At 63.0% G+C, this 112,286-nt stretch carries 116 protein-coding genes and 1 tRNA gene (2 of these 117 cut by a window edge); 72 read left to right on the forward strand and 45 right to left on the reverse strand.

What is annotated here, in order from left to right:
- From V3587_RS05880 to V3587_RS05890, 3 genes are all read right to left on the reverse strand, one after another.
- On the reverse strand, nt 1-583 hold the start of the coding sequence (locus V3587_RS05880) for a serine hydrolase (protein WP_283376202.1). 1,031 nt of this gene lie to the left of the window's left edge; the window shows 583 of its 1,614 coding nt (coding positions 1-583); it begins with the start codon at nt 581-583; its stop codon lies off the left edge, out of view.
- A 97-nt stretch (nt 584-680) separates the two neighbouring features.
- Entirely contained in the window at nt 681-2,252 is a 1,572-nt protein-coding gene (locus V3587_RS05885) for an MFS transporter (RefSeq protein WP_003945261.1), read from the reverse strand.
- Nucleotides 2,253-2,349: 97 nt separating this feature from the next.
- Nucleotides 2,350-2,916: a TetR/AcrR family transcriptional regulator gene (locus V3587_RS05890; protein WP_259121094.1), complete on the reverse strand. Its 567-nt coding sequence runs from the start codon at nt 2,914-2,916 to the stop codon at nt 2,350-2,352.
- Between the two features lie 340 nt (nt 2,917-3,256).
- Between V3587_RS05890 and V3587_RS05895 the strand changes: the two genes are divergently transcribed.
- Both V3587_RS05895 and V3587_RS05900 read left to right on the forward strand, forming a co-directional pair.
- On the forward strand, nt 3,257-3,712 hold the full coding sequence (locus V3587_RS05895; RefSeq protein ID WP_042920867.1) for a nitroreductase family deazaflavin-dependent oxidoreductase: 456 nt from the start codon (nt 3,257-3,259) through the stop codon (nt 3,710-3,712).
- Nucleotides 3,713-3,771: 59 nt separating this feature from the next.
- Nucleotides 3,772-4,491, forward strand: coding sequence for an NADPH-dependent F420 reductase (locus V3587_RS05900; RefSeq protein WP_283376203.1), 720 nt, complete (start codon nt 3,772-3,774; stop codon nt 4,489-4,491).
- A gap of 49 nt (nt 4,492-4,540) precedes the next feature.
- Here V3587_RS05900 and V3587_RS05905 read toward each other — a convergent pair whose 3' ends face one another.
- Complete coding sequence (locus tag V3587_RS05905) at nt 4,541-5,944, reverse strand: class II fumarate hydratase (RefSeq protein ID WP_003945220.1); 1,404 nt, start codon at nt 5,942-5,944, stop codon at nt 4,541-4,543.
- 102 nt (nt 5,945-6,046) lie between these two features.
- Nucleotides 6,047-7,081 (reverse strand): class II fructose-bisphosphatase, encoded by a 1,035-nt coding sequence (gene glpX / locus V3587_RS05910; protein ID WP_003945202.1) that lies wholly within the window; start codon nt 7,079-7,081, stop codon nt 6,047-6,049.
- Between the two features lie 180 nt (nt 7,082-7,261).
- Between glpX and V3587_RS05915 the strand changes: the two genes are divergently transcribed.
- A complete protein-coding gene (locus V3587_RS05915) occupies nt 7,262-7,831 on the forward strand; it encodes a DUF4245 domain-containing protein (protein WP_283376204.1) in 570 nt (189 codons plus the stop codon).
- A gap of 21 nt (nt 7,832-7,852) precedes the next feature.
- Here the strand turns inward: V3587_RS05915 and V3587_RS05920 are convergent, their stop codons facing one another.
- Genes V3587_RS05920 through V3587_RS05930 form a run of 3 tightly spaced genes read right to left on the reverse strand, consistent with a single transcriptional unit; the run spans nt 7,853 to nt 9,929 of the window.
- Complete coding sequence (locus tag V3587_RS05920; protein ID WP_003945276.1) at nt 7,853-8,071, reverse strand: exodeoxyribonuclease VII small subunit; 219 nt, start codon at nt 8,069-8,071, stop codon at nt 7,853-7,855.
- Nucleotides 8,068-9,333, reverse strand: a complete 1,266-nt coding sequence (gene xseA / locus V3587_RS05925) for an exodeoxyribonuclease VII large subunit (protein WP_283376205.1) — start codon at nt 9,331-9,333, stop codon at nt 8,068-8,070. The genes V3587_RS05920 and xseA overlap by 4 nt, the downstream gene beginning before the upstream one ends.
- The gene (locus tag V3587_RS05930; RefSeq protein ID WP_030244398.1) at nt 9,330-9,929 is read right to left on the reverse strand and encodes a lipid droplet-associated protein; all 600 of its coding nucleotides are present in this window, start codon (nt 9,927-9,929) and stop codon (nt 9,330-9,332) included. Before V3587_RS05930 ends, xseA begins: the two co-directional genes overlap by 4 nt.
- A gap of 153 nt (nt 9,930-10,082) precedes the next feature.
- Between V3587_RS05930 and V3587_RS05935 the strand changes: the two genes are divergently transcribed.
- Nucleotides 10,083-11,096 (forward strand): 4-hydroxy-3-methylbut-2-enyl diphosphate reductase, encoded by a 1,014-nt coding sequence (locus V3587_RS05935; RefSeq protein WP_003945273.1) that lies wholly within the window; start codon nt 10,083-10,085, stop codon nt 11,094-11,096.
- A gap of 70 nt (nt 11,097-11,166) precedes the next feature.
- On the opposite strand, the gene V3587_RS05940 is transcribed toward V3587_RS05935, so the two are convergent.
- Nucleotides 11,167-12,123 carry a DUF6542 domain-containing protein gene (locus V3587_RS05940; protein ID WP_042448843.1) on the reverse strand — a complete coding sequence of 319 codons (957 nt, stop codon included), beginning with the start codon at nt 12,121-12,123 and terminating at the stop codon, nt 11,167-11,169.
- Between the two features lie 217 nt (nt 12,124-12,340).
- On the opposite strand from V3587_RS05940, the gene V3587_RS05945 reads away from it, so the two are divergent.
- Together V3587_RS05945 and V3587_RS05950 are read left to right on the forward strand one after the other, a co-directional pair.
- Complete coding sequence (locus tag V3587_RS05945; protein WP_283376206.1) at nt 12,341-13,516, forward strand: exonuclease SbcCD subunit D; 1,176 nt, start codon at nt 12,341-12,343, stop codon at nt 13,514-13,516.
- Nucleotides 13,513-16,491 carry an AAA family ATPase gene (locus V3587_RS05950; protein ID WP_283376207.1) on the forward strand — a complete coding sequence of 993 codons (2,979 nt, stop codon included), beginning with the start codon at nt 13,513-13,515 and terminating at the stop codon, nt 16,489-16,491. The genes V3587_RS05945 and V3587_RS05950 overlap by 4 nt, the downstream gene beginning before the upstream one ends.
- Here the strand turns inward: V3587_RS05950 and V3587_RS05955 are convergent, their stop codons facing one another.
- Complete coding sequence (locus V3587_RS05955) at nt 16,492-17,685, reverse strand: AI-2E family transporter (RefSeq protein WP_065455435.1); 1,194 nt, start codon at nt 17,683-17,685, stop codon at nt 16,492-16,494. It abuts the gene before it with no gap.
- Nucleotides 17,686-17,837: 152 nt separating this feature from the next.
- On the opposite strand from V3587_RS05955, the gene V3587_RS05960 reads away from it, so the two are divergent.
- Complete coding sequence (locus tag V3587_RS05960) at nt 17,838-18,242, forward strand: hypothetical protein (RefSeq protein WP_003945253.1); 405 nt, start codon at nt 17,838-17,840, stop codon at nt 18,240-18,242.
- 6 nt (nt 18,243-18,248) lie between these two features.
- On the opposite strand, the gene V3587_RS05965 is transcribed toward V3587_RS05960, so the two are convergent.
- From V3587_RS05965 to V3587_RS05975, 3 genes are all read right to left on the reverse strand, one after another.
- On the reverse strand, nt 18,249-18,458 hold the full coding sequence (locus tag V3587_RS05965) for a YbdD/YjiX family protein (protein WP_003945213.1): 210 nt from the start codon (nt 18,456-18,458) through the stop codon (nt 18,249-18,251).
- Between the two features lie 2 nt (nt 18,459-18,460).
- Nucleotides 18,461-20,743 carry a carbon starvation CstA family protein gene (locus tag V3587_RS05970; protein WP_283376208.1) on the reverse strand — a complete coding sequence of 761 codons (2,283 nt, stop codon included), beginning with the start codon at nt 20,741-20,743 and terminating at the stop codon, nt 18,461-18,463.
- A gap of 112 nt (nt 20,744-20,855) precedes the next feature.
- Nucleotides 20,856-22,433 carry an FMN-binding glutamate synthase family protein gene (locus V3587_RS05975; protein WP_042449196.1) on the reverse strand — a complete coding sequence of 526 codons (1,578 nt, stop codon included), beginning with the start codon at nt 22,431-22,433 and terminating at the stop codon, nt 20,856-20,858.
- A gap of 89 nt (nt 22,434-22,522) precedes the next feature.
- Between V3587_RS05975 and V3587_RS05980 the strand changes: the two genes are divergently transcribed.
- Nucleotides 22,523-23,026, forward strand: coding sequence for a CD225/dispanin family protein (locus tag V3587_RS05980; protein WP_030536246.1), 504 nt, complete (start codon nt 22,523-22,525; stop codon nt 23,024-23,026).
- A gap of 70 nt (nt 23,027-23,096) precedes the next feature.
- Nucleotides 23,097-24,176, forward strand: coding sequence for a redox-regulated ATPase YchF (ychF, locus tag V3587_RS05985; protein WP_054188760.1), 1,080 nt, complete (start codon nt 23,097-23,099; stop codon nt 24,174-24,176).
- A gap of 18 nt (nt 24,177-24,194) precedes the next feature.
- On the opposite strand, the gene V3587_RS05990 is transcribed toward ychF, so the two are convergent.
- Nucleotides 24,195-25,157 (reverse strand): pseudouridine synthase, encoded by a 963-nt coding sequence (locus tag V3587_RS05990; protein ID WP_065455445.1) that lies wholly within the window; start codon nt 25,155-25,157, stop codon nt 24,195-24,197.
- A 188-nt stretch (nt 25,158-25,345) separates the two neighbouring features.
- Between V3587_RS05990 and V3587_RS05995 the strand changes: the two genes are divergently transcribed.
- Nucleotides 25,346-25,421, forward strand: a tRNA-His gene (locus V3587_RS05995).
- A 293-nt stretch (nt 25,422-25,714) separates the two neighbouring features.
- Here the strand turns inward: V3587_RS05995 and V3587_RS06000 are convergent.
- Both V3587_RS06000 and V3587_RS06005 read right to left on the reverse strand, forming a co-directional pair.
- The gene (locus V3587_RS06000) at nt 25,715-26,812 is read right to left on the reverse strand and encodes a glycerophosphodiester phosphodiesterase family protein (RefSeq protein ID WP_175280099.1); all 1,098 of its coding nucleotides are present in this window, start codon (nt 26,810-26,812) and stop codon (nt 25,715-25,717) included.
- Nucleotides 26,813-26,874: 62 nt separating this feature from the next.
- Nucleotides 26,875-27,717: a PE-PPE domain-containing protein gene (locus V3587_RS06005; protein ID WP_047270355.1), complete on the reverse strand. Its 843-nt coding sequence runs from the start codon at nt 27,715-27,717 to the stop codon at nt 26,875-26,877.
- 107 nt (nt 27,718-27,824) lie between these two features.
- Between V3587_RS06005 and V3587_RS06010 the strand changes: the two genes are divergently transcribed.
- The 7 genes from V3587_RS06010 to V3587_RS06040 all read left to right on the forward strand — a co-directional run bounded on the left by V3587_RS06010 (nt 27,825) and on the right by V3587_RS06040 (nt 32,479).
- Nucleotides 27,825-28,790: an L-lactate dehydrogenase gene (locus V3587_RS06010; protein WP_039972672.1), complete on the forward strand. Its 966-nt coding sequence runs from the start codon at nt 27,825-27,827 to the stop codon at nt 28,788-28,790.
- A gap of 40 nt (nt 28,791-28,830) precedes the next feature.
- Complete coding sequence (locus V3587_RS06015; RefSeq protein WP_003945275.1) at nt 28,831-29,217, forward strand: phage holin family protein; 387 nt, start codon at nt 28,831-28,833, stop codon at nt 29,215-29,217.
- Nucleotides 29,214-29,579 (forward strand): VOC family protein, encoded by a 366-nt coding sequence (locus tag V3587_RS06020; RefSeq protein ID WP_269612920.1) that lies wholly within the window; start codon nt 29,214-29,216, stop codon nt 29,577-29,579. The genes V3587_RS06015 and V3587_RS06020 overlap by 4 nt, the downstream gene beginning before the upstream one ends.
- A gap of 75 nt (nt 29,580-29,654) precedes the next feature.
- On the forward strand, nt 29,655-30,131 hold the full coding sequence (locus tag V3587_RS06025; protein ID WP_007726321.1) for an SRPBCC family protein: 477 nt from the start codon (nt 29,655-29,657) through the stop codon (nt 30,129-30,131).
- Nucleotides 30,132-30,163: 32 nt separating this feature from the next.
- Nucleotides 30,164-31,492 (forward strand): WS/DGAT domain-containing protein, encoded by a 1,329-nt coding sequence (locus V3587_RS06030; protein ID WP_269612923.1) that lies wholly within the window; start codon nt 30,164-30,166, stop codon nt 31,490-31,492.
- Nucleotides 31,493-31,512: 20 nt separating this feature from the next.
- Complete coding sequence (locus V3587_RS06035) at nt 31,513-32,076, forward strand: mismatch-specific DNA-glycosylase (RefSeq protein WP_283376209.1); 564 nt, start codon at nt 31,513-31,515, stop codon at nt 32,074-32,076.
- A 52-nt stretch (nt 32,077-32,128) separates the two neighbouring features.
- A complete protein-coding gene (locus V3587_RS06040; protein ID WP_283376210.1) occupies nt 32,129-32,479 on the forward strand; it encodes a hypothetical protein in 351 nt (116 codons plus the stop codon).
- Nucleotides 32,480-32,538: 59 nt separating this feature from the next.
- Here the strand turns inward: V3587_RS06040 and V3587_RS06045 are convergent, their stop codons facing one another.
- On the reverse strand, nt 32,539-34,236 hold the full coding sequence (locus V3587_RS06045; protein ID WP_007726313.1) for a fumarate hydratase: 1,698 nt from the start codon (nt 34,234-34,236) through the stop codon (nt 32,539-32,541).
- Between the two features lie 114 nt (nt 34,237-34,350).
- On the reverse strand, nt 34,351-35,472 hold the full coding sequence (locus V3587_RS06050) for a winged helix DNA-binding domain-containing protein (protein ID WP_219466174.1): 1,122 nt from the start codon (nt 35,470-35,472) through the stop codon (nt 34,351-34,353).
- A 271-nt stretch (nt 35,473-35,743) separates the two neighbouring features.
- Here V3587_RS06050 and V3587_RS06055 point away from each other — a divergent pair, with 271 nt between their 5' ends.
- From V3587_RS06055 to V3587_RS06090, 8 genes are all read left to right on the forward strand, one after another.
- On the forward strand, nt 35,744-35,869 hold the full coding sequence (locus tag V3587_RS06055) for a hypothetical protein (protein ID WP_257898927.1): 126 nt from the start codon (nt 35,744-35,746) through the stop codon (nt 35,867-35,869).
- 331 nt (nt 35,870-36,200) lie between these two features.
- On the forward strand, nt 36,201-37,205 hold the full coding sequence (locus V3587_RS06060) for an alpha/beta hydrolase (protein ID WP_042448805.1): 1,005 nt from the start codon (nt 36,201-36,203) through the stop codon (nt 37,203-37,205).
- A 50-nt stretch (nt 37,206-37,255) separates the two neighbouring features.
- Nucleotides 37,256-38,188 carry an alpha/beta hydrolase gene (locus V3587_RS06065; RefSeq protein ID WP_283376211.1) on the forward strand — a complete coding sequence of 311 codons (933 nt, stop codon included), beginning with the start codon at nt 37,256-37,258 and terminating at the stop codon, nt 38,186-38,188.
- Nucleotides 38,189-38,273: 85 nt separating this feature from the next.
- The gene (locus V3587_RS06070; protein WP_003945229.1) at nt 38,274-38,753 is read left to right on the forward strand and encodes a VOC family protein; all 480 of its coding nucleotides are present in this window, start codon (nt 38,274-38,276) and stop codon (nt 38,751-38,753) included.
- 110 nt (nt 38,754-38,863) lie between these two features.
- Nucleotides 38,864-39,826 (forward strand): iron-siderophore ABC transporter substrate-binding protein, encoded by a 963-nt coding sequence (locus tag V3587_RS06075; RefSeq protein WP_225320101.1) that lies wholly within the window; start codon nt 38,864-38,866, stop codon nt 39,824-39,826.
- A 153-nt stretch (nt 39,827-39,979) separates the two neighbouring features.
- Entirely contained in the window at nt 39,980-40,678 is a 699-nt protein-coding gene (locus V3587_RS06080) for a CPBP family intramembrane glutamic endopeptidase (RefSeq protein WP_020908494.1), read from the forward strand.
- A gap of 69 nt (nt 40,679-40,747) precedes the next feature.
- Nucleotides 40,748-42,148: an amidohydrolase family protein gene (locus tag V3587_RS06085; RefSeq protein WP_166502500.1), complete on the forward strand. Its 1,401-nt coding sequence runs from the start codon at nt 40,748-40,750 to the stop codon at nt 42,146-42,148.
- Between the two features lies 1 nt (nt 42,149).
- A complete protein-coding gene (locus V3587_RS06090; protein ID WP_050656023.1) occupies nt 42,150-43,091 on the forward strand; it encodes an antibiotic biosynthesis monooxygenase in 942 nt (313 codons plus the stop codon).
- Here the strand turns inward: V3587_RS06090 and V3587_RS06095 are convergent.
- Entirely contained in the window at nt 43,079-43,309 is a 231-nt protein-coding gene (locus V3587_RS06095) for a PLD nuclease N-terminal domain-containing protein (protein WP_031331074.1), read from the reverse strand. The genes V3587_RS06090 and V3587_RS06095 overlap by 13 nt on opposite strands.
- A gap of 876 nt (nt 43,310-44,185) precedes the next feature.
- Here V3587_RS06095 and V3587_RS06100 point away from each other — a divergent pair.
- On the forward strand, nt 44,186-44,968 hold the full coding sequence (locus V3587_RS06100; protein ID WP_283376212.1) for a DUF1906 domain-containing protein: 783 nt from the start codon (nt 44,186-44,188) through the stop codon (nt 44,966-44,968).
- On the opposite strand, the gene V3587_RS06105 is transcribed toward V3587_RS06100, so the two are convergent.
- Both V3587_RS06105 and V3587_RS06110 read right to left on the reverse strand, forming a co-directional pair.
- Entirely contained in the window at nt 44,955-45,455 is a 501-nt protein-coding gene (locus tag V3587_RS06105) for a nuclear transport factor 2 family protein (protein ID WP_042920826.1), read from the reverse strand. The two genes, V3587_RS06100 and V3587_RS06105, sit on opposite strands and share 14 nt — an antisense overlap.
- Nucleotides 45,456-45,690: 235 nt before the next feature.
- Nucleotides 45,691-47,121: an MFS transporter gene (locus tag V3587_RS06110; RefSeq protein WP_283376213.1), complete on the reverse strand. Its 1,431-nt coding sequence runs from the start codon at nt 47,119-47,121 to the stop codon at nt 45,691-45,693.
- 85 nt (nt 47,122-47,206) lie between these two features.
- Here V3587_RS06110 and V3587_RS06115 point away from each other — a divergent pair, with 85 nt between their 5' ends.
- On the forward strand, nt 47,207-47,665 hold the full coding sequence (locus tag V3587_RS06115) for a MarR family winged helix-turn-helix transcriptional regulator (RefSeq protein WP_003945257.1): 459 nt from the start codon (nt 47,207-47,209) through the stop codon (nt 47,663-47,665).
- On the opposite strand, the gene V3587_RS06120 is transcribed toward V3587_RS06115, so the two are convergent.
- The 3 genes from V3587_RS06120 to V3587_RS06130 all read right to left on the reverse strand — a co-directional run bounded on the left by V3587_RS06120 (nt 47,656) and on the right by V3587_RS06130 (nt 49,450).
- A complete protein-coding gene (locus V3587_RS06120) occupies nt 47,656-48,054 on the reverse strand; it encodes a hypothetical protein (RefSeq protein WP_042448789.1) in 399 nt (132 codons plus the stop codon). The two genes, V3587_RS06115 and V3587_RS06120, sit on opposite strands and share 10 nt — an antisense overlap.
- Before the next feature lie 78 nt (nt 48,055-48,132).
- The gene (locus V3587_RS06125; protein WP_003945233.1) at nt 48,133-48,876 is read right to left on the reverse strand and encodes an Rv1157c family protein; all 744 of its coding nucleotides are present in this window, start codon (nt 48,874-48,876) and stop codon (nt 48,133-48,135) included.
- Between the two features lie 271 nt (nt 48,877-49,147).
- Complete coding sequence (locus V3587_RS06130; RefSeq protein WP_003945236.1) at nt 49,148-49,450, reverse strand: 4a-hydroxytetrahydrobiopterin dehydratase; 303 nt, start codon at nt 49,448-49,450, stop codon at nt 49,148-49,150.
- Between the two features lie 16 nt (nt 49,451-49,466).
- On the opposite strand from V3587_RS06130, the gene V3587_RS06135 reads away from it, so the two are divergent.
- Nucleotides 49,467-49,892, forward strand: a complete 426-nt coding sequence (locus tag V3587_RS06135) for a (deoxy)nucleoside triphosphate pyrophosphohydrolase (RefSeq protein WP_007726279.1) — start codon at nt 49,467-49,469, stop codon at nt 49,890-49,892.
- Here the strand turns inward: V3587_RS06135 and V3587_RS06140 are convergent.
- Nucleotides 49,870-50,046 carry a hypothetical protein gene (locus V3587_RS06140; RefSeq protein WP_003945207.1) on the reverse strand — a complete coding sequence of 59 codons (177 nt, stop codon included), beginning with the start codon at nt 50,044-50,046 and terminating at the stop codon, nt 49,870-49,872. The genes V3587_RS06135 and V3587_RS06140 overlap by 23 nt on opposite strands.
- Before the next feature lie 324 nt (nt 50,047-50,370).
- Between V3587_RS06140 and typA the strand changes: the two genes are divergently transcribed.
- From typA to V3587_RS06170, 6 genes are all read left to right on the forward strand, one after another.
- Nucleotides 50,371-52,278, forward strand: coding sequence for a translational GTPase TypA (gene typA / locus V3587_RS06145; protein WP_007726276.1), 1,908 nt, complete (start codon nt 50,371-50,373; stop codon nt 52,276-52,278).
- Between the two features lie 152 nt (nt 52,279-52,430).
- The gene (locus V3587_RS06150; protein WP_030536226.1) at nt 52,431-54,215 is read left to right on the forward strand and encodes an ABC transporter family substrate-binding protein; all 1,785 of its coding nucleotides are present in this window, start codon (nt 52,431-52,433) and stop codon (nt 54,213-54,215) included.
- On the forward strand, nt 54,212-55,096 hold the full coding sequence (gene mshB, locus V3587_RS06155) for an N-acetyl-1-D-myo-inositol-2-amino-2-deoxy-alpha-D-glucopyranoside deacetylase (RefSeq protein WP_283376214.1): 885 nt from the start codon (nt 54,212-54,214) through the stop codon (nt 55,094-55,096). The genes V3587_RS06150 and mshB overlap by 4 nt, the downstream gene beginning before the upstream one ends.
- Nucleotides 55,097-55,203: 107 nt before the next feature.
- Nucleotides 55,204-55,362, forward strand: a complete 159-nt coding sequence (locus V3587_RS06160; RefSeq protein WP_003945210.1) for a hypothetical protein — start codon at nt 55,204-55,206, stop codon at nt 55,360-55,362.
- Between the two features lie 92 nt (nt 55,363-55,454).
- A complete protein-coding gene (locus V3587_RS06165) occupies nt 55,455-55,871 on the forward strand; it encodes a hypothetical protein (protein WP_030536224.1) in 417 nt (138 codons plus the stop codon).
- Between the two features lie 51 nt (nt 55,872-55,922).
- Nucleotides 55,923-56,768: a uroporphyrinogen-III synthase gene (locus V3587_RS06170; RefSeq protein WP_003945251.1), complete on the forward strand. Its 846-nt coding sequence runs from the start codon at nt 55,923-55,925 to the stop codon at nt 56,766-56,768.
- Here the strand turns inward: V3587_RS06170 and V3587_RS06175 are convergent.
- Nucleotides 56,728-58,299, reverse strand: a complete 1,572-nt coding sequence (locus V3587_RS06175; RefSeq protein WP_283376215.1) for a PH domain-containing protein — start codon at nt 58,297-58,299, stop codon at nt 56,728-56,730. The two genes, V3587_RS06170 and V3587_RS06175, sit on opposite strands and share 41 nt — an antisense overlap.
- Nucleotides 58,296-58,799 (reverse strand): PH domain-containing protein, encoded by a 504-nt coding sequence (locus tag V3587_RS06180; RefSeq protein ID WP_228401187.1) that lies wholly within the window; start codon nt 58,797-58,799, stop codon nt 58,296-58,298. Before V3587_RS06180 ends, V3587_RS06175 begins: the two co-directional genes overlap by 4 nt.
- Nucleotides 58,800-58,881: 82 nt before the next feature.
- Here V3587_RS06180 and V3587_RS06185 point away from each other — a divergent pair, with 82 nt between their 5' ends.
- From V3587_RS06185 to V3587_RS06220, 8 genes are all read left to right on the forward strand, one after another.
- Nucleotides 58,882-59,070, forward strand: a complete 189-nt coding sequence (locus V3587_RS06185; protein WP_003945217.1) for a hypothetical protein — start codon at nt 58,882-58,884, stop codon at nt 59,068-59,070.
- 118 nt (nt 59,071-59,188) lie between these two features.
- The gene (locus V3587_RS06190; RefSeq protein WP_003945208.1) at nt 59,189-61,747 is read left to right on the forward strand and encodes a bifunctional FO biosynthesis protein CofGH; all 2,559 of its coding nucleotides are present in this window, start codon (nt 59,189-59,191) and stop codon (nt 61,745-61,747) included.
- On the forward strand, nt 61,747-62,505 hold the full coding sequence (locus V3587_RS06195; RefSeq protein WP_283376216.1) for a hypothetical protein: 759 nt from the start codon (nt 61,747-61,749) through the stop codon (nt 62,503-62,505). Before V3587_RS06190 ends, V3587_RS06195 begins: the two co-directional genes overlap by 1 nt.
- A gap of 146 nt (nt 62,506-62,651) precedes the next feature.
- The gene (gene fdxA / locus V3587_RS06200; RefSeq protein WP_003945248.1) at nt 62,652-62,975 is read left to right on the forward strand and encodes a ferredoxin; all 324 of its coding nucleotides are present in this window, start codon (nt 62,652-62,654) and stop codon (nt 62,973-62,975) included.
- A 5-nt stretch (nt 62,976-62,980) separates the two neighbouring features.
- Entirely contained in the window at nt 62,981-64,084 is a 1,104-nt protein-coding gene (gene dapC, locus V3587_RS06205) for a succinyldiaminopimelate transaminase (protein ID WP_003945226.1), read from the forward strand.
- 63 nt (nt 64,085-64,147) lie between these two features.
- Nucleotides 64,148-64,828, forward strand: coding sequence for a rhomboid family intramembrane serine protease (locus V3587_RS06210; RefSeq protein ID WP_218747578.1), 681 nt, complete (start codon nt 64,148-64,150; stop codon nt 64,826-64,828).
- Nucleotides 64,829-64,840: 12 nt separating this feature from the next.
- Nucleotides 64,841-66,253 carry an acyl-CoA synthetase gene (locus V3587_RS06215; protein ID WP_269612954.1) on the forward strand — a complete coding sequence of 471 codons (1,413 nt, stop codon included), beginning with the start codon at nt 64,841-64,843 and terminating at the stop codon, nt 66,251-66,253.
- A gap of 213 nt (nt 66,254-66,466) precedes the next feature.
- Nucleotides 66,467-68,068, forward strand: a complete 1,602-nt coding sequence (locus V3587_RS06220; RefSeq protein WP_269612956.1) for a substrate-binding and VWA domain-containing protein — start codon at nt 66,467-66,469, stop codon at nt 68,066-68,068.
- On the opposite strand, the gene V3587_RS06225 is transcribed toward V3587_RS06220, so the two are convergent.
- Nucleotides 68,065-69,285, reverse strand: coding sequence for an HNH endonuclease (locus V3587_RS06225; protein ID WP_230691683.1), 1,221 nt, complete (start codon nt 69,283-69,285; stop codon nt 68,065-68,067). The genes V3587_RS06220 and V3587_RS06225 overlap by 4 nt on opposite strands.
- A 211-nt stretch (nt 69,286-69,496) precedes the next feature.
- On the opposite strand from V3587_RS06225, the gene V3587_RS06230 reads away from it, so the two are divergent.
- Together V3587_RS06230 and V3587_RS06235 are read left to right on the forward strand one after the other, a co-directional pair.
- Complete coding sequence (locus V3587_RS06230) at nt 69,497-70,501, forward strand: ABC transporter ATP-binding protein (protein WP_204855545.1); 1,005 nt, start codon at nt 69,497-69,499, stop codon at nt 70,499-70,501.
- Complete coding sequence (locus tag V3587_RS06235) at nt 70,501-71,259, forward strand: ABC transporter permease (RefSeq protein WP_283376217.1); 759 nt, start codon at nt 70,501-70,503, stop codon at nt 71,257-71,259. Before V3587_RS06230 ends, V3587_RS06235 begins: the two co-directional genes overlap by 1 nt.
- A 9-nt stretch (nt 71,260-71,268) precedes the next feature.
- On the opposite strand, the gene V3587_RS06240 is transcribed toward V3587_RS06235, so the two are convergent.
- Entirely contained in the window at nt 71,269-72,651 is a 1,383-nt protein-coding gene (locus V3587_RS06240) for an amino acid permease (protein ID WP_003945184.1), read from the reverse strand.
- On the reverse strand, nt 72,651-73,604 hold the full coding sequence (dapD, locus tag V3587_RS06245; RefSeq protein WP_019749368.1) for a 2,3,4,5-tetrahydropyridine-2,6-dicarboxylate N-succinyltransferase: 954 nt from the start codon (nt 73,602-73,604) through the stop codon (nt 72,651-72,653). The genes V3587_RS06240 and dapD overlap by 1 nt, the downstream gene beginning before the upstream one ends.
- Before the next feature lie 49 nt (nt 73,605-73,653).
- On the opposite strand from dapD, the gene dapE reads away from it, so the two are divergent.
- The 10 genes from dapE (at nt 73,654) to V3587_RS06295 (ending at nt 82,103) form a co-directional block, all read left to right on the forward strand.
- Nucleotides 73,654-74,724, forward strand: coding sequence for a succinyl-diaminopimelate desuccinylase (gene dapE, locus V3587_RS06250; RefSeq protein ID WP_030536946.1), 1,071 nt, complete (start codon nt 73,654-73,656; stop codon nt 74,722-74,724).
- A gap of 16 nt (nt 74,725-74,740) precedes the next feature.
- On the forward strand, nt 74,741-75,544 hold the full coding sequence (locus V3587_RS06255) for a TIGR00730 family Rossman fold protein (RefSeq protein ID WP_003945176.1): 804 nt from the start codon (nt 74,741-74,743) through the stop codon (nt 75,542-75,544).
- Nucleotides 75,538-76,095: a TIGR00730 family Rossman fold protein gene (locus V3587_RS06260; protein WP_003945191.1), complete on the forward strand. Its 558-nt coding sequence runs from the start codon at nt 75,538-75,540 to the stop codon at nt 76,093-76,095. Before V3587_RS06255 ends, V3587_RS06260 begins: the two co-directional genes overlap by 7 nt.
- Nucleotides 76,096-76,207: 112 nt before the next feature.
- Nucleotides 76,208-77,980 (forward strand): long-chain-acyl-CoA synthetase, encoded by a 1,773-nt coding sequence (locus tag V3587_RS06265; RefSeq protein WP_283376218.1) that lies wholly within the window; start codon nt 76,208-76,210, stop codon nt 77,978-77,980.
- 30 nt (nt 77,981-78,010) lie between these two features.
- On the forward strand, nt 78,011-78,910 hold the full coding sequence (gene folP / locus V3587_RS06270; RefSeq protein ID WP_050656816.1) for a dihydropteroate synthase: 900 nt from the start codon (nt 78,011-78,013) through the stop codon (nt 78,908-78,910).
- Nucleotides 78,907-79,848 (forward strand): glucosyl-3-phosphoglycerate synthase, encoded by a 942-nt coding sequence (locus tag V3587_RS06275; protein WP_003945188.1) that lies wholly within the window; start codon nt 78,907-78,909, stop codon nt 79,846-79,848. Before folP ends, V3587_RS06275 begins: the two co-directional genes overlap by 4 nt.
- 32 nt (nt 79,849-79,880) lie before the next feature.
- Entirely contained in the window at nt 79,881-80,258 is a 378-nt protein-coding gene (locus tag V3587_RS06280) for a DivIVA domain-containing protein (RefSeq protein ID WP_003945181.1), read from the forward strand.
- The gene (locus V3587_RS06285; protein WP_003945189.1) at nt 80,258-80,827 is read left to right on the forward strand and encodes a DNA-3-methyladenine glycosylase I; all 570 of its coding nucleotides are present in this window, start codon (nt 80,258-80,260) and stop codon (nt 80,825-80,827) included. Before V3587_RS06280 ends, V3587_RS06285 begins: the two co-directional genes overlap by 1 nt.
- Before the next feature lie 151 nt (nt 80,828-80,978).
- On the forward strand, nt 80,979-81,146 hold the full coding sequence (locus tag V3587_RS06290) for a DUF3117 domain-containing protein (protein WP_003945169.1): 168 nt from the start codon (nt 80,979-80,981) through the stop codon (nt 81,144-81,146).
- A gap of 117 nt (nt 81,147-81,263) precedes the next feature.
- The gene (locus V3587_RS06295; RefSeq protein ID WP_007736089.1) at nt 81,264-82,103 is read left to right on the forward strand and encodes a putative RNA methyltransferase; all 840 of its coding nucleotides are present in this window, start codon (nt 81,264-81,266) and stop codon (nt 82,101-82,103) included.
- Nucleotides 82,104-82,109: 6 nt separating this feature from the next.
- Here the strand turns inward: V3587_RS06295 and glgA are convergent, their stop codons facing one another.
- Nucleotides 82,110-83,282, reverse strand: a complete 1,173-nt coding sequence (gene glgA / locus V3587_RS06300) for a glycogen synthase (protein ID WP_003945186.1) — start codon at nt 83,280-83,282, stop codon at nt 82,110-82,112.
- Nucleotides 83,283-83,414: 132 nt separating this feature from the next.
- Between glgA and glgC the strand changes: the two genes are divergently transcribed.
- The gene (gene glgC, locus V3587_RS06305; protein ID WP_003945185.1) at nt 83,415-84,629 is read left to right on the forward strand and encodes a glucose-1-phosphate adenylyltransferase; all 1,215 of its coding nucleotides are present in this window, start codon (nt 83,415-83,417) and stop codon (nt 84,627-84,629) included.
- Here glgC and V3587_RS06310 read toward each other — a convergent pair.
- A complete protein-coding gene (locus V3587_RS06310; RefSeq protein WP_007736091.1) occupies nt 84,626-85,261 on the reverse strand; it encodes an O-methyltransferase in 636 nt (211 codons plus the stop codon). The genes glgC and V3587_RS06310 overlap by 4 nt on opposite strands.
- Nucleotides 85,262-85,591: 330 nt before the next feature.
- Here V3587_RS06310 and sigE point away from each other — a divergent pair, with 330 nt between their 5' ends.
- The 4 genes from sigE to tatB all read left to right on the forward strand — a co-directional run bounded on the left by sigE (nt 85,592) and on the right by tatB (nt 88,621).
- A complete protein-coding gene (gene sigE / locus V3587_RS06315) occupies nt 85,592-86,188 on the forward strand; it encodes an RNA polymerase sigma factor SigE (RefSeq protein WP_029255812.1) in 597 nt (198 codons plus the stop codon).
- 52 nt (nt 86,189-86,240) lie between these two features.
- A complete protein-coding gene (locus V3587_RS06320; protein WP_003945180.1) occupies nt 86,241-86,600 on the forward strand; it encodes a hypothetical protein in 360 nt (119 codons plus the stop codon).
- A 75-nt stretch (nt 86,601-86,675) separates the two neighbouring features.
- Entirely contained in the window at nt 86,676-88,154 is a 1,479-nt protein-coding gene (locus tag V3587_RS06325) for a trypsin-like peptidase domain-containing protein (RefSeq protein ID WP_283376219.1), read from the forward strand.
- Between the two features lie 74 nt (nt 88,155-88,228).
- Complete coding sequence (gene tatB / locus V3587_RS06330) at nt 88,229-88,621, forward strand: Sec-independent protein translocase protein TatB (protein WP_003945177.1); 393 nt, start codon at nt 88,229-88,231, stop codon at nt 88,619-88,621.
- Nucleotides 88,622-88,685: 64 nt separating this feature from the next.
- On the opposite strand, the gene V3587_RS06335 is transcribed toward tatB, so the two are convergent.
- From V3587_RS06335 to V3587_RS06355, 5 genes are all read right to left on the reverse strand, one after another.
- On the reverse strand, nt 88,686-89,822 hold the full coding sequence (locus V3587_RS06335) for an Mrp/NBP35 family ATP-binding protein (protein ID WP_003945178.1): 1,137 nt from the start codon (nt 89,820-89,822) through the stop codon (nt 88,686-88,688).
- Between the two features lie 24 nt (nt 89,823-89,846).
- Nucleotides 89,847-90,710, reverse strand: coding sequence for a lytic transglycosylase domain-containing protein (locus tag V3587_RS06340; protein ID WP_003945171.1), 864 nt, complete (start codon nt 90,708-90,710; stop codon nt 89,847-89,849).
- Nucleotides 90,711-90,855: 145 nt separating this feature from the next.
- Entirely contained in the window at nt 90,856-92,319 is a 1,464-nt protein-coding gene (locus V3587_RS06345) for a lytic transglycosylase domain-containing protein (protein WP_225320098.1), read from the reverse strand.
- Between the two features lie 75 nt (nt 92,320-92,394).
- Nucleotides 92,395-92,937: a DUF1003 domain-containing protein gene (locus tag V3587_RS06350; RefSeq protein ID WP_003945067.1), complete on the reverse strand. Its 543-nt coding sequence runs from the start codon at nt 92,935-92,937 to the stop codon at nt 92,395-92,397.
- Nucleotides 92,934-94,220, reverse strand: a complete 1,287-nt coding sequence (locus V3587_RS06355) for a magnesium transporter MgtE N-terminal domain-containing protein (RefSeq protein WP_003945077.1) — start codon at nt 94,218-94,220, stop codon at nt 92,934-92,936. Before V3587_RS06355 ends, V3587_RS06350 begins: the two co-directional genes overlap by 4 nt.
- A gap of 71 nt (nt 94,221-94,291) precedes the next feature.
- On the opposite strand from V3587_RS06355, the gene V3587_RS06360 reads away from it, so the two are divergent.
- The 6 genes from V3587_RS06360 to V3587_RS06385 all read left to right on the forward strand — a co-directional run bounded on the left by V3587_RS06360 (nt 94,292) and on the right by V3587_RS06385 (nt 100,413).
- Complete coding sequence (locus V3587_RS06360; RefSeq protein WP_054826602.1) at nt 94,292-95,254, forward strand: HpcH/HpaI aldolase/citrate lyase family protein; 963 nt, start codon at nt 94,292-94,294, stop codon at nt 95,252-95,254.
- 107 nt (nt 95,255-95,361) lie between these two features.
- The gene (locus V3587_RS06365) at nt 95,362-95,856 is read left to right on the forward strand and encodes a general stress protein (RefSeq protein WP_003945065.1); all 495 of its coding nucleotides are present in this window, start codon (nt 95,362-95,364) and stop codon (nt 95,854-95,856) included.
- A 251-nt stretch (nt 95,857-96,107) separates the two neighbouring features.
- A complete protein-coding gene (locus V3587_RS06370) occupies nt 96,108-97,445 on the forward strand; it encodes an ABC transporter substrate-binding protein (protein WP_037131899.1) in 1,338 nt (445 codons plus the stop codon).
- Nucleotides 97,446-97,525: 80 nt separating this feature from the next.
- On the forward strand, nt 97,526-98,407 hold the full coding sequence (locus V3587_RS06375; RefSeq protein WP_044480569.1) for a carbohydrate ABC transporter permease: 882 nt from the start codon (nt 97,526-97,528) through the stop codon (nt 98,405-98,407).
- A 1-nt stretch (nt 98,408) separates the two neighbouring features.
- Nucleotides 98,409-99,239 (forward strand): carbohydrate ABC transporter permease, encoded by an 831-nt coding sequence (locus V3587_RS06380; RefSeq protein WP_054828231.1) that lies wholly within the window; start codon nt 98,409-98,411, stop codon nt 99,237-99,239.
- A gap of 4 nt (nt 99,240-99,243) precedes the next feature.
- Nucleotides 99,244-100,413, forward strand: coding sequence for an ABC transporter ATP-binding protein (locus tag V3587_RS06385; RefSeq protein WP_116058077.1), 1,170 nt, complete (start codon nt 99,244-99,246; stop codon nt 100,411-100,413).
- A 3-nt stretch (nt 100,414-100,416) separates the two neighbouring features.
- On the opposite strand, the gene V3587_RS06390 is transcribed toward V3587_RS06385, so the two are convergent.
- A complete protein-coding gene (locus V3587_RS06390) occupies nt 100,417-100,653 on the reverse strand; it encodes a hypothetical protein (protein WP_207624637.1) in 237 nt (78 codons plus the stop codon).
- Nucleotides 100,654-100,779: 126 nt separating this feature from the next.
- Between V3587_RS06390 and V3587_RS06395 the strand changes: the two genes are divergently transcribed.
- Nucleotides 100,780-102,045: a sensor histidine kinase gene (locus tag V3587_RS06395; RefSeq protein WP_116058295.1), complete on the forward strand. Its 1,266-nt coding sequence runs from the start codon at nt 100,780-100,782 to the stop codon at nt 102,043-102,045.
- A 10-nt stretch (nt 102,046-102,055) separates the two neighbouring features.
- Entirely contained in the window at nt 102,056-103,162 is a 1,107-nt protein-coding gene (locus V3587_RS06400; protein ID WP_064444032.1) for a winged helix DNA-binding domain-containing protein, read from the forward strand.
- Here the strand turns inward: V3587_RS06400 and V3587_RS06405 are convergent.
- Nucleotides 103,155-104,018, reverse strand: coding sequence for a chromosome partitioning protein ParB (locus V3587_RS06405; protein ID WP_116058079.1), 864 nt, complete (start codon nt 104,016-104,018; stop codon nt 103,155-103,157). The genes V3587_RS06400 and V3587_RS06405 overlap by 8 nt on opposite strands.
- Nucleotides 104,008-104,706, reverse strand: coding sequence for a metallophosphoesterase family protein (locus V3587_RS06410; RefSeq protein WP_283376220.1), 699 nt, complete (start codon nt 104,704-104,706; stop codon nt 104,008-104,010). Before V3587_RS06410 ends, V3587_RS06405 begins: the two co-directional genes overlap by 11 nt.
- Before the next feature lie 71 nt (nt 104,707-104,777).
- On the opposite strand from V3587_RS06410, the gene V3587_RS06415 reads away from it, so the two are divergent.
- Nucleotides 104,778-105,362 carry a suppressor of fused domain protein gene (locus V3587_RS06415; RefSeq protein ID WP_007736116.1) on the forward strand — a complete coding sequence of 195 codons (585 nt, stop codon included), beginning with the start codon at nt 104,778-104,780 and terminating at the stop codon, nt 105,360-105,362.
- A 25-nt stretch (nt 105,363-105,387) separates the two neighbouring features.
- Here the strand turns inward: V3587_RS06415 and V3587_RS06420 are convergent, their stop codons facing one another.
- Nucleotides 105,388-105,834, reverse strand: coding sequence for an SRPBCC family protein (locus tag V3587_RS06420; protein WP_054187353.1), 447 nt, complete (start codon nt 105,832-105,834; stop codon nt 105,388-105,390).
- A gap of 134 nt (nt 105,835-105,968) precedes the next feature.
- Nucleotides 105,969-107,039: a magnesium and cobalt transport protein CorA gene (locus tag V3587_RS06425; protein WP_007736118.1), complete on the reverse strand. Its 1,071-nt coding sequence runs from the start codon at nt 107,037-107,039 to the stop codon at nt 105,969-105,971.
- Nucleotides 107,040-107,208: 169 nt separating this feature from the next.
- Between V3587_RS06425 and V3587_RS06430 the strand changes: the two genes are divergently transcribed.
- The 4 genes from V3587_RS06430 to V3587_RS06445 all read left to right on the forward strand — a co-directional run bounded on the left by V3587_RS06430 (nt 107,209) and on the right by V3587_RS06445 (nt 110,670).
- Nucleotides 107,209-108,063 carry a PHP domain-containing protein gene (locus V3587_RS06430; RefSeq protein WP_007736119.1) on the forward strand — a complete coding sequence of 285 codons (855 nt, stop codon included), beginning with the start codon at nt 107,209-107,211 and terminating at the stop codon, nt 108,061-108,063.
- Entirely contained in the window at nt 108,060-108,674 is a 615-nt protein-coding gene (locus tag V3587_RS06435) for a MarC family protein (RefSeq protein WP_164490628.1), read from the forward strand. The genes V3587_RS06430 and V3587_RS06435 overlap by 4 nt, the downstream gene beginning before the upstream one ends.
- Nucleotides 108,675-108,677: 3 nt before the next feature.
- Nucleotides 108,678-109,070 carry a hypothetical protein gene (locus V3587_RS06440; protein WP_007736120.1) on the forward strand — a complete coding sequence of 131 codons (393 nt, stop codon included), beginning with the start codon at nt 108,678-108,680 and terminating at the stop codon, nt 109,068-109,070.
- 406 nt (nt 109,071-109,476) lie between these two features.
- Nucleotides 109,477-110,670: an NAD(P)-dependent malic enzyme gene (locus tag V3587_RS06445; protein WP_003945072.1), complete on the forward strand. Its 1,194-nt coding sequence runs from the start codon at nt 109,477-109,479 to the stop codon at nt 110,668-110,670.
- Nucleotides 110,671-110,743: 73 nt separating this feature from the next.
- Here the strand turns inward: V3587_RS06445 and V3587_RS06450 are convergent, their stop codons facing one another.
- The 3 genes in view from V3587_RS06450 to V3587_RS06460 are tightly spaced (at most 4 nt apart) and all read right to left on the reverse strand, a layout consistent with a single transcriptional unit that may run on beyond the window.
- Entirely contained in the window at nt 110,744-111,433 is a 690-nt protein-coding gene (locus tag V3587_RS06450; RefSeq protein WP_003945081.1) for an ABC transporter permease, read from the reverse strand.
- Entirely contained in the window at nt 111,430-112,113 is a 684-nt protein-coding gene (locus tag V3587_RS06455) for an ABC transporter permease (RefSeq protein WP_007736121.1), read from the reverse strand. Before V3587_RS06455 ends, V3587_RS06450 begins: the two co-directional genes overlap by 4 nt.
- A 4-nt stretch (nt 112,114-112,117) precedes the next feature.
- Nucleotides 112,118-112,286 carry the 3' portion of an ABC transporter ATP-binding protein gene (locus tag V3587_RS06460; RefSeq protein ID WP_030536933.1) on the reverse strand. 977 nt of this gene lie beyond the right edge of the window, so 169 of the gene's 1,146 nt are visible here — the last part of the coding sequence; its start codon lies beyond the right edge, outside the window; its stop codon occupies nt 112,118-112,120.

Consider the following 112,286-nt stretch of genomic DNA (forward strand, 5'->3'; position numbering starts at 1 on the left):
CGAGCACCTGGGCCCGGTTGTAGCCCAGGTCCTCCAGCCCGTCGCCGGCGTGGTCCGGTAACCCCGACCGATGCGTGTAGAGATCGGAGATCGTGAGGTGGTCGGTCACCCACGGATCGGCAAGCGCAAACCCCGGCAGTTTCGAGATCACCGGAGTGTCCCAGTCGACGGTCCCGATTCCGACTTCGTGGGCGACCACCGTGGCCCCGACCGATTTCGACACCGATGCCAGTTGGAACACGGTGTCGGCATCGACGGTGGCGCTCTTACCCAACTCGCGAACCCCGAATCCCTTTGCGTACACAGTCTTACCTCCGTGCACCACGGCCACCGCCATGCCGGGAACACCGGAACTTGCCATGAGGTCGTTCGCGAGGCCGTCGAGCTTCCCGACCGCGTCGTCGATTTGCCCGTCCGGGATCGGCACCCCGACGTCGAGACCCGGGCTGCCGTCGCTGACGACCGGCCCGGGCGCCGACGTGGTGTCTGAATTCGACGAGCATCCGGCGAGCAGGGCGACCGTCAGTACTACCGGAACCGCCGCTGCCGACAGTCGCGAGCTGTTTCTACTGGTGATGGACACGAGATTCTCCCTAGCAGGGTTGTCGTCGGTACCACTCGGTCAATCCAGTATCGGGGAACGGCGGGCTGATATTGGGACAAATCGGGAAACCTTGTAGCTACTTCGGGGTCTTGGTTGTCAGACTGCCGAGAATGGAGCCTTCCGTGACCGGCTTCCAAGGGAGCAACAACGCGACCAGCAGAGCGGTGATCAATGCTGCTCCGACTGTGAAGTACGACGCGATGGCGAAACCTTCCAGGCATGCGGTCTTCATCGTGTAGATCAGACTGTCCTTCTGCTGCTCGAAGAGCGGACTGATGTCGCGGGAGCGGATCTCGATGACGCTGAGCACGGACTCACGAGCGAAGCCTTTCTCCTGCGCCGACATCACGGCGTCGGGAATGGCGTCGACGATCGGAGCCACCTTGGACGTGTAGTACGAGGCGACGATCGAACCGATGACGGCGACGCCCAGGGTCCCGCCGAGCTCACGCGTCGTGTCGTTGACTGCCGAACCTGCGCCGGCTTCGTCGAGGGGCACCGAGGACATGATGGAGTCGGTAGCCGGTCCCTGGACAATTGCGAGGCCCAGACCCATGAGAACCATCGAGATCACGACGGGTCCGAGGTAGGGCGTCTCGACGGTCGTCTGGCCGGCCAGGAACATGCCGCCGCTGAGGACGAGGAGGCCGAACACCATCACTGCGGTCGTGCCGAGTTTCTGTGCCGCCAAGGTGGCGACGGGGGCGCCCACGGCAACAGCGGCGGCGAAAGGCAAAGAGTGGATGCCGAATTCGAGCGGCGAGTATTCGCGAACGCCCTGGAAGTACTGCGTGATCAGGAACAAGAACCCGAACATACTGAAGTAGCTGACCGCAATAGCCAAGGCGGGGAAAGAAAACCGCCGGATTCGGAAGAGATTCATGTTCAGGATCGGCGCGTCGGTGCGCAGTTCCCATGCTACGAATGCGGCCAACAACACTGTCGCAGAGAGGTATCCCGTGATGCTGAATGTCGACACCCATCCGCGATGTGGTGCGTCGATGATGGTCCACACCAGAATGACGATGCCCAGTAGCGACAAGATTGTTCCGACGAAATCGAATCGGCCGACGTGGAGCGCCTTCGATTCCGGAACAACCAGCAGCACACCCACGATGACCAACAATGCTGCCGGAACGTTCATCCAGAACACCGAGTGCCAGGAGAAGTGCTCGAGAAGCCAGCCGCCCGCAGTCGGGCCGATGGCAATCGCGAAGCCGGCCATTGCGGTCCAGGCCGCGATGGCGATGGCTCGTTCTCTGGCGTCGGTGAAGATGTTGGTGATCATGGCCAACGTAGCCGGAAAGACAGCTGCGGCAAAGACACCCATGGCGGCTCGCGCCATGATCACCTGTTCGAGGTTGGAAGCCAAGGCGCCGACGAGCGACATCGCACCGACGCCGATCAAGCCGATGATCATCACTCGGCGGCGTCCGAAGCGGTCACCCAGGTGGCCGAAAGTGAGTAGGAACCCGGCGAAGGTCAACGTGTACGCGTCGACGATCCACTGCAGGTCGCTGACGCTGGCGAACAAGTCGACGCTCATCGTCGGCAGTGCGACGTTGACCACTGTGTTGTCCAGCACGACAAGGAGTTCGGCGAGGCAGATGAAGATCAGCGCAGTGAATCGACGGGACTTGGTCATCATGGGCGCCGAGGGCGCCGGTGCAAGTGTGTGAGACATGTTTGTACGCCATCTCTGCTCCTGCGCGGACGGCAGCAGCGGTTGGAAGAAAGAGGGTTGGTCAGCTCGGGGCCGAGACCAGAGCATTGAGGTGAGCGCCGATGCGATCGAGAGGCGCCGTGGTGTGCTGAGCTTTTGCCATCAGCGTCGCGCCTTCGATTGACGCGATCACGACGGTTGCCCACTGTGCTGCAGTCTCGGACGGCTGTCCCTGCTGCCAGAAGAACGATGTGAGAAGCGATTCCCACGAGGTGAAGGATTCGCCCGCAGCAGTTAATGCCGCCGGCGTCGACGCGCCCTCCACTGCCGCGGCTGCGACCGGACAGGAGGAGGTGAAATCGCTCTCTACCAAGCTGTTTCGAAATATCGTGACAACCGCGTCGATGATCTCCGGTGGGGAAGACTGAGCGATCATCGAACTGATGGCGGCACTGACGCCCCGGCCGAAGTAGGCAACTGCTTCGCCGGCCAGCTGTCCTTTGCCCTCGGGAAAGTAGTGGTACACCGACCCGCGGGGAGCTCCCGAGCGTTCGACGATCTCGGTGAGCGAGGTCGTCGCGATCCCGTGTTCACGGAAGGCATTGATGGCGCCGACCAGCATCAGAGTGCGGGAATCGGAGTCGGCCATCCCGCCATCGTATGCAATCGCAGTGCTGTTCGAATCATCTGGTGCCGCTGATTCTCTTGGTACTCCCCACTTGCGACGCGCTGCGGCGATCGGACAACGCGTCTGCGGGCCGGTCATGGCAACGAGGCGTCTCGAGGTGTGTTCATCACTGCCTCCCAGTATGTCGATCGGTATAGGAACGAATCTGAGACTAGATGTAACCGACAGACACAGTCAAGTGTTGTGTGCAGGTGGTGGGTATCGATGGAGATTCTTGGTGGCAAAACTCCCCGAACAGTGGTTATATCGTGCGGTATAGAGCTGTTGCTTCGAGCACCAGCTTCGGAGGAGAGGAAACGACATGCCGGTACCGACGTCAGTTGCACGAAAACGAAGAATCGAAGTCGCAGTCGGGAAGTATTTCGCCAATCCGCTGGTCACCGGATTGAATCGGATCGGTTTGATGCCGTCGTTGATGACCGAGATCGAGACGGTTGGACGCCGAACCGGTCTGACCCGCCGAGTGCCCGTTGCGATCACCTACGACGGTGACGAGGCGTGGGTCATTGCGCAGCATGGCACCGGCACGGGGTGGGGTGCCAATATCTCTGCGACGCCGAAGGTTCGGATCCGTCGCCGCGGCGAGTGGGTGGACGGACAGGCCCAGATCATGCCGGACGACGACGTGCCGGCGCGGGTGAAGACATTTGCGTCGGGGAAGATCAGATCGGCGCTGACGGCCTCTGCCTTTCGCGGATTGCAGACCGACCCGGTCAGTGTTCGCATCAAACTCGCACTCGATTCGTCAACCGATTGAATCAACGGGAGTTGAAATGGCCGGTGCGGAATGACCCGGTGCGTTCTCGTCGTTGACGAATGCAGCGGTGGCGCGATCGCCACTCCACACGACGAAGGAGCAGGGTCATGCGCATCGGAATCATCGGAGCCGGTCAGATCGGTGGCACGCTCACACGTAGGCTCGCTGCGCTCGGTCACGACGTGCGCGTCTCGAACTCGCGGACACCGGACACGCTTGCAGAACTGGAAGCCGAGACGGGTGCGAAGGCAGTCCGCAGCACCGAGGCCGCCGAGGGTGCCGAGCTGGTCATCGTGAGCATTCCGCAGAAGAACGTGGTTGATCTACCGGCGGGGATTCTCAGCGGTGCGGTCGCCGGTGCCCCGGTCATCGAGACCAACAACTACTACCCGCAACAGCGTGACGGTCTGATCTCGGCCATCGAGGACGGGCAGACCGAAAGCGGATGGGTGCAGGAGCACCTGGGTGTTCCGGTATTCAAGGCGTTCAACGGAATCTGGTGGAAGCATCTTCTCGAGAAGGGCCTTCCCGAAGGTGCAGAGGGGCGCATTGCGCTACCCATCGCCGGCGACGACGACGCGAACAAGCAGGTCGTCTTCGATCTGATCAATCAGTTGGGCTTCGATCCCGTCGATGCGGGAACGATCGACGATTCCTGGCGTCAGCAGCCGGGAACTCCGTTGTACGGCAAGGACTTCGATCGAGAAGCGACGTTGAAGGCATTGGCCGAGGCGAGCCCCGATCGCACCGACGAGTGGCGGGCAACCGCTGCGGTGTGAGTGCAAGGGTGGCGGTTTCCGAAGTGGAAACCGCCACTCTTTTGTTTGTTCAGTCCTTGACCTTCGCCATCGCCAGAACGTCGAGACGCTTGTCGAGTTCTTCCTCGCTCAGCTTGTCCGGGACGAGTCCGCGCTCGATGACGACCTGACGGATCGTCTTCTTCTCCTTGAGTGCCTGCTTCGCGACGGCTGCGGCTTCCTCGTAACCGATTGCCGAGTTGAGCGGTGTCACGATCGACGGCGACGATTCGGCGAGCGTCTTGAGGTGCTCCTCGTGCGCGACCAGTCCGCTGACGCACTTGTCTGCGAACAGACGAGAGACGTTGGCCAGCAAGGTGAACGACTCCAGCAGGTTGCGGGCCATGACCGGGATGTAGACGTTGAGTTCGAAAGCTCCGGCGGCGCCACCCCACGCGATGGCGGCGTCGTTTCCGATCACCTGAGCCGCAACCTGAGTGGTTGCCTCGGGCAGGACCGGGTTCACCTTTCCGGGCATGATCGAGCTTCCCGGCTGCAGATCAGGGAGTGCGATCTCGCCGAGTCCGGTCAGCGGACCCGATCCCATCCACCGAATGTCGTTGGCAATCTTCGTCAGTGAGACGGCGATGGTCCGCAGCGCGCCCGATGCCTCGACCAGTCCGTCACGCGCGGCCTGCGCTTCGAAGCTGTTCTTCGCCGGAGTCAGCGCGTCGACACCGGTCGACTTGACCAGTTCGGCAACAACTTTGGGGCCGAATCCATCCGGAGCATTGAGACCGGTGCCGACTGCTGTTCCGCCGATCGGCAGCTCGCCGAGGCGGGGGAGTGTTGCGTTGACGCGCTCGATGCCGGCCTCGATCTGACGTGCGTAGCCGCCGAACTCCTGACCGAGCGTGACCGGCACAGCGTCCATCAGATGGGTGCGTCCGGATTTGACGACGGTCTTCCACTCGGTCGCCTTCGTTGCAAGCGCAGCATGCAGATGTTCCAGTGCCGGAACAAGATCGGTGACCGCTGCTTCGGTAGCTGCGACATGCGTGGCGGTGGGGAAGGTGTCGTTGGAGGACTGCGACATGTTGACGTGATCATTGGGATGTACGTCCACACCGGCGGCCTTCGCGATGGATGCGATGACCTCGTTGGCGTTCATGTTCGAACTGGTTCCCGAGCCGGTCTGGAAGACGTCGATGGGGAACTGATCGTCGTGCTTGCCTTCGGCGATCTCGTTCGCGGCGGCGATGATTGCGTCGGCCTTGTCCGCGTCGAGGAGTCCGAGGTCCTTGTTGACCTGCGCACACGCTGCTTTCAGCAGGCCCATTGCGCGGATCTGGGTGCGCTCGAGCGGGCGCCCGCTGATCGGGAAGTTCTCGACTGCACGCTGGGTCTGTGCTCGCCACAGTGCGTCGATGGGCACCCGAACTTCGCCCATGGTGTCGTGTTCGATTCGGAACTGTTGATCGTTGCTCTCCGTCATGGCTCCACATTGCCACTTTTCGAGAGCGGGTAGGGGACTACGTCCCCCCGTGAGCGGTTAAGGAGCGCAGGGACTCCCTAACCGCTCACGGGGCGGAGCCCATCAGAACGTCGGGGGAACCGCGCCCTCTTCGCCGTCGAAATCGACGGAGCTGTACTCGCGCAGCTTCTCGAGACGGTGGTACGCGTCGATCATGCGAACGGTGCCGGACTTGCTACGCATCACGATGGACTGCGTGCTGGCGCCGCCGCCGTAGTAGCGGACGCCGCGCAGGAGGTCACCGTCGGTGACGCCGGTGGCGCAGAAGAAGACGTTCTCGCCCGAGACGAGATCTTCGGTGGACAGGATCCGATCGAGATCGTGACCGGCGTCGATGGCCTTCTGACGCTCTTCGTCGTCGGTGGGGGCCAGCTTGCCCTGCAGCGAACCACCCATGCAGCGCATGGCTGCTGCGGCGATGATGCCCTCTGGCGTTCCGCCGATGCCCACAAGCATGTCGGTGCCGGACTCCGGACGCGCTGCGGCGATCGCGCCGGCAACGTCACCATCGGAGATCAGACGGATACGGGCGCCGGTGTCGCGAACGTCCTGGATCAGCTGGTTGTGACGCGGGCGGTCCAGGATGCAGATCGTGATGTCGGAGACCGACGCCTTCTTGACCTTGGCTACGCGCTTGATGTTCTCGGCGATCGGTGCGCTGATGTCGATGACATCTGCGGCATCCGGCCCGACAGCGATCTTCTCCATGTAGAACACGGCCGACGGATCGAACATCGCGCCGCGCTCGGCAACAGCCAGAACGGAGATCGCGTTGGGCATGCCCTTGGACATCAAGGTGGTGCCGTCGACCGGGTCGACGGCGAAGTCACAGTCGGGGCCGTCGCCGTTTCCGACCTCTTCGCCGTTGAACAGCATCGGCGCTTCGTCCTTCTCGCCTTCACCGATGACGACGATGCCGCGCATCGAGACTGAGGAGACGAGCTGACGCATGGCGTCGACGGCTGCTCCGTCGCCGCCTTCCTTGTCGCCGCGGCCTACCCAGCGGCCGGCAGCCATAGCACCGGCTTCGGTGACTCGGACCAATTCGAGTGCGAGGTTACGGTCCGGGGTCTCACGATGAGTGCTGCTGGCCGTCATGTGCGGTGCCTCCTGGCGCGGTCGCGGTCGACGGGGTGTGTCGACGCAGTGGTTTCTTCAGGCGTCATTGTCCCAGATGGGAGCGGCTACGTGCGCTGTCGGGTCGCCGCAGAGACGTTTTGTCTCGCTCGAGGGGGACCGGGAATCGTATCTACTGCGGAGTACCTGGATACTGGGGGTGTGGCATCGAAGAAACCCCGCATTCTCGAAGACAACAAAGACATGGTCTGGTCTCTCGTACCGTTGGTGCTGTTCTGCATCATCATTGCGGGCATCGCCAGCCAGTGCACGTTCAGTCCTGGCGGCCCGACGCAGGGGCCTATCCCGAGCGTCGACGTGGACGCAGCTCTGAACTACGACGCGAAGGAACTCGGATTTCCCATCCGTAATCCCGGTGTTCCGGACGGGTGGACTCCGAACTCCGGCAGTCGCAAGATCATCTCCGGCGACGGCGGCGGAGATTCGAGCACTGTGGGATTCATCACGACCAGTGGTCGCTACATCCAGCTGACACAGAGCAACGCCGAGGAATTCCCGTTGGTGTCACATGTTGCCGGTGGACAGCGATTCGCGACCGGAGTCGAGACCGTCGGTGCCGATACGTGGAACGTCTTCGGCGGCGAAGGTGTCGAGTCGATCTGGGTCACCGACGTCGGGGATGTTCGCCTCTTGCTCACGGGCGCGGCGACGCCGGAAGAGTTCCGGATTCTTGCCGAGAAGGTCGGCGCAGCGCAGCCGATCTCGCCATAGGATTTGCGGTCGGAGCGGACGTTACTCGTCCGCTTCGGCCAGAGCCTTTTCGACGCGGGCCCTCGCGCCGGCCAAGTGCTCTTCACAGCGCTTGGCCAACGCTTCGCCTCGCTCCCACAGTGAGAGTGACGCGTCGAGGTCCAGACCGCCCTGTTCGAGAATCTTCACGACGCTCACCAGTTCGTCCCGGGCTGCTTCGTAGCCGAGTTCGTTGATGTCGGTGTCGGTGGCGTTGCTCATTTTTCTCTTCCCATCACTGCGGCGCGAACGGCGCCGTCTGCAAGTCGAACTCGAATCTGGGTACCGGGTGGCGCGTCCTCGACCGAGCGCAGAACCTCCGGATCGCCATCGGCGACAACACGTTGCACGACTGCGTACCCGCGGGCCAGCGTCGCGGCGGGGCCCAGCGTGGTGAGCCGGGCGCGCAGATGCTCGATCGTTCGGGACTCGGAGTCGATCAACCGAGTCACATCGCGTCGCCCGGCGGCTTGGAGCCTTTCGACCTCCTCGGCGCGACGGTCCACCGCGAGCAGCGGTGATGCCATGACCGGTCGAGTGCGCAACTGTTCGATCAGATGAGACTCACGCTTGACCCAGCTGCGCAGTGCCGCAGCGCTGCGGTCACGCAGATCCGCAACCAGGGCAGCTTCCGCAACCGCGTCGGGTACAACGCGCTTGGCAGCGTCGGTGGGTGTGGCTGCGCGCAGGTCGGCGACGTGGTCACTGAGCGGGCTGTCCGGCTCGTGTCCGATGGCACTGACGATCGGCGTCGTGCAGGCCACGATGGCGCGGCACAGCGCTTCGTCGGAGAACGGCAGGAGATCCTCGACGCTTCCGCCGCCGCGAGCGAGGATGATGACGTCGACTACCGGGTTGGCGTCGAGTTCCTTCAGCGCTTCGATCATCTGGGGAACAGCAGTCGGGCCCTGAACCGCGGTGTTACGCACTGCGATGGCAACTGCTGGCCAACGACGATGGGCGACTGAGACGACATCCTTCTCGGCCGCACTGGCTCGGCCCGTGATCAGGCCGATCGTGCCGGGCAGAAACGGAAGCGGCCGTTTGAGCCGCGGATCGAACAAGCCCTCGGCGGCGAGCAAGGCGCGCAGTCTCTCGATGCGGGCAAGCAGCTCACCGATACCCACGGCGCGAATCTCGGTGACACGCAACGACACCGTTCCGCGTCCGGTGTAGAACGAGAGCTTGCCGAACATCACGACACGCGAGCCCTCGGTCAACGGCACCGGGGAGTTGTGCAACAACTGCGGTGAGCATGTGATCGACAGCGACATGTCTGCCGACGGATCACGCAGGACGAGAAAGGCCGTTCGGGTGCCGGGGCGTGCATTGATCTGGGTGATCTGACCTTCGACCCAGATGCTGCCGAGCCGATCGATCCAGCCGGCGACCTTGGCGGAAACCGTGCGGACCGGCCACGGCTGCTCAGCACTGCTGGCGCCGGACGATCGCTGCGATGAAGCGGGGGGCGTTGCGGAAGTCACTTTGCCTTGGCTGTGGTGATGCGGTTGGTGAGCATGGTCTGGAACGGTGCGCGGGCGAGCGTTGCATTCTCGTAGTCCAGGACGGCGGTCAGCTCGTCGATGCTGAGCGTCCGGATACGCGCACGGAGCTGTGCGAGTGTGAGGTTGGGGTAGTCGAGTTCGGTGACGATCTCGGGCTCTTCGGCAGGTCCGTCCGTCGTAGCTGCCGCGGATTCGGACTCGGCGCCGGGTGCGGGCTCCTCGATGGGGGCGGTCGGCTCGAGCGAGTAGAGCGCGAAGCGTCCGGCGTTGGTCGGGGTGTCAGCGGTGGTCGCGCCGGTGGTCGACGCCGAGTCTGCGGGAGCGTCGGCGTCTTCGTCGAAGACCGCCCACTCGGGCTGTTCGTCCTCGGAAGACCAGTTGATCAGTGCAAATGCCTGATCGCCCTTGATGGCCAACGAGGTGATCGACTGCTGCACGCGCATGCTTGTCTGCAGCATCTGGCTCACGGCGGTCATCGGCAGGGCGACGGCGGTGGTGGGCAGCTTCTTTGCCTCTTCCATCGCGGTGACGGCGAGTCCCGCGGCAACGCGCGCCACGAACGGTGGTCGGATCATTCCCACAGCTTGCCGCAAAGCTCCGACAATCGGTAGCCGACTTGCCTGTGACGGCCGTACTCGTTTACTTCGGAACCTTCGATCGGATCCCGAAACCGAGGTGTTCACGTTTGCCGGAGTGTCTCACGTTCGAGGTGCCAGTAGGCTGGTCACATGTCTTCGGCTGTTCCTCTCAATCTCGGTATCGCGCACTCGGCTGATTCGCCGTCCACCCGCAAGGGCAGCGCCAAGCGCGTGCTCCTCGCCGAGCCTCGCGGCTACTGCGCCGGCGTCGACCGCGCGGTCGAGACCGTCGAGAAGGCCCTCGAGAAGCACGGCGCACCCATCTACGTGCGTAAGGAGATCGTCCACAATCGCCACGTCGTCGAGACGCTCGAAGATCAGGGCGTGATCTTCGTCGACGAAACCGACGAGGTTCCCGAGGGATCGTTGCTCGTGTTCTCGGCGCACGGTGTGTCGCCGGCCGTCCACGACTCGGCTGCCGAGCGGAACCTGCGCACGATCGACGCGACGTGCCCCCTGGTCACGAAGGTGCACCAGGAAGCGAAGCGATTCGCCCGCGACGATTACGACATTCTGCTCATCGGCCACGAAGGCCACGAGGAGGTCGAGGGCACCGCAGGTGAGGCTCCCGATCACGTCACCATCGTCGACGGCCCGGATTCGGTCGACGCGGTCACGGTTCGTGACGAGTCGAAGGTCATCTGGCTTTCCCAGACCACACTGAGCGTCGACGAGACGATGCAGACCGTCGCGCGCCTGCGTGAGCGCTTCCCCAATCTGCAGGACCCGCCGTCCGACGACATCTGCTACGCCACGCAGAACCGTCAGGTCGCGGTCAAGGCGATGGCTCCCGAGTGCGATCTCGTGATCGTGGTGGGTTCGCGGAACTCGTCCAACTCGGTTCGCCTGGTCGAGGTCGCGCTCGGGGCGGGCGCTGCCGCGTCGTACCTGGTCGACTACGCCCGTGAGGTCGATCTCGCGTGGCTCGAGGGTGTCCAGACAGTCGGCATCACGTCAGGCGCATCGGTACCCGAGGTGCTCGTGCGCGGCGTGATCGAACTTCTTGCCGAGCACGGATACAACGACGTTCAACCCGTCACCACTGCCAACGAGACTCTGGTGTTCGCCCTTCCCCGTGAATTGCGAGCAGCGCGCACGTCCTGAATCAAGAAAATGCGGGGCACCTTCCATCTGGAAGGTGCCCCGCATTTTTTGTGCTACCGGGCGCGTCTGTTCAGGGCTCTTCGCGATCGCGGTACCGAACTCGCGGCGGCGGATACGCGGGAAGATCGACTCCGGGTGGGCGGCGGCGAGGGGGCAGCGGCGGCGATACGTCGTCACCCGAAGCGAAGAAGGGCTCCATCCGCTCCTCACGTCTGGGCGACGGAGTGGGCTCGGGCGCCCGGCGGCGACCGTACGACGGGTAGTCGTCGTCTGCCACGGGCCGACTGTCGGGCTGGGGGCGACGCGTAGGCGGTTGGTGCGTGCGATCGACCCTGGGTGGCTGAGGGCTTCTCCGAGGCGGCAGCGGACGCTCGTCCTGGATCGGCTCGCGCCTGGGGGTGCTTCGGTAGGCGGGCTGCTCGTCCACCTCGGGGGCGCGGCGACGCGGGGGCCCGGGGACGGGCGCGTCCGAGACTCTGCGTCGACGCCCGGTCTCGGGTGCGGGTTGTTCTCGCGTGGCAGCCGCAGAGGAGTCACGAGTGGTGGCCGCCGAGCGGCGGGAGCGGGTCGAGCGCGCGGGCCCGGTGGGGCGCTGATTGAGCAGGAAGTACCGGAAGCCACCGATGATCAGCACGACCACGGTTGCGGCCAACATGATCGGAAAGCGGTTGACCAACGGGTACGCGATGTTGATCGCGATATCGCGCAGCGCGGTGCTGTTGTCCTTGCCGATGAGCGTGTGCCCGATCGGCACCGCAGCGAAGAGCAGCAACGGCGGTTGGGCCATCGCGGTGAAGAGGGCCTTGTTCGAAGCGGCAACCACAGCGAAGAGACAGCCCAGGAAGTAGAACGTCGAGAACACCGCGGTGAGCTCTCCGCCGCCTCCGGTGGCATCGATCAGTACGCCGACGGCGGTCACACCGGCAGCAAGCAGGATCACTCCCCACCAGGGCAGGCCGGGGACGGTCACGATGAGCGATCGCTTGTCCAGCGGTACCCCGGAGCGAGCACGTTGGGTTGCAGACACATAACGACATTAGCGGTTCTTGCGTTGTCGGCCGTGTTTGTGCGGGTCGTGGCTGGCGCATTTATCGACGCGATGGCGCGATGGTTTCGGGTTCTTCGCCAAACGAACCGGACGGATTGTGTGCAGGGTCACCGGACGCTCGTGGGTTGGGGCACACCGACGAAGCCGTCAGCGTGGGAGATCGGCGGTGTCGGTGGGCTGCTCTACCGTCGGATTCATGAAGATTCTGCACACCTCCGATTGGCATATAGGTCGCACCTTTCACGGCGTCGATCTGCTGGCCGATCAGTCGAGTGTGCTCGGTTCCATCGCAGATTCCGTCCGCGAACACGGCGTCGACGTCGTGGTCGTGCCGGGGGACATCTACGACCGCTCGATTCCCAGTTCCGACGCGGTCACCGTGTGCAATCGAGGCTTCGAGGCAATCCGGGCGGCGGGGGCGGTCATCGTCGCGACGTCCGGCAATCACGATTCCGCGGTGCGGCTCGGAGCCGGGGCATCCTTTGCCGCTGCCGGCGGCTTGCACCTGATCACTCGCGTCGGCCAGATCGGTACTCCGGTGATGCTGAGCGATCAGTTCGGTCCTGTCGCCTTTTACGGGATTCCGTACCTCGAGCCGGAGATCACGCGCGTCGAGTTGGACGTGCCCCGGGCTCGTACTCATTCCGACATCCTCGGAGCGGCCATGTCGCGTGTTCGGCGAGATCTCGCCGAACGAACGGCTGCCGACCCCGCGACTCGATCGGTATTGCTCGCCCATGCCTTCGTCGTGGGCGGTGAGGCCTCCGAATCGGAACGCTCCATCTCGGTCGGCGGAGTGGAGACCGTCGCAGTGGGCGAGTTCGACGGCGTCGACTATGTCGCCCTCGGACACCTGCATTCTCCGCAGATGCTCTCGGAGAATGTGCGGTACTCGGGTTCACCGTTGCCGTATTCGTTCGGTGAACGCAGCCACCGTAAGGCGGCGCTGCTGATAGAACTCGACGCAGCCGGCCTGTCGTCGGTGCAGCGACTGGATCTCCCGGTCATTCGGGGGCTGAGCCAGGTGACGGGAACTCTCGAGGAACTACTCGGTGAGTCGAAGTACACCGATTCCGAGCAGTGCTACCTCTCCGCATTGCTTACCGACCCGGTCCGTCCCGTCGATGCCATGAGGCAACTTCAGGCACGTTTCCCGTTTGCCGTTCATCTCGAATGGCAAAGGCCGGAAGGGCAATCGGATCTCAAGTACCGCGATGCGGTACGGGGTCGAACCGACATGGAGATCGCCCGCGGCTTTGTCTCGGCAGTGCGTAGTGACCCGTCCGAGCGTGAGGTAACGTTGATGGCCGAAGCGCTCAGCGCTGCCGCGCGCGCCGAGGAGTCCACGGTAGAACTGAGTGAAACCGCGTGAGGCTGCACAAACTCGAAGTCAGCTCTTTCGGGCCCTTCGCCGACACGGTCGAGGTCGACTTCGACCGTTTGGGTGCAGACGGGCTGTTCCTTCTGCACGGTGACACCGGGGCAGGCAAGACCACGATCCTCGACGCGGTTGCGTTTGCCCTGTACGGGCGGGTGCCGGGTGCGCGCAACGAGGGCAAACGGCTACTGTCCGATCACGCGCCCGCCGGTTCGGTGCCGCGCGTGGAACTCGAAGCGACCATCAGTGGTCGCAGAATCAAACTTGTTCGCAGTCCAGAGTATTCGCGCCCGAAGAAGCGTGGCACCGGTTCGATCACAGAGAATGCAAAGGCCACACTGACGTGGTTGGACGGCCGCGGCGAAAACCTTTCGCGCATCCCTGACATCGGTGACGAGATCAACCGCCTCATGGGCATGAGCGCTGATCAGTTCTTCCAGGTGGTGCTCTTGCCGCAGAGTGAGTTCGCCAAATTCCTGCGTGCCGAGAGCGACGAGCGAGGCAAACTGCTCGAGCGTCTGTTCGACACCAAACGTTTTGTCTCCGTCGAGGCATGGTTCGACGCCAAGCGAAAGGCAAGTGCGACCGCGCTCGCGGCCAGGGAGCAATCCGTGCGGCTGCTGCTCGCGAAGGTCGAGACAGCTGCGGGACTCGAGGTAGGCGCCGAGGCACACCCACTGGAATGGTCGCGCAAACTCCTCGCCGAGGCTCAGGACACCCGCGATGCAAGTCTTGCGGAGCTGGTGACCGCGAAAGATGCAGCAGCCGAGGCTAATCGGGTTCTGTCGGCGGCGCAGCGAACCGCAGATCTGGTCGCTCGCCGTAATCGTGCGACCGCTGAACTCGCAGCATTCGATACGGGCGCCGCCCAAAGAGCTGTGATCGGCGCTGAACTCGAGACCGCCAAGCGCGCACTGCCGGTGGCCGCTGTCGCCGGCGATGTGGACGCTGCCGGCTTGCACCTCGCTGCCGCACTCGAATCGATGACCGCAGCGATGTCGACCTACTCCGCAACGGGCGGTCCGGAGATTTTCGTGCCGGAGGTGTGGCCACCCACCGACGACGAGCGTCAACGCGTCGTAGCTCGGATCCGGACCTGGCGTGACGAGATCGTTCGCCTGGACGCAATGGCGGAGGATGCTCGCAGAGCCGATGCGGCAGAAGCCGAGATCGAGAAACTCGGAGTTCGGCGAGACGCTCTGTCCGAGCGCATCGATGCCATCGCGGTTGAACGCACTCAACTGCCAGAAATGGTGCGCTCGGCCGGCCAACGACTGGAGGATGCGCAACGCGCGCACGCGGCTCTGCCCGGCCTCGAAGCTGCACTGGCCAAAGCATCGGATGCTGCGACAGCGGCTCATGAATTCGTCTCTCTGCGTGCGCAAGCCGAGAAGATTCGTGTGCAGGTGTTGGATGCGCGCGACGCCCATCAGAGTGCTCGCGGGCGCTGGCTCGACCTCGTGCAGAAGCGTATCGAGGGCCTGGCTGCGGAGTTGGCGAGTTCACTCGCGCCCGGTGACCCATGCCAGGTGTGTGGTTCGCGTGAACACCCTGCGCCGGCGCAGTCTGATGTCGTGACGGTCACCGAGCCCGATCTGGAAGTCGCGTCCGCAGCCGAGCGTGCGGCCGAGAAAGCCCTGAGCAAGGTAGTCGACCGCCAGGTAACCGTCGACCGTGACATCGACCGGGTGATCGCCCGCGGCGGGGACGGCGACGTCGCAGAACTCGACAGGCTCCGCGCCGCGGCTCGGAACGCCGTTGACGAGGCGACCCACTCTGCCGGTCAGGTTGGAGGGTTGGCCGACAAGCTCGGGCATCTCAACGAGCGTGACGGCGAGCTGCAACAGGAATCCGCTTCTCTGACGGCCGAATTGGCGGCACTGACCGAGCGTACGACGACTCTGTCGGCCACGGTCGAGCAGATTCGAGCGGCGATCGTCGCTGCGGTGGGAGAAGATTCGACCATCGCTGCTCAGCGCTCGCGGTTCGAGAGGCTTGCCTCCGCTGCCTCGGCGGCGTCTGAGATGCGTGACGACGCCGTTCGTGCGCAGGCGCGATCGGCGGAACTGTCGACCAAACTGGCCGCTGCGGCGGCCGCTGCTGGATTCGATTCGGTCGAGGCTGCGATCGAAGGGGTGAGATCGCCGGCCCGAATCGCAGCGATCGAAACGGAACTCGCCAAAGCACGCGACCTCGAGGTGGCCGCTCGGACGGTCCTCGACGACCCCGAGGTCGTTGCGGTGAGCGAAGTCGAGACAGTCGACGTCGACGGTCCTCGCGAGCGTGCTCTTCAGTGCGCCGAGGTGGTGAACTCGGCTGTTGCAGCTGCTTCCCTGGCCGAGAACCGTGTGTCGGATCTCGAACGGTTCAGCGGACAACTCGAGAAAGCATACGAAGCGGTTGCACCTGAGCGGGAACTGCACGACGAACTCGCTGCCCTCGCCGACGTGATCGCCGGTAAAGGGCAGAACAGTCGCAAGATGTCGCTGAGGGCTTATGTACTCGCGTCGCGGTTGGAAGAGATCGCGGTGTCGGCATCGGTTCGGCTGCAGCGGATGTCCGGGGGCAGATACGAGTTCGTGCACAGTGACGAGGCAGGTTCTCGGGGTCGCCGCGGCGGTCTGGGGCTCGACATCCGGGACGACTTCACGGGTGTCGTTCGCTCGGCGAAGACGCTCTCGGGCGGTGAATCATTCTTGGCGTCATTGTCTTTGGCCCTCGGACTTGCCGATGTGGTTGCGGCGGAGTCCGGCGGAATCGTTCTCGACACGATGTTCATCGACGAAGGATTCGGCACTCTCGACGCCGACACCCTCGACTCGGTGATGGCTGTGTTGGACGAGCTTCGCGACGGTGGACGAGTGGTGGGCATCGTCAGTCACGTGGACGAGATGAGGCAGCGAATCCCGAGTCGCCTGCACGTCATTCGCGGACGTGCAGGCTCCTCGGTGAAGGTGATCGCGGGCTGATCAGGCCTTTTTGTTCTCTACCTCTGACTCGGCGTCGTCGTCTTGATCCTCGAGGATGTCCGACGCATCGCCGGCGGGCATCGGCTCGTTGTCGCTTGCGCGTTCGTCGATCTGCTCGCCGATGTACCGGATGACAACTGCTGCCACAGCGGCGACGGGCACTGCGAGGAAGGCGCCGACGATGCCGTACAGCGAGCTACCGGCGGCCACGGCAAGCAGCACGATGACGGCGTGGAGTTTCATCGACTTGCTCTGCAGCACAGGCTGAAGGACGTTTCCTTCGATCTGCTGAACGGCCAGGATGATGATCAACACGATGATGGCGGTGGTGAGACCGTTGGCCACCAGCGCAACCAACACGGCCAGGGCGCCGGCGACAAAGGCACCGACGATCGGGATGAAGCCACCGATGAACGTGAGAATTGCCAGCACCGGTGCCAGCGGGACCCCGAGTATCAGCAATCCGGCGCCGATGAAGACCGCGTCGATCAGACTCACCAGTGCTTGTGTCCTGATGAATCCGCCGAGCGTGTCCCACATGCGGGTGAGGACCTCTTCGAGATGCCGACCGGCACGGCCGCCGCCGACAGCGTGGAGCCAGGGGATGAACCTCGGTCCGTCCTTGATGAAGAAGAAAGCGAGAATCAGGACCAAACCGAGCGTGACCAACAACGAGCTCGCTGTGCTCACCCCGCTGAAAACGCCTGAAGCGATGGCGGTTCCACTTTCCTGCACCTTGGTGATGACGGCATGGACGGCGTTGTCGATCTGGTCGTCCTTCAGGTTCAGCGGCGGACCCTGGAGCCAGTCCTGAACCTGGTTGATGCCCTCGGTGGTCTTGTTCGCGAGCTCGGGGGCCTGGCTGACCACTGACGGAACGATGCCGGCGATCACACCGGCCAGGATTCCGATCGAGAGCACCAGGGTGATGCCGGCTGCCGCGGCCGGTGGCATACCGCGCTTGATCATGCCGCGGGTCGGCGGCCACATGACTGTCGCAACAACGATAGCCAGAGCCACCGGCAGGATGATGACCCAGAGCTTTTCGATCAGCCAGCCGAAAATCCAGGCGCCCAGCGAAATCGACGCCAACACCAACGACCATTTTGCGAGCCACATACCCCCTTGCCCGATGATCTCGCCGCGGTCGCGCTTGCGCACCACTGCGGACGTCCCCTTGTCTTGCTCGCTCACTGATCGTCCTTTCCGTCGGCGCAGGGATCTCCTCGCCGATGTGCGAATCCGGTGATCTAGCTGAGCTGATCGTAACGACTGCATGCGATAACTCGTGTGTTGCGCTGCAATACTGTGTTTTGAAGCATGCTGATCGGACTAACATTTCCGTCATGAGAATCGCAGCAGCAGTCGGGGCAGCAGCAATCGTCGTTCTCGGGCTCACCGCGTGTAGCACCGAGGATCAGGACAACGCGCAGAACAAGATCAGCGAGGCAGTCACGAGCGGGCAACAGGCGCTCGAGACGGCGAAACAGTCAGCGGGCAACGCCATCGATCAGGGCAAGACGGCGCTGTTCGTCGCCACGTTCCGTGGGGCTTACGCACCGTTGGCGGAGAACCGCGACGACGCAGACATCGAGGAGATCTTGACGACCACGTGTACCGAGGTCGCCAACGGCACGGACGAGGCGGAGGTCAAGACCAAGATCACCGACCTGGCCGAGAACAACGGCAACAAGCCCACCGACGAGCAGGCCGGCCACATTTACGAACTCGCGAAGGCCACCTGCCCCTGACCGGATTCAGCAGCAGCGGGCGCCTGGGTTGGCGTCGGCTGCTGCGTGTCGGCGGCGCCAGAACTCTCGTTCGCTGATCACCGGTGAGTCGGCGTGGTGGCGTCGGGTGTGCTCGACGTAGCGCTGATAGTCGAGATCACCCATCACCGAGCGAACCCACCACAGCGTTCCGCGGAACGCTGTGGTGAGTTTTGCCGTCATGGTCGCCGTCGTCATGGTCAGTGCCCACCTCCGTGTGCGGCGCCGGGCGCCCGGACTTTCCCGGCTTTGATCAGCTCGTCCCATTCTTTCTGGATTTCCTTCTCCGCGGGCGTCGGAATGAAGCTGGCGGGTCCGAAGATTTTCGACGGTTCTTCCGGGGACTCGGTGGTCGGCAGCCCGCCCGCTCGGATTGCCTTGGCACATACGATGATCCCGGCGATGACCACGACGATCACCAGTGACGCGAAGATGATCGACAACGTGCCCTGGATGAAGGTGTTGCGAATGACGGCATCGATGGCCTCCGGAGTCTTCGCGGAACCGTGCGCCGTCTCGCCGGCAGCCTTCGCGTCCTTGAACGCGTTGTGCTGAGCCCAGTACCCGATCGCGGGGTTGTCGGAGAAGATCTTCTGGTACGACGCGGTCATGGTTACGACCAGGTCCCACACCAGCGGCACGCCGGGAATCCAGGCCCATTTGAACAGGCCCTTCTTCATGACGATCGTCATGACCACCGTCAGCGCGATCGCGGCGAGTAGCTGGTTGGCGATGCCGAAGAGCGGGAAGAGTGTGTTGATTCCGCCCAGCGGATCGGTGACACCCATGAGCAGAATCGCGCCCCAGGCAGCGACGACGATCAGCGAGCACAGCCACGCGCCGATGCGCCACGACGGGTCCTTGAACTTCTTTGCCGGACCGCCGAAGTTGCCGAGCGAGTCGGAGAGCATGAATCGAGCGACGCGGGTGCCGGCATCGATCGTGGTGAGGATGAAGAGCGCCTCGAACATGATCGCGAAGTGGTACCAGAACGATTTCAGCGAGTCGCCGCCGAAGACGTCGCTGAGCACTTCGGACATTCCGAACGCGAGCGTCGGGGCGCCGCCGGTTCGCGAGATGATCGATTCTTCGCCGACGGCCTCGGCTGCCTGAGTCAGCACGTCCGGTGTGATGGGGGCAGTGCCGAGGGGCAGATTGTTGACGTATTCGGCTGCGGTTTCCGGTGTTCCACCGGTCAGTGCCGCGGGAGCGTTGAGTGCGAAGTACAGGTGCTGATCGAGGATGCAGGCGGTGACCAGAGCCATGATCGCGACAAACGATTCGGTCAGCATGCCGCCGTACCCGATCATCTTGGTCTGGCTTTCCTTCTCGAGCAGCTTTGGCGTCGTACCGGACGCGATCAGTGCGTGGAAGCCCGAGAGTGCGCCACAGGCAATGGTGATGAACAGGAACGGGAACAGTGAACCGGCAAAGGCCGGGCCTTCGCCGTTGGAGGCGAATGGCGTCACTGCCGGCATGTTCAGAGCGGGTCGTGCGACCAGAATTCCGATGGCCAGCAGCGCGATGGTGCCGACCTTCATGAACGTCGACAGGTAGTCGCGCGGTGCCAGGAGCAGCCAGACTGGCAGCACCGATGCGGCGAATCCGTACGCGATCATCAGCCACGCAATGGTGACCTTCGAGAGTGTGAACCAGTCTGCGCCCCAACCGGTATCGGCAACCCATCCGCCGGAGACGATGGCAAGGAGAAGCAGGACGACGCCGATCAGGGAGACCTCGGAAACCTTGCCCGGCCGCAGATACCGCAGGTACACGCCCATGAACAGCGCGATGGGGATGGTCATCGCGATCGAGAACACTCCCCACGGGGACTCGGCGAGCGCATTGACGACCACAAGTCCGAGCACCGCGATGAGGATGATCATGATGACGAACACGCCGATCAGTGCGGCGACGCCGCCGACAAGGCCGAGTTCTTCGCGGGCCATCTGACCGAGGCTGCGCCCGCGGCGCTTCGACGAGATCCACAGGACCATGAAGTCCTGCACCGCCCCGGCGAACACGACGCCGACGATGATCCAGATCGTTCCCGGAAGATATCCCATCTGCGCGGCCAACACGGGTCCGACCAGGGGGCCGGCACCGGCGATTGCCGCGAAGTGGTGACCGAACAGCACCCGACGGTCGGTCGGCATGTAGTCGGCGCCGTTCTCCATGATCTCGGCGGGAGTGGCGACGTCGTCGCGGGGTTTGACGATCTTGCGTTCGATCAACCGCGCATAGAAGCGGTAGGCAATCAGATAAGTGCAAATTGCGGCCAACACGAACCAGACGGCACTGATGTGTTCACCGCGGACGATCGCAATCATGTACCAGGCGCCCGCGCCGACCAGTCCGAGAACAAGGAAGACGACGCGCGCAGTCGTGGAGATGGGTGTTTTGTCGATGACGCCGACAGGTGGCAGGTCAGGATCGGTTTTCAGGTACTCGACATTTGGTTCCGGCGCAGTCGTCAAGCTCATCGTCGAACTCCGTCCACTAGTGCACGTGTGGCCGCCGTCACAGCGGGCCATCTGTCACTGTAGGACCAGAAGGGTGAATCCGCGCGATCTGAAACGCGGGAGTCGACCGACGTCAGAATCGGTGAGCGTCGGCGTCGATCCAATCGGTGAGCCAGCTCTGCGGCGGGGAGTCGAGCAGTTCGCCCGGCATCAGCCAGTCGAACAGGTCGGCATAGGTGCGAGTGGTGAGACCGTCGACGCGGCGGTTGAGCATTCCCGGTTGCAGTTGGTCGAAGGAATCGATGCCCATCGACGCGATCATCTGTTGCGCGCTGGCGACGGTTGCCTTCTGGAATCGGTAGACGCGCTCGCTCTTGTCGGGGATGTCGAGTGCGCGGGTGCGTGCCGGATCCTGAGTGGCAACGCCGACCGGGCAGCGGTTGGTGTGGCACATCTGGGCCTGAATACAGCCCACTGCGAACATCATTGCGCGGGCCGCCATCGTGAAGTCTGCGCCCTGGATGATGCGTTTGACGATGTCGGAACCGCTCGCCACCTTTCCGGAAGCGCCGACTTTCACGAGAGGGCGCAAACCAGTTCCCACCAGAGCGTTGTGCACCAGCATCAGGCCCTCGGTCAACGGCATGCCCATGTGGTCCTCGAACTCCACCGGACCTGCGCCGGTGCCGCCTTCGGAACCGTCCACGATGATGAAGTCGGGCGTGATACCGCGTTCGATCATCGCCTTGCAGATTCCGAGGAATTCACGACGCGAGCCGACACACAGTTTCATCCCGACCGGCTTGCCTCCAGACAGTTTTCGCAGGGTCGCGATGAAATCGACCAGTTCGACCGGGGTGCTGAACGCGGTGTGCGCGGGTGGCGAAATCACGGTCTGGCCGACGGGTACCCCGCGGGTTTCGGCGATTTCGGGGGAGACCTTGACTCCGGGAAGCACGCCACCCAACCCGGGTTTCGCACCTTGCGAGAGCTTGATCGAAATGGCCTTCACCTGATCGAGTCCGGCACGCTCGGCAAAACGGTCAGGATCGAATCGGCCGTCCTCGGTTCGGCATCCGAAGTATCCCGAGGCGATTTCCCAGATCAGATCGCCGCCGTGTTTGCGGTGATACGGACTGATCGCGCCTTCGCCGGTGTCGTGGGCGAAGCCGCCTTTGGCGGCGCCGGCGTTGAGGGCTTCGATTGCGTTGGCGGACAACGACCCGAAGCTCATCGCGGAGACGTTCAGGAGAGCGATGTCGTACGGCTTCGTGCAATCGCGTCCGCCGAGGCGAACTCGGGGAACGGTGTCGGGGGCGGTCCGTGCGCGAATCGAATGCGTCATGAACTCGTAGCCGATCGCATTGACGTCGCGCTCGGTCCCGAAGGGCTCTTCCGCCAGTGTTCCCTTTGCCCGCTCGTAAACCAGATCTCGCGTTTCGCGATCGAATGGCATTCCATCGGTGGATGATTCGACGAAGTACTGCTGGATCTCCGGTCGAATCTTCTCGAGGAGGAATCGCGCGTGCCCCAGGACCGGATAGTTACGGAGGATGCTGTGGGACTTCTGAGTGAGGTCGTAGGTGCCCATGGCCGCCAGCGCGAGTGTGACGACAGCGATCACCCACCATCCGGGCGAGGCGACAATTGCGAGCGCGGCGGTGCCGAGACCCACTATCCAAATCAAGAGCACGATCAGCATCCGAGTCACCTCGAGAGCGTAGGCGCTCACTGTGACACGGCAGCGGTAAGTCTCCACTAGGTTCTGCGATAGAGAACCGAATCCGACTCTTTGGGGGAATGATGACCGAACCGCAATATCCGACCGACCCGCAGGATCCGAAGGAGCAGCAGTATCCGGCGGGCCAGCAGTATTCAGCCGGTCAGCAATATTCAGCAGGCCAGGAATATCCGACGGGCCAGCAGTACCCGACCGACCCGCAGTACTCAGCCGGACAGCAGTATCCGACCGGTCAGCAGTACAGCGCAGCCCAGCAGTACAGCGCTGCTCCCACGTACGCGGCGCCTCAGTACGGTCCGCCGAAGTCCAACGCGGGATGGGCCGTCGCGTCGATCATCTTCTTCTGGCCTATCGCGTTCGCCGCGTTCAACCATCTCCACGACATCTACCCGAAGTGGGCGATGGGCGATCACCAGGGCGCGCAGTACGCGTCCGAGCGGGTGAAGAAGCTCGGGCAGATTTCGCTCCTGATAGCCGTCATCTGCTGGGTGCTGTTCATCGCGTTCTACGTGATCTTCCTGGTTGCGATCGTGTCGTCCGTCGATTCGTATACCTACAACTGATCACCTGCCGCGACGTGACGGTGGGGCGAGTACCCGTCACGTCGCCGCGAGGCCGTAGAATCCACAGACCGTGAGCCTTACCCTCGGAATCGTCGGACTGCCCAACGTCGGCAAGTCCACCCTTTTCAATGCACTGACCAACAACGACGTGTTGGCAGCGAACTACCCGTTCGCGACCATCGAACCCAACGTCGGTCTGGTCGAGCTGCCCGATCCGCGGCTGCAGAAGCTCGCCGAGATCTTCGGCTCCGAGCGCATCCTCCCCGCGACCGTGTCGTTCGTCGACATTGCCGGCATCGTCAAGGGCGCGTCCGAGGGCGCAGGCCTGGGTAACAAGTTCCTGGCCAACATCCGTGAAGCGGACGCCATCTGCCAGGTAGTTCGCGTCTTCGCCGACGACGACGTCATCCACGTCGACGGCAAGGTCGACCCGGCCTCCGATATCGAGGTCATCGAGACCGAGCTCGTGATCGCCGACATGCAGACTCTCGAGAAGGCTCTCCCGCGTCTGGACAAGGAAGCTCGCAAGAACAAGGAGCTCAAGCCGGCCCACGACGAGGCACTCAAGGCTCAGGCATTCCTCAACGAGGGCACGACGCTCTTCAGCGTCAAGGACAAGCTCGATTTCTCGTTGCTGCGTGAGCTGAGCCTGCTCACCACCAAGCCCTTCCTGTACGTCTTCAACGCCGACGAGTCGGTGCTCACCGACGAGGCGAAGATCGCGGAACTGCGCGCTTCCGTCGCTCCTGCCGACGCCGTGTTCCTCGACGCGAAGGTCGAGCAGGAACTGCTCGAGCTCGACGAGGAAGATCGCCAGGAAATGCTCGACTCCATTGGTCAGACCGAGCCCGGCCTGCACGCTCTCGCGCGCACCGGCTTCCACACTCTCGGGTTGCAGACCTACCTGACGGCTGGTCCGAAGGAAGCTCGCGCCTGGACGATCCACAAGGGTGACACCGCGCCCCAGGCTGCCGGCGTCATTCACACCGACTTCGAGCGTGGCTTCATCAAGGCTGAAATCGTGTCCTTCGACGATCTCGTCGAGGCGGGTTCCATGGCCGCGGCCAAGGCTGCCGGCAAGGTCCGCATGGAGGGCAAGGAATACGTCATGGCCGACGGCGATGTGGTGGAGTTCCGCTTCAACGTCTAAATCCGCGGCTTCTGGTCCTCACCCCACGGGCATCTCGCTGAGCGTCCGACGGGTGACAAACCGCCGCGCTTTCCCCGACAACGGGTCGGTGAATTCGAGTTCCCTCGCGAGCAATTGGAGTGGGAGAGAATGATCGTCCGGGGCGTCGGGAAGCAGGTCGGGGTATCGCCGGTCGCCCAGGATCCCGGCGCCGAGAGCTGCCAGATGCACCCGCAACTGGTGCATCCGTCCGGAGCGCGGACGTAGAACCGTGTGCAGCACAGCACGTCCGGAGGCACTCACGCCCGTCCCTCGTGCCTCGATCATGGTCTCGGAGTTGGGTTCACGGCTGTCGTCGACGACGACTCGCAACTCGCCGCGTCGAGCTTCGATGTGGTTGCGGTAAACGAGAGGGACGTCGAGCGCTGGTGCATCCCGGCCCCGCCGGGTCGGTCGCGCCGACACCGCCTCGTAGACCTTCGTGACCTGACGCTTCTCGAACAGTGACTGGTACGCGCCGCGCGTCGCGGGGCGGGCCGAGAACAACACCACCCCTGCGGTGCCGCGGTCGAGTCGATGGATCGGGGTCAGATCTGGGTTGTCGAGACGAACCCGCAGGCGGATGAGCGCCGACTCACGCAGGTATCGCCCGCTCGGAGTGGTCGGGAGAAAATGTGGCTTGTCGATGACGACGAGATCGTCGTCGGTGTGCAGGATCTCCTCGTGGAACGGCACCGGGTCCTCCGCCGGCAACTCGCGGTAGTACCAGACGAACCGGTGCGCACTGAGTTCTGTGCTCCGGCAGAGCGACTGGCCGTCGATACCCACGAACTCGCCGTCGTCGAACCGCCGATACAGGTTCTCGGCGTCCAGATGGTCGAACTTGGCCACGACGTACTCGGCGATCGTCGCCCACGGCCCCGAGAGCGGGATGCGTAGGCGCGTCGGGCCAACCCCGTTCTTGACGGGCAGCGGTGGAGACATGGACACGCAGGTCATCATTCCATCGACTGCTGGTCAGCGGTGATTCGGTGTGGCCTTGCCGAGGACGTCCCCGCGGGGACGCGGAAACCGAACTCACAGCGGTGGTCGGTGTAGATCGTCTACTCGAAAATCAGTAGCGCGGACGAGATGCGGGCCCGTATGGTTCGGCAGAGAAAGATCGCAGTCGAAAGGCGCTGCGGTCCATACCTTCTGTAGCTCAATTGGTGAGAGCACCCGACTGTGACTCGGGCGACGGCGGATCGTAACCGCCCAGAGGGACCAGCTCAGATACGGAGGTCGGGCCTGTAGGCGCAGAGGCCGGCGGCCCTTTGCCTGCACAGTTGTCGAACGAGCCTGAGCCGGTATTCCCTGAATCGCCGGACAGCATTCCAGTCGCCGGCCATTTCCGCGTCGGCAAGTAGGTATTCGCAGTTGTCCAGTTGGTCCTTCAAAGACATCATCAGAATTCACCTCCGATCACCCGAGCAAGTACCTGTCCAGGATGCGTCCGGTAGGACCCCGGGGACATCGGCCGTAGTACCTGTTCAGGTACCTGCTTCGGTGCGCGGTGGAGGCTACTTCTTGACCGCAGGCGCAGGTAGCGGCATACCGCGCTCGGTCAGGACGGCGCGGAGACGGTCGGGGTAGTCGGTGATAATTCCGTCGACACCGAGGTCGATCAGGGCGTGCATGGTGGCCGGATCATCGACGGTCCACGGGATGACCTTCATGCCACGCGCATGTGCGCTCGCGATCATGTCGGCTGTCGGATAGAGGGTGAAACCGGGATCCCCGACCTTTCCGCCCTGCGGAGTTCCTTGGACGGGGGAGTAGGCGGAGGCACCAAAGGTTGCTACCGCCGCGATGCCGTCGCCACCGAAATCATCGATGTCCAGACCGCCGAGCCACGGCGATGCTCCGTCCTTGCCTACCTGGAGAAAGTCGCCATTGGTGAGCGCGACGACAGGCACACTGGGCGCGAGTTGACGGGTGAGCATGAGTGAGCCCCAGTCGAAGCTCTGAATGGTGACGCTGTCCAACAATCCGGCTGCCCGGATCGTGTCGAGAACAACAGAGACGAACTGCTCACGCGGGGCGGTCTCGTGAGGTGCTCCCGCTTCCACCTTGGTCTCGATATTGAGCTTGATTCCGGGTGCGTTGTACGACTTCACCAGAGCGAGCACTTCTTCGAGTGTCTGCATTTTCGCTCCCGGAACATTTTGCTGCTCAGGGTATCCGGCAAGGGGGAGCGTGCCGCAGTCCATGGTCTTGATCTGCTGCAGGCTCAGCGTGTTGACGAATTTGCCGACGTACGGGAACTCCGGGTCGCCGGTAGTGGCGGGCTCGGTGTCGAGGCATTTCTTGTTCGAGATCTTGCGATCGTGCGTGACGACAGCGATCCCGTCCTCGGTGATCTGGGTATCGAGTTCCAGTGTGCTGACGCCCATTTCGAGGGCATTCGCGAACGCGGCCAGGCTGCTTTCCGTGTACAGGCCGAGCCCGCCGCGGTGGGCTTGGACGTCGAACGTCGAAACCGGCTGGGGCGCTGAACTACCGAACGAACCGGACCAGTCGAGACTGCCGGTTGGCGATGCGGCGGCCGGGGCCGCCAGGGCGGTGAGGGGGAGTGCGACGGTCACGGCGGCGCACGACAATATTCTGCTCAGTTGCATGAAAGGAACGTAGAGGCGTCGAATGGCTCGCCGGGGTTCGTTAGGTAAACTAACGGTAAAGGTCAGGCCGCGTGAATGCGCTGCCCGACGCCGCTCGCGTGGACCTTCATCCACGACGCCAGAAGCTCACACCCGGTCAGTCCGCTCTCGTCGAGAGGTTCGATCGCGTAGCTGATGTGTCTACCGCCGCGAGGGTTCTTGAGCTGAAATCGGTTCAGGTTCAACTTCGTCGGCAGGTAACCAAGTACTTCGAGGAACGCGGTGCGAATGCGTCGTAGATCGGTACGCCACTGTTTGGGGCTGAAACGAGTCTTCTGCGCATTCTGGAAAGCATTGCTACGAAGTAGTTCCCAAACCTTTCCTGCCCACACGCGTGCCTGCGAGAAGGACATCCAGCGCGTCAAGTCTGCGATGTCGCGAATGTAGCTGTCGTCGCTGGCATTACAGATCATGTCCTGCGGGTGCCCGATCCACTTGACCGGAATCCACGGCTGGATATCGGGTCCGTCGCCGGCAACTCCGTGTCCCTCACAACCTTCGATCACGCCTGCCGGTTGTTGAGGATCGGAGATCAGTCCGACTCCGATGATGTTGGCGCGGTTCAGCGTCGGAAGAGCCGAGCGGATCACGGTGCATCCCTGTGAGTATCCGATCAGCATGACCGGGCCGTCTGTCTGTGCGATTTCGGCGGTGAGGGCCTTCACACCCATCGCGGTGCTGTGCCGAAAGCTCAGGCCGCCGTCGGCGACCGGACCGTACGACGCAGGATAAGCGACCCAGCGAGAATCGAATCGACTGTCGAGTTCGTCGGTGACGGCACTGAGGAGTCCGCGCACACGGGCGCCGTGGTCGCCGACGTGGGATTCGCCGGTGCCGCCAACTGCAAGAACGGTTACCTCAGCCATGTCAGCGATCATCCACGTCGATTCTGAGAGGTCTGCATCCAAACCCTGAGAAGAGACTGGCAATCCGTTGTACTGCGAAATCGTTATCGAGCGAGCACCATTTACCCATGACGACGCCGAATCGTTCATCCAGACGAAAAGTGTCCGTTGTCGGTGCGGGAAGTGTCGGCACCGCAATTGCGTATGCGTGCCTGATACGCGGATCGGCCGACGCGCTCGCCCTCTACGACACCAACAGCGCAAAGGTCCGGGCCGAAGTTCTCGATCTCAACCACGGCACCCAGTTCACACCGCCGTGCACTGTCGACGGAGGCGATGACATCTCGGTCACCGCGGGATCCGACTTGGTCGTCGTCACCGCGGGTGCCAAACAGCATCCCGGTCAGTCGCGGCTCGAACTTGCCGCGGTGAACGTCAAGATCGCGCAGACACTGACCGAACAACTGTTGGCGGTGTCACCGGACGCGGTCCTTCTCTTCGTCACCAACCCGGTCGACGTGGCGACCTACGCAGCGATCCAGGCCGCGGGACCGTCGTACCGCGGCCGAATTTTCGGATCTGGGACCGTGCTGGACACGGCCCGATTGCGATTCCTGCTGGCTACCGAACTCGGAGTCGCGGTGGAGAACGTTCATGCCTTCATCGTGGGCGAGCATGGGGATTCCGAGATTCCGCTCTGGTCGAGCGCAACCATCGGCGGAGTGCCGGCAACCTCGTTCGTGGGACCGTCGGGTGGCGTCCTCGGCCCCGACCTACGCGCGAAAGTAGCGAAGTCTGTAGTCGAGAGTGCTTACGAGATCATCGAGGGTAAGGGTGCGACCAACCTCGCCATCGGATTGTCGAGCGCATTCATCGCGGAAGTCGTGTTGCGGGACGAACAACGGGTTCTGCCGGTGTCGACTTTGCAGAGCGGCGTCCACGGACTCGAGCACGTTTGCCTGTCCCTTCCCACGATGGTTGGTCGTGCTGGTGCCGGCCGAGTCCTCGAAGTGCCGCTATCGGAAAAGGAGGCTTCGGGGCTCCGATCTTCTGCCCGGACATTGCGAGAGGTGCAGGAATCTCTGGGATTGTGAATATCTGTTCTCCTTGATATCCGACATATAGGATCAACAAATGATCAGCTTCCTGATTCGCGCCGCGATCTTCCTGGGTTCTGCCGCTGTCGGGCTTCTAGTTGCGTCGTTGATTCTTTCGGGCTTCTCGGCGCCCACATCCGGATTCATCGTTGCGGTCGTGATCTTTGCGATTGCGCAGTCGGTCCTGGCGCCGTTCATCGCCACGGTGGCAAAGCGCCATGCACCGGCATTTCTCGGCGGAATCGGATTGGTGTCGACATTTGTCGCGCTGTTGGTGGCGTCGCTCTTCTCCAATCTGTCGATCTCCGGTGTCTCGACGTGGATTCTGGGAACCGTCGTCGTGTGGCTTGTAACCGCCGTTGCGACGTTGGTTCTTCCGTTGTTGTTCGTGCGTAAGAAAGTTCAGGAGAAGAAGGCACAGTGACGCGCCCGAACATCGGCATGGACTACACAGTCCTGGACTGCCCGGATCCGGCTGCATTGGCCAACTTCTACGTCCAGGTCCTCGAGTGGAAAAGTGTTCGCGACGAGGATGATTGGCACGTGATCGAAGGGCCCGGCGGGGGGCGGCTCGCATTTCAGCTCGCTCCGGATTTCGTTCCGGTGGACTGGCCGACCTCCGGTGTCGGGATCCATCTGGATCTGTTCGTGGATTCTCTCGACCCCGCCGAGGCTTGGGTGACGAACCTTGGAGCGCAGCGGGTGACCGACATTCCGGAGCATCAGACTTTCCGCGTGTACCGCGACCCGGTCGGTCACTATTTCTGCCTGTGCCTGCGGGACTGAGTGTCGACTCGCTCCGATCTCGTCGACCGTGGATAATTCCGAACACTTGTCACGCCCGAGAATTGGAGATCGACGATGGCTTCGCAGAATTCCAACGAATTCCTGGTAGAACGTACGACGATCGTCAAGGCAGAAGCACCGGTCGTCTTCGCGTTGATCAACGATTTCCATCAGTGGACTCAGTGGTCGCCGTGGGAAGGTCTCGACCCGGCGATGCAGCGTACGTACGCGGGTCCTGACGCGGGCGTCGGGGCTTCGTACGCCTGGGCGGGAAACAAGAAGGCGGGCTCCGGTTCGATGGTGATCACCGAATCCGTCCCGAATGAACGAGTAGTTTTGGACCTGGCCTTCCTCAAGCCGTTCAAGGCGCAGAACGTCACCACGTTTCTCATCTCGCCGAATTCCGGTGAAGTTCAGGTGACGTGGAAGATGACCGGAAAGAAGAATCTGTTCTTCAAGATCTTCGGTTTCATCTTCAGCATGGACAAGCTTGTCGGAAAGGATTTCGAGAAGGGCCTGTCCCAGCTGAAAGCTGCTGCAGAAAAGAGCTGACAAGCCGGTGGTACCGTCTCCCGGTGTTACGGATGACGCCCACCGATGCCCAAACCTTCTGGATTTCGGAGAAGATCCCGAACGATCAGCTGCTGCTCTACTGTTTCGACGGGCAGAGCCAGCACATGGACGAGCTACGACGCTCGGTGGTGGAAAGAGCGTCGCTCATTCCGGATCTCAATGTTCGGATTCGTGAATCACCGTGGCACCTCGACTATCCGGTGTGGGAGCCCATGCCGGTCGACGCCTCCTTGGTGAGAGTGCATGAGCTGCCCGAAAACTCGTGGCTCTCGTGCATTCACGGAATCGAGAAACTACTCGAGAACCACGTCGACCCGCGCGAGTCCCCGTGGACGCTGCACCTGTTTCACGGCGTCACCGGCGTCCCGCGCTGCAGTGGCCCGGCGCTCATCGCAGTTCTGCAGGTCGCTCATTCTCTGGCGGACGGCAAACGCGCGTCGGCGATTGCTCGCCAACTGTTCTCGCCGCAACCGCCCGCAAAGCAGAAGACGGACGTGCGGCGTAGCGGAACAGCCGAGATTCTGGGCCGCGCCGCCCTGCGCCTTCCGGGCCAACTTGTTTCGCTGTTCCGCGACGGCCGGGCGGGGCACCGCGCGCAGTTACAGCTCCAGGCGGACACCGAATCGGGAGTTGTTGCGCCGCAGGCGGCGAGCCGTCCGAAGGTGCGCTCGAACATCCCTCCCGGACCGCACCGACTGGTGCGCATGGTCGTGCGGGACAGCGCAGATTTCCGTGGCGACGGCGTATCCGTCACAGTCGGAGCGATGACAGCCATCTCGGTAGCGATGGCGAACTACCTCACCGAGCGAGACGGCTCGGTACCGCCCGAATTGGGAGCTGAGGTGACCATCGCCAAGGCAGGTACACCCACGGCGCGCAATCACTTCCGCAATGCAGGTGTCGGGCTGTTCCCGGAAGTCGATGATCTTCGTGAGCGAGCCCAACTGATCAAGGAGTCGATGGACGAGCGTCGCGCACGTGCGTCCCATCCATCCAGCGCAGCGTCGGATCTCGCGCTGAACGCGGTTCCCGGCCCGCTGGTCCGTTGGGGCGTGCAGCAATACGATTTCACGGCAGTACCCGACGAGGTCACTGGAAACACCGTGGTGTCGAGTGTCGCGCGCGGTGACGCGGATCTGGCGCTCGGAGGCGGCGTCGTTCGGTTCACAGCGGGCTTCCCGAGTTTGTCGCCGGTCATGTCGTTGACCCACGGCGTACACGGGATCGGGGACACGGTGACGATCAGCATCACCAGCAGTCCGGCCTCGATTCCGGACATCGATGTGTACGAGCAGATGATGCACGACGCGATCGACGAGGTGCGCGAGGCGCTGTCGTGACGGCCTGATGTACTGGCTGCATGGGATTCACGCGCGCCGAACTGGAATCGTTCCGAGACGCCGAGATCGAGGATCTGATCGGGTCGGATTGTCGGCTGTTGTTCGTCGGTATCAATCCGGGACTGTGGACGGCGGCGACCGGCGCGCATTTCGCCAGGCCGGGTAATCGGTTCTATCCGGCACTGCTGAGGGCAGGCATAATCAAGCATGCGATCGATCCTTCCGCGGGTATGTCGGACGCTGACACACAGCATCTGATCGATCGGGGAGTGGGGATCACCAATTTGGCGGTGCGGGCAACTGCGCGCGCCGATGAATTGACGTCGGAGGAACTCGCAACTGGCGGAGTTCGGGTCCGAAACATCGTGCGCGCAACCAATCCAATAGTTGTTGCCTTCGCCGGGATCACCGCCTATCGAACAGCTTTCGGTGACAAGAAGGCGATGGCCGGGCGTCAGGACCGTGATTTCGAGGGGGCAAAACTGTGGATCGTGCCCAATCCCAGTGGTCTCAACGCACACGAGACGGTGGACACCTTGGCAGCGAAATATCGTTCCGCCGCATTCGAAGCCGGAATTCTCTGAGAGAAGTCGCAGTTCCGTTCGGCCAGAACAAGGTACAAGTCAAAGTGCTTGTATGTCTGTTCTATACAACGTCTTTGTAGTGATTCACCTACTCGGCATGGCTGCCCTGGTCGGTAGCTACTTCACCGTCCTCAAGGCTCCTTCGATCACCGAGGTCATGGTGTGGGGTGCCAGGATGCAGTTCGTGTCCGGCCTGATCATCGTCGGGTTGGGCGAAGACGCCCTGGACAAGAACTACATTCACGCGAAGATCGCTGTGAAACTGGTGCTTTCGCTGGTCATCGTGGCGCTTGCCGAGATCACCCGTGCGAAGCAGAAGAAGGGCCAGCCCAATCCGAACCTGGTACACGTCGTCGGCGGTTTGTCGATCGCGACCGTGTTCGTGGCCGCGCTCTGGACCTGACAAAGACACAAAGAGCCCCGGCGATCGAAACTCGCCGGGGCTCTTTGCTGTTGACGTGTCTACAGGCCTGGACGCTTACCGATCGTCAGGGTCACTTCACCGGTATGGGCGAAGAAGTCGTTGCCCTTGTCGTCGACGACGATGAACGCGGGGAAGTCCTCGACATCGATCTTCCAGACGGCTTCCATACCCAGTTCGGCGTACTCGAGGATGTCGACCTTCTTGATGCAGTCGAGGGCCAGACGAGCCGCGGGTCCACCGATCGAACCGAGGTAGAAACCGCCGTGCGAGTTGCAGGCGTCGGTGACCTGCTTGGAACGGTTTCCCTTGGCGAGCATGATCATCGAGCCACCGGCGGCCTGGAACTGCTCGACGTACGAGTCCATACGGCCGGCTGTGGTCGGGCCGAACGAACCCGACGCCATGCCGTCGGGCGTCTTGGCGGGGCCGGCGTAGTACACCGGGTGATCCTTGAGGTACTGCGGCATCTCTTCGCCTGCGTCGAGACGCTCTTTGATCTTGGCGTGCGCGATGTCGCGTGCCACGACGAGCGGACCGGTCAAGGAGAGACGAGTCTTCACCGGGTGCTTGGAAAGCTCGGCGAGGATCTCCGACATCGGCTTGGTCAGATCGATCTTGACCGCAGCACCCTTGCCGGTACCCGAAATGCCATCCGTCTCTTCGTCGAGCTGAGCGTCCGTGACCTCGGGCAAGAAACGGCCCGGGTTGAATTCGAGCTGTTCCAGGAACACGCCCTCCGGGGTGATCTTGGCCTTCGCCTGTCGATCTGCCGAGCAGGACACCGCAATGGCGACGGGCAACGAAGCGCCGTGGCGGGGGAGTCGGACGACGCGGACGTCGTGGCAGAAGTACTTGCCACCGAACTGTGCGCCGATGCCGATCTTCTGTGTCAGCTCGAAAACCTTCTTCTCGAGCTCGTGATCGCGGAAGCCGCGACCCGTGATGGCGCCTTCGGTGGGCAATTCGTCGAGATAGTGCGCCGACGCGTACTTCGCCGTCTTCATCGCGAACTCGGCCGAAGTACCGCCGACGACGATTGCAAGGTGGTAGGGCGGGCAGGCTGCGGTGCCGAGTGAGCGGATCTTCGCCTCGAGGAACTGCATCATCGAGTCGGGGTTCAGGATCGCTTTGGTTTCCTGGTACAGGTAGGACTTGTTGGCGCTTCCGCCGCCCTTGGCCATGAAGAGGAACTTGTACGAGTTCTCATGTCCGGCAGCAGTATCGGCGTACAGCTCGATCTGCGCGGGCAAGTTGTTGCCGGTGTTCTTCTCGTCCCACATCGTGATGGGGGCGTTCTGCGAGTAGCGCAGGTTCAGACGCGTGTAGGCGTCGTAGACTCCGCGGGCAATGGACTTCTCGTCGTCGCCGGGGGTGAGCACATGCTGTCCACGCTTGCCCATGACGATGGCGGTTCCGGTGTCTTGGCACATCGGCAGAACGCCGGCAGCGGCGATATTGGCGTTCTTGAGCAGATCGAGCGCGACGAACTTGTCGTTGTTCGACGCTTCGGGATCGTCGAGGATGCTCGCGAGCTGCGTCAGGTGATCTGTGCGCAGGTAATGAGAGATGTCGTGCAGCGCCGTTTCGGTCAGCAAGCGCATCGCTTCCGGCTCGACCTGCAGGAAGGTGCGGCCGTCCGGTCCCTCGACTGTCGACACCCCTTCGGTGGTGAGCAATCGGTACTCGGTGGTGTCATCACCGATCGGCAACAGGTCCTCATAGAGGAAGTCGGCCATCATCTCTCCTGAACAAGGGTGCGTGCGAAGGTCGCATTCAGGTTATCGTTGGGGGTTTCCTTCTCCGAATCGGGGCGGGTGTGAGCTGGAATTATCCGGATGCCACTGGCTCGATCAAGATACTTCGACCAGTTCGGAGAGCTCGACGCCGCGAAATTCGGCAAGTATTTCGGCCTGCTCGGCCACTGCTGCGCGGGCCGATCGAGACCACGTTCCCCACGGGGTGATCGCGACCTTCAGCTTCTTTCCGGATGCTCGTGGTCGCCACAATCCGGTGATCGTGCCACCGACCACCACCGTGCCCGGTCGCCCGAGGGTCGGCCACACCGTCTTCTGGGCGGTCGGATCGGGAACCAGGGTCTCCCGATCCTTGAGCTGTACATACGGATCGAAAGGCCCGAGCAAGCGCGTACTCGAATCGGTGGGGGAGCCGAACAAGTCTTCGCGGTCCTGTTCGAGAATCCACCGCTTCTCGCCGTTCACCTCGATCTCCTCGGCATCGACTGGCCAGTGGGCTTTGACATCCCTGACCGGAGCATCGAGAAACGACGCGACGTGAGCAGGAGTCGCGGGGCCGTAGAACCGCAGATAACCCCGGATCACGTCGAAGCGGGAATCTGCGTCTGCGCCCGTGGCGCTGAATGGGCGTCGGCGCCAACCCGGAATGCGTTCGAGCACTGGGGGAGATGTGTCCGGCTGTAGCTCGAGGCCTGCCTGGAGTGCCGCGAGCCGGAACGGCATCTCGTACAGATGAGTGGCATTGCACGGGCGGCAGAATCTCAGATAGGGCTCGGTCACTCGGTTGGTCAATTGCGCGGACATCTCGCCCTTGACGGTTGGTTTCGAGACGATGTCCCGCATCGCTGCAGCAATTGTTTGCAGGGAGGTCATCGTCGGGATGCCGGCGGCCTTCAGTGGCCGATTCGCGTCGTAAATGCGTTTGGCTGCATCGGCTTCGCTGAACGGCGACGTGGCGACGGCGATGGCAGGCAGGTCGCCCCGACGGTAATAGTGGGGAGCTCCGCGCAACGTCCAGGCAAGAGCGAGCTCAGTGGCGTCGCCGCGGATGCCGCGGATCCGCAGGGCCCAGGCGGCTCCGTCAGGTCCGGTGTTCTGAATCCCGAGATCGAGAATGCTGCAATCGCTGTGATCGGCGTCACCGACAACCGCTCGGTCGAGTTGATGGCGGTGCCACCGGAAATTAGCTACCTGCGTGAGTGAGGTTGCGCTAGACATGATTTCAGTTTACTGGTGGGTAACCGCAGGATTTAGGGCGGTTGATCAATGCGGCGACAGAATTGGTCAAATTCGACCGATTCGCCGGAATTTTTTCAGTAGCAGACCTTATTAGTCGAAATAATGACCCCATTGTCGGAATCCTTTGCCAACTGGTCGTTCGTATGATTACTGTTACCCACGTCACGGATACATTACAGATGTGATGCAGCTGTCACAGCACTGTCGGGTGCTTTTGGCAGCTGACCTCTGACCTCTCAAGGAGATTCACATGGGTTCGATGGAATCGATTCTCGCCGCTGCCCTCGGCGGCTTGGGCTCGTTGTTTGCTGCTGACGGTCTTCTCGAAACTTTCATGGGTTCGGTTGAGACCAACCTCGGTAGCTTCGGCGGCTAAAAGTCTGGCCTCTCAGGGGTCTGCAGTCATCTGCTTCAGCTTGGCGTACAAAGCGCCCACCAACATAGGAGTTCACATGGGTTCGCTCGACATCATCAAGATTCTGACCACGGGTTCGAGTGCGATTGGCACCGAGATCGTCAACCTGTTGACTTCGCTCAGCGGAGGAACCCCTCCGGCCTGATCGGAGGGCTATAGGTTCCGAAAGGCTCACGCACTCGGTGCGTGAGCCTTTCCGTGTCGACCGGATCGAGTTTTTCCGATCACGTCGGGTTTGCCTGTTTCAGGCGGTACCGTTCGAAAGGTTCCGCTGCGGAAGAGAGTGACCCGGATGATCGAGACTCGTGCGTTACGAACGGTTTTCCGTGTCTTCGTGGCGTTGGCCACGTCAGTGTGTGGGTTCCAGCTCCTCACAGCACCGGGTCACGCGCAGTCGGCGGACAGCAGGCTGGTCGACATCTCGGTGTACTCACCGTCGATGGGGCGCGACATTCCGTTGCAGGTCTTGCGGCCGGCTGATACTTCGACGCCTGCTCCGACGCTCTACCTACTCAACGGAGTAGACGGAGGAAAAGACGACGCGACGTGGTCGGTGCGGACCGACGCACCGAAGTTCTTCGCGGACAAGCACGTCAACGTGGTCACCCCTCTCGGTGGAGCATTCAGCTATTACACCGATTGGGAGCGGCCGGACCCCGGCCTCGCGAAATCCGGCAACAACAACGGGGTCAACATGTGGACCACGTTCCTGACGGAAGAACTACCGCCAGTCATTGATTCGACATTCGGGACGACCGGCGAGAACGCACTGGCAGGCCTGTCGATGGCAGGCACGTCGGTACTGGATCTGGCTATGGCGGCGCCCGCGCTGTACAACAGTGTCGGGTCCTTCAGCGGGTGCGCGATGACGAGTCCGGGCATCGGGCAGGACTTCGTGAAACTCGTGGTCGCCGTCGGTGGGGGTGACGCGGAAAACATGTGGGGTCCGTACGACGGCCCGGGTTGGCCGGCTCACGATCCGGTTGTCAACGCGGACAAGCTACCTCGAATCCCGATGTACATCACAACCGCAACCGGAATTCCGGGTCCGTACGACACACTTGCCGATCCGCGGATCGACAACGACGTCACAGATTTGGCGTTGCAGCTTGTTCTCGGTGGCGGAATCGAGGCGGCAACTCACTACTGCACCACCCAGCTTGCGGACAGGACGAACGCATTGGGTATGAACAACATTCGCTACAACTTCAAGCCGGCAGGAACGCATTCATGGGGATACTGGGAAGACGACTTACACGACTCGTGGCCGATGATCGCCGCGTCGCTCGGCGTGTGAGGCCCCAACGAGCAAGTCTTCGAAGCGTCGTTCTCGTAGGCGCGCTCGCCTTGATTTCAGTACTGGCGCCGCCTTCGACCGCGCTCGCCGACGAGACTCCGCAGATAACGAGTGTCACCGAACTGTCTTCGCGCTTGGTGCTTCTCGACGTCGCGAGTCCCGCCATGGGGCGCACCATGGCGGTGAAAGTGCTGCTTCCTGCCGACCGCTCGGAACCGCGCGGGACGCTGTATCTCCTGGACGGCAATTCCGGGCAGATCGAAGAGAACAACTGGTTGGCCCCGGCTAACGGCGATATCGTCCCGTTCTTTGCCGACAAGAATGTGAACGTCGTACTCCCCATCGGTGGAACCGGCACCATGTACACCGATTGGCAGGAAGACCACCCGAAATTCGGTCGTCTGAAGTGGGAGACATTCCTGACAAAAGAGCTTCCCCCACTGATCGACACGAGGTTCGCCACCAACGGGCACAACGCAATCGGCGGGATCTCGATGGGTGCAGAAGCCGCGCTGATCCTGGCCCAACGCTCGGCCGGGTTGTACGACGTGGTCGCGGGCTACAGCGGCTGCTACACAACCGTCGGAGGATTCGGCAAGGCGTTGACCGATCTTGTGGTGATCAACGGAAATGCCCGTTCGGAGCAGATGTGGGGTCCGGCCGGCAGTGAGGCTTGGCAAGAGCACGACATTTTCGCCAATGCCGACAAGCTGCGCGGCACCAAGGTGTATCTCGCCTCGGGATCGGGACTACCAGGTCCGCACGAAACTCTCGATACTCCTGCCCTGGGCCGGGTATTGGTCGTCGGCGGGGTCATGGAACTGGGATCGAACCTGTGCACCAACCAGATCACTCAGGTGTTGCGTGATCGCGGAGTCGATGTCGCCCGCAGCGCTCAACCGGTGGGGACGCACGGTTGGCCGTACTGGCGCGACGAACTCGTTCGCTCCTGGCCGATGCTTGACTCTGCGTTGTCGGCTTGAGTAATTCCTTGCGATGAGTTTCCGGTTCGGGCCGGGTCTATAACCCTGTACACCTGTTTCGTAACCTCTCCGACAAGGACAGAACATGCCTTCCATCACTCCCTGTTTGTGGTTCGACAACCAAGCAGAAGAAGCAGCCAACTTCTACATCTCGGTGTTCGGTTCCGGGCAGATCCTGGGAATCGAAAGATACGTCGAGGGATCGCCTTCCGGAATGCCGGCGGGATCGGTGATGACCGTCAGCTTCGAGCTCGACGGTCAGCGATTCACCGGATTGAACGGCGGACCGATGTTCACGTTCTCGGAAGCAGTGTCTTTCGAGATTCCGTGCGTCGATCAGGCTGAGGTCGATCATTACTGGTCCAGGCTGACCGAGGGTGGGGAAGAGGGCCCGTGCGGATGGGCCAAGGACAAGTTCGGATTGTCCTGGCAGGTAGTCCCGAATCGCCTTCTCGAACTGATGAAGGATCCGGATCGGGCCAAGGCGCAACGCGCCACGGACGCGATGATGAAGATGAAGAAGATCGATATCGCGGAGCTCGAACGGGCCGCAGACGCGTCCTGAACACGATCTGGCCGATGGGCGACAGCCTTCGTTAGCTGATGCTAGCCTTCCCTAATTCTCGCTGGAGCGTTGGAGGAGTGCTGGTAACCATGCGAATCAAAGTCTCTCGAATGAAGATTGCAGTCACCGCCTTGGCCGCCTCGCTCGCCGTCGCCGGACTTGCCGGCTGCAGCAGCGACAGCGCTGACGCACCCGCGGAGGCGGGAGCAACCGTCTCGACCATGTTCGGCGACGTCGAGGTCCCGGCCAACCCGGAGCGCGTCGTCGCGCTCGGTTGGTCGGATGCCGAGACGGCACTCGCTCTGGGCACTCAACCAGTGGGCGTCGCGGACTGGATGGCGTTCGGCGGCAAGGGCGTCGGACCGTGGATTGCGGACGAGTTCACCACCGACCCGAAGATCCTCGGAACGATGGACTTGAGCGTCGAAGACGTCATCGCGCTCGAACCGGACCTCATTCTGTGGACGCGAAGCGACAACACGCAGGCCACCTACGACAAGCTCAGTGCCATCGCACCGACGGTCGGGCCGCCGCCGGGTCTCGCCACGGCCTACGGGACGACGGTCGAGCAGCAGACCGAACTCGTCGCCAAGGCACTCGGCAAAGAATCGGAAGGCAAGGCGCTACTCGACGGCCTCGACGCCAAGTTCGAGGCCGCGATTGCCGCCAATCCGAACTTCGCGGGCAAGACCGCGGCGGTCGGCGCCTACAGTTCCGACGGCTACGGCGCCTACGTACCCGGCGACGCACGCGCAGACTTCATGACCCGCCTCGGCTTCACGATCCCGACGGCGATCACCGAAAAAGCCACCGGAAACTTCTACATCCCGGTCGCCAACGAGAACCTGAACCTGTTCGACGCGGATCTCACGGTGCTGTTTCCGATCTTCCTCGACAGCAGTGCGTTTGCGAACGATCCGCTACTGCGCGCAATCCCGTCGGCTCAGGAGGGACATCTGTTGATCCTCGATGACCCGGCACTCGTCAATGCGTTCTCGAGTGGCTCGGTACCGGGGTTGACCTACGCAATCGACAACGCCGTTCCGAAGTTTGCGAGCACGCTCGGCGCCTGATCAGAGCTGTTTCGGGACCTGCCCGTCACTGTGAGCGTGTTCGCAAACAGTGGCGGGCAGTTCTCGTGCGCCGGTACACTGGACAAAGTGAACTTTCAGCTAACGAGCGGCGGCCCAGTGGAGATCGAAGCGACCGCTCCTCGTTTTCCGCGGATGCATGCATACGTGGATATCGCTGTTGTGATCGTGGTGCTGGTGGGAACCAATCTGATCGCACATTTCACCACCGCCTGGGCAAGCATCGCGACGGTACCCATCTCTGCTCTCGTCCTGTTGGCGCTCACCAAGCGCCGGGGAATGGGTTGGGCGGAATTGGGGCTGTCCCCTCGTGACCTGCGGCGAGGTTCGAAGTACGCGCTTGCTGCCGTCGGCCTGGTCCTGACCGTTGTCGCCGTCGGCGCTCTGCTTCCGCTCACACGTCCTTTCTTCATGGCGGATCGCTACGCCACTATTTCCGGCGCGATCATCGCGTCGATGATCGTGATCCCGCTGCAGACCGTCATTCCCGAAGAGTTGGCTTTCCGTGGCGTCCTGCACGGCACGTTGAACCGGGTCAGTGGATTCCGCGGCGTCGCCGCTGCCGGTTCTCTGATGTTCGGACTGTGGCACATCGCGTCGTCGATGGGTTTGACCAGCGGTAACGAAGGGCTGTCCGGCTTTCTCGGTACCGGAGTCGTCGGCCAGGTCGCCGGCATCCTCGGAGCTGTTCTCGCCACCGCTGCGGCCGGTCTCGTGTTCACCTGGCTTCGTCATCGCAGCGGCAGCCTGATTGCGCCGATTGCTCTGCATTGGTCGTTGAACGGTGCAGGTGCGCTGGCTGCGGCTCTTGTTTGGCATGCAACTCTTGCCTGATCCCAATATCTGACAAAAAGGACAGCATTCGCCGCGCGGCGCCGGGTAGTTTTGTGCTTTGCTCAGTAAGTGACGCACCTTCATCGAGGCCATGTCTTCCACATCTCCGGTCGTCCGACGGTAGAGGATGCGGCGCAGTCGCTCGTCTCGATCCCTGACGGCGTCCTGGCGATCGACGATGCCGGAACGATCGTCTACTGCGGAGAATTCGAATCACTCCCGAGCGGTCTCGAAGGCGCTGAAACCCACGACCACCGACCGGGTTTCCTGCTGCCCGGATTCGTCGATGCACACATTCATTTCCCGCAGACCTACGCCGGCGACGCCTACGGCGGCGGCCAACTCCTCGAGTGGCTCGACCTGTGCGTCTTTCCCTCCGAATCGAGATTCGCTGATCCGGAATTCGCCCAGCACGCTGCCGAGGCCTTCTGCGCTCGCCGAGTCGCCACGGGAACTACGGCCGCGATGGTGTTCGGATCGGCCTTCCCGCACGCGCAGGACGCCCTGTTCTCGGAAACTCTGAAACGCGGCCTTCGAGTGGTCAGCGGACGTGGGATTCAGACCACCGGCCCGGCCTCCGCTGCCGCGCTGATCACCTCGGAAGAGGACGCGATCAGACTCACCCGCGAGGAGATCGACAAGTGGCACGCGGCCGACACCGGCGACGTGAACACTGCGCTCATTCACGTCGCAGTGGTTCCCCGCTTCTCTCTCGCGGTGACAACACGGACGCTGAAGGACTTGGGGGAGTTGTACGACTCCGTCCGTGACCGGGGCGTCTACTTCCACAGTCATCTCAACGAGAACAATCGGCCCGGAACCGGCGAGGTGGCGACCACACTCGCCGAGTACGAGGTCGAGACCTATCTCGACACGTACGACGGCAAGTTCCTCCCCGGCTCACAGGTCGGCGGAAAGAGCTTCCTGGGTCCACGCGCGATACTCGCGCACTCGGTGCACTGCCAGGACTCCGAACTCGCACGAATGGCCGAGACCGGAACCTCGATCGCACATTGCCCTACTTCCCAGCAGTTTCTCGGCTCCGGCACCATGCCGTGGAAACGAACCGTTGCGTCAGGGGTCAACATCGCGATCGGATCGGACTTCGGTGGCGGCGACGAGTGCCTGCTCACCCGAGTCCTCGGCGACGCCTTCAAGGTTCACATCTCCGAAGCCGGCGACGACGGAGTGTCGATGCACCCTGCCGAACTGCTGTTCACCGGAACACTCGCCGGTGCTCGCGCGCTGGACATGGAGAACCGGATCGGCAACTTCGACGAGGGCAAAGAGGCCGACTTCCTGGTGATCGATCCGTCCGGGTGGCCGCCGCTCGCCGGGCTCGTCAACTACGGAACGCGTTCGGATGATCCGATACTCGCCCGCGACCAGACGCTCTTCGGGCTCCTGATGGCGATGCGCGAGCCCGCGATTGCGCACGTGTACGTGCAAGGGCGCCGGATATCGGGCTGACGTGTCCGCAACTGCCATCACCGGGTACCACCGAACGAGTTCGGGATTCCGGGCGTGGGTCGAGCGTGCGGCCGAGACCGCCGGTCGATTCGACGGCTACCTGAGCTGTGGCATCAGTGATCAACCGGAACCGGTGTCGCACGGCGTGTCCGTCACTTTCGACAGTGCCGACGATCTTCATCGTTGGCTGGAGTCGACTGATCGCCGCGATCTCGAAAGATCAGCTGCTGCAACGGGAATTCTGGCGCAGACGAGTGATCTCGTTCTGATCGACGGCGTGCTGCCGCCGCCCGGTATCGGTGTGTACGACCACGCCGTCGTCGTGGGTAAGGAGAACGAGTTTCTGCGAACGCAACGACACCTCATCGATCTCAGTTCGCGATTCTCCGGCTACGAGTCGGTGATGTTGTTGCGGTCGGTCACCGACTCCACCCAGTGGAAGTCCGTCCTTCGGTTTCGGACAGAGCAGCAGTTGGCGGTGTGGATGGCGTCGCCCGAGAGGGCCGCAGCACTACCGAAACTGCGGGCCGAGTTGGCCGAGGACTTCACCGAGACCACGCGGTCGACACCGTTCGGCACCATCCTGCGCACGGAGAACGGGCAGACTCGCGCGACGCCGAATTGGAAGACGGCGATGATCATCCTGCTCGTCCTCTATCCGACGGTGATGACGCTGTCGAGGTTTCTCGGGCCGCTGCTCGACGGGATCGGAGCGCCGCCGTGGCTGTCGATGTGGTTGAGCCAGATAGTCAGCGTCGGCGCCATGACGTGGTTCCTGATGCCGACGGTCACCAGGTGGTTCCGCCACTGGCTCGACCCGGTCGACGGCGCCGTTCCCCGCACCAACTGGCGCGGTGGCGCAGCGGTAATTGCGGTGTACGTCGTGACTCTGACGCTCTTCGCCTCCGTGAAGTGGCTGCAGTTCTGGGACTACTTCGACTGAATCCGGCCTCGGCGGAAGTAGGTGAGCGGTCCGAAGAAGTTGACGAAGATGATCGCCGCCCACTTCTTCTTGCTGCCGTTGACCGTATCGGCAGGGCGTCGCGCCAGGTCGGTCCACGCTGCGATCGCCAACAGGGACTGAATCGTTGCGAGCAGGGAGACGACGCGGCGCTGCGCGGGTGACAGCTCACTCCAGGATTTCTTTTTTGTGAGGTTCATGAACTCCACTGTGCCCTCGAACGTCCAATCGGTGTCGAGATCCGGTTGTTATCGGTGCCGGGAGTTCCTCAAATCAGTGTGAATAGCGTCACCATGACGACCGATAGGTACTGTCTCGCGGGCCGTCGGGACGGTCGTTTTCGGCGTAAAGATCTCGCTAACTCGAACTGTGGCTGAATGTTTGCGCCGGCACTAAGCTCGCGTGGCTACATTGCCGCGGGGGATTTGGCCAATCTGCTGGTACGCCCTCTATCGGGAGCAACACCCATCCTGTTAAGTAAGGCTTGCCAATCTTGTGGTCGCCCTACGGGTTTGATGCTGTGCGGTAGCTGCTATCGGGAACGATGTTCGGAATACGTCAATAAATCGTCCTTAGGTGACAGTTTGATCACTGCCGGTGGGTGTTACCTGTGTGTATGTCCGCGCCCCGAAGGGGTCGAAATGTAACGTCCCGGACACATTTGGTGTCGCGGAAGTAACGGAAGGCCTCTACTCTTATCGCCAGCAGCCACTCACGTGGCGGCAATCCTCTGGACCGTATCTTCGACAGGAGCACATCGCATGAGCAGCGCAGAATTCTCGGATGCCTTCACCTTCCTCAACGACTTCTTCAGCAACGCGTCTGATCTCTTCAGCGCTCTGAGCTTCTTCACCTCGCTCAGCTGATAGCTTCCGGCCGCTAGGCCGACTCAGTGGCCCCCGAAGGCGATGCCTTCGGGGGCCACTGTTGTCTGTCAGGCGTCCAATTTGGTGACAATGTGAGCATTGTTGACCAAGTGCATGGCGGGGTTGATGTGACTGTGGTGGAATGCGAGCGAAAGAAGATAGCTTGCCTGCCCGCCACTTCGAGCGGGACACGCCGATGATCGGAGCTTTGTGCACGTCTCGCGAAGAAACCTCTTCAAGTACGCAGCGGCTGGATCGGCGGCTGCCGGACTCGCTGCATTGAGCGGTACGACGTCGGTGGCCAATGCCGGTTCGCTCGGGACCCTGCTCGATTACGCCGCCGGTGTGCCGTCCGCTCAGGCAATCAAGGCCGCCGGGTATGCGGGCGCCATTCGATACGTCTCGGACAGGCGCCCGGGCGCCGATTGGATGGTCGGCAAGCCCGTACTGGCGCGGGAAACCGACGCGTTGACCGCGGCCGGACTTCAAGTCGTTTCTTGCTATCAATTCGGCAAGGGCGGAACGGCGGACTGGCGCGGGGCCCGCGAAGCGGGCAAGCGTCATGCTGCCCGTGGCCTCGAACTACATGCGGCGGCTGGTGGGCCGTCCGGTCGCCCGATCTACGCGTCGATCGACGACAACCCGACCAGTACTGAAATCACTACGCTGATCGCGCCGTACCTCGAGGGGTGGGCCTCGGTTGTCGGCAACGGAGCGCTCGGCGTCTACGGAAACACTCGCGTGATCGACGCAATGATCAGTGCCGGCGTCGGAACCTGGTTCTGGCAGCACAACTGGGGCTCGCCCGCAGGGTATGTGCACCCGCGGGCAAACCTGCATCAGTTCGAGATCGACAAGCGCAAGGTCGACGGCGTCGGCGTGGATCTGAACTCGATCCTCGCTCGGGACTACGGGCAGTGGTCGTTGGCCGGTGCGGTCGGTCCGGCCCAGCCGGTCGGATCCTCGTTGCCGACAGGATCTATCGCACCATAGCGCCGAATTTGGCGAGCCAGGCCTTGGCGTCATCGGGGAGGGTGCCCGCCGCTTCCGCGGCGAGGCACCATGCTTTTGCCATCGACAGGAAGTTCATCGGGTTGTAGGCGTCTTCTTCGCGAGACCACAGTCCGTTGCCGGCGTAGTGCAGGATCGTGATGTTGGCGGCTCCGTGCTTGGATCCGTCACCCGGATCCTCCATCGGGTTGTCGATCTCGCACACGATCCATCCGCGCTGCTCGTCGATCACGAACCAGTTGGCCGGGAATTCGGTCATGCGGTGCCCCGGGAACTCCGTCATCGTGCGAGTGACCCACTTGCGTACGGCCTCTCGGCCATTGAGGGTGCCGAAAGCGTGTTCCACGTAGACGACGTCCTCGGTGAACATGTCCGCGAAGGCGTTCCAATCGCCGGAACGAGTGCACTCGACAACGGTGTTCTGGTAACCCGCGAAGGCGTCTTCGAGTTCGGTGCGTGTCCAGGTCATGAAAGGCTCCTCGGGTAGTCGTCGCCTCAAATTAGAACACGTTGCAGAATTGATTGTCGGCGATTCGATGGAGAAGAGTTCTGCGGTACCGTCGTTGTCGGGTCGGGGACCCGTTATGTGAGAGGGCACCACGTGGATATCATCATCAATTTCATCTACACACTTCTGTCGAAGTTGCAGACGGGCAGCATCGAAGGCTCTTCGGAGAAGTGAGTCCTCCGCCGGGTTGATTCCCTTACGAGACTTTCTGTTTGGGAATCAACCCGGCGAACACCATCGTCACGACGGCGGCGGCGATGGAGATCAGGAACGTGGCACGAAACGCCTCGAACGAGGGGATCACTGCGGTGCCGACGGTGATGGTCATTCCGGCCAGGACGACGCTCACGATCGCGGCAGACGTCGACGTGCCGATCGATCGCATCAGTGAGTTCAGTCCGTTCGCGGCTGCAGATTCCGTGATGGGGACTGCGCCCATGATCAAGGCCGGCATGGCCGAGTACGAGAGCCCGACGCCCGCTCCGATGAACATTCCGGCCACGGCGACCTGCCAGACGCTCGACACCGTGAAATATGCGAAGGCGTAACCCAATCCGATGACGAGGGCGCCGAGCATCAACGTGATTCGCGGGCCGCGCCAAGCCGAAATTCGAGCGGAGACGGGCGAGAGCGCCATCATGACGAGTCCGCCGGGGGCCAGTGCGAACCCCGCTGCAACCATGGACAGTCCGAGTCCGTAACCGGTGGACGTCGGTGCCATGAGCAGTTGGGGGAGCGTCAGGGAATTGCCGTACATGGCAAAACCGACGGCGATCGACGCGAAGTTGGTGAAGAGAACTTGCGGCCGGGCCGATACGCGGAGGTCCACCAGCGGTGCGTTGCGTCGAAGTTCCCACCATCCCCACACCAGGAAGCTGAGCGCGGAAACCGCAAGGAGCCCCAGGGTTTTCGCGTCGCCCCATCCCCAGGTTCCGCCCTTGGTGATGGGGAGTAACAGGGTGATCAGACCAACGGTGAGGCCGAGCGCACCGACGAAGTCGAAACGTCCCGGGCGTCGTACGGTCGATTCGGGAATGACGAACGCAACCAGTGCGATGCAGATCAGCCCGAACGCTGCCGATGTGACGAAGAGGAAGTGCCAGTTGGCATTCTGGGCGATCACCGCGGCGATCGGCAGTCCGATCGCACCGCCGACGCCGAGGGTGGCGCTCATGACCGCCATCGCGCCGGCCACTTTCTTCGGTGGAAGAACGTCACGAATGATGGCTATGCCCAATGGAATTGCCCCGACCGATGCTCCTTGAAGTGCACGGCCGACAACGAGCACGATCAGTGAAGGTGCGATCGCGCAGATGGCCGAGCCCAGAACGACCATCGCGAGACTGACCAGCAGCATTCGTTTCTTGCCGAACATGTCGCCGAGGCGCCCGCTGATCGGCGTGATCACCGCGGCGGCGAGGAGTGTTGCGGTGACCGCCCACGAGGTGTCGGCGGGAGTGGAGTTCAACAGGTGCGGCAATTGCGGAATGATGGGGACTACCAGCGTCTGCATCAAGGCGACGACGATTCCGCACAGTCCTAGAACGGTGAGCACTGGACCCGAGGATGCGTAGTTCGTGTCGGGGATTTTCTCGTCGACATTGGACGACCCTGCGTGAACGGACATGCGGCTCCCGCCATGGCGTGTTCTGATTGGTGCGTTCGCCCCAGTGTGCACGCTACACATCGTGTGTAGTCTGCACAATATGAGGATGGACCGGGACCCTGATCTGGTGAATATCGAGTACGAGTTGACTCTGCTCTCGCGTTACCACGCGCTCGCACAACGGGCCGAACTTCATCTGGACCGGTCGGCGTATCTACTGCTCGGTCGACTGGAATTGCAACATCCCATGAGCCTCAAGGAACTCTCCTGCGCTTTCTCGCTCGACATCTCCACCATCAACCGGCAGATCGGCGCGCTGAGGCGTCAGGGCTTGGTGGAGCGAGTGGAGGATCCGGACGGAGGGCTCGCGCGAAAGGTCCGGCCGACGGCGCAGGGGCTGTCGAAACTTCGTGCTGATCGCGAACATTCGACAGCCGGTGTCGAAAAGGTCCTCCGCGAGTGGACGCCGGAGCAGCGTCTCGCGCTCGGTGACCTACTGCGGCAATTCAATACCTCGGTCGAAGCGCTGGAAGGCCGCGAATGGCCGCGACCGAATCAGGTCTGAGAGTGCGAGACGGATCGTAGTGAGCGGTCCGGATCGCTCGAATCCGATTCCGGCGCAATGACAACAAGTTTCGGGTGTTCTTCGGGGGCTGCATGATTTCCACGCCAGGAGAGCAGTGACCAACGTGAGAGACCGGACAGCGCGGACCCGAGACTGGCGAACGAGCCCGAACTCAGGACCGACGCCGTAGACCCGATGCTTCCGATCGAAAGAAAAGAGCCGACGCTACCGATCGACAGGATCGAGTACGCCGATCCGATCGAGAGAATGGACCCCTCGGATCGGATGGACAGTATCGATCGCGTCGACTTGTGTGACCGTATCGACTGGTCTGGGCCGGATTTCTTCTCTGGACGACCGTGCGTGATGTCCACTCGTAGATGTCCCATCTATCGGGTCTATCACGGTGATCGGAGATGCAAAAGGGACCCACCGAAATTCGGTGGGTCCCTTTCACAAGACTTCGATCAAGCTACCGCGAACATGCCCACGGTCGGAAGGAAGCTGCAGGTGATGCGATCTGCGCCTTCCGGCTGGGTGGTCAGCGAACCGCTGATCACCGAGAGAACGCGTCCGGGGCCGGTATCGGCGATAGCCGACAGAGTGGCTGGGCCGTCCGGGTTGATGCGTGCGGCGTTGGTCAAGTTCTGGGTGGCGCTGCGCTGGTTGTCGATGTTGACCCAGGTAACGGTCATCGGCACCGGCTGGTCGTCGACGGCGGGAGCCGTACCGAGAGCGGTGAAGACGAATCCGGCCTGACCGGCAGCGGGACCGGGAGGAGGCAGGTGAGCCGGGCCGGGAACGGCAAGTGCGGTTCCGACCGAATCGGCGGTGGCCGAGATGCAGCCCTTGCCAAGCGTCGGGTAGAGGAACTGCGCGATGACGGGGGCGTTCTCGTCCGGGATCGCCGGTCCGCCGCCGCCGCTGCCGTCGAGGAAGGTGATGACCTTCTCGAGGGTGGCCTTGATCTCGGGCGGAATGCCTGGGGAGTTCAGGATCGCGCGAGCCTGGTCGAGCAACGCTTGCTGCGGTCCGCCTGCAACATCGGCCGGACCTGCGGCGGCGCCGATGATGGCGGGCGCAAACGATGCGAGGAACTCGATCGGCACACTTTCGGGTGCGGGCGGTGCTGCCGGATCGGCCATTGCCTGTGCCGGCAATGCCAGTCCTGCTACTGCGGCAATAGCGACGGCGGTGAACGCCTTTCGCATACCTCGGGTTCGAAGCACTGTTTCCCCATCCTTAGTCATACCGCGCGGGCGCCTAGGCGAGCTCCGCATTTGACGGCTCGAGGGGTCACTCTATGTACAGAGCCCCCGGGTTGTACAGCTGTTCAGTTGCTGAGCAGCTACGCACCGGGGGGAGTCTATGGCATGACCGGCCTCGATCGTGATTTACGGCGACCATACCTGTGACTGAAGTGATCTATGTGAAATTTGATGCAACTGTTACGTCAGATTGCGAGGTTTGTTCACTCGAAGATCAGTCGAAACGGACCGAATCGTCGACGAGTACGTCAATTCGACGGGCAAGGTCGAAGTCCAGTTCCGTGAGACCGCCCGCCGAGTGTGTCGAAAGCGTGTACGTGACCTTTCGCCAGCGAACGTCGATGTCGGGATGATGATCCGCGGCCTCGGCGACTGCCGCGATGCGTTGAAGAAGTGCGATGGCGTCCGGGAATGTCGCGGAGTCGACCGTGCGAGTGATCGACCCTGGCGACAGTTGCCAGGCGGGCAGTTCGTCGAGAGCGTTTTGGATCGCGGAGTCGGACAACAAAGTGGCCATACTCCATCATGGTGCGATGAGTGATGCACCTGCAAGGGATCGGGAAGTTGTCGCCGGTGCGATCTTCCGCGAGGGAAGGCTGCTCCTCGCGCAGCGGACGAGTCCGCCGGCTTTGGCCGGTCGTTGGGAGCTGCCGGGCGGGAAGGTCGAAGAATTCGAATCGCCACAGAACGCGTTGGCGCGGGAGCTGCTCGAGGAACTGGCGGTCGAGGTGAGATGCGGCGCCAGAATCGGCGTCGACGTGCCACTCTCGCCTGGGTTGGTCCTGCGGGCCTACCGGGCGGAGTTAGTGTCGGGAGAACCGGTCGCGCTCGACCATGCTCAATTGACATGGGTCGACGCCGAAGAACTGTTGTCGATGGATCTGGTGGACAACGATCGAGCCTGGATCCCCGAGTTACTCGCGGAATTGAGCGCGCTTACGCCGCACGAGCCTTCTTGAGACCCGCTTTCAGTTCCTTCTTGGATGCGCCCTCGTTCTCGAGCTTCTTCATCCGCATGATGACGACGGGACACTTGATGCACCGCGTCTTCTTGCGGCAGCACTTCTTCTTCGGTTTGAGCTGCGAGACCTTGCTTGCCTTGACTTTTCCCATGTGACGCTGCGGCTTTCCTGTTTCACTACGGCGGAGAGCCCGCTCTTGGAACGAGGTTAGCGTACCCTTAAATGACCTGTTTCTCCAGGTCGTAATCCTACGCGCATCGGCGTGGTGCAGATCACTATTCGCTGCTGGGGGCGGTGATAGAGGCCGCACAATGCAGGAGTATCAGCCCGGAGCGAGTAGTATTTACTAGGCCGCGGTGCCTTCTCAGGCGATTCGTGCCCTGATTCGGATCACACACTCGTGCAGCGGCCACCAGAAGAGCCGTGCGACTTGACTTTCGCGTGGCCGAATCAACTCAGCCAGGAGAGCCATCGCGTGACCATCACCAGCTTCCGTAACGTTGCCATCGTCGCACACGTCGACCACGGCAAGACCACCCTCGTCGACGCCATGCTTCGTCAGTCCGGCGCGTTCGAGGAGCGCGCCGAGCTGGTCGATCGCGTTATGGACTCCGGCGACCTCGAACGCGAGAAGGGCATCACCATTCTCGCGAAGAACACCGCAGTACATAAGGTCAACGAAGACGGTTCCATCACCGTCATCAACGTCATCGACACCCCCGGCCACGCCGACTTCGGTGGCGAGGTCGAGCGCGGCCTGTCCATGGTCGACGGCGTCGTCCTGCTCGTCGATGCTTCCGAGGGACCCCTGCCGCAGACGCGTTTCGTGCTGCGCAAGGCACTCGCCGCTTCGCTGCCCGTCATCCTGGTCGTCAACAAGACGGACCGCCCCGACGCCCGCATCGAAGAGGTTGTCACCGAGGCTCAGGACCTGCTCCTCGACCTCGCATCGGACCTGTCCGACGAGGCCGCCGAAGCCGCTGAGCTCGCACTCGAACTTCCCGTCCTCTACGCGTCCGGTCGCGAAGGCAAGGCATCGACCGTGCAGCCCGAGAACGGCAAGGCTCCCGACGCCGAGGACCTCACCGCACTCTTCCAGGTGCTGATGGAGTACGTCCCCGCGCCGAAGGGCTCGGTCGACGCACCGCTGCAGGCTCACGTCACCAACCTCGACGCATCCGCATTCCTCGGTCGCCTCGCACTCGTTCGCATCCACAACGGCGAGCTGCGCAAGGGCCAGACCGTGTCCTGGTGCCGCGAGGTCGACGGCGAGCCCGTCGTCACGAAGACCAAGATCACCGAACTCCTCACGACCATCGGTGTCGAGCGCGTTCCCGGTGAGGTCGCCGTCGCCGGTGACATCTGCGCCGTCGCAGGATTCCCGGACATCATGATCGGCGACACCCTCGCCGATCTGGAGAACCCGGTCGCACTGCCCCGCATCACCGTCGACCAGCCGGCAATCTCGGTCACGATCGGCACCAACACGTCACCGCTCGTCGGTCGCGTCAAGGGTCACAAGCTGACTGCACGCATGGTCAAGTCCCGCCTGGACCAGGAGCTCGTCGGTAACGTCTCGCTCAAGGTCCTCGACATCGGTCGCCCCGATGCGTGGGAGGTCCAGGGTCGTGGAGAGCTCGCGCTCGCCATCCTCGTCGAGCAGATGCGTCGTGAGGGCTTCGAACTCACCGTCGGTAAGCCGCAGGTTGTCACGCAGCTCGTCGACGGCAAGGTTCACGAGCCTTTCGAAGAGCTGACCATCGACAGCCCCGAGGAGTACCTCGGCGCCATCACGCAGCTCCTGGCCAACCGCAAGGGCAAGATGGTCCAGATGTCGAACCACGGCGCAGGCTGGGTTCGCATGGAGTTCATCGTTCCTTCGCGTGGCCTCATCGGCTTCCGCACGGACTTCCTCACGGAAACCCGCGGAACCGGTATCGCCAACGCCGTGTTCGACGGATACGGCCCGTGGGCCGGTGAGATCCGTGCGCGCCACACCGGCTCGCTCGTCTCGGACCGCTCCGGCACGGTGACGCCGTTCGCCATGATCCAGTTGGCCGACCGCGGAACCTTCTTCGTCGAGCCCGGCGCAGACACCTACGAGGGACACGTCGTCGGTATCAACCCGCGTCAGGAAGACCTCGACATCAACGTCACCCGCGAGAAGAAGCTGACCAACATGCGTCAGTCGTCCGCAGACGTGATGGAGACCCTCGCAAAGCCGATCAAGCTCGAACTCGAAGCAGCGATGGAGTTCTGCTCCAGCGACGAGTGCGTCGAGGTCACCCCGGAGGACGTCCGCGTCCGCAAGGTGCACCTCAACGCAACAGAGCGCGCTCGCGAGCGTTCACGTAGCAAGGCACGCGACAAGGCTGCTCTGTAGTCTTTCGTCGGTTACAACCTGACAGGCGGATGTGCCTTTCAGCCGAGTTTTCGGCGGAAAGGTACATTCGCCTTCATGGTTTCCAGGCGAAAGATCTGCCAGGGAATCGAGTTGCAAAGGGGCGACGCGGCCCCGTACGGAAGGAATTGTCTGTGGCCTCAGGACGTCGCTACCTGGCGTTGGCAGTGGCAGTGACGGCGTTGTCACTGACTGCATGTACAGCCGATCCGCCGCCTCCGGTCGAGAGCACCGAAACCGTCAAGCCCACACCGACTCCGGTCGTTCCGGCGATGAAGCAGGTCACTGTGGCAATCGACGAGGTGGGAGGCGGATTCAACCCGCACCTGCTCGCGGATCAGTCGCCGGTCAACTCCGCAGTCGGCAACCTCGTACTGCCCAGTGCGTTTCGCCCGATCAATTCGCCCACACAACCTGGCGCGACGGAGTGGGCGATCGACGATTCTTTCCTCGTTTCCGCTGAAGTGACGTCGGAGGCCCCGTTCACGATTCGCTACCAACTGCGCAACGAAGCCCAATGGTCGGACGGCGCTCCCATTGCGGCAGAAGACTTTCGCTACCTGTGGCAGCAGATGATCTCGGTTCCCGGTGTGGTCAATCCCGCGGGCTATCAGATGATCGACGACGTGAACTCGTCCGGCGGCGGCAAAACGGTCAACGTCGTGATGCGTGCGCCGTATCCGGCATGGCGAGAGTTGTTCACCGATATTCTTCCGTCCCACCTGATCAAGGACACTCCCGGCGGTTTCAGCACCGGCCTGAGTGAGGGGATTCCGGTGTCGGGAGCCCACTTTCACGTGCGCTCGGTCGACCGCGGCCGGGACGAAATCGTGCTCGAACGCAACGACCGATTCTGGGGCAAGCCTTCAGACCCGGATCAGATAGTTCTGCGACGCGGAGGAACGGCTGCACAGTTGGCGGATGCGCTGCGTACCGACGATGCCCAAGTGGCGCAGGTTCATTCGGGTAGTGCTACGGATATTCAGCTGTCTGCAATCCCGGGTGTCAGGACGGCATTCTCCTACGTTCCGCGCACTCTCGACATCAACGTGAACGGGCGAAGCAAGAACTTCGCAGATGTTCGGGTGCGTAAAGGTGTTCTGGGACTGCTCGATCCGGACCTGCTCGCCGTGGTGGCGGCAGGGAGTGAATCGGCGTCCGCCCCGGTGAAAGCTCAGATCCTCGCTCCGTCGGATCCAGGATATGCGCCCACCGCGCCGCCGAAACCGACCAGGGAGCAAGCACTGGGCGAGCTGACTGCAGCCGGCTACCTGACGGCACCGCCCACCGGAATCGTCACGGGCACTGGAACGGTCGGATCGATCGTCCGTGACGGCGCCCAGTTGACACTGCTGATCGGCGCTCCCGAAAACGACGACATCGCGATCGCCGTGGCAAACACCGCTGCCGACGAATTGCGTGACGTGGGAATCCTGGCGACCGTCGAATCGGTGGCGCCGGAGGAACTCTACGGCGAGGACCTGACGACAGGACGCGTCGACATGATCGTCGGTTGGAGCCGGGCAGGCGCCGACACGGCCACTTCGCTGGCCTCGCGGTTCAGTTGCCCGAGCGCACCTTCCACTCCGGCAACAAGTTCGGCAGTGCCCGCACCGACGCCGTCGCAGACACCGGAGCCCATCCGAACGACAAGCGTCGAGGCTCCGAGCAACCTGTCCGGGCTGTGTGATCCGGCGTTGCAAGGTCGGATCGACGAAGCGCTCAGTGGCATCGGGGATCTGGGGTCGTTGATCGCCGATGCGGAACCCAAGCTGTGGGATCTTGCGGCGGTTTTGCCGATCGTGCAGAGCCGAGCGCTGGTCGCGGTCGGGACCGGAGTCGAGGGCGTGGTCCTCGACGGGCCGGTGCAGGTGGGGATATTCGGAAACGCTACGGACTGGGTGAGGGTGGAAAAGTGACCGCGTCGGCGAAGCGACTTCTGTTGGTACACGCACATCCGGACGACGAAACGATCACCACCGGTGGCACCATCGCGCGATACACGTCCGAAGGCGTCGAGGTCACAGTTCTCACCTGCACGTTGGGGGAGGAAGGCGAAGTGATCGGTGATGCGTGGGCCGGGCTCGTGGCTTCCGAGGCCGATCAACTCGGTGGCTACCGGATCGCGGAACTGAGCGCTGCTTTGTCGGCTTTGGGCAGTGCCGCTCCTCGCTTCCTCGCCGGTGCCGGTCGGTATCGCGACTCCGGAATGATCGGCACACCTTCGGCCGCCAATCCCCGTGCTTTTGTCAATGCTCGACTCGACGAAGCAGTCGGCGCGGTGGTCGCCGTCATTCGTGAGATTCGGCCGCACGTCGTGATCACGTACGACCCCAACGGCGGCTACGGGCACCCGGACCACATCCAGGCGCACGCGATCACGACAGCGGCCGTCGAAGCTGCAGGAACGACCGCGTATCCCGAGACCGGCGAGCCGTGGTCGACTCCGAAGTTCTACTGGACCGTGACCGAGCGCAGCGGACTCGAACGCGGCATCGCGGCGATTTCCGAGTTCCCGGAGAACTGGCGTCTGCCCGAGCCCGGGGAATTGCCGAGTGTCGAGGACGCAGACGTGACGACGGCAATCGACGTTCGAGGCGTCATCGATGCGAAGGCGAGGGCATTGAGCGCCCACGCCACTCAGGTGACGGTAGCCCCGAGCCGAGCCGAGTTCGCATTGTCGAACAACGTGGTCCAACCGATCCTGACGGTCGAGCATTTCGTATTGGCCGCCGGCGCGCTCGGTCCGGTGGGTGAGGACGGCCGCGAGCGCGATCTGTTCGGCGGGCTGCACAGCTGACCTGGGCGTCGGCTCTCAGGCATTGCGATCGACGCCGTAGTGGTGTGTGATGCGTGTCACCGGATGGGTGGTCCTTTCGGTAACAGCAAAGCCTGGGGGCTGAAGAAATGTACAACTGGGACCTGCAGAACCAGATCGTCGCCTTCGTCGATTCGTTGCGTCCGATGGCTGGTTATTACCACGACTTGTATTACGGGTCGCTCTACGCATTCGCAGATCAGCAGAGTCATTTGCTGACTCTGCTCGGGTTCCCGCCGGTTCCCTGATCAGCTTCGTGCTTTTCGGGCGCGAGCCGGGGTGCTTGTCGGGAGGGACCCCGCGCTCGCGCGATGACGACCGATAGACCACTATCAAAACCATGACGACGGTCGAGAACAACACGGACGCCTCGACAGGAACGTCGCTGTCGTGGCTCGACCCTGTCATCCTCGGCGTCCTGATTTTCGACGGATTCTTGTGCGCGGTGTTGTCCGTCCTGTTCTTGCCGACTCATCTCGGTACGACGGCATTTCCCATCAGCATTCTCGTAGCCGCAACCGCGAACCTCGTATTGGTGATCGCCGCCCGCACGGTTACGACGCCGGGTAGGGCCGCATTGCCGCTCGCCGGTTGGATCGTCGGGTTCTTGGTGTGCATGGTGGGCGGCCCCGGCGGCGACGTACTCGTGCTTTCGTCCCCTCTGACCTTCCTGCTGCTGGTCGGTGCGATCGCTCCGGCCGCCGTTTTCCTCTTCAAAGTGGCGATCAACAGACTCGCCACCCTCAGCTCGCAATAGTTCTCGGCGCGCGCGTAGGAAACTGACCCGTGCATAAGGGACACTCAGCCTGTGGCTGAACATGATTTGGCGGGTGCGACTATCGCCTTGACCGCAGAACGGCGTGTCGAAGAATTTGCGACGCTCCTCGAACGTCGAGGCGCGGAGATCGTGCGGACACCGGTGATCCATGTGCTGCCGTTGGTGGACGATCGAGACCTGAGGACTCAGACGTCCGCTTTGATTGCCGATCCTCCGGAATTGGTCGTGATCAGTACCGGGATCGGCTTCAGGGGTTGGCTCGACGCCGTCGCCTCGTGGGGTTTGACCGAGGAGTTCCTCGGGGCTCTCGCCCACACGCGCATCATCGCCCGCGGCCCCAAGGCGACGGGTGCCATCCGAGGCGCCGGACTGCGCGAGGAATGGTCGCCTTCGGGTGAGTCGTCCGAGGAAGTTCTGGCACATCTCGGAAGCGAGGGAGTGGCAGGCTTGCGCATCGCAGTCCAGTTGCACGGCACCATCACCGAATGGGAGCCGTTGACGGACCTGAGCGCCTCCCTCGCCGACATCGGCGCGGTTGTCACTCCGGTATCGGTCTATCGGTGGATCCGGCCGCCGGATCAGTCGCCGGTCCGCGCGTTGGTCGCTGCAGTTCGTTCCGGTGCGATCGACGCGCTGACCTTCACCAGTGCCCCCGCGGTCTCCTCGATGCTCAGCACGGCAAAAGAAATGGGCGAGCTGGAGCGGTTCGTCGCAGCTATGCGCGGACCGGTACCGACCTACTGCGTCGGACCGGTGACGGCCGCCCCGCTGGAACTCCTCGGTGTTCCGACCATCCAGCCGGAGCGATCGCGTCTCGGTTCGCTGGCGCGGCTCATCATCGACGACCTGCCCACACGTCGCCACCGCCCGGAGTGACGGCTTCGATCAATGCCCACGCGTTCTCGGCGGGGAGATCGATCACCTCGTAGCTTCCGGTGCCGGCGGGCGTCGCGGCGACGACGGTTGCCACTCCCGCGCGTCGTTGGAAGAACGTCTCGCGCACCGTCCATCCGATGACACCTTCGGATTCGAGACTGTGACGCTGGCGATCGAGCGAGCCGTTTCGGGTGATCAACCATCCGGGTAGTACTGCGTGGCCGAGGCCGTTGTATCGGTCGAAGGCGAGGGCAGTGCCACCGATGGCGAGTACGGCGACCCCGAACCACGCGTAGATCGGTACATCGAGTCCAGAAGCCGCGCACGCCACACAGACCAGGAACGCCACCGCGGCGAGGAACAGTGCTCGGGTGTACCGGCGACGCCGCGCGGCCGGGCCGTGCGGGATCAGCGGGGCGGACGCCTGGCGTGAGTCACCGATCACGGTGGCCATCACTCGCTCGGCTTCCCTGCGCGGTCCCTGCGGGAGCAGTAGCGAAGATTCCTTCTTCTCGGCGTTGACCCCGGTCATGATGGCGTCGAGCCGCGCGCCGCGAGCCAATCGCAGCAGGAGCGGTTCCTTGAGCGTCGTGCCGCGGAGGCGGGCGCGGTCGAGTGTGGTTTGCCGAGTCTTCAACAGGCCGTGACTGACATGCAGGATGCGGCCGTTGTCGGTGAGTTTCATGTTGCCGAACGCGATCAGGTACTGGACGCAGGCGAGTGCACTCGACAGCACCAGCAGCACGACGAGTGCGATGACGACCATCAGTGCGATGCCGAGGCTCTCGAGTGAGTCGAAGCTGTCGCTCACTGCCGAGGATTTCGCGACGGCAGTGCCGATGCCGTATTGGAACGAGATGCCGATGATGGCTGCGATGATGGCGATTCCGGTGAACGAAAAGGGGGCGTAGCGAACCCAACTCGGTTCCCAGTGACCGATTTCGGTGTCGACCGGTTCGGTGATGCTTTCGACCGGCGTGCCCGGGGTTTCCAGTCGCCGTGCTTGCTGGGCGCCGGCCAACAGTGCGGCGCGTAGGTCCGGAACCAGGGCGGTCGACAGGGCGTTGAGCTCGAACTTGTTCGAATCGTGGCCGCTCCCGGCGCGCTGGCCGGTACCGATGCGCACGATCGACAGTCCGAGCAACCGGTGCATGACCCCGGCCTCGACGTCGACGGATCGGATGCGGCTACGCGGGACGGAGAGCAGCTTTTTCTGGAAGACCCCGGTGCGCAGTTGAACGTGGACGGGTCCGATTCGGTACGTGGTGGTGAAATACCGCAACAAACCGAAGATGACGAGCAGAGTGACGACGCCGAGTCCCCACCAGTGGTTTCCGGATTGGCTGCCGAGAACTACGGAGACGAGTAGGACCGGGAGCAGTTTGACGACTTCGTTGACGGGGTGGACCAGAAGCATGCGTCGGTCGAGGCGGAGCCAGGGCTGTTCCTCTTCCGCGGCCTCGGCAGCTGCCGTTTCCGCCTCTACCGGGATCTCGATCGCGGTCGGGTCGCCCAACTGTTTCTCGTTCACGTCGCGTCTCCCACGTTGGTACCCGCGATCTCCGTCAGTTGAGCCACCGTGCGGTCGGCGACTTCCTGGTCGAGTGCGGAGATCTTCACGGCCCCGGCCGACGACGCTGTCGTGACCGTGACGGTTGCCAGACCCAACATGCGGTCGATCGGTCCGCGCTCGGTGTCCACGGTCTGCACGCGCGAGATCGGTGCGATGCGTCGCTCCTGGGTGAACCAGCCGGTGCGGGTGTATACCGCGGTGTCACTGATCTCCCATCGGTGGACCCGATACCGCCACGCCGGGACCATCAGAATGTAGGTGGCAGCGAAGAGTACGGTGACTGCGAATACGGTGCCGACCAACCAGGACGGGATTCCGGGTACCAAGACGGCACAGACGATTTCGGCGACGATGACGGGTACCCAGAACAGTGAGGCAGTGATTGCCCACAGCCTCGGGGCTTTGGTGCTGGGTCGCCATAAGGGGTCGGCCATGGTCAGCGGTTGCGGCGCAGTCATGGGCACTACTTTGGTCGAGTGAGGGGCGATCTGTCGACATCGGCCCTATCGTGGAGTGTGGCGACCGCGAAGGGAGCACGTGATGACCGAACAAGATGCGACATTCGACCCGGAGGCTCCGGAATCAGATGCGCTCGAACAATCGACACCCGTAGATCCGAACGCCCCTGAAGAACCCGATCTGACCGACATTCCGCTCGACGCGCCAGTGGCTGACGTGGTGGATCAACGAGTCGAGGTTGCGGTCGACGACGACTACCGGCCGTCGTGATCGAGGCGGTGTCGGGGCGGTGAGGCCTCCTACTTCTGGCACCGGGTGGCACTAGTCGTCCCACATGGCGCATGATCGCTAGGTGAACCGAACTGGTGATGACTCCGGCAAACCCACCATGCTTCCGATGCCAGGTATTTCCGCGTCCGCCTCGTCCAGTCCGTCGCCCGGCCCGTCAGCGTCGGCGATGCGGCGAGTTCTCCGTCGTGCACGCGACGGAGCGACCCTGAACGTCGACGAGGCGGCAACGCTGCTGCAGGCACGGGGAACCGATCTGACCGATCTGTGTTCTTCGGCGGCCAAGGTTCGCGATGCCGGTCTGCTGGCAGCGGGTCGGCCGAACACCGTGACGTATTCGCGAAAAGTTTTCATTCCGCTGACCCGTCTGTGCCAGGACAAGTGCCACTACTGCACATTCGTCACGGTGCCGGGGAAGCTGCGTGCCGCTGGGCACGGCATGTTCCTGGAACCGGACGAGGTTTTGGACATTGCCAGGGCAGGCGCCGAATTGGGCTGCAAGGAAGCGTTGTTCACGCTGGGGGATCGCCCCGAGGCTCGCTGGCCGGAAGCCAAGCAATGGCTGGACGAACGCGGCTACGACTCCACCCTCGACTACGTGCGAGCGATGTCGATCCGGGTACTCGAGGAGACAGGCCTGCTCCCACACCTCAATCCCGGTGTGATGAGCTGGCAGGAACTCTCGCGGCTCAAGCCCGTTGCGCCGTCGATGGGCATGATGCTCGAGACGACCGCTACCCGGCTGTTCACCGACAAGGGTGAGTGCCACTACGGCAGCCCGGACAAGGACCCGGCGGTTCGGCTACGCACCCTGACCGACGCAGGCCGACTGAACATCCCCTTCACCACGGGAATTCTCGTGGGCATCGGGGAGAACTTCCTCGAACGTGCCGAGTCGATCATGGCGATACGCAAGTCGCAGAAGGCGTTCGGCCACATCCAGGAAGTGATCATTCAGAACTTCCTGGCCAAGCCCGATACCGCGATGCGCAATACGCCTGATGCTGGACTCGACGAGTTTCTCGCGGCCATCGCCGTCGCACGCCTGCTGCTCGGGCCGACGATGCGGATCCAGAGTCCGCCGAATCTCGTCTCGAACAGCGAGTGCCTCGCGCTGCTCGGCGCAGGCGTGGACGACTGGGGCGGGGTATCACCGTTGACCCCCGATCACGTCAACCCCGAGCGTCCCTGGCCGAATCTCGAGACCTTGGCCGAGATCAGCGCCGAGGGCGGCTTCACGCTGACCGAACGCACTGCGGCTCAGCCGGCATATGTCCTGGCCGGGGCTCCGTGGATCGATCCGCGTATTGCGGGTCACGTGCAGGCGCTGGCGGATCCCAAGACCGGTCTCGCCTTGCCCGACACCAAGCCGGTGGGTCGGCCGTGGCAGGAACCGGACGAGTCGTGGGAATCGAGCGGACGCGTCGATCTCAATACCGAGATCGACACGGACGGGCGCAACACCGAGACCCGCAGTGACCTGGGCAGTGCGTTCGGCGACTGGGAGACCGTGCGCGAACAGGTTCTCGAGCTCAGTGCTCCGATTCGCGTCGACACCGATCTGCTGGCTGCGCTCCGCAGTGCCGAACGCGACCCGGCCGGATGTTCCGACGACGAGTACCTGGCCCTCGCCACGGCGGAGGGCCCGGGCCTGGAAGCCGTTGTGGCACTGGCGGATGCGCTGCGCAAGGATGCCGTCGGCGAGGACGTCACCTACGTGGTGAACCGGAACATCAACTTCACCAACATCTGCTACACGGGCTGCCGATTCTGTGCGTTCGCGCAGCGCAAGGGTGACGCCGACGCGTTCACGCTGTCGGCAGAGCAGGTCGCCGACCGTGCGTGGGAAGCGCACGTCGCCGGCGCAACCGAGGTGTGCATGCAGGGCGGTATCGATCCGGAACTTCCCGTCACCGGTTACGCCGACCTGGTCCGGGCCGTCAAGAAGCGCGTGCCGTCGATGCACGTCCACGCGTTCTCTCCGATGGAGATCGTGAACGGTGCATCGCGCAGTGGTGAGAGCATCAGGGATTGGCTGACGGCCCTTCGTGAGGCGGGCCTGGACACCATTCCCGGTACGGCAGCGGAGATCCTCGACGACGAGGTGCGCTGGATCCTCACCAAGGGCAAACTGCCGACGGCGGAATGGATCGAAGTGGTCACCACGGCCCACGAGGTGGGGCTGCGGTCGAGTTCGACGATGATGTACGGGCATGTCGATCAGCCGCACCATTGGGTCGGGCACCTGAACGTTCTTCGCGGAATCCAGGACCGTACAGGCGGATTCACGGAGTTCGTGCTGCTGCCGTTCGTTCACCAGAGCGCGCCCCTGTACCTGGCGGGCGCTTCACGGCCAGGGCCGACTAATCGGGACAACCGCGCTGCGCACGCGTTGGCACGCATCATGCTGCACGGCCGCATACCCAATATCCAGACCAGCTGGGTCAAACTTGGCATCACCGGAACGCAGATGATGCTCAACGGCGGCGCCAACGACCTCGGCGGAACGCTGATGGAAGAGACGATCTCGCGGATGGCCGGCTCCGAACACGGTTCCGAGAAGACCGTCGCAGAACTGCGCGCCATCGCCGAGGGAATCGGACGTCCGGCACGCGAACGAACCACCACACATGCACGACGCGAAGGAGCGATTGCCTGATGGCTGACGTACTGGGGGACCGCAAGGTCGTCGAGGTTCTCGATCGAGCGGTGTGGGGGATCAACCCGGTTCTCGACCTCGCCTACAGCGATCCGCTCGGTATCAAGCGTCGGACGTTCGAGCCGACCGATCCCGAGCGAAACGCTGCTGCGATGGTGTTGGACGCGGCCGCTTGGGTCCTCGACGTCGTCAAGTTCCCCGGGACGGCGGCGTGGTCGGTGATGACCGACGAGCAGCGCTCGAAGTGGTGGACGACCCGGTTGGGTGCACTCAACACCGTTGCCGTCGCGTTTCCCGGCATCTTCGGTGTCCTCCTCAATCGGTTGCCGATCCAGGACCTGCTGGCCTTCGCGAATCAGGCCGTTGTGCTCGTTGCGGTTGCCCGTGAACACGGAGTGACCGAACGGGATCAGCAGGTGGACCTCCTGGCGTCGGTGCTGTGCCGGCGTGAGACGAAGTCTCGAGAGCTTCTCACCGGAGTTGACTTCGCCGAGAAATCAGCCAGCGGCGCCGACGAGACCTGGCGCCCGTTCGCGCTCATCGGAACGTTGTGGCGCACGTCCAAGACTTTTCGTGCCATCACGGACGAGTTGCACAAGCGGCCGTCTCGGACAAAACCGTACGAGATTTTCGGCAAGATTCCGGTGGTCGGCGTCGTGGCGGATTACCTCGGTGAGCGGGGCGCACTGGTACGCGCGGCCGCTCTGGGGGAGAAGTGGATCGCGATTCGGTCGAGGAACATCACCGCAGTAGGCTGAAATGTGTTACCCCCGCGTGCTCAGAGTCGGTCGGCAGGGGGATAATAGGCTGTTCCCGCGGTACGTGAGAGTCGTATCGGATTTTCGGCCCCTTGCAACTGCGTGTTGCGGCGGCGATGCACGACAGGAAGGCAGGGAGATCGGCAGTGACCTACACGATTGCTGAACCGTGTGTAGATGTGATGGACAAGGCGTGCATCGAAGAATGCCCTGTCGACTGCATCTACGAGGGTGGACGCATGCTTTACATCCACCCCGACGAGTGTGTCGACTGCGGCGCGTGTGAGCCTGTCTGTCCCGTCGAAGCCATCTTCTACGAAGACGACGTCCCGGACCAGTGGAACGCGTACATCAGCACCAACGTCGATTTCTTCGACGATCTCGGCTCACCGGGTGGAGCGGCCAAGCTCGGCAAGGTCGACTACGACACGCCGTTCATCAAGGCGCTGCCTCCCATGGGTGAGGAATAGAGATCTTGTCTCGTACTCCGGTGGCCGCTGGGCTTCCTGATTTTCCGTGGGATTCGCTTGCCGATGTCACGGCGAAGGCGCACTCTCATCCCGACGGCATCGTGAACCTGTCCGTGGGGACGCCGGTGGATCCGGTGGACCCGGTGATTCAGGAGGCTCTGGCCTCTGTTGCCGAGGTGCCCGGATACCCGACGACTCATGGCACGCTCGCGCTTCGCGAGGCCGTGGCGGAGTCACTGGATCGCCGCTACAACATTCCCGACGTCGATCCGGCAGCGGTGCTGCCGGCCATCGGTACCAAGGAAATGATCGCGTGGCTGCCGAAATTGCTCGGTCTCGGAGCCGACGATCTGGTAGTCATTCCGGAGTTGGCGTACCCGACGTACGAGGTCGCAGCGAAACTGGCAGGTGCTCGCGTCCTGCGCGCCGACGGCTTGAACAAGCTCGGTCCCGAGTCGGCGGCGATGATCTTCGTGAACTCGCCCTCGAATCCCACCGGCAAGGTGCTCGGCCTCGAGCACTTGCAGAAGGTCGTGGCCTGGGCGCGCGAGCGCGGCGCCATTGTCGTCTCCGACGAGTGCTACCTCGGATTGACGTGGGAAGCGGATGCGCTCTCCATTCTCGATCCTCGTGTCAACGACGGTGATCTGACCGGTTTGCTTGCGGTCCACTCACTTTCGAAGACGTCCAATCTCGCGAGCTATCGCGCCGGGTTCGTCACCGGTGATCCGGCTCTGGTGTCGGAACTGCTCGAGGTGCGCAAGCACGCGGGCATGATCCTGCCGCTACCGATCCAGGCGGCGATGACCGCAGCCTTGGGCGACGACCAACACGAGAACATCCAGCGCGAGCGGTACCGCGAGCGTCGTAGTGTGTTGATCGAAGCTGTTCGAGGCGCCGGATTCACCGTCGACAATTCCGAGGCAGGTCTGTACCTCTGGGCGACGCGCGGCGAGGAATGTCGAGCGACGGTCAGTTGGTTCGCCGATCGTGGGATCCTCGTTGCCCCCGGTGAGTTCTACGGACCGAGCGGGAGCAAGCACGTGCGGATCGCGCTCACTGCAACAGACGAACGAATCGCTGCGGCAGCAAAGCGCCTCTCCGCCTGAATCGTGTGCTTCCCAGGTGTCAGGTTCCCTGATGTCGGTATCGGTCCGATGTAAGGTCGCGCTGTGACCACCTCAGGGACCGGCGGCTTGGACGCGGTACTGATTGTCGCCGTCGTTGTTGCCTCGATCGCGCTGATGCTCGCGTGGCTGAAGGATCGTCGAATATTCGGAGACCTACCTCTTTCGGCCGTTGTGCTTTGGCTCGTGGTGGCAGTGCCGTCAATTTTGCAGGCGCTGATGCCGGGACTGTTGGACATGTTTCGCCGTGATCCCACGTTGATCCGCGACGGTCAGTGGTGGCGGATTCTGACGTCGGTGTTCGTCCAGGACGGCGGCCTTGCCGGGACGGTTGCCAACCTTCTCACGTTGGCAGTGGTGGCGCCGCCTGCTTTTCGGCTCTGGGGCGCCGCACGTGGCTGGGCTCTCTTCCTGCTCGGTCAACTGTTGTTCGGTTTGCTCACCACCGCAGTCTTCCCGTCGACCGGCGCAGGCAACTCCGGTGCCACGCTTGCTCTGGCAGCGGCGGCCGCGGGGATCGGCGTTCTGGTGCGCCCGCGAATGCCTGAGATTGTTCTGACGGTCGTGATTGTCGTCGGCGGCGCAACATTGGTGACGGTCGACGACGCACACGGATTCGCGGTGCTTTCCGGGGCGCTCTTGGGGGCTGCGCTGGTGACGCTGTTCCCTCCGCACTCGATGGACGCGCGTCGGGCAGGAGAAAGTTTGCGACCATCCGCGCTGTGAGATGCTGTCGTGGTGCTGCTGAGATCCTTGAACCCCCTTGCTGTTGCCCGCGGTGACGACCTCGACGACGCCGTGACGATCGGTGACACGGTTCTCTCGCGGAGTGCCATTCTCGGTGCCGCGACCTCGGTCGCGGAGCGAGTGGCGCAGGCCGATCGGGTTGCCGTATTGGCAACTCCCACAGCAAAAACGATTCTCGCCGTCGTTGGGGCGTTGATTGCCGGCGTCACCGTGGTGCCGGTCCCGCCGGACTCGGGGAAGGCTGAGCGAGAGCACATTCTGCGTGACTCCGGTGCCCAGGCGTGGCTCGGCGAAACGGACGACCACTGCGAAGGTCTGCCCGTGGTTCCCGTCCGATTGCACGCTCGCTCGTGGCACAGCTATCCCGAACCGGCACCGCAGTCCACAGCATTCGTCCTGTACACGTCCGGAACTACCGGCCCACCGAAGGGCGTTCTGCTCAGTCGCTCGGCTATCGCAGCCGGGCTCGACGCGCTCGCCGAGGCCTGGGACTGGACGTGGCGAGACACCCTCGTACACGGGCTTCCGCTCTTCCACGTGCACGGACTGATTCTCGGAATCCTCGGCCCCCTCCGGATCGGCAGCCGGGTGATCCACACCGTCAAGCCGACGCCGGAAAACTACGCAAGGGCCAAAGGCTCCCTCTACTTCGGTGTCCCCACCGTCTGGTCGCGTATCGCCGAAGACGAAGAAGCTGCCCGCGCGTTGTCCGGTGCCCGACTTCTGGTCTCCGGTAGTGCGCCGCTTCCCGTGCCTGTCTTCGAAAAGCTGCGGGAGCGAACAGGATTGACGCTCATCGAGCGTTACGGCATGAGTGAGACGATGCTGACCCTGAGCACGCGTTTCGACGGCGAGCGACGCCCGGGGTGGGTCGGCGTGCCGCTGCGCGGAGTCGAGACTCGTCTTCGTGACGAGAAGGGCAACGATGTGCCGCACGACGGCGAGAGTATCGGCGGCCTACAGGTACGTGGGCCGATGCTTTTCGACGGCTACTTGAACCGTCCGGACGCAACCGCCGAGTCCTGGACGGAGGACGGCTACTTCAAGACCGGTGACGTCGCCGTCATCGACGAGGGTGGGTTCCACCGAATCGTCGGCCGCGAATCCATCGACTTGATCAAATCCGGTGGATTCAGAGTCGGCGCCGGCGAGATCGAGACCGCCATCCTCGGGCACCCTTCGGTGTCCGAAGTTGCGGTGATCGGTGTCCCCGACGCCGATCTGGGGCAACGGATCATCGCCGTCGTAGTCCGTAAGCCCGGGACTCCCGAGGTCACCGAAGCCGAATTGGTCGAGTTGGTCGGGGCGGAGTTGTCGGCGCACAAGCGTCCCCGTGAGGTTCGATTTGCCGAGACTCTGCCACGTAACGCGATGGGCAAGGTTCAGAAGCGTGAGCTGCTCTAGGCAGGTCAGTTTGCTGAAAAGTCGCTGCGACGCTTGAAGGTTCGTGAATTCGGCCGGCCTGTCCCGAAATGTGGGCTCGCCGGTTCTCCGACGATTCAGCGCTAGTTGGAATTTCTGTGTTCTTGGCTACACTACCGCCCGGTAGGGACAGTTCCAGTCGCGCGCATACCGTCGGTATGCCTGAGTGCGAGTGGCCTCGGAAGGGCAGATTTCATGGCGGGCGGACGGCATTCGAGTCCTGACAGCGGGCGGTCGATCGGGTTCTACGCAGTGGGTGGGTTGGTTGCCGTCGCGGTAGTCGCCACCGGGGTGGTGGTCTTCAAGGCAACACAGTCCGATTCCTGCGAGAGCGTCGACGAGTACTCGCTGGCAGCGGATCCTGCGATCGCGCCGGCAGTCACGGAGATCCTCGCAGAATCGTCGCCGGAGCAGACAGGCTGTTCACGGATCACGGTCACCTCTGCGCTGCCCGGGGACGTTGCGGGAACTTTAGGTAAGGGCGTGGACGCTCCGGACATGTGGATACCGGATTCGACAGCGTGGGTCGGCAAAGCTGCATTGACGGCCAAGGGGCCGGTTGCTGCCGCGGGAGGTTCGATCGCCACCTCGCCTGTCGTTCTCGCCTCCGGCGGTGGCGAACAGTTTGCCAGTTGGCTCACGGCGCTTCAGGTTCCCGACCTGGCGTTGGGCAATCCGTTGTTCACAGGGGTTGCGTCGGCGCCCATTCTCGGAGCTCTCGCGGAGACCGGGGCCACCTCCGAATCCGTTCGAGCGGCACTCGTACCCCATGCGCAAGCGGAGAGTGTTCGTACCGAAGATCAGCCGGTAGGACAGAAGATGCTCACCGAATTGGTCAGCTCCGGAAAGGTCGGTGTTTCGACCGAGCAACAGGTCGTCGAGTTCACGAAGGCTGAGTCGAAGATTTCCGCGACAGTACCGGCGACGGGAACCATGATCATGGATTACCCCCTGGTGGTCAGTGCTTCGGCACCGGACCGGCACTACGCCGCAGCCAAGAAGGGTGACGCCATCGCCGAGCTGTTGCACAGTGAATCTGCTCAGGAAGTGCTGACGCGCAGCGGGTTCCGTACTTCCGGCGGTGGAGCCGTCGAAGGTGGAGTCGGTGACGTCACGGCACTGACCGTGTCCGAACAGTCGGTGGCCGATCAAACGCTGGGCGCTTGGGCTCTGATGGCCAAGCCGATCCGGACACTCGTTGCGATCGACGTGTCTGCGTCGATGGACTACCCGGCGGCAGGCGGCAAGACGCGCATGCAGTTGACCACTGCTGCTGCTCTGGCCGGCAATCAGGTCTTCCCAGACAGCGTCGCTGCCGGTCTCTGGGCGTTTTCCCAAGGTATGAACGGAACCCAGGACTTCCAGGAATTGGTGCCGATCAGGCGCTACGACACGATCGTCGACGGTGTGACTCAACGAAAGTTGATGGCAGATCAGGCGAACCGGCTCACCGAACTCAAACGTGGCGCCACAGGTTTGTACGACACGACGCTGGCCGCATTCCGTAAGGTTCAGGAATCGTACGATCCGCGAGCAGTCAACAGCGTCATCATCTTGACCGACGGCGCAAACGAAGATCCTGACAGCATCAGCCGTGAACAGTTGCTCGATGTTCTTGCACGCGAGCAGGATCCGGCGCGTCCGGTCATCATCGTCACCATCGGCATCACCGATGACGCAGATGCGGCGGCGCTCGCCGATATCTCCCGCGTGACGGGCGGTTCGACGTACATCGCTCGTGACCCCTCGGAGATTTCCGAGGTGTTCGTGAACGCATTGGCTCACCGAGGAACTTAGGCCGCATCCGGACTGGTCCAGGGTGCCGGAAGTGGCGGAGCCTCAGACGAATACCGGTGCCCGGTAGGTGTCGTTGTGGTGAAGGTGTGCCGGTTACCTGGTACAGGTTCGGCAGTCCAGTCCGAGCCCTGTTTCGCGTAATTGCATGCCGCACACAACCCGGCACCGTTGGCTGCGCTGGTGAGGCCACCCCTCGAGTGATCGCGAATGTGGTCGCGGTGGCGAACCGGCGCGTCGCACCACGGAGTACGGCAGCTTCGATCACGGAGTTCGATCAATCGCGCCAACCCCTTCGGGAAGGTTCTCGCCGTGGATTCCATTGCGGTCAGTGCGCCCGTATCGGGGCGTGCGTAGAGCTTTCGGAGCGTTGCCACCGTTTCGGAGTCTTCGCTGGCCTTGGTGATCCATTCGCGTGCAATAGCGGCTGGTACAGGTCCGTACCCGTGGACGTACGCCGGGTCGGAATTTTCGCCCAACAATGACTGGTCGGAGACAACCAGATTCACGGTGACGGGTGTCGGTGTGGCGCGGCCGATTCCGGTAACTCGCTCGACCAGGAGATCAGCCATGATTTGCGCTCGGGTGCGCTTGTCCCCGCCGGCAAGTACGGAATCTGCGTCGCGCCTGAGCGTGGCGTGCACGGCGATACCTTCGGCCACGGGAAGAAATACATTGAGCCAGCACATCGTGTCGGGCGCAGGCCGTGACGTCACTCGTCTGTCTCCCACGGCTTTGCGTGCTCGTCTGGCAACACTGTCGGAGTCTATTTCGGCAGTGCGTGCGCGGATTCTTTGTGTCAGTTGGTGGTTGCCGCATCCGTCCAAGATTGCAGCGTCGCAGCAGAACTCGCGATCCAATGTAGCGCGATCCTGGGCGGTGAGACATGAAGTCTCGCGCATGAGGATCGTCGCTTGATGCTCACTGATGGAGCCGTCGACGAGTAGTCGAAGTGTGTGAGGCATCTCGTCGTTCAGTGCGCGGGCCAGGTTCAGATGCTGAGTTCCGAACCAAGCCGACTCTCGCCGTGCGAGGGCAATCTGCGCGTTGATTCCACGGCCTTGGTATGCGCGCGGCACTCCCCGTTCGCCGCGGTCGTTGCGGGTGAACGCGTCGAGATCGGCAGCCAGCAATGCCTGGGCACCAGCGCAACTGGCCTTCAACTCTTCCAATGCGCGCAGAAGATCCACGCGTGCTGCGTTGTCGATGGATCGATCCATGCTGGCGAGTGATGCCCGGAATTGTCCGATGGTCTCTTCGGATATCGCCTGTTTGGATATGGCCTGTTCAGATACTTGCGTCGTCACTTTTACCCCCCGGTAGTGTCGAACATACATTCGATACTAGCCTCGACAGCGAACGGACGCAACGCCTTTCTCTGTTGGCGTCTGAAAGTTCCGACAGTTCGGTTTTCGTGGTTGACTGGTCCTCATGATCGAGCTGAGGGGATTGACCAAGGTTTACGGACCGACGAAAGCGGTGGACGATTTGTCGTTCACGGTCAAGCCGGGCATCGTGACGGGCTTTCTGGGCCCGAACGGTGCTGGTAAGTCGACGACGATGCGGATGATCCTGGGTTTGGATCAGCCGACGTCGGGTGCGGCGTTGATCGAGGGCAAGCCGTACCGGGAGCTCAAGACGCCGTTGCGGACGGTGGGTGCGTTGTTGGATGCGAAGTGGGTGCACCCCAATCGCAGTGCGCGGGCGCATCTGCAGTGGATGGCTGCTTCGAACGGGATCCCGAAGTCCCGCGTCGACGAGGTGCTCGGGTTGGTCGGGTTGTCCGAGGTGGCGGGTAAGAAGGCCGGCGGGTTCTCGTTGGGTATGTCGCAGCGTCTGGGGTTGGCGGGTGCGTTGTTGGGGGATCCGAAGGTGTTGTTGTTCGACGAGCCGGTCAACGGTCTCGATCCGGAGGGCATCGTCTGGATTCGTAAGTTCATGCAGCGGTTGGCGGCCGAGGGCCGCACGGTGCTGGTGTCGAGTCACCTTCTGTCGGAGATGGCGCTCACGGCGGAGCAGTTGGTGGTGATCGGTCGGGGTCGGTTGATTTCGGATTCGACGGTGGCGGAGTTCGTGGATCGTTCGTCGGAGTCGACGGTGCGGGTGCGTAGTCCTCAGCTCGATGCGTTGCGCAGTGTGTTGCTCTCGCAGGGGTTGACGGTGCGTGAGGACGGTTCCGGTGTTGCCCCGGCATTGGTGGTGGTGGATTCGACCACTGATGTGATCGGTGGGTTGGCTGGTTCGCAGGGGATCGTGTTGTACGAGTTGGCTTCTCAGCAGGGGTCGCTCGAGGATGCGTTCATGAAGTTGACCGGGGACGATGTCCAGTACCACGCATCCGGTATCGATCCGGGTGTCGGTGCACACCACGCAAATACACAGCAGGCAAACACGCAGCAGGCAAACACGCAGCAGGCTATGGGAGGTGCACTGTAATGGCTGTTCTCAGTGCTGAACGTATCAAGATCACCACGACCAAGTCGCCGCTGTGGTGCACGATCATCATCATCGTGCTCGGGTTGGGACTCGCTACCGTTTTCGGACTGAGCGCCAAGTCGTCGCTCAGCAACCCCAACGGTGCAATGATGCCGACAGTTTCGGGGGCACTCAGTGGAGTGACCGGCTTCGGTGTGTTGGTTCTGATGATCATGGCGGCTCTCGCGATCACCAGCGAATATCGTTTCGGGACCATCCGCACCACCTTCCAGGCGGTTCCGAACCGCGCCTCGGTGCTCGTCGCCAAAGCGGGCCTCATCGGTGGGTTCGGAGCGGTGCTGACTCTCGTGTTGTCGTTCGGCGCCTTCGCCCTCACGAAGGCCACATCAGGTGACGCCGGAAGATTCCTGACTCTGTCCGGCGACGAGAACTGGTGGGTCGTCTACGGAACACCGATCTACGCGTTCTTCTGCGTAGTTCTAGCAGTCGGAGTGGGCACGTTGCTCCGGCAGTCTGCAGGTGCGATCGCGCTTCTGCTGTTGTGGCCCTTGCTGATCGAGAATCTTTTCAACCTGTTCGGAAGTATCGGCGAGAAGATCATGCCGTTCCTGCCGTTCATGAACGCCAACAACTTTCTCGGTTCCAGCGGTGGCGTCGATTTCCACTGGGGACCCTGGGGCAGCCTGATCTACTTCGCCCTCTTCGTGCTCGTCGTATTCGGTCTCAGCATCGTCGTCGTGAACAGGCGGGATGCATAGGCACACGGATCAGACGGGCTGATTCTGCTTACGCCAACGGGCGTTCAGGAAACCCAATGCCGCGATCACGAGGAACAACACGGTGGTCGAGATCAACTGTGCACGGGCATCGGCGTCGAAGAGCATGAGGACGACGAACACACCGAGCATCGCGAGTGTCGCGTAGCTCAGATACGGGAACAGCCACATCCGAACCGTCAGCTTGCCCGACGCTTCGAGTTGTTTTCGCAGTCGCAGATGCGAGACGACGATGAAGATCCAGATGACCAGCAGCGCAGCGCCGACTGCGTTGAGCAGGATGCCGAGCAGGTCGTCGGGGAGCAGCCAGTTGAGCAGGACGCTGACGAAGCCGAAGAACACCGACAGCAGAACGGCATTGGTCGGAACTCCGGTGCTCGACAGTTTCGCCATGAAGGCGGGTCCGTCGCCGCGGCGCGAAAGTGAGAACGCCATGCGAGAGGTGCCGTAGATGTTGGCGTTGAAGGCGGAAAGCAACGCCACTACTACGACGAGTTCCATGAACCCGGCAACGCCTGGAATGTTCGCCTTGTTCAGGACGGCCACAAACGGGCCGCTCTCGAGTTCGGGGTCGTTCCAGGGCAGCACCAGAACCATGATCGAGATGGCGCCGATGTAGAAGACGCTGATGCGCCACACGACGCTCCGGACAGCGACGGCGATGGAGCGTTCCGGATTCTCGGATTCGGCTGCGGCGATGGTGACGATCTCGATCCCACCGAAGGCGAATGCCACGACGAGAAGTCCTGCGGCTATGCCGGACAATCCATTGGGCATGAAGCCGCCCTGCCCGAACAGATTGCTCGTACCGACCGGGTCGGTATCGGGGAGGATGCCGAACACCAGCAGGACACCGATGATCAGGAAGCCGATGATGACGGTGACTTTGATTGCGGCGAACCAGAACTCGAACTCACCGAAGTTGCTGACTTTCGCCAGGTTCACCACGGCGAAGAACACCACGAAAACCAGGGCGACAACCCATTGCGGGATCGACGGCACCCAGTCGTTCACGATCGCCGAAGCCCCGGTGATCTCGGCGCCCAGCACCATGATCAGCATGAACCAGTAGAGCCAGCCCATCACGAAGCCGGCCCACTCGCCGATCCCCAGGCGCGCGTAGTGAGAGAAGGAACCGCTGGCCGGGATCGCGGCGCCCATCTCGCCGAGCATGCGCATCACGAACACCACGACGGCGCCCGCAAGGATGTAGGAGATCAGGACGGCCGGCCCGGCCTTGGCGATACCGACGCCGGTTCCGAGGAACAGGCCGGCGCCGATGGCCGAGCCCAAGCCCATCATCGTCAGATGGCGGACCTTGAGACCGTGGCCGAGAGCAGTGGTTGTTCCGTCGGAGACGTCGGTGCTACTCATCAGTCGTTAGCGTGCAAAGCAGCGTTCAGTTCGACGCCGGTGCCCTTCCACGGCACGACCTCGACGGCACCCGAGACCGAGTTACGACGGAAGAGAAGGTTCGACTTGCCGCTCAGTTCCTTGGCCTTGACGACGGTTCCGTCCGGGCCGGTGACCTTGGTGCCGGCGGTGACGTAGAGGCCCGCTTCGAGGACGCAGTCGTCGCCGAGCGAAATGCCGAGGCCGGCGTTTGCGCCGAGGAGGCAGCGCTTGCCGAGGGAGATCGTTTCCTTGCCTCCACCGGAGAGGGTGCCCATGATCGAGGCGCCGCCGCCCACATCGGATCCGTCGTCGACGACGACGCCCGCGGAGATGCGGCCTTCGACCATCGAGTTGCCGAGGGTTCCGGCGTTGAAGTTGACGAAGCCCTCGTGCATGACGGTCGTTCCGCTGGCGAGGTGTGCACCGAGTCGGACACGGTCCGCGTCACCGATGCGAACTCCGGACGGCACGACGTAGTCGACCATGCGGGGGAACTTGTCGACGCTGAACACGGTCACGACGCCGCGGATGCGCAGACGCGAGCGAACCTGCTCGAAACCTTCGACGGCGCACGGGCCGAAGTTGGTCCACACGACGTTGCTGAGCAGGCCGAACTGGCCGTCGAGGTTGACACCATGGGGTGCGACGAGACGGTGCGAGAGGAGATGGAGGCGCAGGTAGACGTCATGTGCGTCGACCGGCGCCTTGGAGAGATCGGCGATGGTGGTGCGCACGACGACCTGCGATACCTCGCGAGCGTCGTCAGTGCCTGCCAGCAGTGCAAGATCGGAAGGAATATCTGTTCCCTCGACGTTCTCGGTACCGGTCTTGTCGAATGTTCCCAGCTCCGGTGCCGGGAACCAGGTGTCGAGGACGGTTCCGTCCGCGGTCACGTTGGCGATACCTACTGCTGTTGCTCCCTGTGCGCTCACGGGACTAGAGATTACTGGGTGGTGGGTGCACCGGCCTAGGCTGGTGCGTGTGAGCATCCTCGATCTTGCTTCGGACCCCATCGACTTGACGGCCGCCCTGGTCGACATCCCCAGCGTCTCGCACGACGAATCCGTCATTGCGCAGGCTGTCGAGGATGCGCTGCGTGAGCAGACTTCGGGCTTCGAGATCATCCGCAACGGCAATGCCGTGTTGGCGCGTACGTCGCGTGGTTTGCCCAGTCGGGTCATGCTCGCCGGACATCTGGATACGGTGCCGATCGCGGACAACGTTCCTTCGCGGCGTGACGGCGACATCCTGCACGGCTGCGGGACCGTGGACATGAAGTCGGGCGACGCGGTCTTCCTACACCTTGCGGCCACCATCGAGAACCTGGCCCACGATCTGACCCTCGTCTTCTACGACTGCGAAGAGATCGCCGCAACGTACAACGGCCTGGGACGGATCGAACGCGAGATCCCGCAATGGCTCGCGGCGGACGTCGCAATTCTCGGTGAGCCGACGGCCGGTTTCATCGAGGCCGGGTGCCAGGGCACGATGCGGGTTCGGTTGACGGCTTCGGGAACTCGCGCACATTCGGCCAGGTCCTGGCTGGGGGACAACGCCATTCACAAGTTCGGCGGTGCGTTGGAGCGGTTGTCGAGTTACCAGCCGCGCTCGGTCGACATCGACGGTTGCGGCTACCGCGAGGGCTTGTCGGCGGTGCGGATCTCCGGTGGCGTCGCCGGAAACGTCGTCCCGGACGAAGCCGAGATGGACGTCAATTTCCGATTCGCGCCCGATCGCAGCGAGGTACAAGCCGAGGCGCACGTGCGCGAAGTGTTCGACGGTCTGGGCCTCGGATTCGAGGTCACCGACTCCTCGCCCGGCGCGCTGCCCGGCTTGGCGAACCCGTCCGCTGCCGCCCTGATCGAGGCGGCCGGTGGTCAGTTCCGTGCGAAGTACGGGTGGACCGACGTGTCCAGGTTCTCGGCGCTCGGCATTCCTGCCGTGAACTACGGACCGGGTGATCCGAACCTCGCGCACAAGCGCGACGAGCACGTTCCGGTGCAGCAGATCACCGACGTCGCGGCCGTGCTGAGGAAGTATCTGTCGGCCTGACCGTTAGCCTTGCCGCATGGCACCAGAGAAGAATTCGGCTTCGAAGAAGCAGAGCTCGTCGATCAAGCACCGCGGGCCGGTTCAGCTTCGACGCAAGCGCAAGGACGAGAAGACCACGACGGATCAGCGCTTGCTCGACAAGCGCGGACCCACGGATTGGGTACACACCGATCCGTGGCGTGTGCTGCGTATCCAGAGCGAATTCATCGAAGGTTTCGGCGCACTCGCCGAGGTCCCGCGTGCGGTGACGGTGTTCGGTTCGGCCCGCACCACGGTCGATCATCCCGAGTACCAATCCGGGCGCGAGCTGGGAACGGCGTTGGCCGAGGCCGGGTACGCCGTCATCACCGGTGGTGGGCCAGGAGTGATGGAAGCTGCCAACCGCGGTTGCAGTGAGGCCGGCGGGTACTCGATCGGCCTCGGCATCGAGTTGCCGTTCGAGCAGGGACTCAACGAGTGGGTGGATCTCGGAATCAACTTCCGGTACTTCTTCGCACGCAAGACGATGTTCGTGAAGTACTCCCAGGCATTCATCTGCCTGCCGGGTGGCTTCGGAACACTCGACGAGCTGTTCGAGGCACTCACCCTGGTGCAGACCCACAAGGTCACGCGCTTCCCGATCGTCCTGTTCGGTACCGAGTACTGGTCCGGACTCGTCGATTGGATCCGCGGCACCCTCGAGCGTGACGGCAAGATTTCCGAAGGTGACGTGAACTTGCTGCACGTCACCGACAGTGTGGAAGAAGCAGTACGAATCGTCCTCAACGCCGACAAGGGCGTCGACGAGGCCGCAGATCTGGGGAAAGAAGAAGAATGGTGACCGATTCCGACAAGAAGTACTCGATCTGCGTCTACTGCGCGTCGGGTCCGGTGGACGAATCGTTCCTGGCGTTGGCTGCCGAGGTGGGAACCGCGATCGGTCGACGCGGATGGCAGTTGGTCTCGGGTGGCGGCAACGTGTCGATGATGGGCGCTGTCGCCGAGTCCGCTCGCGCGGCGGGTGCCTGGACCGTCGGCGTCATCCCGAAGGCCTTGGTGCACAAGGAAGTTGCCGACGTCGATGCCGACGAGCTGATCGTCACGGACACCATGCGCGAACGCAAGAAGCTGATGGAAGACCACGCCGACGCGTTCATCACGCTGCCCGGCGGAATCGGGACGCTGGAAGAGTTGTTCGAGACGTGGACCGCCGGCTACCTGGGAATGCACGAGAAACCTGTCGTGATGCTCGATCCCGTCGGCCACTTCACTGGCCTGCTCGAGTGGTTGAACAAGCTCGACGGGACGGGCTTCGTCGGGCGTCAGGCGCTGGACACTCTGCTGGTGAGGACGGACGTCGAGGCCGCGCTCGACGCGTGCGTCAAATCCTGATCAGACGCTTGCGTGAAACCCTGACCTGGGGCATGGCGGGCTTTATTACCGTGCAGTAAGGTGGCCGCAGACTGGGCGGCCGAATGGGCGCCGGATACGTGTTAGGGGAGCCATGAGTTCGGAAGCCCGTTCGACCGTCGGCCTGCTCGATCTGGCGGCAAAACTGCCGTCGATGATCACCGAGGTGCCGATCCTGGCGCGGGGGGCCGCCGGGCTCACCCGTAAGCCTTCGGCCAAGGAATCGATCGGGTTGATCTTCCAGAAGGCCGCGCACGCGCACCCGTCGCGCCCGTTCATCCGGTTCGAGGGCCACGCGACCAGTTACGCGGAAGCCAACGAACTGGTGAACCGCTACGCGGGCGTTCTCCGTGGTCGAGGAGTCGACCGCGGAGACGTCGTCGGAGTGCTGGCAAAGAACACTCCCGAAGCGCTGTTGATCGCCTTGGCCGCGGTAAAACTCGGCGCGGCAGCGGGCATGCTGAACTACAACCAGCGCGACGACGTTCTGGCACACAGCCTTACGCTCCTCGACGCGCGGGTCCTGGTGGTCGCCGACGAGTGCGAAGAAGCCCTCGAATCGTTGCCCGCCGGATTTAGCGGACCGAACCAACTTCTCGTCAGCGAACTCGCGGATCTGGCGAAGACGGCTGATCCGTCCAACCCCGCGGTCACCGCCGAGGTGCTGGCAAAGGAGAAGGCGTTCTACATCTTCACCTCGGGCACCACCGGAATGCCCAAGGCCAGCTTGATGACTCACTTCCGTTGGTTGAAGTCGATGTCGGGGCTCGGGTTGATGGGCGTGCGCTTGCGCGGCTCGGACACCCTGTACTGCTGCCTGCCGCTCTACCACAACAACGCGTTGACGGTCTCGCTGTCCTCGGTGCTCGCGTCCGGTGCGACAATCGCGATCGGACGTCAGTTCTCGGCCTCGCGGTTCTGGGACGACATCGCACTCAACAAGGCGACCGCGTTCACCTACATCGGCGAACTGTGCCGCTATCTGCTCAACCAGCCGGTCAAGCCGACCGACAGCGACAATGCTGTTCGGCTGATGGTGGGTAACGGTCTGCGCCCTGAGATCTGGGCCGAATTCACCCAGCGGTTCGGCATACCCCGCGTCGCCGAGTTCTACGGTGCGAGCGAATGCAACATTGCGTTCGTCAACGCACTCAACGTCGACAAGACGGCCGGCATCTGCCCGTTGCCGCACGCCGTCGTGGAGTTCGACGAGGACACCGGAAAAGCGTTGCGTGGAGCCGACGGTCGACTCCGCAAGGTTTCCACGGGTCAGGTCGGACTCCTGCTGTCGAAGGTCACCGACCGGGCGCCTTTCGACGGTTACACCGACGAAGCGGCGAGCAACAGCAAACTGGTACGCGGCGGATTCAAGGACGACGACACCTGGTTCGACACCGGAGACCTGGTGCGCAAGCAGGGATGGGGCCACGTCGCCTTCGTCGACCGCCTCGGCGACACCTTCCGTTGGAAGGGCGAGAACGTTGCCACCACGGAGGTCGAGGGCGCACTGAGTTCGCACCCGGCCGTCGAGGAAGCAGTTGTCTACGGCGTCGAGATTCCGGGCACCGACGGTCGCGCGGGCATGGCGGCGGTCAAGCTGCGGGACGGTCAAAGCTTGGAGGGAAGTGAAGTCGCGGCACACCTATACGGCAAGCTCCCCAACTACGCGGTCCCGCTGTTCATCCGCATCGTCGACTCACTCGAACACACCAGCACTTTCAAGTCGCGCAAGGTGGAATTGCGCAACGAGGGCTACGACGTCGGCGCCGACACTCTGCACGTTCTCGAAGGCCGCGAGGGTGGTTACGTGGACTCGTACGACGAATACGTCGGAAAGGTCGCGGCGGGCTCGGTACCCAAGGGCTAGACCGAGTTCCGTCATGCCAGTATGAGTGGCATGTCTTCACTCCCCGGTTCTACCGCGCAGCCAGGTCCGGCGCCCACCCTGTGTGGGCGTCCGGTCGCGGTCGACCGTGCACTGGTGATGGCCATCGTCAACCGCACTCCCGATTCCTTCTACGACCAAGGCGCGACGTTCTCGGATTCGGCAGCGATGGCTGCCGTCGACAGGGCCGTCGACGAGGGCGCCGATCTGGTGGACATCGGGGGAGTGAAAGCTGGGCCCGGTGACCTCGTCGACGCCGACGAAGAGGTCAGGCGAGTCGTTCCGTTCGTCGCCGCGATCAGAGCCAAGTACCCCGAGCTGATCATCAGCGTCGACACCTGGCGGAGCGGCGTCGCGCGGTTGGCACGCGTCGAAGGCGCCGACCTGATCAACGACACGTGGGCGGGTGCGGATCCCGACCTCGTCCTGGTTGCTGCCGAGACTGGTGCCGGGATCGTCTGCTCGCACACGGGTGGCGCGGTTCCGCGCACCCGCCCGCATCGTGTCCGCTACGACGACGTCGTCGCAGATGTGGTCACCGAGGTCGTGTCGGCGGCAGAGCGCGCCCTGGCACTCGGGGTTCCGCGTGACGCGATCCTGATCGATCCCACCCACGATTTCGGTAAGAACACCTTTCACGGGCTCGAGTTGTTGCGGAAAGTGGACGTTCTTGTAAACACCGGGTGGCCAGTGCTGATGGCGCTGAGTAATAAGGACTTCATCGGGGAGACTCTTGGTGTGGAGCTTTCCGAGAGGTTGGAGGGAACATTGGCAGCGACAGCAATGGCCGCGGCGGGCGGCGCCCGGGTGTTCCGTGTTCACGAGGTGGCGTCCACCCGTCGAGTCGTCGACATGGTGGCCGCGATCCAGGGACGCCGTGCCCCGGTACGTACGGTTCGAGGTCTGGCATGAGCATCACTGGTGCGGGCCCGACCCGCGTATGGGCAGACGCCAACAGTTGGGACCATCCGAGTTGGACGGTCGCCGAGCTCGAACGGGCGAAGGGTGGCCGAACCGTCTCGGTGGTGTTGCCCGCACTCAACGAAGAGGACACCGTTGCCGCGGTGGTCGACACCATTCATCCGTTGCTCGGTGGCCTGGTCGACGAGTTGATCGTTCTCGATTCCGGTTCGACCGACAGAACCGCCGAGCGTGCTCGCGCTGCTGGAGCAACGGTGATCAGTCGTGAGAGCGCGGTCCCGTCCATCCCGCCGACTGCGGGCAAAGGTGAGGTGCTCTGGCGTTCGGTCGCCGCAACGACCGGCGATCTGATCGCATTCGTCGATTCCGATCTCATCAATCCCGATCCGGCGTTCGTGCCCAAACTGCTGGGGCCACTGCTCACGGTTGACGGCATCCATCTGGTGAAGGGCTACTACCGCCGTCCGCTGCGCGTGAGCGGCACGGAGGACGCCAACGGCGGCGGGCGAGTCACGGAATTGGTTGCGCGGCCCATGTTGGCCGCGCTGCGGCCGGAACTCACGTCGGTACTGCAACCGCTTGGCGGTGAATACGCGGGCACCCGTGAGCTGCTGTCCGCTGTCCCGTTTGCGCCCGGCTACGGCGTCGAGATCGGCCTTCTGCTCGACACGTACGACACGTTGGGGCTGGCGGCGATCGGTCAGGTCAATCTCGGTGTGCGCAAGCATCGCAACCGGCCGCTCGCCGACCTCGGTGTGATGAGCCGGCAGATCATCGGAACGATGCTCCGGCGGTGCGGGATCGAGGATTCGGGTGCCGGGTTGACCCAATTCCTGGTCGACGGCGATTCTTTCGTGCCCGAGACCACCGAGGTTTCGCTACTCGATCGACCCCCGATGAATTCGATAGTGCGCACCGCGGGGGTCTGACCGCTCACACTCGGGTATGGGAGTATCGGTCCATGATGACGATCCTCCTGTACCTGATTGTCATGGCACTGGTCGGCGCGATGATCTTCCTCGCCGCCAGTGCTGTGTTCGGGCGCTCGGAAGAGCTGCCGCCGCTGCCTCCTGGCACGACGGCGACCGTACTCCCGGCAGAGGACGTCACCGGGGCGGATGTCGACGCGCTGCGTTTTCAGCAGGTGCTGCGTGGCTACAAGGCGAGTGAAGTGGATTGGGCCCTGCATCGCCTCGGGTTGGAAATCGATTCTCTGCGTGCACAACTTGGCCGTGACGAGCGGTCTGAGGTCCTGGTGAAAGCGGATGCTCCGGCCAAGGCCGAAGCATCGCAGGAGGAGCCTGAGACCGTATCCGAATCGAAGGATTCCCAGGGCTGATGGCCGACGGACTCGTTCGGTGCGGCTGGGTGGTCGAGACGCCCGGCGACACGCTCTACCGCGACTATCACGACGAGGAGTGGGGGCGTCCGCTGCACGGGCGCGACGAACTGTTCGAACGACTCGCCCTCGAAGCATTCCAATCGGGACTTTCGTGGATCACGATTCTGCGCAAACGCGAGGCGTTCCGCGAAGCCTTCGACGGGTTCGATCCGGACAAGGTCGCAGCGTACGGAGTTGCGGATGTCGAGAGATTGCTCTCCGATGCCGCGATCGTCCGCAATCGCGCGAAGATCGAGGCGACGATTTCCAACGCCCGAGTGCTCGTGAATTCGCCCGATCTGGACCTCGATTCGTTACTCTGGTCGTTCTCGCCGCCTCGACGCACCAGAAGACTGACATCAATTGCAGAGGTTCCCGCGGTCACTCCCGAGTCGACTGCCATGGCTAAGGAACTCAAGCGGCGCGGGTTCAAGTTTGTGGGTCCTACCACGGCTTATGCGCTCATGCAGGCCACCGGAATGGTCGATGATCACGTGGCCGATTGCTGGGTTCCGGCGCAGGTGTGACGGACGACTGAACACCCCTAAATGTGACTCAGATTCCCGGTTCCCGCATCCATAGGGAACAATGGAGGGTACGAGCCTCGCTGATTGTTGGCGGGGCGCACCGTTAGTCGAGGCGCAGAGCAATGCAGCGCAGATCTGGAGGGAGCAGAGGATGGCGGCCATGAAGCCCCGGACCGGGGACGGTCCCCTCGAAGCAACCAAAGAGGGACGAGGAATCGTCATGCGGGTTCCACTCGAGGGTGGCGGACGCCTCGTCGTCGAGCTGACCCCGGATGAAGCTGCAGCGCTCGGTGTGGAACTCACGAACGTCACCAGCTAGTCGGGTCCAGGTTGTAGCAGTACGAACAACAGCACGTGATTGCACGCAGGCTCCGTATCCGTTTCGGTACGGGGCCTGAAGTGTGTGCGCACCGCCGGTAGCCGAAAGGACGGATCAATGCTTGCCGCCGTGATCGATCTTCTGTCCTGCCCGCAGTGTGCTGCTGATCTGGAATTGGTGGACGGCGCCGCCGAGTGCGACCGCGGACATCGATTCGATATCGCTCGTCAGGGTTACGTGAGCCTGATCAGTGGCGGTGCCACGAAGTTCACCGGCGACAGTGCCGAGATGATTGCCGCGCGTGCACGATTGCTCGGCGCCGGCCACTTCGGCCCGCTGATGGATGCCGTCACCCGGGCCTGCGCGACGACGGCGGGGTCGGACCCCGCGCGGATCGTCGAAATCGGCGCAGGCACAGGACAATACCTCGCACACGTCGTGGATTCGCTGCCTGATTCTCGGGCGATAGCCTTGGACGTGTCCAAGTTCGCGGCCCGGCGTGCCGCGAAGGTCCACGAAAGAATCGGTTCGATCGTCGCAGACGTCTGGCAACCACTACCCATTCGCGACGGAGCGCTCTCTCACGTGCTCTGTGTGTTCGCTCCTCGTAACGGTCCGCAGTCCCATCGAGTTCTCGCCGAAGACGGCGTTCTGGTGGTCCTGACGCCCACCGACAGGCATCTGCGCGAGCTGATCGACATTCTCGCGATGGTCCGGGTCGACGACCGCAAAGTGGAACGTCTCGAATCGTCGATGGCCGGATACTTCGAGCGTGTGAGTAGCGACGAGGTCGAGTTCACGATGTCACTCTCACACCAGGACGTCCTCGACTTGGTGGGGATGGGACCGTCGGCGAGACACCTGACGCCCGCTGATCTGGCTGCCGCCGTGGCGAAGCTGCCGCAGCCGAGCACCGTCACCGCGTCGGCGACGGTCTCGACCTATCGCAAGATCTGACGCGGATCAGCGTCTCGTGACGGCGTCCGCGTAGACCTCGAGCGTCTGCTTGGCGATTTCGGCCCAGGAGAACTCGTCGATCGCACGGATCCTGCCCGCACGACCCATCGCGTCGGCGCCTTCTCGGTCGGCGACAACGGCATTGACGGTGGCCGCGAGCGATTCCTCGAATGCGTTCGGCTCGTAGGCGTTGTAGTGCACGAGTCGACCGGTGACGCCGTCGGCGACCACCTCGGGGATGCCGCCGACGTCGGAAGCGACCACGGCGGTCTCACACGCCATGGCTTCGAGATTGACGATCCCGAGGGGTTCGTACACCGAAGGGCAGACGAATACCGTTGCTGCCGAAAGTATTTCCCTGATCTGCTCGGTCGGGAGCATCTCGCGCACCCAGTAGACATTGCCCCGGTGCCGGGCGAGTTCGGCCACCGCCTTCTCCGTCTCGGCGGCGATCTCCGGCGTATCGGGAGCGCCGGCGCACAGCACGAGCTGAATCTCCGGGTCGAAGTGGTGGGCTGCCGCGACGAGGTGCCCGACGCCCTTCTGCCTCGTGATGCGTCCGACAAAGGCCACGATGGGTTTCGCCGGGTCGACGCCGATCGACGCGAGTGCGGACTGTGCTCCCGGCGCAGATCCCCCGGGATGCCATACCTCGGTGTCGATTCCGTTGCGCACTACGTGAACGCGACTCGGATCGACAGCGGGATACGCGTCGAGGACGTCGAGTCGCATACCGGAACTGACGGCGATGATCGCGTCTGCGTGCTCGACGGCGTTGCGTTCGGACCACGACGAGATCCGATAGCCGCCGCCTAGCTGTTCGGCCTTCCACGGGCGTCTGGGCTCGAGTGAGTGCGCGGTGAGGATGTGCGGCACGTCGTAGAGAGCCGACGCGAGATGCCCGGCCAGTCCGGTGTACCAGGTGTGGGAGTGGACGATGTCGACACCGGCCGCGGCGTCCGCCATGCGCAGTTCGGTGGAGAGCGTCGTCAGGGCCGGGTTGGATCCGGCGAGAGCGGGGTCGGGAGAGTGGACGATCGCGCCTTCGCGCGGGGCGCCCATGCAGTGCACGTCGACCTCGCACAGCCGTTTCATCTGAGCGACGAGCTCGGTTACGTGTACTCCTGCACCGCCGTAGATCTCCGGCGGGTATTCCTTGGTCATCATCGCGACTCGCACGCGCTAAACCTAACCGCCCGTGGTCGATCCGGCTACCGATCACGTTATCCCCGACCGTTCGGAGGGGGACACGATCGGACCTCTCGGACTGCTTCGCTAGCGGGAGTTCACCAGTGCGGATAGGTTAGCGGTGTGAGAAGCCAGCCGCATGTGCTTGGAATCGTGCTCGCCGGGGGCGAGGGCAAACGCTTGTATCCGCTGACCGCGGACAGAGCGAAGCCCGCAGTGCCCTTCGGAGGTGCATATCGACTTATCGACTTCGTGTTGAGCAACCTTGTCAACGCGGGATATCTGCGTATTTGTGTGTTGACGCAATACAAGTCACATTCACTCGACCGCCACATTTCGCAGACGTGGCGATTGTCCGGGTTCGCGGGTGAGTACATCACCCCGGTCCCGGCCCAGCAGCGGCTCGGGCCGCGCTGGTACACCGGCAGTGCCGACGCAATCCTGCAGTCGCTCAATCTCGTTTACGACGAGGACCCCGAGTACATCGTGGTTTTCGGTGCCGACCACGTGTACCGGATGGATCCGGAACAGATGGTTCAGCACCACATCGAATCCGGGGCAGGCGTGACGGTCGCGGGTATTCGTGTACCGCGAAGTGAGGCTTTTGCTTTCGGCTGCATCGACAGTGACGAGTCCGGACGCATCACCCAGTTCCTGGAAAAGCCCGCCCATCCTCCCGGGACACCGGACGACCCCAATTCGACGTTCGCGTCCATGGGTAACTATGTGTTCACCACCAAGGTACTCGTGGACGCCATCCGCGCTGATTCAGAGAATTCCGATTCCGATCACGACATGGGCGGAGACATCATTCCCGCCTTGGTCGCCGCGGGTGAGGCGTCGGTCTACGACTTCAAGGACAACGTCGTTCCCGGCGCCACCGATCGAGACCGCGGTTACTGGCGTGACGTCGGTACCCTCGACGCCTTCTACGACGCTCACATGGACCTGGTGTCGGTGCACCCGATCTTCAATCTCTACAACCGTCGCTGGCCCATCCGCGGCGCCACCGAGAATCTCGCGCCCGCAAAGTTCGTGAAGGGCGGACTCGCGCAGGAATCGGTGGTCGGTGCTGGGTCGATCCTGTCCGCGGCGACCGTGCGCAATTCGGTACTCAGTTCCAACGTGATGATCGAGGACGGTGCGACCGTCGAGGGCAGCGTGCTGATGCCGGGTGTGCGCATCGGCAAGGGTGCCGTCGTACGGCGAGCGATCCTCGACAAGAACGTCGTCGTCGGTGACGGCGAAATCATCGGCGTCGATCTCGAACGTGACCGCGAACGATTTGCCGTCAGTCAGGGTGGCGTCGTCGCCATCGGTAAGGGCGTCTGGATCTAGAGCTTGCTCGCGCAGAGGAGGCCGTCACCGAGGGGGAGGAGGACTCGAATGAGTCGCTCGTCCTCGGTCACGGCCTTTGCCGCTTCTCGGACCGCAACCGTTGTCGCGTCGCGTGCGGAGCTGTCGGCAACGCGGCCGTCGGCCAGGGCGTTGTGCAGAACGATGACACCGCCGGAGCGCAGCAGGCGGACACCTTCGCGGACGTAGTGCGGGTGGTCGATCGCGGCGCAGTCGACGAACACCAGGTCGTAGCCGCCGTCCGCGAGCCGGGGAAGCACGTCGAGAGCCCGTCCGTTGATGAGGCGAGTGCGTGCCGGAGCGATTCCGCTTTCGCGGAAGGTCAGCTTGGCTGCTCGTTGATGTTCGGGTTCGCTGTCGATCGTGGTCAGGACGCCGTCGTCGCGCATGCCGTGCAGAAGCCACAGGCTGCTCACGCCGGCTCCGGTACCTACCTCGACGGCCGTCTTCGCGTCGAGCATCCTCGCGAACATCGCGAGGGTCGCGCCGACGGCGGGCGTCACCGGATGGGCTCCGAGATCCAGCGCTCGATCTCGCGCCGCGGTCAAAATCTCGTCCTCGGAAACTACGTCCTCGACGTGGCGGAGTATCTGTTCGGCGTGGGTCACGCTCATGAGGTTATCGGGCGGTTCGGATTGTCGCTGCAAGGCGCGCAGTCACCAGGATTCTCAGGAATCCCTCAGGCTCCTCATATGGCGTGCACACCGCGATGAGAAAAGGTGTATACATCGCCGGATCGAAGATCGCACGGCGGTATCGATTTCTACCAAGTTGGTCTTTCGCAGCTCGGTGATCGGGAACAAATCACAGCAACGGCTGGTTCTCCCGAATATCGCGCATCACGTGATTCGGACAACGCGGTGATCGAACTACGCGATCCCGAGCAGGAGGATCAACTTATTTACCAGGTCAACGACGAGCCTCGCCCTCGAGAGTCGGAAGTTTTGACGACGGAATCGGCTGTGGATTCCGAATTGATCGGCACTGCTGTGTTCGATGCAACTGGTGAGAAGTCCTCCATGCCGTCTTGGGACGAACTCGTGCGTCAGCACGGTGACCGGGTGTACCGCCTGGCCTACCGGTTGTCAGGCGATGCCCAGGACGCCGAGGACTTGACGCAGGACACCTTCATCCGGGTGTTCCGCTCGCTCTCCGATTATCAGCCCGGAACTTTCGAGGGCTGGTTGCACCGCATCACCACAAACCTGTTCCTCGACATGGTTCGCCGACGCAATCGCATCCGTATGGAAGCGCTGCCCGAGGACTACGACCGCGTTCCCTCGCCCGGTCCGGACCCCGAGCAGATCTACCACGACGCGCGCCTCGACGCAGGTCTGCAGGCCGCACTGGACTCACTCGCACCTGAATTTCGTGCCGCTGTCGTGCTCTGTGACATCGAAGGTCTGTCGTACGAGGAAATCGGTGCCACACTGGGAGTGAAGCTCGGAACGGTTCGTAGCCGTATCCATCGTGGGCGACAGGCGATTCGTGATCATCTGGCAGCGCAGCGCGCAGCCGAATCCGAACTCGTCGGTTTCTGACGGTCGGGTTCGAGCTACAGAGCGGGACGTGGTCAATCACCTGGAGGGACGAATGACGGAGGCGCGGGCACATCGCCAGTTCGGTTCGACCGAACATCTGGCCAGCGAGGCAATCGCTGCCTACGTCGACGGAGAACTCCGAATGCAGGCCTACTTGCGGGCCTCGCATCACATCTCGATCTGTGCCGAGTGCGCTGCGGCCGTCGATGCTCAGCAGCAGGCACGTGGTGCGCTGCGTCGAAGCGGCGAGATGACGATGCCGTTGTCCCTGGTGGGACTTCTCAGCCAGATTCCTTCGTGCAACAGTCCGACTACCGGGCCGAATTCGGAAAACGCCGACAGTTCCGTCGGTAATCAACCCGCCGGCTTCTCCACCATCAGCAAGAGGTTGTCCCGTCGCTGGCGCAAATGACGCCGCGCGCCAGCTTCCCGGCGCGGATCAGTGATACTGGACCATGTGACTGACGGAAAAAGGGGGCACTCCGGAGTGAGTTCGGATTCTTCGGCAAACGGTTCGGTGGACAGACCGGCAGATGCGCCGGTTCTCGACCCCCGTCCGGTCTATCGACCCCAGATCGATCCGGCCTCGCGCCAGGTGTTCGGTCGGCCGAGTGGAGTCGAGGGCTCGTTCACTCCGGTGGCCGCGCGATCGACTCCGTCCTCCGATGTCGTGATCGGGACTCCGGACCCGGTTCTGGCCGAAGCGTTCGGTCGACCCGCAGACGCCACCGAGTCGATCGGTCGCGATCCCGATGCGACGTCGAACAACACGCCCGACGAAGAAACGCCGCGTGATCCGTGGCGTGATCCTGAATCCGCCGTCTCGCTGGGCAAGCCCGCAGAGTCCGAGGCGCCGGTGCAGTTGCCTCCCGCCCAGAAACTCGACGTGCGTGAGCTGTTGTTCGGTCGCAAGGTCGCCCCCTCGGCACTGGCCGCGCTTGCGGGCATGGCGCTTGTCATCGCTCTCGTCGGTGGATTGCTTGCCACTGTCATCACTGCCGATCGCAGTTCACTCACCAGCTCACGTGTCACGCTCGTTCAATCCGGCGGTGGGGAACAGCCGGAGTCTCAGGTGGCGAAAGTCGCCGACGCGGTACTGCCATCCGTGGTGTCGATTCAGGTCGCCGTCGGCGACCAGGGCAGCACGGGTTCCGGTGTGGTCATCGACGGCGCCGGATACATCGTCACCAACAACCACGTGATCTCCTCGGCCGTTCCGCCCGCTCAGGACGCGAAGATCCAGGTGATCTTCTCCGACGGAACCAAGACCGACGCCCAGATCGTCGGACGGGACGTCAAGACAGACCTCGCAGTGCTCAAGGTGTCGGCGAACAATCTGACGGTCGCTCAGCTCGGAAAATCCGAGGATGTTCAGGTGGGCGACGACGTCGTCGCCGTCGGCTCACCGCTCGGATTGAGCAAGACCGTCACCCGCGGAATCGTCAGTGCACTGAACCGGCCTCTGCGGTTGTCGGGTGAAGGCACCGACACCAACGCCGTCATCGACGCCGTCCAGACCGACGCGGCGATCAACCACGGCAACTCCGGTGGTGCGCTCGTCGACGACGAAGCCCGCGTCATCGGCATCAACACCGCAATGCTCAGTGAGTCCGGCGGTTCGGTCGGGCTCGGCTTTGCGATTCCGATCGACACGGTGACCGAGGTGGCGCAGACCATCATCCGTGACGGCAAGGTTCATCACCCCGACATCGGCGTGAATGCACGCACCGCGGTCAACGACGCGACCAGTGGTGCTGCGGTGGCCAACGTGCGCGACGGCAGCCCAGCGCAACGTGCGGGGATCGTCGAGGGTGACGTCATCGTCAAGGTCGGTGACCGACCGGTGACAAGCGCCGACGAATTGGTGGTTGCGGTCAACGCGACGACCGTCGACCAACCCGTCAACGTTCAGTTGATCCGCGACGGACGGCAGGTCGACATTTCGGTCACGCCGGTGTCGGACTGATCGGACCCTGCGATCTTCCTGTGAGGTTGATCCGGACATGCGCGCACCGAGCGAGCACACAGTAGGCTGACCCTGTGTTTGGCAACATCGGTTGGGGCGAGTTCATGATCCTCCTCGTAGCGGCTCTGGTCATCTTGGGACCTGAGCGGCTTCCTGGTGCGGTCTCCTGGGTCACGAAATCCCTGAGGCAGGTGCGCGAATATGCTTCGGGCGCTTCCAATCAGCTCAAGGAAGAACTGGGCACCGATTTCGAGGATCTGCGTAAACCACTCGCAGATCTGAACAAGCTGCGCGGAATGACGCCGCGCGCTGTGATCACCCAACACCTCCTCGACGGCGACGACTCCATCTTCACGGGCAACTTCGACAAGAAGCCGCAGAGCGGAGTGCAGGAGCCGAAGACGCTGTCGAAGGACAAGCCACTCACCGCCGGCGAACGTCCTCCTGTGGACTTCGACGCAACCTAGATTCGACATACGCAAGGGCGCCTGTCACCGATCGGTGACAGGCGCCCTTCCGTATGAGGGGGTTCTACAGGTTGCGAACCGTGTTGATACCGAGCGACATTCCGGCCAGCCCGCGCTGACGGACGGCCAACTTGTCGGCGATGTCCTTGAGTGCGATGGCTGCGGGTGAATCGGGAGCGCTGAGGACGATCGGCGTCCCGGCGTCGCCTGCCTCGCGGACGGACGGATCCAGCGGGATCTGTCCGAGAAGCGGAACCTTGGCGCCGACGGCCTTCGTGAGGCGATCGGAGACGGTCTGCCCGCCGCCTTCGCCGAAGACGTCCATGCGGGTGCCGTCGGGAAGTTCGAGCCACGACATGTTCTCGACGACGCCGGCGACGCGCTGGCGGGTCTGCAGGGCGATGGCGCCCGCTCGCTCGGCGACCTCGGCAGCGGCCTGCTGCGGTGTGGTGACGACCAGGATCTCGGCGCTCGGGATGAGCTGAGCCACCGAGATGGCGATGTCACCGGTGCCTGGCGGCAGATCGAGAAGCAGCACGTCCAGATCGCCCCAGAACACGTCGGCGAGGAACTGCTGGAGCGCGCGGTGAAGCATCGGTCCGCGCCAGACGACAGGAGTGTTGCCCTGGGTGAACTGCGCGATGGAGATCATCTTCACGTCGTGTGCAACCGGCGGCATGATCATGCGCTCGACCTGAGTGGGCTTGGCGTCGGTGCCGAGCATGCGGGGGATCGAGTGGCCGTAGATATCCGCGTCGAGCACGCCGACGGACAGTCCGCGCGCGGCCATTGCTGCCGCGAGATTGACTGTCACGCTGGACTTTCCGACTCCACCCTTGCCGGAGGCTACGGCGTAGACGCGGGTGAGTGAACCCGGCTGGGCGAACGGGATGACGGGTTCGGCGGAATCGCCGCGAAGCGACTTGCGGAGCTCGGTCCGCTGGGCGTCGTCCATGACGTCGAGTTCGACGCGAATCGCACCGACCCCGGCGACGTCGGCGACGGCCTTGGTGACGCGTTCGGTGATCTCGGTGCGCATCGGGCAGCCGGCGGTCGTGAGATAGATGCCGATGTCGACGCTGTTGTCACTGGAGAGGGAGATCCCCTTGACCATCCCCAGTTCGGTGATGGGTTTGCGGATCTCTGGGTCCAGAACTCGCGCGAGCGCGGAGCGAACGTCGGACTCGGTCAGTACAGACATGACTCCATGGTAAGTCCAGGTAGGTCAGTGGATGCGCGGCAGGTCCGATGCGGCGGGCACGATGCCGGTGGAGTACCCGAGCGACCAGGCCAGAACGTTGGCGACGTAGGCGGCCGAGTTGTTGTAGCGGTGGATCGCGGAGGCAACCTGGGTGACGTCCTGCATGTTGAGTCCGCCGTCGCACAGGTACTTGCCGGTGGTCAGTGCGGAGTCGAAAAGGTTCTGCGGGTCGGCGATTCCGTCACCGTTGCCGTCACCGGCGTATTGGTTCCACGTGGACGGGATGAACTGCATCGGGCCGACTGCGCGGTCGTAGACGGTGTCGCCGTCGAGGGCGCCGCCGTCGGTGTCCATGATGACGGCCTGGCCGGGGAGGCTGCCGTTGAGTGGCAGGCCGATCACGGGCTTGTAGAGGTTGCCGTTCGCGTCGGCGTCCTTGCCGTCGTTGGCGTGGCCGGATTCGACGCGGCCGATACCGGCGAGGAGCGTCCAGTGCATGTTGCAGTTGGGCTTCTCGACGGCGAGGATCCGCTCGGCGTTCTGGTAGGCGGCGACGCTCACGCTCGGGATTCCGAGTGCTCCCTCGGCCATGGACGCGGGGAGCGGGGGAGTGGCCTGCACGGGAGCCAGCGGCGCGGGTTCCGGCGCGGGGGCGGGAGCCGGCTCGGCGATTGCTTCGACGGCGGGCAGAATCTGCGCCTGCGGTTCCTGCGTGGCTTGTGCGGCGGTGTCCACCGTTTCGGCGGAGCTGGTGTTGAAGAACGGGACCTTGGGAGCGGCGCCGGCCGTGTTGGCTGCGGTGACGAGTCCGATAGGGATGAGTCCGGTGAGCGCGATGACCGAATTTCGACGGATGTGCGAATCTGTCTTCTTGCTGTGCCGACCCACTGTGTATGCCTCCTGAACCTCCGCGAGGAGGTTTTCCGTTCAACTGACGGAGTCGAGGCTACCTGATTTGTTGCGTTTCCGTTATTCAACCGTGATCTAGAAGGGCAGTTTGGGGCATATGCACTGTTCTTTCGTGATTTTTCGGTTACAGAGCGGGCATGCCGGGCAGGCCCGGGAAGAACGGAACGAATGCCGGAGCCGGGGCCGGAGCGGGCTCCGGTGCGGGTGCGGGTGCCGGTGCGGGCTCCGGAGAGGGGGCGGCGGGTGGAGAGGATTCCGCGGGAGCCGCGTCGGTGGTGGCGGGTGCCGTGGCGGCCACTGCCATGCCCGGGATCGTGCACGGCAGAAGGATGCCGTCCTGCAAGGCGTCGAGGGCTGCGGGGTCCGGAAGGATCACACACATGTCGTCGGGCCAGCGCCATCCCTCGGCCGTCAGAATCGGCCACACGAGACCCCGCGAGGTGAGGACGGGGAGCGGGATGATCGGACCGGGAGCTGCGTTCCGGGCGGCGTTGGGTCCCGGAGCGGGGCTGGTCGGCATGACGCCCGGCGGGATCAGTGCCTGGATCTCGGGTGAGAGTGCAGGCATGTCCGGCAGACCCGGGAAGAGGGGAGTGGTGGTCGGGGTCGGCGTCGTCGACGCTGATTCCTTGTCGCCGGCCGCCGGATCGGTAGCCGCAGCCGCGGCGAGTACGGCCGAAGCGGCGGAGTCTGCCGAGGCGGCGGCGTTGATCGCGGAGCTGCCGGTGTTGATGCCCGAGGTGTACGGCAGCTGACCGGAAGGAATGACACCGTTCTTGTATGCCGTCGACCACATGATCACGTTTGCTGCGTAAGCGGCCGAGTTGTTGTATCGCAGAACAGCTTTGGTCTCCTGGGCGACATCGCGCAGGTTGAGTCCGCCGCTGCAGAGGTACTTCGCTGCCGAGAGTGCCGCATCGAAGACGTTGTTGGGGTCCTTGATTCCGTCCCCGTTGCCGTCGCTGGCATATCCGGCCCAGGTGGCCGGAATGAACTGCATCGGCCCGACGGCGCGGTCGTGAGTGGGGTCGCCGTCGATTGCGCCCTTGTCGGTGTCCCGAATGACCTCGTTGCCTGCCAGCCGTCCGTCGAGGACGGGGCCGAGGATCGGGGTGACCGTCGTACCCACCGAGGTCGTCTTGCCGCCGTTGGCGTGACCGGATTCGATGCGTCCGATGCCGGCCAGAAGATGCCAGGGGATTCCGCATCCCGGTGCCTCGGTCATCATCACCAGCTCCGCGGAGCGGTACGCGTTCAGGACGATCTCGGGGATGCCCAGAGAGGTGAGGACGACGGCCGCAGCGTTGGGCGCTGCCGGGGCGCCGGCGACCGTATCGCTGGGCGGGGCAGATCTTTGCGTTCGGACCGTGCGGGGCGTCGGGAGGAAGTCGACAGAGTCCGGCTGCGCAATCGAGGCGGAGCCCGCCAGTGCGATCGGAACCTGTGACCCTCCGGTCGGTGCGCTTCCGGCAGTGAGGGCCGCTGGACCTGTTACGACGAGCAGTCCCCCCACCAGTGTGGATGCTGCAATCATTCCGCGTACTCGCACGATTCCCCTTTGCTGGCGCTCCCGCTCCGGAGTACCCACCGTGATATCCATATTGCTGTGACTTACGTTACATATCGGTCACGGTGCGTGCAGCAAAACTCAGCGAACGCTCAGCTAGTTGTGACTTTGTTTCGCAGTATTCGAGTCACGGTGCTTCTTCTTCGGGGTCGGTTCGCCGTCGGCAGCAAGGATCGACTTGATCTCCTCGAGCTCCCGTCGCAGGTAGTCGCGGGTGGCAACCTCGCCGACGGCGATACGCAGAGCTGCGAGTTCTCGGGCGAGGAATTCGGTATCCGCCTTGGTTTGCTCGGCGCGTGAGCGGTCCTCCTCGAGCGAGACCCGGTCGCGGTTCTCCTGACGGTTCTGGGCCAGCAGGATAAGCGGCGCCGCGTAGGCGGCCTGGGTGGAGAAGGCCAGGTTGAGCAGGATGAACGGGTACGGGTCCCACTGCAGGGCCACCGCGAACACGTTGATCAGGATCCAGACGATCACGATGATCGTCTGGATTGCGAGATAACGCCCGGTGCCGAGGAAGCGGGCGATGCGTTCACTGACGCGCCCGACAGCTTCGACGTCGAAATCGAGATTGAACCGGCGGCTTCCGCGGGGCGTTTCCAGTCGTTGCCGTGCGGTCGTGCTCGACGCCCGTTCGCTCATCGGAGTAGTTCCTCGTCGTCGGAGTAATCCTCACGCCAGTCTTCCGGCAGGAGGTGATCGAGCACGTCGTCGACCGTCACGGCCCCGATCAGGTGGTTCTCGTCGTCCACGACCGGCCCGCATACCAAGTTGTACGTCGCGAAATATCGGGTGACCGACGCCAACGAGTCGTCCGGGGCCAACCGGGGCATGTCGGTGTCGAGTAGTCCGCCTACCAGGCTGGCGGGAGGCTCGCGGAGAAGCTTCTGCAAGTGGACGCAGCCGAGATACCGCCCGGTCGGAGTCGCCGTCGGCGGACGTACGACGAAGACCATGCTCGACAGCGCCGGGGTCACGTCGTAGTTGCGGGCGCGGGCAAGGGCCTCCGCGACCGTCGTCGAGGCCGTCAGTACCACCGGTTCGGGCGTCATCAGACCACCGGCAGTGTCCGGGGAATGCTCGAGCAGGCGTCGAACAGGTTCGGAATCCTGCGGGTCCATCAACTGAAGCAGTGACTCGGCCTCGGTTTCGGGCAGCTCGCCCAACAGGTCGGCGGCGTCGTCGGGATCCATCGCTTCGAGTAGATCGGCGGCGCGTTCGACTTCCAGGTGCATCAGCAGATCGGTCTGGTCGTCCGCCGGCAGTTCCTGCACGACGTCGGCGAGGCGTTCGTCGTCGAGCGCCACGGCCAGTTCGTGGCGGCGCTTCTCCGGCAGTTCGCGCATGGCGTTGGCCACATCGGCGGGTCGCATGCCTTCGTACTGGAGAAGCAGGTGAGCTACGCCCTGGCCGGGGAGTGAGAGATCGCTCTGGGTGAGGCCGGCGACGTGCTGCCAGTCGACGATGTGAATCGCCGCGCGTCGACCGAGGCGTCCGCGATGGCCGCGAACCGCGACCTTGGAGACCACCCAGTCTCGCGTCCGCGTCGATTCGATTCCGAGATCGACGACTATCGTGTCGACGCCGTGAAGCTCCTCGAGTTCCGGGTCGTCCACGCGCACATGCGAATCGAGTACCTGCGCCAGAGCGAGTACTTCGCCCGGGCGCTGGTTGAAGCGCCGCAGACTGACGTTGCCCGTCGTGAGGGTGACTGCACTCGGTTCGATGGCTGTCACACGCAACATCGGAACGAAAATACGTTTGCGCGTGAACATTTCGATCACCAGACCGAGAACCCGCGGTTGCTGGCGTCCGATACGGACCGTGATGACGACGTCGCGCACACGACCGATCGATTCGCCGTCCGGGCCGAGTACAACCAGGCCGGCAAGCCTGGCTGCAAATACCTTGCCTGCTGCTGCCATGATTGCAAGGCTAATTCGTCCAGCGTCAAAATCTGCAACGGCGCCACCGAAATCGAGAAGGGCAGTCCGCAATGACTTCACGCAACCGTTCCCGTCGATCGGTATTGGCAGTTCCCGGCAGCAGTCGGAAGATGATCGACAAGGCGAAGGGATTGCCCGCCGACGAGATCTTTCTCGACCTCGAAGATGCGGTGGCGCCGCTGGCGAAGCAGGCGGCCAGGGAGTCGATCGGCGACGCGTTGGCCGAGGACGGGTGGGGCAAACAGGTCAAGGTCGTCCGGGTCAACGACTGGACCACCGAATGGACGTATGCCGACGTCGTGGAGGTGGTGGGCCGCGCCGGAGCGCATCTGGACGCCATTCTGCTGCCCAAGGTTCCCGATGCGAGTCACGTCCAGGCGCTCGATTTGTTGTTGACGCAGGTCGAGAAGGCCAACGGTCTCGAGGTCGGCAAGATCGGGATCGAACCGCAGATCGAGAACGCGATCGGCTTGACCAACATCGACGCGATCGCCACCGCGAGTCCCCGCGTCGAGGCGCTCGTGTTCGGCCCGGCCGACTTCATGGCGAGCTTGAACATGCGAACTCTGGTCGTCGGTGAGCAACCGGACGGCTACGACCGCGGTGACGCGTATCACCACATCCTGATGACCATCTTGATGGCCGCGCGGGCGCACGGCGTCCAGGCCATCGACGGGCCGTACCTGCAGATCCGCGACGTCGAGGCTTTCACTCGGTCGGCTGCGCGAACGGCAGCGCTCGGTTTCGACGGCAAGTGGGTTCTGCACCCCACGCAGATCGAGGCGGCCAACGAGGTGTTCAGTCCGCGCCAATCCGATTACGACCGTGCGGAACTCATCTTGGACGCGTACGCGTTCCACACCTCGGCCGCCGGGGGAGGGCGGGGCGCCGTCATGCTCGGCGACGAGATGATCGACGAGGCGAGTCGCAAGATGGCACTGGTGATTTCGGCCAAGGGCCGCGCCGCGGGGATGGCGCGCACGTCGGAATTCACGCCGCCCGAACACGCCTGACGCTCGCATAGCCGAACGAATCAGGTCTGTAAAGGGCACAATAGGGGGTAGATGTACTTGCGTCATCCGCGTGGATGACGTGCCCGAAAAGAGGAGCGCAGCCAGCCATGTCCAATCCGCTCGGTCAATCGTCGAATGGGTCGCGCCGTGGAGCGTTGCCGACACCGCCTTCGGGATGGCCCATCGGGTCGTACCCCACCTACGCCGAGGCGCAGCGCGCAGTCGATTACCTCTCCGATCAGGAATTCCCGGTTCAGGACGTCACGATCGTCGGCGTGAACCTGATGCAGGTCGAGCGAGTTCTCGGTCGGTTGACGTGGGCCAAGGTGATCGGTGGCGGCATCGTCTCCGGTGCTTGGCTCGGTGTCTTCTTCGGCCTGGTGCTCGGAATCGTCACCGGTGGTTTCCTCGCTCCGCTGATCGCGGGCATCGTGGGCGGCATCATCTTCGGTGTCATCTCAACGACGATTCCGTACGCCGCGACGCGTGGGCAGCGGGACTTCGCCTCGACGATGCAGTTGGTCGCCGGACGTTACGACGTACTGTGTGAGCCCAAGACGGCGGAGTCGGCGCGCGACCTGCTCGCCAAGCTCGCCATCTGACATTCTCGCTCGGGCTGCCAACTTGTGTGATCTCGGTTACTTTATGTACACGCGGGCGAGATAGTACTCGCTTCCCGTGACCGTTTGCCGGACAAGGAAATAGGTCCCTTCTCCGGCAAAAGTGCCGATGTGTGGTGCGTCGGCCAGCCGTAACGACTGCGCCGTCTCGCCGCCCGAGGAGGACGGCTGTGCAGAACAAGAGATCGCGGGCGGGGCAGAACGAGAGATCGCGGGCGGGACAGAAGAAGAAATTGCGGGCGGGGCTGCTCGGCGCGGCAACATTGTTGTTGGCGCCCTTGCTCAGTGCGTGCGGATCGGACAATGACGACGGCGTGGTGCTGTCCTTCTACACCGCTGCCGACGGCGCCGAGCAGTATGCGGAGGCCGCCGCCAATTGTTCGGCGGCGTCGAACGGCGCGTACCGGGTCGAGCAGAAAACTCTGCCCAAGGGTGCCGACGACCAGCGACTTCAGTTGGCCCGGCGTCTGACCGGCAATGACAAGTCACTCGATCTGATGACGCTCGACGTGGTGTGGACTGCCGAATTCGCCGAAGCGGGATGGGCATTGCCGCTTCCTGACGACGTGGCGGCCGAGGTCAGCAACGGGACGCTCGAGGGTCCGCTGGAGTCGGCGAAGTGGCAGGACCAGCTCTATGCGGCGCCATTGAACACCAACACCCAATTGCTCTGGTATCGAAAGGATTTGATGCCGGACGGGCAACCACCCCAAACCTGGGATCAGATGATCGACATCTCCGAAGGCCTGGCCGCGGAGGGGCGCCCCAGCTGGATCGGTGTGCAGGGCAAGCAGTACGAAGGATTGATGGTCTGGTTCAACACCCTTCTCGCCAGTGCCGGCGGATCGGTGGTGGGGCCGGACGGAACAACCGTGACGGTGGCCGACGGTGATGCTGCCCAGCAGGCGCTGACCGTCATGAAGCGCGTCGCTACCGCCAAGGGTGCGGATCCCTCGATCTCGCAGGGGGATGAAGCGTCGTCGCGACTGGGTATGGAGAGCGGCAAATCTGCCTTCCAGGTCAACTGGCCGTTCGTGCTGCCCGGCATCATGGAGAATGCCGAGAAGGGCGATCTGCCGTACATCGACGACAAGGGCAACGTCACCAGTGAGAACACCGGAAACACGGTGCTCACGGTGAACGGAGAACGGAATTTCCTTGCCGCTCCGTATCCCTCGGTGATCGAGGGTAAGCCGGCCGAGGTCACGATCGGCGGCTTCAACGTAGCGGTGGCCAAGACCAGCCAGCATCCGGACCTCGCGTTCGAGGCGCTCACCTGTCTGCGTAACGAGGAGAATCAGCGCAACAACGCGGTAGCCGGTGGCGTTCCGCCGACTCTCGAGAGCCTGTACGACGACCCGGCGTTCCAGGAGGCGTACCCGGCGTGGCGTGAGGTTCGCGACAGCCTGGACACCGCTTCGGTTCGTCCGGTTTCTCCTGCCTATCAGAGTATTTCGACGCTCATCACTGCCACGCTGAACCCTGTGGGAAACATCGATCCGGAATCGACCGTGAACGATCTTGCCGAGCAGGTACGCAAGGCAGTCAATTCCGAGGGGCTGATTCCGTGACGATCGACAGCGAAAATTCGGGAGCTGCACCAACAGTCGCGACGGCATCGCCGGAGCCGAAGCACTCCGCGAAGTCGAAGATGTCGGACGGAAAGGCGGCCGAGCGTCGCCTCGGTCTCTGGCTGGTGGCCCCGGCCGCGATTCTCATGATCGCGGTGACCGCATATCCGGTGGTCTACGCCGTTTGGCTGAGTTTGCAGCGCTACGACCTGCGCTTCCCGGATCAACGAAAGTTCGTGTGGTTCGACAACTACGTGTCGGTGCTGACCGACGGTTACTGGTGGCAAGCGTTCGCGGTGACGACGTCGATCACGGTTGTCTCGGTCGTCATCGAGTTCGTTCTCGGACTGACCATCGCACTGGTGATGCACCGAACGATCGTGGGTAAGGGGCTCGTCCGCACCGTTGTGCTCATCCCGTACGGCATCGTCACCGTCGCGGCGGCATACAGCTGGTACTACGCGTGGACGCCGGGGACCGGCTACCTCGCCAATCTCCTGCCCGACGGCAGTGCGCCGCTCACCGACCAGATCCCGTCGCTCGCGATCATCGTCCTTGCCGAGGTCTGGAAGACGACGCCGTTCATGGCGCTGCTCCTGCTCGCCGGCTTGGCGCTCGTGCCCGATGACCTTCTCAAGGCGGCTCAGGTGGACGGCGCCGGCGCGTGGACCCGGTTGGTACGCATCATCCTTCCGCTGATGAAGCCCGCCATCCTCGTCGCTCTGCTGTTCCGCACACTCGACGCATTCCGCATCTTCGACAACATCTACGTGCTCACGAAGGGAGCGAACGACACCGGGTCGGTGTCGATTCTGGGTTACGACAATCTGTTCAAGGCATTCAACTTGGGCATCGGATCCGCGATCAGCGTGTTGATCTTCGTGTGTGTGGCCGTGATCGCGTTCATCTTCATCAAACTTTTCGGTGCTTCGGCTCCCGGATCCGATACGGAAGGACGCTGACATGACCGTGACTCCCAGACTCAAGATCAGCTGGTCCGTCGTCAACCTTCTGGTCTTGCTGTACGCGTTGGTTCCCGTCCTGTGGATTGCGAGCCTGTCCTTCAAGCCCGCCGGAACCATCAAGGACGGCAAGTTCATTCCGGAGAAGTGGACCCTGGACAACTACCGAGGAATCTTCGACACCAGCGCCTTCACCAGTGCTCTGATCAACTCCATCGGCATCGGACTCATCTCGACGGTCATCGCCGTGGTGATCGGAACCATGGCTGCTTACGCGATTGCGCGCCTGGATTTTCCGGGCAAGAAGCTGCTGGTGGCTGTTGCCCTGCTGATCGCGATGTTCCCGCAGATTTCATTGGTGAGCCCGCTGTTCGACATCGAACGACGGCTCGGACTCTTCGACACCTGGGCCGGACTCATCCTGCCGTACATCACCTTTGCGTTGCCGTTGGCGATCTACACGCTCTCGGCGTTCTTCAAAGAGATTCCTTGGGAACTCGAAAAGGCGGCGCAGATGGACGGCGCGACGCCGGGGCAGGCGTTCCGGAAGGTGGTGGCTCCACTGGCCGCGCCCGGCATCGTCACTGCGGGAATCCTGGTGTTCATCTTCTGCTGGAACGACCTGTTGTTCGCGATTTCGCTGACGTCGACCGAACGCTCCATCACCGCCCCCGCGGCCATCGCGAACTTCACCGGCGCTTCACAATTCGAGGAGCCCACCGGGTCGATCGCCGCGGCCGCCATGGTCATCACCATTCCGATCATCGTCTTTGTTCTGTTCTTCCAACGTCGTATCGTGGCCGGGCTTACTTCCGGCGCAGTGAAGGGATAAGCCTGTGGCCGAGATCGTGCTGGACAAGGTGACCAAGCTGTACCCGGACGGAGCCAAGGCGGTCAGTGATGTCGACATCACCATCGCCGACGGAGAATTCATCATTCTCGTGGGCCCGTCCGGTTGTGGAAAATCCACGACTCTCAACATGATTGCCGGGCTGGAAGACATTTCGACCGGTGAGTTGCGGATCGCGGGTGAACGCGTCAACGAACGCGCCCCCAAGGACCGCGACATCGCGATGGTGTTCCAGTCGTATGCGCTGTATCCGCACATGACGGTGCGTCAGAACATCGCTTTCCCACTGACATTGGCGAAGATGCCCAAGGACGAGATCAACGCCAAGGTCGACGACGCTGCGCGGGTCCTGGACCTCACCCAGCATCTCGATCGCAAACCGGCGAACCTGTCAGGCGGTCAGCGTCAGCGTGTCGCGATGGGACGCGCAATCGTGCGCAGCCCGAAGGCGTTTCTCATGGACGAGCCGCTTTCCAACCTGGACGCCAAACTGCGCGTGCAGATGAGGACGGAGATCGCCCGTCTGCAGCAGCGACTCGGTACGACAACGATTTACGTGACCCACGACCAGACCGAGGCGATGACGCTCGGCGATCGGGTAGTCGTGCTGCGCGGCGGAATCGTGCAACAGATCGGTGCGCCGCAGGAACTCTACGATCGTCCGAACAATCTGTTCGTGGCGGGATTCATCGGGTCCCCGTCCATGAACTTCTTCCCCGGACAGTTGACGGCGGACGGTGTGAGCACGCCGATCGGCGATGTTCGCCTGCCCGCGGCGGCGCAGTCGAGGATCTCGGGCAGCGGTTCGGGCAAGGACGTGGTGGTCGGTATCAGACCGGAGCATTTCGAGGACGTGGCGCTGGTCGATGCAGCGCAGAAGCCGCACGGCGGGACGTTCACCGTCGACGTCGACGTGCTGGAATCGATGGGTTCGGACAAGTACGCGTATTTCCTCGCTGGTGGCCCCGCCGTCAACTCTCGTGAACTCGAGGAACTCGCTGCCGATTCGGGAACGGCCGTCGCTGGTGGAGGTCAACTGGTTGCCAGGCTCTCGTCCGAGTCCACGGTGGCCCAGGGCAGGTCTGTCGATCTCTGGTTCGATCCCGCCAAGATCGCGGTGTTCGACGGCGGTACGGGAGCCAATCTGCTGCTGTGACCTTTACCCGGGCAAGGTGACCGAATACGTCGCGCCCCAGGGGAGCGGTACCTGTTCGGGGCCGGGCGCTGCATCGGCTGGTTCGGGTAGGGGGACCAGGCGGCCGAATTGTTCGTGATGGGTGGAGGCCGGGGTTGCTTGCGCTGTCCCGGCCACCACGGCGATCGGCGCCGCTGCCAGGGCGCCGGCGACGGCAAATCGAGTGGCGATGCGGCGCTTGCTTGCTCGGGTCGAGATCATGAGCACTCCTGCGTGGTTTCGAGGTTCGGTGAATGCTGTGCCATTCACGGTATTGCGGGTTGATTGTGAAATCTCGTGTGCGAAGCTCATTCACAGGGAACTGGGATGGGCGGCACAGGAGGACAGATGAACGAATCCTCGGTACGAACCGAGCACCTGCCCGGTGGCCCGGACCTCGAGCGGATCATGCGCGAACACGCCTACCGCGGTGCGTACCTCCAACTGACGGTGCGCGGCGCTCTGGTGCTGTTCATCGCCCTGACACTGATTTTCGTCCCGCCGATGAACGACGCGGGATGGTGTTTCGCGATTCTGGGCGCCTATGCACTCTGGTCGGCAGCCGTGGCGCTGTGGATCCGCAAGGGCGGCACCGGTCCGGTGACGATGATCTGGCTCGGCTTGTTCGTCGACCTTGCCGTGCTCGCAACTCTGACATTGCTGACCGGTCTCGCGGCCGAGCAGAGTTGGACCGCCGACATCTTGAGTAACGGGCTCTTCGTCATTCCGGTTCTGGCGTGTACGCAACTGCGGACGGACGTGTGTGTCGGCGTCGTTGCCTGCACGATCGGGGTGTTCTTCGTTTCCAGCTGGGCAACGATGACTTCGAACTCCGAGCCGTGGCCGTCGATCCTGCTGAGCACCATGGCCTTGGCCGGAGTGGGCGCAGGCGCAATCGGACTGACTCGGATTCAAAGATCACGCGTGCTGACCATCGGGCACCTCGTCGGGCATCGCACCAGCCTTCTGGCCGAACTCATGGGGCTGGAGCAGCGTGAGCGCACAGAACTGTCCGAGCAATTGCACGACGGGGCGCTCCAGTACGTTCTCGCGGCGCGGATGGATCTCGACGAATTGGCAGGCAGTGCGGAGCCTGTCGCGTTGGCGCGAGCCGGAAAAGCGCTCGGTGAAGCGACCACGCTGTTGAGATCGTCCGTCTCGGAACTGCATCCCACAGTTCTCGTCCACGTGGGCCTTGCCCGCGCGATCGGGGACCTCGCGCGCTCGGCGCAGGGACGCGGCGGAGTGGTGGTCGACGTCGACACTTCGGGCTGGAACGACGATCTACGCACGTCCGCGGACGAAGTCTTGTTCGGCGCCACCCGAGAGCTTCTGGGCAACGTCGTCAAACATGCCGGCGCGCAGAACGTCCGGATCGAGCTTGCACGACTGGACCACCGTGCGGTGCTCGTGGTCTCGGACGACGGTCGGGGGATCAGCGCCGATCGGATTGCCGAACGACGGGCTGCCGGACACATCGGACTGCTCTCGCACGAGTTGCGGGTGGTTGCTGCGGGTGGCTCGTTCTCGGTCGGACCGGGTGAAGAGTCCGGAACCCTCGCGCGAGTCGAGATACCGTTCGAGATCGTCACCGCCACTGACCACGAGCGCTGAGGAGTTGTCGATGGCTGCACTGATCACCGATCGCGAGCTCAACCTGGCGACTCTGGCGCGGCAGTTCCTGCTGCGGAGGGCCGAGGTCAGTGCGTTGGATGCGATCGAGCACCTGGCAGGTCTGCAGGCCCAGGCGCCGAACCCGCCCTACCTGGCGCTGTGGGCGCGGCTGAAGAACTTTGCGGCAGAAGACCTCTCCACCCTTGTCGAGAAGCGCCAGGTGGTGCGGCTTGTTGCCATGCGGGGCACGGTCTTTGCTCTTTCGGCCGCGGATGCGGGCCCCTTCCGGGCCACGGTTCAGACGATCATGGAACGCGATCTCCACACCAACAGCACACAGCGTGCGGCGCTCACCGGGTTGGATCTCGACGCTCTGGCGCGGGCGGGACGGGACCTCGTAGCGGACGGGCCGCTCACCCAGATGCAGATGAGACCGATACTGGCAGAGCGCTTTCCCGGTCACGCGGCCGAGGGACTGGCGCACGGAGTTCGAGGACTTCTGCCGATGGTGCAGGTCCCACCGCGAGGCCTGTGGGGACGATCCGGAGTACCGGCACTGACGACCTTGGAGAATTGGCTTGGCACGGAAGTGAGTTCATCGCCGGATCCGGATGCGATGGTGCTTCGTTATCTGGCGGCCTTCGGGCCCGCCAGTGTGAAAGATGCGCAAGCGTGGTCAGGGCTCACGAGACTCGCCGAAGTCTTCGAGAGGCTACGTCCCGGCTTGATCACCTTTGTCAACGCGAAAGGGGCCGAGGTGTTCGACCTGCCGGACGCGCCACGACCGACCTCCGGAACACCGCCGGTCAGAATCCTTGCTCCGTTCGACAACATCCTGCTCTCGCACGCCGACCGCTCGCGAATCATGGACGAGCAGTACCGAACTCGCGTCTTCACCGTCAACGGCATCATCAAGCCCGCCATCCTGGTGCGCGGAAAGGTGGTGGGATTCGCGACGGTGACGCCGGACAAGGAGACGGTCGAATTGGGCGCGACTCTGTTTGCGCAGCAACCGAAGACCGCGCTCGCATCCATCGAGAAGGAAGCGCGTGCGTTGCTGAAATTCATGCACCCGAAGATCCCGAACCGAGAGGTGCGGATCGCTGTCGCTACGTAGCGGGCTTGTGCTTTCGCGGTGCTCGATCGCGTAGTTCGGCCACGATCTCGTCGTTCCACATGTGGCGCCGCACCAACCGGTACCGCTCCCGTGCAATCCACAGATATGCCTCGGCGTCGGTGTGTTCGGGCAACATGTTGGCGCCTCGCAGCATTCGCACGACGGGGAGAAACTCCTCACCGAACCAGCGGCGGGCGACGGTGTCCCGGCCGAGAAACTCACCCTTCTCCTGCATGAGGCGAAAACCCCACGCCTCCACGCACTCACTGAGTTCGGCGTACTCCCACGGGTCCGTGACTTGTACGGCTTCGCGTTGTGAACCCTGCAGCGGAACGCGGGTGAGGAAGAGGCGGCGATGATCCTTGATGAGCAGATCGGCGCGCTGAGTGATGCCTTCCGGTGAGATACGCGTGATGATCTCGGTGACGTACGCATCGATTGTCTTCTGGTGCATCGCACACGCAATGGACACTCGGTGGTGCCCGTCGATCACGAAATGCATGGAGCCGACGCGATACAACTGAACAGGTGGTACCGATTCGCCGCGTCGTTGCGCCACCGCAAGTCGCTCCCAACGAGCGCGCGAGTGAGTGGACGTCGGACGGAAGTACCTGTCGAAATCACCTGTGCGGTCGACACTTCCGACTATCGATTCGATGGTGACGACCTGCAGCCCCAGAGACTTCTCGCCGACCTTGCCCAGAGCTGCGACAACCTCGTCGAACGGCAGGATCGCGTTGACGTCGTCGGGTTCGCGTCGTAGCCAACTGACCAGACGTGCCACGTCGGCACGTCGACGCTGACGAGCGAAGTCGTTTTCCGCGTCGGCTGTGGGAAATCCGGTGTCACGAGCCATGTCGGCGCCTCACGATCGTCGGCGGAGTACCTGGGGAAATCTCCATCAGCGTGAAGCCGACGGTATTGAGCACGATAGTCCGGCCTACCTCCAGATCGAGAGGGGTTCGCCCGTGCGGGTGGATGTGTCCGTGGACCATCACCGTCGGATCGAGGTTGTGAATCAAAGGCGTGAAGCATTCGAACCCTCGATGTGGCCGATCCTCGGCGTCGCCGACACCGCGGGCGGGACTGTGGGTGAGCAGCACATCCACGCCCGCCCGGCCGCCGGGAAGCCGCGATTGCCAGGCGTTTCGCCAGGCGAGCGAGCGAGCGCGTCGGCTCTGCTCGCGCTCGGACCATTGATTGGGACCCGTGTTGTATCGGATGGAACCACCGAGGCCCGCGATCCGCAGACCGGCGACGGTCACGATGCGTCCGTCGGCGTTGACTGCGCCGGTAGGCCCCGGCCACTGCGCAGGCATCCCGGCCCGCGTCCAACCCGATCTCTTGTTCGAATATCCGGACAGATCGGCGTCGTGGTTTCCGGGAACGAACACGCAAGGCGCATTCAGTTGGTCCGACAGGTACTCCAGATACGCAAACGGCAGATCGCCCGCGCCCAGGATCACGTCGACTCCGAGTGAACGAACTTGACTGCTCCACAGGAATTCGACGGTCTCGTCGCTGACAGCGAGAACGGAGACCATTTCGACGACGCTACCGCCACCGCGAGGTATCTGCGCTGCGAACCTCGCGGGCACGGTGTTTAGATGGACGAGTGTCAGACAGCGTCGTATCTTCCGTCCGGGCCCATCTCGTCAGCAGCATCGAGGGGCCGGACCCCACCGCGGCCTCGGTGACGTTCCTCGGTGTCGAACCGCTGGACGTGCTGCGTTTCGAATCACCCGACGGCCTGGTCCGCTACGTCACACTGGGGTGCTCGCGTCATCCGATGGGCGACCCCAACGAACTGGTCGCAGACCCCACACGCGGACCCCGCGCCGAGTTGGTACTCACGCTGCGCGGTGGCACCGGTGTGGCGTCAGGTGTGGCCAGGACGCTCGCGGTGCTGGCCGCGGCGCCGTCCGTCGAAGGCGTCGTGCTGCTCGAGGACGCACTGTTGGACCTGGGCGAGCCGCTGTGGAAGGACACTGCGTTCACGGCGGTGCTTCTCGGTGACAGCGGGATCGAAGACCTGACGCTGCCGGAGCCGTTCGACCCGGTGCGCTTCCTTGGTGTGGTCCCCCTGACCGGTACCGAAGCCGCCTGGGTGCGTCTGCGCGGCGCGGAGGCACTGAGGGAAGCGTGGACCGAGGCGGGGATCGACATCCGCGATCCGCACCGTTCCGCTGCCTCGCTCTAGCTGCGCTGGCGCTTTGTCCGTCAGATCATTCGGCGTGCACGAGGATGTCCGCCAAGTTCTCGAGACTTACCCGAACCGTCCGTGAAAATGCTTTCGTGACGATCGGGTCGGCCATCTTGCCGAATACTCCTCCCAGGCCGCTTTCGCTGTCGAGTCGGTAGGTGACCCGAGTGCCGTCACCGACTTCTTCGCAGGTCGTGGTCTGCGAGAAGCTGACCGGACTTTCGACGGACGTCGATTTCGACGATCTCGGTGGGTCGTACTCGGTGAATTCGGATGTCCACTCGAGACGCTTGCCCAGGATTCGCGAGACACCGTGCCAGCGGCTTCCCACGCCCATCGGGCCGTCGGTGATCTGTGTGCACTCGACCATCGAATTCTCCCAGTTGGGCCAGTTCTCGGCGACGGCGATGTACTCCCAGACGTCCTTGGGTGGCAACGCGATCTCCACGGATTGCTCGACTGTAGGCATGGTTGCTCCTCCACTTCTCCTTGGATCTGAATTTGCTTGTCGCAAAATGGATTTCGGGAACGGAATGAAAATGCGTACCCATATCCATTGTCCGCCTGCGACGGTGGCAAGTACAGGGAGTCAGCGTGCGAGGTTCACAGCCAGTTGTTGCGACGGAAGAGAAAGAACAAGCCGACACACACCGACGCGATGAGGAACAGGATGGACTGGTAGCCGTACTTGTAACCGAGTTCCGGCATGTTCTCGAAGTTCATCCCGTAGATACCGGCAACGCCGGTCGGCACGGCGGCGATAGCGACCCACGCGGAGATCTTGCGCATGTCGGTGTTTTGCTGCACCGCGATCTTCGCGAGTGCGGCGTCGACCAGCGAACTCAACACCTCGTCGTATTCCGAGATACGTTCGGCCACGATCGTGTGGTGATCTCGTACGTCACGGAAGTATCGCCGGATCTCCTTCGGGACGAGGCCGCCCGCGGGCTGGGTCAGCTGGAGCAGTGGCAATCCGAGTGGAGTGACCGAGCGTCGTAGTTCGACGATTTCACGTTTGAGCAGGTAGATGTGCTCGACGGCAACGGTGTTCCGCGGGTTGAACACCAACTCTTCCATGCTGTCGACGTCCTGTTCGACGAGTTGGATGACGGAGAGATAGCTGTCTACGACGTGGTCGGTGATCGCGTGCAACACCGCGAACGGGCCCATGGTGAGGCGCTCGGGGTTCTGCTCGAGTGACTTGCGCACGCTTGCCAGTTCGGAGTGATCCCCGTGCCGGACGGTCACCACGAAGTCGGGGCCGACGAACACCATGATCTCGCCGGTTTCGACGATCTCGCTCGCCGTCGCGACGGACTCGTGCGGCACGTAGACGACCGTGCGCAGCACCAGGAACATGACGTCGTCGTAGCGTTCGAGTTTCGGGCGCTCGTGTGCATGGACGGCATCCTCGACCATCAGCTCGTGGAGTCCGAAAGTTGCTGCGACATCTTGCATCTGACCTTCGTCGGGAGCGTGCATGCCCACCCAGACGAACGCGTTGTCGCGACTACGAACCTCGGCCAACGCGGCGCGGTGCGTGTACTTGCCCGGCAACCGCACGCCATCCACGTAGACCGCGCAGTCGACGATCGCGCGGGCAGCCGGAACGGGGATCTTGGGCGCATCGGCTTGCGTCGATTTGCCGTTCGACCAATTCGGCAGTGACGGCATGGTTGGCACGCTCGCTCCTTCTCGGTCTGTAATGCAGTGGAACGGCAGGGGAACGGCACTACAGCGACACCTGATCGAATTGCGCTGCCGCTGCGGCGTAATCGTACGTCAGCTTCCGGCTCGCCCACCGGAGCGCGATGAAGTTGCCGATTGCTGACACACTGGAACAGTGCGAATAGATCTTCACACCCACTCCAACGCATCGGACGGCACCGACACCCCGGCTGCCCTCATGCGCGCCGCAGCCGACGCCGGACTCGACGTCGTCGCCATCACCGATCACGACACGACTTCGGGCTGGGCCGAGGCGGCGCAGGCCTTGCCGGCCGGCGTCAGCCTGGTTCGTGGGATGGAGATGTCGTGCGAAGGTCGAGGTGAGCGTGGTTGGCCGGTCGCTGTACATCTGCTTGCGTACCTGTTCGATCCGACGCACCCCGAATTCGCAAAAGAACGTGAGCGACTGCGCGCCGAACGCGTCGAACGTATCCGGGTGATGACGACCATGATGGCGCGTGACGGTCTGCCCGTCGATCCCGATCAGATCCTCGCCGACGCCGGTCCGTCCGTCGGACGCCCGCACGTCGCAGCGGCCTTGATGCGAGCGGGAGTGGTGTCGAGCATCAGTGAGGCTTTCTCCGACCTGTTGTCCAGTCGAGGGCGATACGACGTTCCCAAGTACGACACTCCGCTCGAGTACGCCGTCGAACTGGTGGCAGCGGCCGGGGGAGTAACTGTCCTTGCGCATGGACGGGCCCGTTCGCGCGGCGGATTGCTTGCGCTCGACCACATCCGTGATCTGGCCGAGCTGGGTCTCGGGGGTCTCGAAGTCGATCACCCAGACCATCGCAGCGACGATCGTGACGTCCTGCGCCGCCTGGCTGTCGACCTGGGTTTGGCAGTCACCGGATCCTCGGACTACCACGGCGAGAACAAGACGATCGGACTCGGCGACGAGCTCACGGACGAGGCCGAGTTCGACAAACTCGTCTCGGCTGCCACCGGCGTGGAGGTACTTGGGCGCTGATGCTCGACACCACGCTCTACCTCACCGTGTTCATCACGCTGTTCGTGATCATGGACCCGCCCGGAGTCATCCCGGTGTTCTTGTCACTGGTCGGCCGCAAAAGCCGTGAAGATCGCAACCGAGCCGCATGGCAGGCCCCCGCCGTCTCCCTTGCGGTCATCTCGGTCTTTGCCATCGGCGGTCAGGCGATCCTCAACTACCTCCACATCGGCATTCCGGCGTTGCAGGGCGCCGGCGGATTGCTGCTGCTTCTCATCGCACTCGAACTGCTGACCGGCAAGGCCTCCAACCGTCCGCAGGGAGCCGACGACGTAAACGTCGCACTCGTTCCTCTGGGAACGCCGATGATGGCCGGTCCCGGTGCGATTGCAGCCGTCATCGTCTTTGTCGCCCAGGCCGACGGTGAAGCGGCGTCGTATCTGGCGATCGCGTTGGCGATTCTGTCCATCCACCTCGTGCTGTTCGTGGTCCTGCGCTTCTCGACCGCACTGATCCGGATACTGGGCGAGGGTGGCATCAGTCTGCTGGCACGCATCGCCGGTCTTCTGCTCGCCGCCATCGCGGTTCAACTCATTGCGGAATCAGTCCGCGGATTCGTCGCGGGAGCGTAAGAGATGACATACGACGACAGGTACGACCGGAACGACAGGTACGAGGACGACTACCAGTACCAGGAATATCAGGACTATCAGTACGAAGACGATTACGACTATCCCGCCGACAAACGACAATGGCTGCTGGTCCGCGCTCTACGCGCCCTGAGTGGCACCGTGGCGGCCGGAATCGTGGTCTTGACACTCGTGATCATCGGTTCGGCATATCTGGGCGGCAACCGCGGATTCCCGGGTCCGGGAACAACGTCGATCACCGCGCACATTGCGGCCTCGGTGGTTGCTCTCGCCGCGCAGATCTGGTGCGACCGCAGGCGGGGTATCGCGGCGGTTGCCGGATCGGTGGTCGTGCTCGTGGTGGCGGGGCTGTTATTGGTGACGCAGTGGTGGGGATGACTGGGTGGGGATGACACGGTGGGGATGACTGGGTGGGGATGACGGTTCGGTTTCGAGTGTGGTGAGGAATCCGACCGCTTGGAGGATTTGATTGTGATCCGACTCTGGTGGCAAACTGGAGTTACTTCGAGGCGGCGCCACAGCCCGGCCCCGAAGTGCAGGTTTCGTCAGAATTTCTCCCGAAACCTAGATTGCATGGGTACGCCAGGGCTCACCCGCCCCACACCATGACGCTTCGGATGTATTGCGGCCCACTTTCTCGCGCACGCCGAATGCTCTTCTTCTCAGTAGTCGTTCGCGGAAGAAATGATCTCTGACCGTTGTGAACGTAGTTTCGCAGCGGTCCGAAGGATTACTTCCCAGTAACCCAGCCCCGCTTGAGGCTGGACTAATCAGGAGTGTCATCGTGTCCCTCGTGACTGAAGCCATCAACGTACCCAAGGTCGAGTTGACCGACGAAGAAATCTTTGCCGCTCACGTCGGTGGCAAGCTCTCGGTCGAGACCACAGCACCGCTCGATACGCAGCGGGCCCTCTCGATCGCCTACACGCCGGGTGTTGCTCAGGTGAGCCGCGCCATCGCTGCAGACGAAACCCTCGCCGATCGATACACGTGGACCAACCGACTCGTCGTCGTGGTCAGCGACGGCACCGCGGTTCTCGGACTCGGCGACATCGGCCCTCGCGCGTCGCTGCCCGTCATGGAGGGCAAGTCGGCGCTGTTCAAGAACTTTGCCGGACTGAACTCCATTCCGCTGGTTCTCGACACCAAGGATCCCGACGAGATCGTCGAGACACTCATCCGACTGCGTCCGAGCTTCGGCGCGGTCAACCTCGAGGACATCTCGGCGCCGCGTTGCTTCGAGATCGAGAAGCGCGTCATCGAAGCTCTCGACTGCCCTGTCATGCACGACGATCAGCACGGAACCGCCATCGTGGTACTCGCGGCACTCAAGGGCGCCGTGAAGGTCCAGAGCCGCGACATCACCACACTCAAGGTCGTCATCTCCGGCGCCGGCGCTGCGGGTGTTGCCTGCGCGAACATCCTGCTCGCCGCCGGAATCAGCGACGTCATCGTGCTGGACTCGAAGGGCATCATCTCGGGTGAGCGCAGCGACCTCAACGACGTGAAGGCAGAACTCGCGGCCCGCACCAATCCCCGTGACCTGCATGGTGGTGCCATCGAGGCTCTCGAAGGTGCTGACGTGTTCCTCGGTGTCTCGGCGGGCAAGATCCCCGAGGAGCTCATCGCTTCGATGGCTCCCGAGTCGATCGTGTTCGCACTCTCCAACCCGGACCCGGAGATTCACCCCGAAACCGCGTCGAAGTACGCGGCGATCGTGGCGACGGGCCGTAGTGATTTCCCGAACCAGATCAACAACGTTCTCGCCTTCCCCGGTGTCTTCAAGGGCGCGCTCGACGCTGGCGCCCGTCGCATCACCGAAGGTATGAAGCTCGCTGCCGCCGAGGCAATCCTGTCGGTGGTCGGCGACGAGTTGGCGGCGGACAAAATCGTCCCCAGCCCACTCGACCCTCGCGTGGCACCCGCAGTAGCGGAAGCCGTCGCGGCCGCAGCGCATGCTGAGGGCGTGACCAGCTAAGAGGGACTACGAAAGCCCCGATCGGAACCCGCACACAAGGTTCCGATCGGGGCTTTTTCGTGTGTACCGAGAGCTACAGACGAGTGAGGTCGGGTGTTCGGCGCAGCCTGCCGGTGCCGGGAACCGATGCCCAGACCACCAGCGCCAGTAAGCCGTCCACGACGAGAGCCACAACCGCGACCAGGATTGCGCCGACGACCACTCGGTCGTACTTGTAGAGCGCGAGACCGTCGAAGATGTACCGGCCGAGGCCGCCGAGGTTGACGTAGGCGGCGACCGTTGCCGTGGCAATCACCTGCAGTGTCGCGTTACGCAGTCCGCCGAGAATCAATGGCAGCGCATTGGGTATCTCGACGCGGAAGAGCACTTGGAGTTCGGTCATACCCATTGCCCGTGCGGCCTCGACGACGCCGCGGTCGACGCTGGCGATTCCGGCGTACGTGCCGGCGAGTAGTGGGGGAATACCAAGAATGACGAGGGCGAGAATCGGCGGCATCACTCCCAGACCCATGAGAAGAACGAGGAAGGTCAGCAGGCCGAGAGTGGGCAGTGACCGCAGTGCGTTGACCAGACTGACGACCACGATCTCACCGCGACGCAGATGGCCGATGAGTAATCCGATGGGCACCGCGATCACAGCCGAAAGTGCCACGGCCAGAACGCTGTACCAGAGGTGCTGGAGGATGCGAGTGCCGATTCCGGTGTCGCCGCTCCAATTTCCGGGATCGACGATGAAGTCCCAGGCCCCGGTGAAGATGCTCATACGGGTTCCCCCTCGGCTGACAGGACGGCGGGAACCTTCGACGAGGTCGACGTTCTGGTCCACGGGGTCAGGAATCGGCCGATCAGATACAGGATCAGATCGAGCGCCAGTGCCAGCACGACGATCGCGATGATGCCCGCAACGATCTGGTCGGGATAGTCGCGGTCGTAGCCTTGTTTGAACAGGACTCCAAGCCCGCCGATTCCTATCAGAGATCCGACTGACACCAGCGAAATATTGGTAACGGCAATAACTCTGATGTTCGCGATCATCACCGGCAGCGCCAATGGCAACTCGACCGTCAGAGCGCGTCGTAGTGGTGTGAAACCGACGGCGGTGGAGGCGTCGATGACGTTGTCCGGCACCGAGTCGAGTGCTTCGGGTACAGCCCGGATGAGCAGTGCCGTCGCATACACGCTGAGTGCGATCACGACGTTGAGAGGATCAAGGGTCTTGAGTCCGAACAACTGGGGGATGGTGACGAACAGCGCGAGCGACGGAATCGTGAACGCAATGCTCGCCAGGGTCAACGTGATTCGGCGCAGCCATCTGACGTTGCGGATCGCTGTTCCGACCGGAACGGCAATCAGGAGACCGATCAGCAAAGGAAGCAGTGCCAGATACAGATGGGTCTTCGAGTAATCCACGACCGTCGAGAAATTGTCGATGAGCCAGCGCATGCCGCTACGACCCGAATCCCTCGGTGAAGGCGACGCGGTTGCGTTCCTCGTCCTCGCGTCGACGCTGATCTGCCAATTTCGCAACGACTTCGGAACCGAGGATCCCGCCGATGACCGCGCCCTCGCCGTCGACGGCAACACCGATACCGGAAGGCGACGAGATTGCCGCATCG

Source organism: Rhodococcus sp. IEGM 1306, assembly GCF_036541985.1.
Taxonomy (GTDB): Bacteria; Actinomycetota; Actinomycetes; order Mycobacteriales; family Mycobacteriaceae; genus Rhodococcus_F; species Rhodococcus_F qingshengii.

What these genes read in the sequence shown, in the direction of transcription:
- V3587_RS05885 (WP_003945261.1), bottom strand. Translation starts at nt 2,252, where the DNA reads ATGATGACCAAGTCCCGTCGATTCACTGCGCTGATCTTCATCTGCCTC.
- V3587_RS05890 (WP_259121094.1), bottom strand. Translation starts at nt 2,916, where the DNA reads ATGGCCGACTCCGATTCCCGCACTCTGATGCTGGTCGGCGCCATCAAT.
- V3587_RS05895 (WP_042920867.1), top strand. Translation starts at nt 3,257, where the DNA reads ATGCCGGTACCGACGTCAGTTGCACGAAAACGAAGAATCGAAGTCGCA.
- V3587_RS05900 (WP_283376203.1), top strand. Translation starts at nt 3,772, where the DNA reads ATGCAGCGGTGGCGCGATCGCCACTCCACACGACGAAGGAGCAGGGTC.
- V3587_RS05905 (WP_003945220.1), bottom strand. Translation starts at nt 5,944, where the DNA reads ATGACGGAGAGCAACGATCAACAGTTCCGAATCGAACACGACACCATG.
- glpX (WP_003945202.1), bottom strand. Translation starts at nt 7,081, where the DNA reads ATGACGGCCAGCAGCACTCATCGTGAGACCCCGGACCGTAACCTCGCA.
- V3587_RS05920 (WP_003945276.1), bottom strand. Translation starts at nt 8,071, where the DNA reads ATGAGCAACGCCACCGACACCGACATCAACGAACTCGGCTACGAAGCA.
- V3587_RS05930 (WP_030244398.1), bottom strand. Translation starts at nt 9,929, where the DNA reads ATGATCCGACCACCGTTCGTGGCGCGCGTTGCCGCGGGACTCGCCGTC.
- V3587_RS05935 (WP_003945273.1), top strand. Translation starts at nt 10,083, where the DNA reads ATGTCTTCGGCTGTTCCTCTCAATCTCGGTATCGCGCACTCGGCTGAT.
- V3587_RS05945 (WP_283376206.1), top strand. Translation starts at nt 12,341, where the DNA reads ATGAAGATTCTGCACACCTCCGATTGGCATATAGGTCGCACCTTTCAC.
- V3587_RS05960 (WP_003945253.1), top strand. Translation starts at nt 17,838, where the DNA reads ATGAGAATCGCAGCAGCAGTCGGGGCAGCAGCAATCGTCGTTCTCGGG.
- V3587_RS05965 (WP_003945213.1), bottom strand. Translation starts at nt 18,458, where the DNA reads ATGACGACGGCGACCATGACGGCAAAACTCACCACAGCGTTCCGCGGA.
- V3587_RS05970 (WP_283376208.1), bottom strand. Translation starts at nt 20,743, where the DNA reads ATGAGCTTGACGACTGCGCCGGAACCAAATGTCGAGTACCTGAAAACC.
- V3587_RS05980 (WP_030536246.1), top strand. Translation starts at nt 22,523, where the DNA reads ATGATGACCGAACCGCAATATCCGACCGACCCGCAGGATCCGAAGGAG.
- V3587_RS05990 (WP_065455445.1), bottom strand. Translation starts at nt 25,157, where the DNA reads ATGATGACCTGCGTGTCCATGTCTCCACCGCTGCCCGTCAAGAACGGG.
- V3587_RS06000 (WP_175280099.1), bottom strand. Translation starts at nt 26,812, where the DNA reads ATGCAACTGAGCAGAATATTGTCGTGCGCCGCCGTGACCGTCGCACTC.
- V3587_RS06005 (WP_047270355.1), bottom strand. Translation starts at nt 27,717, where the DNA reads ATGGCTGAGGTAACCGTTCTTGCAGTTGGCGGCACCGGCGAATCCCAC.
- V3587_RS06010 (WP_039972672.1), top strand. Translation starts at nt 27,825, where the DNA reads ATGACGACGCCGAATCGTTCATCCAGACGAAAAGTGTCCGTTGTCGGT.
- V3587_RS06015 (WP_003945275.1), top strand. Translation starts at nt 28,831, where the DNA reads ATGATCAGCTTCCTGATTCGCGCCGCGATCTTCCTGGGTTCTGCCGCT.
- V3587_RS06025 (WP_007726321.1), top strand. Translation starts at nt 29,655, where the DNA reads ATGGCTTCGCAGAATTCCAACGAATTCCTGGTAGAACGTACGACGATC.
- V3587_RS06030 (WP_269612923.1), top strand. Translation starts at nt 30,164, where the DNA reads ATGACGCCCACCGATGCCCAAACCTTCTGGATTTCGGAGAAGATCCCG.
- V3587_RS06035 (WP_283376209.1), top strand. Translation starts at nt 31,513, where the DNA reads ATGGGATTCACGCGCGCCGAACTGGAATCGTTCCGAGACGCCGAGATC.
- V3587_RS06040 (WP_283376210.1), top strand. Translation starts at nt 32,129, where the DNA reads ATGTCTGTTCTATACAACGTCTTTGTAGTGATTCACCTACTCGGCATG.
- V3587_RS06045 (WP_007726313.1), bottom strand. Translation starts at nt 34,236, where the DNA reads ATGGCCGACTTCCTCTATGAGGACCTGTTGCCGATCGGTGATGACACC.
- V3587_RS06050 (WP_219466174.1), bottom strand. Translation starts at nt 35,472, where the DNA reads ATGTCTAGCGCAACCTCACTCACGCAGGTAGCTAATTTCCGGTGGCAC.
- V3587_RS06055 (WP_257898927.1), top strand. Translation starts at nt 35,744, where the DNA reads ATGGGTTCGATGGAATCGATTCTCGCCGCTGCCCTCGGCGGCTTGGGC.
- V3587_RS06060 (WP_042448805.1), top strand. Translation starts at nt 36,201, where the DNA reads ATGATCGAGACTCGTGCGTTACGAACGGTTTTCCGTGTCTTCGTGGCG.
- V3587_RS06070 (WP_003945229.1), top strand. Translation starts at nt 38,274, where the DNA reads ATGCCTTCCATCACTCCCTGTTTGTGGTTCGACAACCAAGCAGAAGAA.
- V3587_RS06075 (WP_225320101.1), top strand. Translation starts at nt 38,864, where the DNA reads ATGAAGATTGCAGTCACCGCCTTGGCCGCCTCGCTCGCCGTCGCCGGA.
- V3587_RS06080 (WP_020908494.1), top strand. Translation starts at nt 39,980, where the DNA reads ATGCATGCATACGTGGATATCGCTGTTGTGATCGTGGTGCTGGTGGGA.
- V3587_RS06095 (WP_031331074.1), bottom strand. Translation starts at nt 43,309, where the DNA reads ATGAACCTCACAAAAAAGAAATCCTGGAGTGAGCTGTCACCCGCGCAG.
- V3587_RS06105 (WP_042920826.1), bottom strand. Translation starts at nt 45,455, where the DNA reads ATGACCTGGACACGCACCGAACTCGAAGACGCCTTCGCGGGTTACCAG.
- V3587_RS06110 (WP_283376213.1), bottom strand. Translation starts at nt 47,121, where the DNA reads ATGTCCGTTCACGCAGGGTCGTCCAATGTCGACGAGAAAATCCCCGAC.
- V3587_RS06115 (WP_003945257.1), top strand. Translation starts at nt 47,207, where the DNA reads ATGGACCGGGACCCTGATCTGGTGAATATCGAGTACGAGTTGACTCTG.
- V3587_RS06120 (WP_042448789.1), bottom strand. Translation starts at nt 48,054, where the DNA reads ATGGGACATCTACGAGTGGACATCACGCACGGTCGTCCAGAGAAGAAA.
- V3587_RS06125 (WP_003945233.1), bottom strand. Translation starts at nt 48,876, where the DNA reads ATGCGAAAGGCGTTCACCGCCGTCGCTATTGCCGCAGTAGCAGGACTG.
- V3587_RS06130 (WP_003945236.1), bottom strand. Translation starts at nt 49,450, where the DNA reads ATGGCCACTTTGTTGTCCGACTCCGCGATCCAAAACGCTCTCGACGAA.
- V3587_RS06135 (WP_007726279.1), top strand. Translation starts at nt 49,467, where the DNA reads ATGAGTGATGCACCTGCAAGGGATCGGGAAGTTGTCGCCGGTGCGATC.
- V3587_RS06140 (WP_003945207.1), bottom strand. Translation starts at nt 50,046, where the DNA reads ATGGGAAAAGTCAAGGCAAGCAAGGTCTCGCAGCTCAAACCGAAGAAG.
- V3587_RS06160 (WP_003945210.1), top strand. Translation starts at nt 55,204, where the DNA reads ATGTACAACTGGGACCTGCAGAACCAGATCGTCGCCTTCGTCGATTCG.
- V3587_RS06165 (WP_030536224.1), top strand. Translation starts at nt 55,455, where the DNA reads ATGACGACGGTCGAGAACAACACGGACGCCTCGACAGGAACGTCGCTG.
- V3587_RS06180 (WP_228401187.1), bottom strand. Translation starts at nt 58,799, where the DNA reads ATGACTGCGCCGCAACCGCTGACCATGGCCGACCCCTTATGGCGACCC.
- V3587_RS06185 (WP_003945217.1), top strand. Translation starts at nt 58,882, where the DNA reads ATGACCGAACAAGATGCGACATTCGACCCGGAGGCTCCGGAATCAGAT.
- V3587_RS06190 (WP_003945208.1), top strand. Translation starts at nt 59,189, where the DNA reads ATGCTTCCGATGCCAGGTATTTCCGCGTCCGCCTCGTCCAGTCCGTCG.
- V3587_RS06195 (WP_283376216.1), top strand. Translation starts at nt 61,747, where the DNA reads ATGGCTGACGTACTGGGGGACCGCAAGGTCGTCGAGGTTCTCGATCGA.
- V3587_RS06220 (WP_269612956.1), top strand. Translation starts at nt 66,467, where the DNA reads ATGGCGGGCGGACGGCATTCGAGTCCTGACAGCGGGCGGTCGATCGGG.
- V3587_RS06225 (WP_230691683.1), bottom strand. Translation starts at nt 69,285, where the DNA reads ATGGATCGATCCATCGACAACGCAGCACGCGTGGATCTTCTGCGCGCA.
- V3587_RS06230 (WP_204855545.1), top strand. Translation starts at nt 69,497, where the DNA reads ATGATCGAGCTGAGGGGATTGACCAAGGTTTACGGACCGACGAAAGCG.
- V3587_RS06235 (WP_283376217.1), top strand. Translation starts at nt 70,501, where the DNA reads ATGGCTGTTCTCAGTGCTGAACGTATCAAGATCACCACGACCAAGTCG.
- V3587_RS06240 (WP_003945184.1), bottom strand. Translation starts at nt 72,651, where the DNA reads ATGAGTAGCACCGACGTCTCCGACGGAACAACCACTGCTCTCGGCCAC.
- V3587_RS06255 (WP_003945176.1), top strand. Translation starts at nt 74,741, where the DNA reads ATGGCACCAGAGAAGAATTCGGCTTCGAAGAAGCAGAGCTCGTCGATC.
- V3587_RS06260 (WP_003945191.1), top strand. Translation starts at nt 75,538, where the DNA reads ATGGTGACCGATTCCGACAAGAAGTACTCGATCTGCGTCTACTGCGCG.
- V3587_RS06265 (WP_283376218.1), top strand. Translation starts at nt 76,208, where the DNA reads ATGAGTTCGGAAGCCCGTTCGACCGTCGGCCTGCTCGATCTGGCGGCA.
- folP (WP_050656816.1), top strand. Translation starts at nt 78,011, where the DNA reads ATGTCTTCACTCCCCGGTTCTACCGCGCAGCCAGGTCCGGCGCCCACC.
- V3587_RS06275 (WP_003945188.1), top strand. Translation starts at nt 78,907, where the DNA reads ATGAGCATCACTGGTGCGGGCCCGACCCGCGTATGGGCAGACGCCAAC.
- V3587_RS06280 (WP_003945181.1), top strand. Translation starts at nt 79,881, where the DNA reads ATGATGACGATCCTCCTGTACCTGATTGTCATGGCACTGGTCGGCGCG.
- V3587_RS06285 (WP_003945189.1), top strand. Translation starts at nt 80,258, where the DNA reads ATGGCCGACGGACTCGTTCGGTGCGGCTGGGTGGTCGAGACGCCCGGC.
- V3587_RS06290 (WP_003945169.1), top strand. Translation starts at nt 80,979, where the DNA reads ATGGCGGCCATGAAGCCCCGGACCGGGGACGGTCCCCTCGAAGCAACC.
- V3587_RS06295 (WP_007736089.1), top strand. Translation starts at nt 81,264, where the DNA reads ATGCTTGCCGCCGTGATCGATCTTCTGTCCTGCCCGCAGTGTGCTGCT.
- V3587_RS06310 (WP_007736091.1), bottom strand. Translation starts at nt 85,261, where the DNA reads ATGAGCGTGACCCACGCCGAACAGATACTCCGCCACGTCGAGGACGTA.
- V3587_RS06320 (WP_003945180.1), top strand. Translation starts at nt 86,241, where the DNA reads ATGACGGAGGCGCGGGCACATCGCCAGTTCGGTTCGACCGAACATCTG.
- V3587_RS06335 (WP_003945178.1), bottom strand. Translation starts at nt 89,822, where the DNA reads ATGTCTGTACTGACCGAGTCCGACGTTCGCTCCGCGCTCGCGCGAGTT.
- V3587_RS06350 (WP_003945067.1), bottom strand. Translation starts at nt 92,937, where the DNA reads ATGAGCGAACGGGCGTCGAGCACGACCGCACGGCAACGACTGGAAACG.
- V3587_RS06355 (WP_003945077.1), bottom strand. Translation starts at nt 94,220, where the DNA reads ATGGCAGCAGCAGGCAAGGTATTTGCAGCCAGGCTTGCCGGCCTGGTT.
- V3587_RS06360 (WP_054826602.1), top strand. Translation starts at nt 94,292, where the DNA reads ATGACTTCACGCAACCGTTCCCGTCGATCGGTATTGGCAGTTCCCGGC.
- V3587_RS06365 (WP_003945065.1), top strand. Translation starts at nt 95,362, where the DNA reads ATGTCCAATCCGCTCGGTCAATCGTCGAATGGGTCGCGCCGTGGAGCG.
- V3587_RS06375 (WP_044480569.1), top strand. Translation starts at nt 97,526, where the DNA reads ATGTCGGACGGAAAGGCGGCCGAGCGTCGCCTCGGTCTCTGGCTGGTG.
- V3587_RS06380 (WP_054828231.1), top strand. Translation starts at nt 98,409, where the DNA reads ATGACCGTGACTCCCAGACTCAAGATCAGCTGGTCCGTCGTCAACCTT.
- V3587_RS06390 (WP_207624637.1), bottom strand. Translation starts at nt 100,653, where the DNA reads ATGATCTCGACCCGAGCAAGCAAGCGCCGCATCGCCACTCGATTTGCC.
- V3587_RS06395 (WP_116058295.1), top strand. Translation starts at nt 100,780, where the DNA reads ATGAACGAATCCTCGGTACGAACCGAGCACCTGCCCGGTGGCCCGGAC.
- V3587_RS06400 (WP_064444032.1), top strand. Translation starts at nt 102,056, where the DNA reads ATGGCTGCACTGATCACCGATCGCGAGCTCAACCTGGCGACTCTGGCG.
- V3587_RS06405 (WP_116058079.1), bottom strand. Translation starts at nt 104,018, where the DNA reads ATGGCTCGTGACACCGGATTTCCCACAGCCGACGCGGAAAACGACTTC.
- V3587_RS06410 (WP_283376220.1), bottom strand. Translation starts at nt 104,706, where the DNA reads ATGGTCTCCGTTCTCGCTGTCAGCGACGAGACCGTCGAATTCCTGTGG.
- V3587_RS06420 (WP_054187353.1), bottom strand. Translation starts at nt 105,834, where the DNA reads ATGCCTACAGTCGAGCAATCCGTGGAGATCGCGTTGCCACCCAAGGAC.
- V3587_RS06425 (WP_007736118.1), bottom strand. Translation starts at nt 107,039, where the DNA reads ATGCCGTCACTGCCGAATTGGTCGAACGGCAAATCGACGCAAGCCGAT.
- V3587_RS06440 (WP_007736120.1), top strand. Translation starts at nt 108,678, where the DNA reads ATGACATACGACGACAGGTACGACCGGAACGACAGGTACGAGGACGAC.
- V3587_RS06450 (WP_003945081.1), bottom strand. Translation starts at nt 111,433, where the DNA reads ATGAGCATCTTCACCGGGGCCTGGGACTTCATCGTCGATCCCGGAAAT.
- V3587_RS06455 (WP_007736121.1), bottom strand. Translation starts at nt 112,113, where the DNA reads ATGCGCTGGCTCATCGACAATTTCTCGACGGTCGTGGATTACTCGAAG.